This window comes from Burkholderia sp. Ac-20365, from assembly GCF_017104715.1.
GTDB lineage: Bacteria > Pseudomonadota > Gammaproteobacteria > Burkholderiales > Burkholderiaceae > Paraburkholderia.
In genome coordinates this window covers 230,687-346,029 of record NZ_JAAGPI010000001.1, presented here as the reverse complement: position 1 = coordinate 346,029, position 115,343 = coordinate 230,687, and the positions used below count along the sequence as shown (strand labels likewise).

The window sequence follows — 115,343 nt, the reverse complement described above, 5'->3', positions numbered from 1 at the left end:
CGGCCGAGAATGTGTTTTCGCAGAATCAAGTGTGAATTTCCTCAAACAGCGGGCGAGGCTTTGCTGGGCGCGATCATGCACAGGTTCAATCGATCGTCGCCCGACTCGCGCCAGGCGACCAGATGTACGCCGGTACCCTGTGCCGCTTCGAGTGCCGTGGCGAGCGCAACCCAGCTGGTCGCCGGTCCTGGTATACCCACGATGTTGTCGATCTGTCGTTCTATTACGTTCGAACCGGATGCCAGCGATGCGGTCATCGCCGCGGATTCGTCGTCGCATCTGCTGAACCATACGTGCGTCAGTTCAGCGGGCGCGATCTGCATCTCTTGTAGCTGGGACAGGTCCGCTTCAAGCGTGTCATTTCCGACGATGATCGGGCGGAAGATCCCACTCGCCGGTGTCGCAGCGGGATCAATCAGCAAGGCGGCAGCGCTCTCGCTGAAGTTGTGCTGCGGTTCGCCATCCGTCCAGATCTGTGCGGCGATGACGAGTTGTGGCGCTGCATCGGCGATATCAACCTGCTCCGTAAGCCACTGCGCGCATCCTGTCGCCTGCTCGACTTCGATGTTCAGATTGCAGCCGGGCATGATCGCGCTGAAAGTGCTTCTCGCTGCGTCCTTCCACGCGTCTGCGAATGCGAGCGAAGCGTCGTCGAGCATCAGTCTGATCGACATCGCTTGCCTGTTGGCGAGCGATGTCCGCAAATCGGCAGCGATACGGCTTAGCAATGCCATACGTCGCGATGCATCGGTTTTGTCGCTCGTCCATGGGAATGATTTCGCGCGGCCAGTGTTCACCGGCAAACTGGTGTTGGCGTCGTTCAGGGTTGCCGTGCGAGCCGGAATCGGCAGTATCGCCAGCGCGGATACAACTCGAATGTGTCGGGCGCACCAGTCCCGCCAAAGCGCCCTGATGCGGGCTTGCTCACGCTCGGCCTCATCAGCAATGGTCTGCTCGCGCTCCCAGCGATCGAGTCGGATACCGAACGCAAGCGCGCAGGTCACGAGCGGGAGGCCGATGAGCAGTGCCCAGAACTGAATGCCTTGTGTTGGTTTGCCGTGCGGCCATAGCAGCAGGATGGAGCTCGCGAGTCCGAGCGCGATCGCTGTCAGCGCAGGTAGCCACGTGCGTGCGGAGATCGGTTTGGGGCGCTGGATTTGTTTGTATGTTGGGATTGGCCAGGGCATGAAGGTCGTCGTTCGACAAGCTATTGCTAACACTATCCGGCCGCTGTTTCTGGTCGGTCATCTCCGGGTCCACGAAGATTTGGTCGTGGTTAAAACGAAATCTTTGGCGTACCACGACACCGGTTCGCGGCGAGCCTAGTGACGATCCAAAATCGCATCTATAGGCGCAAAAAATTCGCCATTTTCGGGATTTTTTGTAACGTGCCAGATCAGCTTGTCATTTTGGATTCTAATTTTCGCTTTCCCGCCTTCTCCTCCAAAAAACGAAGAAAAGTTGATTTCCGCCGATTTCCCTGCGCGATCAACAACTCCGTCTATATTTGGCATTCTTTCATTATCACAATCCACTCTGTTGCCATTCCTTGCTATTGCACAATATTGACCTTGAAGCACATTACCGCGCTGAGTTAATTCAATTGAAAACGCTTTTGTACTTGGAGCACCGTTCCAGTCCCAGGCACCTTCAAATGAATGGGCATACGCAACAGTGCTAGCTGAAATTGATGCAAGTACACCACAAGAAATATTTACCATCGCGATTGCAAGAAATCGGAGAAGAATGCACTCATGTTCAATTTTCATGCGTAATTTCATCAATCCTTGGCTCGAAAAAAATTCAATTTTCTTTCGAATTGAATTCTTCACCACGCTGCCATGTTTAAATAAATTGACTCAATTCATGTATTCCGTGCGATAACCGACAAATTTATCTCCAACGAAACGGAAGCAAAACAATCCGCTTGAAGTTGCGCGGTAAACAAGAATGGACCCGTCGATACAGACCTGATCACTTTCTTTGGAAAATATCAATTGAGGCTTATTTTTCAGAGGTAGTTTTCTCGCATTAGTCTTGCTCGAAAAATAGTCAAATGGCATAGGATATGCCATCCCAGAACGCAGATCGATCGCGACCACACTATTTCCATATATATTGGAAAGATTCCATTCATTAATTGTTAATAACATATAGTGATTATTAAAATTGACCGTACCATTACGAATGGCGCTTTTAATTTCTCGAATATGTCTCTCATCACAAAAATCTACTGGCGAAAATAAAAATGAACAGCCTTCATGAGCGTACGCGATTTTAACTTGATCAAACGAGTGATTAGATGGCGCCATCAAGGATGATACTTGAAGATTCTTTGAGCAAATAATGAATGCAACTGCCAACGCAAGCGTGCGAGCCAGGTACAAAAAACCCGTCCTTCCCATAACAGAAAAATGCAGAGATTCACGATGATTAGATCGTCGACGCAGTTTGTGATTGTCAAGATTCACGTCTTTTCACTACCCTCAGAATATCGCATGCTGTTCAACTTGGTATGCATAACTAATGTTTATATAGACAATCATTCTCGATCCGAAAAACTTGACTTGCTGGAAAAATGATATCATTTAACGTGAGATAGGTTAGCCCCTGCTTCGTCCAAAATCATTTCGATCTCATTTGCCCTATCGAAGATTGATTTCAGCAAGAACTGGAGACTGGTCGTTCTTGTCGTGGAAAACTCTCCCGCGACGTGCTCCGCGAGAAAACTATAATTGGCATCTCTCCAGGAAATCCATGCGCGCTGGACCCTGTCGAAATATATCTTGTCTGCCGGACCAAGTCTTTCCATCAATCTTGCATAAGCAAAATTTAATCTTTTCTTCTGAAAAGAAATCTCGGAGTTAACGCACTCGTCACTTACCTCCTGACTGAGATAAATTTTACTGCATTTGTTAAACTGTTTTAAATAAACCTCCTCTTGCGCACCGACTGAAAATGAGACGAAGCAAACCATAACAGCGATACATCGAGAAACATCAATTGCATCCGAGCGCACTATTTTCATCGCATCTCAAAATATTGATAGCTTTTGACATATTATCAATCACATGAGATTGACATGCTACTTTTGCCTTCTCATCTCCATTTTCAGAAACGATTAAGCCGTAATCTGGATTAGGTTTTTGATCAGCATCATAGCGTCTATAGACCGAATATTCATACCCTCCCATTACGAAATATATTCTCTTATAGTCAAACCTATATCGAAAATATTGATTAAACAAAAATCCGCTTTTGCTATCCGGCCTTCTTGAATACGAGAACTCAACACGCCCAAGCTTTCCATATCGATAGAAAAGCAGCGGATTAGTCTCATTCAGACATAACGCGATGACTTTCAGTTTATCGGTCGTACATGAGAAAACCACTGATTCTTGCGCTGTACAAAGGGGAGCGGAGACTTCAGTCGCGACGCAAATCGAGCCAACAAACGAGACAAATAAAATTGCCACACTTTTCACACCCAATGAAGTCACTTCGTCGACGCGTAACGGTGCGAATTTTTGCGAGAATATTCCTGTTGCATTGGCACCGAACCTCCTCATTCTGCTTACATACAGGCTTGACATTCGATGAATTGATCTTTGTTAAATCCAATAGAGCAGCCACACATTAACTACTCAATCTTAATGAAAAATTTCACAATGATTGATCGTTTCCGTAATTGCCTTAAGCTTTTTTTCGCGCTCTTTCCATGAGAAGAGCCTCTCGCGGCATTCCCTGTCATGTGCTGTCGTCGCTTCGATATGATATTGTGCAATTAGAATCTTGCTGTCGTTGCGGCTGATGAGATCAGTTATATATGCGCGGCCGTCCAATGTTCTTTTTGGATGGTCTGAGTCGGCCGAAAACATATCAAGTTCATTCGATTCAAAGCCGGTTGCCAAATCCGAAAGAGTGAAGTAGCGACAATCGGCTCCGCAGCTGTGAAGTCCAATATGATACTTACCTGCAAAATTTATCACCGGCGCCGACACCAATTTTCCCATATCATCAATCCAATGATCATTAACTTTCGCGTAGTAAGCTGGCACCTTTAATTTTCCGCGATAAATCTCCACTGGAAGGTCTGAAAATCGCGGCAACAAAGAATCATCACCCGCATAGACACCAGCACTCCAAATCACAACGAGAGTTAGCAAAAAAATAAATAACTTTTTCATAACAATTTTACTTAATCAAATCATCAAGCCCACCAATCGGCACTGCTAAATCGGTCTTCCCGTTTAATTCATCATTCAAATATTCTCGAAATTTGTCGTTGACTGTACTCATATCGACACCGCCTTGACCATAACTATTACCAGGCAGACTTGCCCATTCAAGATTGCAGCCATCTGTGCTGACAGCTCTTTGTATCTCTCCCTTTTTCACATCTTCCAACGCATGCCGTTTATATTTCAGCAAAATAACGCAATATCTATCCTGCGAGATCGGAGTGAAATCTGAAATTCTGTGCTGCGCACGATAGGCCACGTAGGCAGAATCGTCCCAGGTATATCCCATTACCTGATATGCACCGGCAGCAGTCGATCGCAAAGTCTTACCTTTACTATTTGTGCGAGTTACAAGGATTCGAGGGTGATCACTGAAATCACGACTAAAATCTTTAATAAACGATTGCCCGCCAAATAGACGCTCGTAACCTATCGGTCTTTCCGTTCCCTCGCCAACTCTGATCATTCGCAAAAAGGCGCGGACTCTGGCTTCCTCAATTGTTAGCGTAGAGCTGTTAGCCCCGGCAAAATTCCCCACGAGCCCAATCGGATGTATATGCCAAACAGAGGCATCAACAGGAAACCCCTTCACCACCTTCACCCCTTCCCACCACCGCAACCTTCCGATCCGCTCCAACTCCGCCTGCCAGATGTATTTGCCCTTGCCCATCAACCTCGACAGTCCGTCCCACTTGCTCATCTCACCGCCCCATTCACTCTCATAGCGGACGATCAAATGTGAGATAGCTTGAGCAAGCCAAGGAACGGTCAGCGCATTTTTCAAGTCAGCAGGCGTCACGGTGTCTTTGTTATCGCGCTGACGCTTGGCCGCCTTTTCCAACTTCCCAATCAACGCCCCGGCATTCACCGTCGCGGCAACAACGCTAAACTCCTCGTCCTCGCCATCAAGCAACTGTCTTGCCTCGAAAAGATTGCGCCGGTACATGTCGAGCAATGGAACACTGGTCGTGTCGACCGTATCGAATCCCGGCCATGCCCACGGGCTCTGCCACTGCGTATCGGGATGATCCTTCTCGCACAACCAGCCGACGATCGTCGTACCGTCAGCGTTACCCGCCGCGACCGACCACCATTGCGTGCCGCCGCTGCCCTGATCATCGGTCGCCTTGCCACTCTCCGGCGACTGGTCGAGTTGCGCGCGCGAAAGTACCTGCTGATATCCGACTGCCGGTCCCTGCGCATTGGCAATCCTCAGCGGGAAATCCGACCAGCTGTTGACCACGGCGCCGGCCACCTTGCCTGCGTACTGCCGCTCGACCCAAAGTGGATCACCCACAGGCGTCTTGCTAACGTGCGATGAACGACCCTGTCCGCGCGAAGCGGACTTCGACGTAACCCGGGTCGGCTGCACCTTGGCCCAACAGCCTTTGCCCGGATCGCCCTTCGCGAGCACAAGCGTGAGACCTGCCAACTGCGTATTGCTCTGTGGATCGGGACATTTGACGAGCTTCGTCCCCGTCTGGATCACCAGCAACGTTTTCCCGCTATCCGGAAGCTTCTTCGCCCGGTCTCGACTCTTGACGATGAAACTTTCGATGGCGGTTCCGGTAAACACCTCGACATGCAGCAGCGCGCGCGTCGGTTTCGGTGGCATCACTTGCGATTGCGTGGAGCTTTGATATTCACCCAGATACCCCACCACGTCGCCGGCCTTGACCGGATACGGTTTATCAAGCACGACCACCGCATCAGGCGGCTTCGGGTCGATGACAACATCCAGGAGATCCAGATTCACCCAGCCAGTGGATGCATGAGGGTCGGGCGTCCCGCCAACCATGCCGGCAACGGGCGCGCCTTTGATCACCCGTGCGATCTGCGCCCATCCTTTCGCACCATCGCCCACGACACCAAGTTCGCAGCCTCGTGGCAACAGACCGATGACCTTGCCATTAGCACGATCGAAGATGCGGATGCCCTGGGCACTTTGTGCGGAGTCCTTGTCGTCAGTCGCAGAGCTTTGCGGCGGGGTATATCGCACCTTGCTGTCGGCATAGGGCGCCAGGGCGTATAGGCCATCGAAAGAAGGAACTGCCGCCGCACTTGCTGGCCACGTTTCATCGTTGAGTTCGGCAGCGTCTGTATCAGCCGTAGACAGATCGAAGCGAAACGGAGTATTGCGTTGAGGAGCTTGTGCCTGACGATCAGCAGCCTTACCACCGACACGAAAATGCCGGTCGCCTTTCCAGAACGGAAGCGGATGGACTGACGACACGGACTGACTGCCGCCATCGCGCTGCGCTGCCTGATAACCCGCCCAATCGAGCTGGTGCATATAGAGACTGTAGAACTCCAGCACCTCATCGGCCGGCAGCTGATATTCCTGCGGGCCGCTGGTGGCCGTTGCGGATGCGCTCGATGCAGATGAGCCCGCAGCCAATGATGTGCCCGGCGCATCCGGCGCCGGCGGCAGCACGAGCCGATGACGTATCAGCACGAATCCCGTCGAATACAGTGCGTAGCGCGGCGGCGTGGTCGGGTAGGTCAGTTCGGGATACACAGCATCCAGCCGATAAGCCACAACTTCGCCATCGGCAATGGCCTGAACACCGTTGCCCTGGGTAAGCGCACTCCCTGTCCCCGCGTCGAAGTGAATTCCGCCATGAAACATGCCGTTCGCCCCGAGCGGATAGAACCCGCCGTCGCCGCTCGCCAGCGCCCTGAGCCATGTATGCGGATCGGCCGGATTGCCATGTGCGGGGGCGAACGGAAAGCTCCAGTTCAGCGGTTGCCACTGCGGCGGTGCCGCCGGCGCAGCAGGCGGGGCTGGACGAGCGGGATGATTGCTATGCCTGACCATTGATTGTGTCCGTCGATGTCAGTTGGAGTAATGGTCCGCGCGGCTTTGAGGAATCGAGCCGTCGCCCTGAGGCAGCGTCGGATTGTTATTCATCGACTGCGCACCCTGTTTCTGCACCGTGACGACCTTCAGAAGCAGGTCCAAAGGGCCGCCTAGCGTGATATTGCCGTCCTTCAACTGGATGAAGGCGCCGCCACATTCGACAATCAGTTCCTTGGCGGCGGCGATCCTCAACGTTCCGTTGACGCTTGTCATCGTCACGTCCTTGTCGGCCAGCAACGACATTGCATCGCTCTGCGCCTGCACGTCGATCGGACCTTTCGACGCAATCAGTTTCATCCCAAGCTTCTGCGCGAACATCGATACGAGTTCACCCGCGGCCACGGTAAAACGCCTCGCGACGCTAATGTCGGTGTTCTGGCCCGCCACCGCGCTCACACTTCCCTTTGCTGCCATCTGAATGCCGCTGCCCGACACGATACCCACCGATGCCGGCGCGCTCGCGAGCAAGCCCGGCTTGTTCAGGCCGTCGAGTTCCTCATTGCTCTGCCGCTGCGCATCAGTGTCGGCGGGAATGGCTTTCGCACTACGAGCGGAGTCTGCGAGCGCTTTGGCCAGTTCCAGCGCATTTTCAAGTTGCGCGATGGTCTCCTGCATATCCCGTTGCTGACCATTTGCACCGGGTCGGTCATACGCCGTGATGTACTGCCCTTTCCCCGCGCGAATCGCGCCATAGCCGGATGTGCGCAGTTCGAAGCCTTCGCCTCGTGGTTCGAGCTTCTGGTTGACGAGATAGCCGAGATTCAACTGCGACTTGCCCGAATGTTCGGTCGACAGCTTGATACCTTCCTGCCCTTCCCAATCTTCCATTCGCAACTTGTTGTTGCTCTGCGTGCGAATCACGTTGCGCGAAAGCCAGCGCCGATCGCTCGTAACGTGATCCACAGCCTGACTGTGGTGATGAAATGCCGCGATATATGGCTTGTCAGGATCTCCGTCCCTGAACTCGACCACCGCCTCTGTGCCGTCCAATGCCGGAAAGTGGAAGCCCGTCTGTAGCGCGCCCGCGAACGGCTTCGCGAGACGCAGCGGCACGCTCTCGCCGCCAGCAGGCCAAGGTGCAAAATCCAGGTCGAACCGCACGGTGTAGTAACCGGCGGAAGTCAGGTACGCATATTTGTATTGATCGGGTGAAGTCACTCGTGCCGACAGCGACCCGGGAATTCTTGCCCATGTCGATTCCTCGAGCCTCAACCGGAAGCGCCGGTCGGACGGAATAGCCTGGTAGATATTGGCGTACGCCGTATCGCGCGCGCCGCGATGCGTCACCGCGATTACGACCTGACCGTCAGGTGCATCGGGCAGAGGCTGGTCGATATGGAGAATCCGCGCCGGCTGTAGTGCGAGTACATTGCTTTCGCCTTCATAGACGACCTGCCATGCAATCGCCGCTTCATGACGAAGCTGTGCTTCCCATTTCGCGCTCGCCTGATCGAGGTGATGCGTACCGTAGATATAGGGCTGCCCGTAGGTGGTTGGATCCTGAGGCGCGACGTTCGCGTCGCCCCTGAGGCGTTCCCAGGCCTGCTCGGGGTTATAGTCGGCTACCGTGAACGACTGCGGTACAGTCCATGCGTGGCTCCGCAACGCAAACACCGACTCGATCGCTGCTTCGAGACCCGCGTTCTCGCGATGTAACACCTCGATCAGCGGCTCATAGATGTAGTGGTCAATGTCATCTCCGAACACAATCTGATCGCCGTGCTCGGTATCGAGCGTATAGCAGTAAATACCCGCCTTTTGCATCATCATCTGGACAAAGTCGAGATCGCTCATCCGATACTGGAAGCGGAACAGATGCTGCGGATAGGTCCGACGTAAGCGGAAGACGAACTGATGGCCTTTCAGCCCATGACGTCGCAACACAGCCTCGACGATTTCAGGCGTTGTCTGATGCTGATAGATCTGACTTGTGACGACAGCACCCAGGCGGGCAAAGTGGGATTTCACAACGACTTCATAGGCGGTGAAGTCTTTTGTGGTCTTGAGCGTCGAGAACGACGCTATGAACCCGGAGAAGCGGCGCGTTACACCAGCGGTTGGCTCGATCAGAAATGTCGCGTCCCGGTTCAGATAATCCTGACGTCGGATCGTGCCCGGGTGAGTGAGCTGGATGCGAACCTCCGTAGGCGCACCCATGCGTTCGCTGGCTTCGAACGATACAACTGAAAGTTCCGCTGCGCTGATGGCCCCCGGCACGTCGAGAAAATATGCCTGGCGTCCTGTCACGGCCATCAAATCCTGCATGCGTGCGCTGCTTTCCTCCAACAGACTTACCATTCGTACTCCCTCGCCTTAACCTGTGTCACGAATGGATCAGGAGTGCAGTGACAGTACAGTCGATGCGCGCACGTCGAAATCCTTTCGAGCCAACAGATTACGGTTAGTAAATCTTTTTGAAAAGCATAGTTATCCTACAGTTTTAATTTAAATTGACACCCCTCACGTTTTGCAAACCTTTACAACATCAGTTCGCACTGCGTGATATGGACGTTAAATAAAATAATTAATCTGCATCAAATAGGGAGAAAGCATATGACGAAATTAATTGCGCTCAAAGGAAATATGACCACGACGCGTGGTCGAGTGCTGGAAGGTGATGCGACGATGCTGGACAACGGGCAACCGCTCGCCCAGCACATGGGGCTTGCATCTTGCCCGCGCTGCGGACAAAACGGCCCGATCTATGGCACTGCGCAGAACTGGGGAATGGGAGGCACGCGTGGCGTGCGCGACGGCGATATCGTTATGTGCCGCTGTCAGCGCGGCACGAATCGCGTCATTGCACGTTCATCAATTTACGACGTTGGATAACATCGCGTACGTCATATCTGTTCAGCGACGCTGCCAGAGGAATGGCACCCGGCATGACTTTCACTTGCCTGGTTCCCGCTCAATTCCCCAAACACCCGCCCCATCGGCCGCACACGCATATGCCCGGCTAGCCGCTTCCAACGCAAATCTGCCGGATCCGCCGCCATCGGCCCTGGCGCTTTCGCCACCAGAACCGCATGCGCAGCCGCCTGAAAATCCGCGCGGAAATGCACCGAGCTTTTCACCACGAGGACCTTCATCCGCTCAGGCTCCACACCCGCCACACGAAAGAAGTTGCGCTCGAAAATCTGCATCTTGATCGTGCTGACCACGATCCGCACGCCATCGATGCGCAGGCACGCCACCGGTCCGAGATCGCCCTGCATGCCGTTCATCATCGGACCGTCGAAGCGAAAGCGCCCAGCCGACAGATGCTCCACTTCGAACACGCCATGTAGCGGTTCATCGCCCGGCACGCCCGAGCGTCCGGCCAGCGCAAGTTCGATACGCGCGCCCACGCCTGCACGATGCGCCGCTGCCGCCGCCTCCGCGTCCCAAATCACGCCGACGGCCGCATCCTGCACCCGATGGCGCAACAGCGCGCGCACCATCCCCATCGTGTTCGAATCGCCACCCACGCCGGGGTTGTCCTGCGTATCGGCGATGATTACGGGCTTATCCGCATGCTGCGCGAGGCGCGATGCTTCAACGACGGCTTCGTCGGGCGACAGAAACTGCACGTCCCATTTCGATTCGTCGGCGAGCATGCGCGAGTAGAGAGAATCGATCGTCTTCGTGAGCGCGGCTTCGTCGTAGCCATAGCCCCATATCACCGGCCCGCATTCCGGAAAATCCGCGGCCGGGAAACCCGGCGCAAAAGACAGCGACGCAATCGAATCCGCTTCGAGCGTACCCAGCACGTCGTATATACCGAGCGCGGGTTCGACGAGCGTGCACATCGAATTCACCGGAATCAGAAACGGAATGCGCCGCGACACGCATTTCAACACTCGCGTATCGTCGATCAACCTGAACAGCAGCGCGGCCGCACGCTCGCCCGTCTCCGCCATATCGACATGCGGATAGGTTCGGTACGCAACGATCGCATCCGCGAGCCGCAGCATCCTGTCGGTCACATTCGCGTGAAGATCGAGCGACACGACGAGCGGCATCGCATCGCCCACGACGCCGCGCACACGCGCAAGCAACTCGCCTTCGCCATCGTCGATATGCTCGGCGACCATCGCGCCATGCAGATCCAGATAGATCGCATCGAACCCGCCCGCTCGCGCGGCATCGACGGTCTCGCCTGCGATGCGTTCATAGGCATCTTCAGTCACATGCGCCGACGCGCTCGCGCCCGCCCAGATCACGGGAATCAATTCATGGCCCGCCGCCTCCGCCGCCTTGATAAAACCGCCAATCGGCACATTCACGTCGCGCAGCGTCATCACGTCGGCACCGCGCGTCAAAGGCGGAAACCCTTCGCCCTGAACAAAGCTCTGATACGACGCCTTTGTCGGCGCAAACGTGTTGGTCTCGTGCTGAAAACCGGCGATCAGGATCTTCATGATGCGTTTCGTCCTCGTGCTGTCAGTGCTTAAGCGGGATGAACTCAGTTCGATTCAGGGCTGAACGTCAGTTCCGCCGCTTCATGTGCAGGCTTGCGAGCCCGGCTGCTGGCGAGAATCAGCACGCCTGCAATCACGGGCATGCAGGCCATCACGAGCAGCGCGAGACTCGAATTGCCCGTCGCCGTGCGCGCCCAGCCGATGGCAGCCGGTCCCCAGAAGCCACCCGACAGCCCAATCGTGTTGATCAGCGCAATGCCGCCCGCAGCTGCCGGTCCCTTGATGTACTCGGCGGGCATTGCCCAGAACACGGTGTAGGCCATCCACATCATGGCGGTCGCGGCGGTCAGCAAAGCAAGCGTCGCGAACAGATGCCCTTGCGTGAAAATCGACGCGACCAGCAACAGCGCGCCCGTCAGCGCGGGAATCGCGCAGTGAAGACGCCGCTCGCCCGTGCGGTCCGACCTTCGCCCCGCGACATACATGCCGATGCCCGCCGCGACGTACGGAATCGCCGCATACCAGCCCAGACGCAGCGTGTCGGTGACGCCCTGCTCCTTGATGAATGTCGGCAGCCAGAAGCTGATCGCGTAGATCGGGAAGATGATCGAGAAGTACGCGAGCGCCAGCACGTAGACACGCGGGTCGCGTGCAACCGCCTTGAACGAATGGTTGTGCGCCTGCGCCGCGCCCGTTTCGCTTTCGAGCAGCTGCTTTTCGTCGGCATTCAGCCAGCGGGCGTCGGCGGGACGGTTCGACAGCACGAACAGCGTGAGCACGCCGAGCGCAATGCACGGCAGGCCTTCGACGAGAAACATCCATTGCCAGCCGGCCAGTCCATGCACACCCGAGAGCGCCGAAATCAGCCACGCCGACAACGGCCCGCCAACGATCCCGCCCAGCGGTCCTGCAAGAAACACGATCGCAATCGCCCGCGCCATGCGCGTCGGTCCGTACCAGCACGACAGGTAATAGATCATGCCCGGTGCGAAGCCCGCTTCGAAAATACCGAGCAGGAAACGCATGCCGTAGAACATCGGCACGTTGTGCACGAACAGCATGCTCGCCGACGTCAGGCCCCACAGTACGAGGATGCGGCTGAAGGTCTTGCGCGCGCCGATTTTCGGCAGCAGCAGATTGCTCGGCAATTCGAACAGCACATAGCCAAGAAAGAAGATCCCCGCGCCCACGCCATATGCGGCATCCGAGAAACCGAGATCGCTCTGCATCTGCAGCTTCGCAAAGCCGACATTCACGCGATCCAGATACGCAAACATGTAACAGGCGAGCAGAAACGGCAGCAACCGCCAGTTGAGCCGGTTGTAGAGGGCTCGAACCGCGTCGCTCTCCCTCAGGGTCTGTATCGCTGTCATGTTCGTCTCCGGTGTGTCGGGTTTGTGTCCCGTGCTTGCGTTCCGCCATGTTGTCGGGGTAAAAATACGCGAGCAAGAGCAACTAAGTTCACACTTCGTTGCCCACAAGGCAACGCACGCACCCGGAGAAGCCCGACATGCGCGAAATCAACCAGCAGCGGCTGCGCTACTTTCATGAAGTGCTGTCGCACGGGACCATCCGCGGCGCGGCGGACAGCCTCAACACATCGCCTTCCGTCATCACGCGCCAGATCAGGCTGCTCGAAGAGGAACTCGATGCGACGCTGTTCGAGCGTGAAGCGCGCGGCGTCAAGCCGACCGAAGCGGCCGCGCATCTGCTGGAGTTCTGGCGCGGCTATCGCTCGCAGCAGGAAAAGCTCGAAGATCAACTGCATCTGCTCAAAGGGCTTCAGCAAGGCGAAGTGCAACTGGCCGTCAGCGAGGGTTATGTCGATCCGCTGATCGAAGAGGTGATCGCGCCGTTCTGCGCGAAGTATCCGAAGCTGGACGTCGTGATCGAAAGCCTCGCCGTCGACGATCTGCTCAATCAGGTCGCCGAAAGCCGCGCGCATATCGGGCTTGCGTACAATCCGCCGCCGCATCCGCGCGTCGAATATCGCGCGAGTTCCGCGCAGCCCGTCGTCCTGCTGGTGCGGCGCGATCATCCGCTGTCGCTGCGCGGCACGCCCGCTGGCGTGAAGGATCTGCTCGAATGGCCGCTCGCGCTGATGCCGGCCACGTTCGGCATCGGCCACGCGGCGAAGATGCTGGAATTCGCCGAGAACATCAAAATCCGCGCCACATTGACCAGCAATTCTCTGACGGCCCTCAAGCGCTTCGTCGCGCATGGCGACGGCGTCACACTGATCGGCGAGTTCGCGGCCTATCGCGAACTGGAGTCGCAGGAACTCGCCATCGTGCCGATCGATCACCCGCTGTTTCAGGGCGCAAAGGCGCGTTTGCTCGTGAAGTCGGGACGGCCGCTCGCCGCTGCGGCGAATGAACTGCTCGAATGGATCTTGCGCAGCATGTCGATGTTCGCGAATGGCGCAGAAGCCATCGACGCCTGAAGTCATTCGGCTTCGACCTCAACACCGCAAGCTTTCGCGCGACGCCGCGCCGTAATGCCCTAGTAGCATCGCTGTTGGCTCTTCGTCATATTTGAAACTTAATTGCAGAAGCGATATCCGTCGGTCGATAAGACAGGCGTATTTCGTTCAACCTGCAAAAACGACGGTCAATGGCTTTTCTCAACACTCTCAAGATCGGTCCGCGTCTCGGCGCGGGCTTTGCAATCGTTCTGGTGCTGCTTTGTGCGGTCAGCGGCATCTCCCTGCTGGAGTCGTCACACATCTATGACGGCACTTACCGGATCGGCAATGACTGGCTGCCCAGCGTCGAGACGCTCGGCAAGATGCGCAGCGATGCGGATGATGTACGCCGCTTTTCGCTGCGCGAACTGCTGAGCGCGGACCCGAATCAGTTGCGTGCCGTGCGCAGTCAGCACGCGGACGCGATGAATGCATTCGCGGCATCGATGAACGCCTATACGAAGCTGGTTTCGTCGCCGGAAGAACAGCAGATTTTCGACAACATCAAATCGTCGTGGGCCAGTTATCTCGACGTCGACGCGAAGATCGAAAAGCTGATCGACGCGGGCGAATCCAGCGCAGCGGAAGCGCGCCAGCTTGCAGCAGGCGAAGCGTCGACGCGCTTCACCGCGACACTCGATCTGATCGACAGCGACATCAAGCTGAATCATCAGGGTTCCGTCGATGAAGTGGCGAGAGCCGCCGCCGCGTTTCAGAGCGCGCGCATCTGGACCATCGTGCTGTCGGCGCTCGCGTTGGTCGCGGGCGCGTTCATCGCCGTCGTCATTACGCGCTCGATCGTCGCGCCGCTGCGTCGTTGCGTCGACGTGGCCGAAACGGTCGCGCGCGGCGATCTGACCGCTGCGATTCGTGTGGACGGCAAGGACGAACTGAGCCAGTTGCTCGGCGCGTTGCGCCACATGAACGAAGGTCTGCTCGATGCCGTGAGCCGCGTGCGTTCGAGCAGCGAAAGCATCGCGACAGGTTCGTCGCAGATCGCGGCCGGCAACACCGATCTGAGCCAGCGCACGGAAGAACAGGCCGCGTCGCTCGAAGAAACGGCAGCGAGCATGGAAGAGCTGACCTCCACCGTCAGGCAGAACGCGGAGAACGCAAGCCAGGGCAATGCGCTCGCCACGCGTGCGTCGGAAACGGCGGCGCGCGGCGGCGAAGTCGTGAATCGCGTAGTCGATACGATGCGCGGGATCTCGAACAGTTCGCAACAGGTTGCGCAGATCATCTCCGTGATCGAAGGGATCGCGTTCCAGACCAACATTCTCGCGTTGAACGCGGCCGTCGAAGCAGCGCGCGCAGGCGAACAGGGACGCGGCTTCGCGGTCGTCGCGGGCGAAGTGCGCACGCTCGCGCAGCGCAGCGCGTCGGCGGCAAAGGAGATCAAGGATCTGATCGACGAATCGGTGACCCGCGTGAATAGCGGCACTGCGCTCGTCGACGAAGCGGGCCGCACGATGAGCGAGATCGTGCAGTCGGTGCGTCAGGTGTCGGATCTGATGGGCGAGATCAGCGCCGCGTCCGGCGAACAGTCGCGCGGCATCGAGCAGGTCAATGTCGCGATCTCGCAGATGGATGAGGTGACGCAGCAGAACGCGGCGCTCGTCGAGGAGGCTTCGGCTGCGGCGCAGTCGATGGCGTCGCAGGCTACGACGTTGCGTGAAGTGGTATCGACGTTCAGGCTGCCGGGCGGGCAACAGGCAGGCGCGATGACGGCCATGGGTGCCGCTGTGCCGAAGCCCGTTATGCGAGCCGCTGCCGTTGCGCCGGCTAAAGCTGCACGCGCGGTGGCTGCAAGGCCGGGCGTCGCTCAGTCATCGAAGGTCGAAGCGACCGCAAGCCGCGCCGCCGAAGCCGATTGGGAGACGTTCTGAACTACGGCGCGTCGCTCGCATGGGATGCGATGCGCCGTTCAGTCTTCACTTGTGTGTGACGGGCAGAAGCTTGATCGCAGCGGGACGTTCTTGCGCTGCATTGACCGTGACGGCTGCCGGTCCATTCGCCGCCCCATGAGCCGCAGCGCGGCTTGCCAGCATCGCGCACACACGGCTCGCTCCGACTGAGCCGGCAACAGCGAACACCACCGGGAACAGCATGTCGTGCCCGAGGTGCGTGAACTCGGCGACCAGCACAATTGCCGTGATCGGCATGTTCATCGACGAAGCGAGAAATGCCGTGGCGCCGACGAGCGCAAACGCGCCTGTCGGCACGCTCGCGCCGACCAGATTCCACGCGCCACCGAGCACGACAGCGAGCAACGCGCCCACCGTCAGCCCCGGAGTCAGCAGACCGCCATGCGCGCCGACGCGCAGACTGCTCGCGCTGATGACCACCTTCAACACCAGCAACGCAGCCGCGAGTCCGATGCTCAACTGACCATCGAAGCCCAGTTGCGCGGTGCCCTTGCCGTTGCCGAGCAGTTGCGGAAAATGCACGGCGAGCACGCCGATCGCCGCGAAGTTGAGCACATTGAGCACGATCATCAGCCAGCCTGCGACCGGCGCCGCATTGCGCGCGCGGTCCGTGAAGCGCGAGAACGCGTAGGCCGCGATGCCGAACACAGGGCCAGCCGCCGCCGACCACGCGACGAGACTGCCGCTCAGTGCAAACGCCGGAATCGCGTATTGCGACTCGTCGCCGAGTCCGATCCACGCGACCACAGCGGCAATCACCGACGTGACGAGCGCGATCGCGACGGTGGTTGCATCGAATGTGACGAGCAGCACTTCGAGCACGAACACCGCGCCGCCGAGCGGCACGTTGTACACGGCGGCGAGGCCCGCACCCGCGCCGCAGGCAATCATCACGCGCGTTTCGTTCGCCGACAGACCCGCGACACGCGCAAGCCATCCCGCCACCAGCGAGCCGACTTCGCGCGGCGCGACCTCACGGCCCAACGGCGAGCCGAGCGCGACTGTGACGATCTGCAGCAGCGCATGGGCGAGCGTGCTCAGCATCGGCATTGGCGTGTCAGGGGATTTCACCGCCTGCTTGATGCTGACGAGCGGTCGGCCGAAACGGCGCACGGCCCACCAGCCGAACCCTGCGACCAGCCCGCAGACTGTCATCACTAGCACGCGCCGTTCGGGCGACGCGCCGTCGACGCCTTGCAAAAAGCTTTGTCCGCCGACGATCGCATCGAGGCTGTAGCCGTACGCGATGTGCTGGACGGCATGCAGCAGCAACGCGAGGAGCATGCCGCCGAGCCCCGCGCCGACGCCCGTCAGCACGGTGACGACGGCAAGGCGGATCAGCGATTTGCGCTCGAATGTGATGGGGGACGGCATGACGGCGTAGCTCGATGGGACGGGGGAGCACCTAATATAGGGTTTTCCCGCAAATTCATCCAACGAATTTATCTACTTAATTGATGATTTGCACGACTGGGTTTGAAATTCGCCGGTCGAATGCGCCGCTCGACGATGGTCGTGATGGAATAAGTCGGAAGAGCCAGATGTTCTGGTAAGGCGACCGAGAAGACGTCGCCGACAAATCTGAACTGGATCCAATATGCTCCCCCGCGCCTATCACGCTTTCAACGCCGTTCGCCGGTTCTGCGCCGGGTTGCAACGGCAGAGTGTCGTCCGAGCCGTGGCCGGCTGCGTCGCTTTGACGTCACCATTCGCAGCAAACGCGGCCGATGCAACTCCACCCTCGCTGGTGCCTCCTGGTACTGAGCCATTCGTAGTCACAACCGCAACAGGCGTGCAGGTCTACGCGTGCGAATTCGATAGTGCACATCGTCTCGGCTGGGTCTTCCAAAGGCCGAAAGCAACGCTCTACGATAGCGCCGGTCAAGCGATCATCCAGCACGATGCGGGACCGTCCTGGCAGGCTACCGATGGCAGCAGGATTGTCGGCCGCATGATTGCTCAAGCACCCGCCAGGAGTCCGAACAGCATCCCACAACTGCTGCTCGAGACCCATAGCACGGCCGAAGGCAGTTTGTCGGTCGTGAGATTTGTCCAGCGACTCGATACAGTGGGCGGCACGCCACCGTCCGACACCTGTTCGCAAGAACATCAGGTTGGCAGTTCACCGTACTTCGCACGGTACCTATTCCTGAAATAGCGGCTGCTTGAATCGCGTAATCGACGCTCCATGCGCATCCGTTGAATGCGTTCGAATCCGCTCGCCTATTCGCCGCTCAGCCGGCTCGGGCGTCGCGTTCGCGACGAACCGGTTCTGCACGCAATCCCGTACCAAACGGATCAATTCCGTGCAATCTTCCAGCGATGCCCCTCCGTATGCTGTTCATGCAGCGACACGTCATCACTTGCCGGTCGAATGGGGCTGGCCGCGACCCGTGTCCAGATCGCACGCAACGGCATCCAGTGGCTCGCGATGTTTGTGATCGCTGCTCCCTCTTAATGCTGGAGAAACCGTATGAGCGATTACAAAACCACTACTCTTATCGTCGGTGCATTTGCCACCGCCCTCGCCACGCTGACGGCCGCCTCCGCGAGCGCAGAAGAATTCACGGCCGCCCAGAAGAAGATTCAGGCAGAGCACACGACGCTCGTTAAGTCGGGCAAGGTCGAACCCTGTTTCGGCACGGCGCTCAAGGGGCAAAACGATTGCTATGCGGGCGCGGGCACGACTTGCGCCGGAACCAGCACGACCGACTATCAGGGCAACGCATTCAAGCTGGTGCCCAAGGGAACCTGCACGACCATGTCTACGCCGAACGGACCGGGGAGCCTGTCTCCCAAGGCCTGATATCGACATGCGCCGGGCGACGCCAGCCCGGCTACACCGTTTTATCCGAAACAACGCCAGGCTATGTCAGAGTCGCTCTCGCCCGATGCCCAACACCAACTACCGTCGCGCGCCGGAGTTGGGCTCAAGGCCGAACATTACCGGACGGTCCTTGAATCACGGCCCGATATCGGCTTTTTCGAGGTGCACGCGGAAAACTACATGGGTGCAGGCGGCCCGCCGCATCGATTCCTCTCGGCGATACGCGAGTCGTACCCGTTATCCATTCATGGCGTCGGTTTGTCGATTGGCGCGGACCGTCCTCTCGATTGCGATCACCTGCAACGGCTGAAAGCACTCGTTGCCCGCTATCAGCCCGCACAGTTTTCCGAGCACCTTGCGTGGTCCAGTCACGACTGCGGTTTTCTCAACGATCTGCTCCCCGTTCCCTACACAGCGCGAAGCCTCGCTTGCGTAGCCGATCACATCGACGAACTACAGGACGTGCTCGGACGACAGATCCTGCTCGAGAATCCGTCGACCTACCTGGCATTCGAGGAAAGCACATATCGGGAGACGGACTTCATTGCCGAGGTCGCGCGACGAACGGGATGCGGACTGCTGCTCGACGTCAACAACGTATATGTTGCGTCGATCAATCAGCGGTGGGATCCGCTCGCGTATATCGATGCCTATCCGCTCGCAGCCGTGCAGGAGATTCATCTCGCCGGCCACGCGCACGAGGAGGACGAAACGCGCCGCCCGCTGCTCATCGATACGCACGACCGTCACGTCGCTCGCGCCGTATGGGATCTCTTCGAATACGCGTTGAGCAGAACCGGTCCAATACCGACGCTGATCGAATGGGACGCGAACGTGCCGGACTGGTCTACCCTCGAAGCGCAGGCAGAGCAGGCCGACAGGCTCCTCAAAGCTGCCACACGCCCAGCAACGGTCACTGCGCGGCAGCACAATTTAGCGGAGGTAACGACGTCATGATCGAACGTCACATCCTGGTCTATTACGCCTGGAGCCGCCCCGGCGAAACGGGTGCACCGCTTCATGTGATCGAGGATCGATTCCCGACGCTTTTCGAAAGCCGCAGAATGGTCTTCCCGAGATTTCATGAACTCGCGGACACGCATCAGTTCGACCAGAGCATCGCGGGCTTTCTCGATCACATCATGAAGCGCAACTTCACCGCGTTCACCGATCTGACGGCGGCGCTGACCGGCAAGCGTGCAGTGGAAATCGAGCGTGTTGCGAACGATGGAGCCATCACGCCACTCGACACGCGTCTCCTGGATGGAATCGACACGCTGATCGTCATCAGTTTCGATTCGCAGCGGACAGCCCAAGCTGCGCACAGCGACGAGATCGAAGCGGTCCGCGCTTTCCTGGCTCATCCCGATCATCTCGCCTTTGTTTGCCCGCATCACGACATTGGCGACGTCGCGAATCTTCCCGCAGGCGAGCAGTTGCCACGTCAGATCGCGGAGTTCGAGCATCACGGCGACAGGACAATCCCACCACGGCAACGATTCGGCGGCTTCGCGCGCTCGCTTCTCGCAGGACTTGGCGTACCCGTGGAAAACCGCTTCGGTCTACGGCCTGCGGCAGAAGCGGACGGCACGCCCGCGCCCGTCGAAGCCGATGCAAAACTTGACCGTCTCGGCCTGCTTCTCGGAGTCACCACGTTCAATCTGCATGCACATCTGCCGCACCTCGAGCGCGTTGGCGAAGCGTTCGACAAACTCGATGTCCTCGCCCGTCAGCGTATCGACACGAACGCGCCGCCGCACCCTTTTGCACGTGATCGCGCGACTTTCGACGCGCTCCTGCAATCGCGGCCAGACGCGTTTGCCGGCACCCTTCTGGTCAGCGACACGACGCTCTGGAGTTCGACGGCGGGTGGTGTCGACAGTCTGCGCAACTTGTGGACGAACGTGGTTCAACGATCGACCCGGAGTTGAGCGCGCAATGGCCATCGTTTCCCTGTTTGAGCGGCAAAAGCACTTCGCGTCGGCATTGCTGGATCCCGGTATGCGCGTTCCTGCTGGCCTCGTCGGCCCCGATCTGCAACCTGGCGAAAAGCGCTTCAATGTGTACCGCAACAATGTTGTCACCGGACTCGTCGACGCATTGAAGGCTGCGTTTCCCGCTGTGCGTCGCATTGTCGGCGACGAGTTCTTTGCGGCGATGGCTCGCATTTACGCCGCGCACGAACCGCCGGAATCCCCAGTGATGCTCGACTATGGCGAGACGTTTTCGGATTTCATCGCGGCGTTCGGACCGGCGAGCAGCGTGCCATATCTGAGTGACGTCGCACGACTCGAGCGCGCGTGGACGCAGGCCTACCACGCCGCCGAGGCGTCTGCGGTGGATCATGCTCTTCTTGCCAGGATCGAGCCCGATGATCTTCCGCATCTGCGCCTCACGCTGCATCCGTCGGCACGCGTCATTCGATCCCGCTTCCCCGTCGTACAGATATGGTCGATGAACATAGACGGCGGCGACACGAGCGCGGTTGACTTCACGATCGGTGGCGAAGATGCGCTCGTCCTGCGTCCGCACGCAGAGGTCGAGATTCGCACGCTGCCGGTTGGCGCAGCCGCGTTTATCAACGCGATTGCGGCCAATCAAACGATGACTGAAGCGACAACCCGCGCGCTCGACGAGAATGCCGGTTTCGATCTGACAGGTACGCTGCGAGACTTGTTCGCAATCGATGCGATTACCGGATTGAATCCGCGGGCCTCGGGTTCCGACCAACCGGGAGGCATCGATGAATCAGCTTAGCGCGTCAACAAAGGGGCGTCTCGAACCAACGGTGCGCCGGGCAGCCGGCTTGATCCAGAAGTTCGGCTGGCTCGTTGCACCGCCCATGCTGCGGATTGCTTTATCGCTCCCTTTCTTTCGCTCAGGTTTGACCCGGTGGGATGGCGTGCTGTCCATTTCGCCCGTCACGCTGTATCTGTTCGAAAATCAGTTCAGGTTGCATATTCTGGGTGGCGCGTACCCGTTTCCCGCCCCTGACACGGTTGCTCTTCTCGTTGCGATAGCAGAAGTCACGCTCCCCGTTTTGCTCGTGTTGGGATTTGCAACGCGCTTCGTCGGCCTTGCGCTATTCGTGATGACAGGCGTCATCCAGCTTGTGTTCCCGGACGGCTGGGCAAATTTCCATCTCTATTGGGCGTCGCTCGCCGTGGGCATCATGGCCTTGGGTCCTGGCCCACTGTCGCTGGATCATCTGTTAGTACGCAGCATGCAGACACGAAACCACGCGTCAGACCGGTAGTCATTCCGCTTTCGGCACGCGTCGTCGTCGCCCGTGCTCCCGTGCGAACGCAGCCGGCGTACAGCCAACGTGACGATGAAAGCGACGGGTGAAATGACTCTGGTCTGAAAAGCCCGTCATGAGCGCAATTTCCGACAGCGCAATGTTCGTTTCAAGCAGCAACGTCTGCGCTCGACGAATCCGGCATTGCTCGACAAAACCGATCGCCGTCATACCCGTGCTGCGTTTGAACAGACGCGTGAAGTGGAAACGGCCCACATTCACGATGCCGGCCAGTTCCGCGAGTCCGATCGACCTGTCGAGATTGTCTTCGATGTACTCGGTAATCCGCGCAATTTCCACTTTGCTCAACGCGGGATGTTCCCGTGGAATGACCGGGTCATACGCGTTGTAGCTTCGCAGCAGATGCGCCGCCAGCGCGATTGACACATGATCGACGATCAGCGTTTGCGCGGGATGAGCCGTGCGGTCGAGTTCTGCGATAAGCACTTGCGCGAAGTGCTCGATCACGGGATCTCGCGTCGCGAACACATTCCTGATTTCTATCTGCGTCGTGCCTTGGCGCCCAATCTGCTCGCCTGCGGACACAACAAGCGCGGTGGGAATACGCAATCGCGCCGTCGCGGAAGCACTTCCCTCCCAAAGCGAATCGTACCCGGCCGGCATGAGCATCGAGACGCCGGGGGAAATAAGACTTTCGTGAACGCTCCCATCTCGCCCCTGAACGAGGCGGGCACTGCCCGACGGGCAGTAACAGATCAGATGATGATCGAGAGCGGGATATCTTTCGGAGATATCGTGGAGCGGGGCATACATGTCCACCGTCACCCCCGACCACTCGCGCTCGCGAGTCGTCGCGGTAGGCCGATGCGAGAGCACGTGAACGATCTCATCGATCGTTACGGGGTTATCGGCGGTTTGATGAATCGTTGACATGTCACAGTGCCCGATGTGCCTGCTATTACCTGTGATCTGACCTGTGATCTGGCGCGCGCCAAAATGCTATCACGCCAATATTCCCTCACGGTGGAACCGGTGCACCCCTGGCAGGCGGCAGAACGGTGGTTCGTTTATGATTTGCCCGGCCACATCGCCAACATCGGAATCATCAAAGCCGCTTTCTGTACTTACGGAGACCTTTAATGGGCAAACGAACCTTTCGCATGACAGCCGCTGTACTGCAGTGTTTCGCCGTGATGACCGCGCTGTATGCGACCAGTGCACACGCCGGCTCGGCACCAGTGAAATGCCATCTGACATATAGCCTCGCAGGATGGTCTGCAATCTATCAGCACGCCTCAGGTCATGGCCGCGTGACGTGCGACAACGGCCAGCACGCGAACGTCACCATCCAGATGCACGGCGGCGGCCTGACAGCCGGCAAGTTCCGCGTCACCGGCAAGGGCGATATCAGCAACGTCTATAGCATCAAGGAAGTCTACGGCAGCTACGCGCAAGCGGGTGCATCGGCGGGTGTGGTCGAGAGCGGCACGGCGCAGGTGGTCACCAAAGGGACCGTGTCGATGGCACTGTCGGGTTCGGGCGAAGGTATCAACCTCGGCGTTGCAGTCGACAAGTTCGACATCAAGCCGTCCGCTCACTGATTCACTGGGCAATTCGTAATCAGTTCAGGGCCGTGCATGTGTGACATGTGTATGCGTGCACGCTCATCCTTCTCGCGGCAACACGAGTTCAGCCTCGAGCCCTCCACCCGAACGATTTCGCAACGTCAACGCACCGCCATGCGTGGCGGCAATGCTTTGCGCAATCGTCAAACCAAGGCCCGTGCCCGTTGATTCATCCTTGCCCGCGGAATTCCCGCGAAAATAAGGCTCGAATACACGTGCCAGTGTCGTTTGATCCGGGATACCCGGCCCGTTGTCACGAATGGCCACGCGCACCGCGCGGCCATCGTCGGCAATATGAATGGACGCGTCGCCACCATACCGGATCGCGTTATCAAGCAGATTCTGCAGGCAGCGCTTGAGATTGCGCGGATAACCGGCAACCGGCCGCACCGCTCGTCCATCGACGGAAACGGCATGCCCCGCTTCGCGCGCGTCCTCCGCCAGACCTTCCAGCATCGAATCGAGATCGATCTCGCGACGCTCTTCCGTCACTTCGATGCCCTGCACGGCATCGAGCGTCGCGCGCACCATCGCTTCCATTTCGTCGAGATCGCCGCGCAGGCGTTCGCGCCATTGCGGATCGGGCAGCATCTCCGTGCGCAGACGCAGCCTCGTCAACGGCGAGCGCAGATCGTGCGAGACAGCCGTTAGAAAGCGCGTGCGCTCCGACATGCTTTCCGTTAGCTGACGTTGCATCGAGTTGAACGACATCGCCGCGCTGCGCACTTCAAGCGGACCGCTCACAGGCAGCGGCGGCCGATAGATATTGCGTCCCAGCGCCTCGGCCGCGCGCGCGAGATCGCGCAACGGCTGCACGGCAAAACGCACGGCGACGAACGCGAGCACGCAGATCGCGACGAAGCGGATCAGATAGATCCGCACCAGATAGTCGAACACGAGCGAGCCCGGCTCGCTTTGCATGCCCGCCTGGCCTTCATTGGCCTGCACGTCGAGCCACGGCCCACCTGGACCGCTCGGCACTTTCATCTGCACGTGAAAATCGCCGGTCGGCATGCGCGAGTTGAAGAGGCTCAGGATGCCCTTGTGCTTGCGTTCTTCGTCGCGCAGTTCGGCGTCGATCAGACGCACATCGACAGGCTCGCCAAGCCGCCTGCCAATCACACCCGTAATCAGATCGCTGACCGAGCGCTTCGCTAGCGACGTCTCGTGCGCAGGCTGCGGCGTGTCGACCCATTGCATCCGGTAACGCGCGTCCGCCAGTTGCCTGACGATCGCATCGCGCGCCGCAGCATCGGGCGCATGCTGCAACAGCCGCACTGTGTCCGCGAGACGGCTCGCGAACAGGCGCGCGGGTATTTCAAGCGTGCGGTTGTCGTGCGTTTCGAACCAGATCGTGCTCGTGAGCAATTGCCCGGCAAACATGCCGACAGCAAGAATCATCACGAGCCGTCCGAACAGCGAATCGGGCCACGCACGCAGTTTCATCGCGCGCCACCTCATGCTTCGAACGCGACGTCGGCGACCAGCATGTAGCCCTCGTTGCGCACGGTGCGGATCAGCGCGGCACTGCGCGCGGCGTCTTTCAGATGATGCCGCAGGCGGCTGATGCAGACGTCGATCGAACGGTCGAGTGGCGTGTGCTCCTTGCCGAACACATGATCGAGCAGAAATTCGCGCGACAGCGGCCGGTTCGGATGATCGAGCAGCGTACGCAGCGCCCGGTAATCGGAGCCGCCAAGCGACACGACCACGCCTTCGGGCGACAGCATCTGCTTCATCCGCGTATCGAGCTTCCAGCCGGCGAAAGTCACGAACGCGGCGGCATCGGCGGGGCGCGAGCCCGGCATGCTGCGCGCACGGCGCAGCACCGATTTGATCTTCGCGACCAGTTCGCGCGGATCGAACGGTTTCGGCAGATAGTCGTCGGCGCCCATTTCGAGGCCGAGTATGCGGTCGAGCAAACCGCCGCGCGCGCTCAGAATCACGATCGGCATGCCGCGCTCGCGGCGCAGTTCGCGCGTGAGGTCGAGTCCGTCCTCGCCGTCGAGCATCAGGTCCAGCACGACGAGATCGATCTGCGAGCTCGCGATGGCCTGCTTCATCTGCGCGCCGTTCGTGGCCGTCGTCGCCTGATAGCCCATGCTGCGCAGATAGTCGCCGAGCAGCTGGCGGATGTTCGGGTCGTCGTCGACGACAAGTATGTGGTCCATCAAAACTCTTCTTTTCTTCGTGGCGCCGATAACTGGCGCGCGGCGCAGCCCGCATTGTCGGCGCTGTGGCGGACGAAAAGCCGCTCAACACATTCCATTACAAAACTGCGCCGTTTCAACACATCGCCATTACATCGCGCCGCTAAAGTTGCGCCCGTAAATGCAAATAATTCTCATCCAGCAACTATATCATGTCGATTTCCGTGCTTTCCTCGGCCTGCCGGCGGGCCGTTTCGACAGCGGCGCATGCCGCTGCTTCTTCGGCGCTCGTTCTCGCAGCGGGCTGCGCGCTGGTTGCCAGCACGCCCGTGTTCGCAGCACAGACGGCGAACGCCGCAGCGCCAGCGCCCGCCACGTTCACCGATCTCGCCGGCCGTACGGTCCGCGTGCCCGCCGCCGAACCGCAGCGCATTCTGCTCGGTGAAAGCCGCCTGCTGTCGGCTGTCGCACTGCTCGAAGGCCAGAAGCCGCTCTCGCGCATCGTCGGCTGGCAGGGCGATCTGCCGATGATGGATCCGCAGACCTACAACGCGTACGCGCAGAAATTCCCCGACATCAAGACCATTCCGCTGATCGGCAAGGCAACGGAAGACAGCATCAGCGACGAGAAGGCGTTGAGCCTCAAGCCCGATCTTGCGATCTTCAGCATCGCCGGCCACGGGCCAAGCCGCTATAACGCGCTGGTGAAGCAACTGGAAGCAACGGGAACGACGGTGGTATTCGTCGACTTCCGCCTGCATCCGATGCAGAACACGCTGCCGAGTATCAAACTGCTCGGCGCCGTGCTGCATCGCGACCAGCAGGCGAATGCGTACATCCAGTTCTATCAGCAGCATCTCGCGCGCGTCGAGAACGTCGTCAACCGTGTACCCGAAGCGCAGCGCCCGAAGGTGTTCGTCGATCTGCTCGCGGGTGTCTGGGACGCCGGTTGCTGCCACACAGCGGGCAACGGCAACTTCGGCGAGTTCGTGCAGGCCGCGGGCGGGCGCAATATCGCGCAAGGTCTCGTGCCGGGCGTGCTCGGCGACATCAGCATGGAACAGGTGATCGCCGCGCAACCCGACGTCTACATCGCGACGGGCAGCCGCACGAAACCGGGCCTCGCATCGCTGCGCGTTGGCGCATTGACGAGCGAACACGATGCCCGCGCGAGCCTCGCGCAACTGGTCGCGCGCCCCGGCTTCGATACGATCAAGGCGATCCACGACGGCAACGCGCACGGCATCTCGCACAACTATTACGACTCGCCGTACAACATTCTCGCGATCGAAGCCTTTGCGAAGTGGTTCTATCCGGCGCAATTCAAGGATCTCGACGTGCATGCGACGCAGGCTGAGTTGTACCGGCGCTTCCTCGCCGTGCCGCCGCAGGGTGCCGAATGGGTCGATGCGCCGCTCGCGCAATCGACGGCTGACGCTTCGCATTGAACGGGCGCAGCAATGTCCGACTCCGTTTCGCTGAACCGTTCCGTGCGCGCGCAGCACGACGACGTCGATACAGGCGTTCAAACGTATCGGCGTATGACACGCCTGCGCGTGCTGTGCCTGTTCGCAGTGGCGCTGCTGATCGTCGGCTCGCTGCTGCTCGATCTGCGCTCGGGTCCATCCGGCCTGCCCGTTGCGACGCTGCTGCGCGCCGTGTTTCATCCTGCATCCGCCGATGCCGCGACCAATGTGATCGTGTGGCAGATCCGCATGCCGTACGCGGTGATGGCGCTGCTGGTCGGCGCGTCGCTGGGTCTGTCGGGCGCGGAAATGCAGACTATCCTCAATAATCCGCTCGCTAGCCCATATACGCTCGGTGTGTCGGCGGCTGCCGCGTTCGGCGCATCGCTTGCGATCGTGCTCGATATCACGCTGCCCGGCATCGCACAGAGCTGGCTCGTATCGGCGAACGCATTTCTGTTTGCGTTCATGTCGGCGCTGATGCTCGACGGCATCGCGCGCTGGCGTGGCATGAATACGTCCGGCGTCGTGCTGCTTGGCATCGCGCTGGTGTTCGCGTTTCATGCGCTCGTGTCGCTGATGCAATTCATCGCTTCCGCCGACGCGCTGCAAGGCCTCGTGTTCTGGACGCTCGGCTCGCTCGCGCGCGCGGACTGGCCGAAGATCGGCGTGCTGGCTGTCGCGCTCCTGATTGCATTGCCGCTGTCGATGCGCAACGCCTGGACGCTCACCGCCTTGCGACTCGGCGAAGACCGCGCGGCAAGCTTCGGCATCGATGTGCGGCGCCTGCGTCTCGGCACACTGTTACGCGTGTCGGTGCTGTCGGCGCTCGCGGTGTCCTTCGTCGGCACCATCGGCTTTGTCGGACTGATCGCGCCGCATATCGCGCGCACGCTGTTCGGCGAAGATCACCGCTTCTATCTGCCCGGCAGCACGCTGATCGGCGCGCTGATGCTGTCGCTCGCATCGATTGCATCGAAGACCATCGTGCCGGGCGTGCTGATTCCTGTGGGCATCGTGACGGCGCTGGTTGGCATTCCCCTTTTCCTCGGGATCGTCGTGCGCTCGCAAGGAGCCGCGCAATGAACGGCCTGTCGATTCACGGTCTCAGCGTGCAATACGGCAAGCGCGCGGTGCTCAGATCGCTCGATGCCGGCCCGCTGCCGCGCGGCCAGATCACCGCGCTGCTCGGTCCGAACGGCAGCGGCAAGTCGACGCTGTTGCGCGCATTGGCGGGGCTCACGCGTGCGCACGCAGGGCAACTGACGCTGGATGGCGCACCGCTCGAACTGTCGGCGGCGAGTGCGCGTTCGCATAGCGTCGTGTATCTGCCGCAATCGCTGCCGGCGGGCGTCAAGCTGCAGGTGCTCGAGTCCATTCTGGTCGCGAGTTGCGCGACGCGTGGCGCGTTTCGCGCGCATTCGGCACGCACCGACGATCTCGCGAATGCGCGCAATGTGCTCGAACGTCTGGGCATCGAAGCGCTTGCGTCGCGATCGCTCGATGAACTGTCGGGCGGCCAGCGGCAACTCGTTGGCATCGCCCAGGCGCTGGTGCGCAATCCGCAAGTGTTGCTGCTCGACGAACCGTTGTCCGCGCTCGACCTCAATTACCAGTTCCATGTGATGCGCGTGCTGCGCGACATCACGCGCGAACGCGGCATCGTCAGTGTGGTCGTGCTGCACGACATCAACGCAGCCATGCGCGCCTGCCATCAGGCGATGCTGCTGCACGCAGGCCGCATTGCAGGCTTTGGCCCCAGCGCCGAAGTCGTCACGCAGGCAAGCCTCGCCGAAGTATTCGGAGTCACCGCGCGCATCGAGCCCTGCTCGCGCGGCCAGCATCAAGTTCTGATCGACGGTCTGTCGGTTCAGGACGGCATCGCCAGTCGCTAGACGTTCCAGACGTTCGTCTAGCGGCCCAGCCAGCCACCTCACCACGCTGCATCCGTTTTAACGCACGACGCCTGCCACCCGGCAGGCGCCGCGCTGCTGCGTGCGTCATCACGTCGTTCAAATCAACAAACAGGGGAAAAAATGAAAAAGACACTCATCATGGCTGCCATCGTGGCGAGCTATGCGTGCCACGCGCAGGCGCAGAACTCGGTGACGCTGTATGGCGTGATCGACGCGGGCCTGTCGTACACCAATAACCAGAAGGGCAGCAGCGCGTGGCAAGCGGGCAGCGGCAACGTAACGGGCAGTCACTGGGGCATGCTCGGCCGCGAAGATCTCGGCGGCGGCACGAAGGCGATCTTCCAGCTGGAAAACGGCTTCAGCGTAATGAACGGCACGCTGCGCCAGGGCGGCCGCCTGTTCGGGTATCAGGCATACGCAGGGCTGTCGAACGACAGGTTCGGCACGTTCACGCTCGGACGTCAGTACGATTCCGTCGTCGACTATCTCGCGTCGCTCAGCTTCACGGGCCATCATCCCGGCGGCAACAACCTGTCCGCGCACCCGTACGATAACGACAATCTGAACAACTCCTTCCGCGTGAACAACTCGGTGAAGTTCGCGAGCAACAGCTATGCAGGCGTGAAATTCGGCGCGCTGTATGGTTTCTCGAACGAAGCAGGCGGATTCGACGATAACCGTCTGTACAGCTTCGGCACATCCTATGACGCTGGCCCGCTGCGTATCGGCGCAGGCTACTTCCAGGCGAACAACGGCGGCAGCAGCAATACGAACGGCGCGTTGACGCTGACCGATCGCACCTTCATCGCTGCACGTCAGCGCACGTATGGCGCGGGCGCCAACTACTCGATCGGCGCAGCAACGTTCGGCGCAGTCTGGACGCGCACGCAACTCGGCGGCCTCGCAACGATCAACGGTGCGAACAGCCTCGGTCTCGTTGCGAATGGCGAAGGCATGAGCTTCAGCAACTACGAGCTCAACGCAAGCTACCAGTTCACACCGGCGCTCGCGCTGAACGGCGAATACACGTACACGTCGGGCTCGATGTCCAATGCCACGGGCCAGCATCATCCGAAGTGGCATGAAGTATCGGTGCAGACCGATTACTTCCTGTCAAAGCGTACCGACCTTTACGTACAGGCGAGCTATCAGCATATCGCCAGCGACGGTTCAGGTTTGACCGCCGATATCAGCGGACAAAGCCCTTCGTCGAATGATCAGCAGGTCGTGGTTGCCGTTGGCATGCGGCACCGCTTCTAAACGACAAAGCCGCCGCTTCACACGAACGCGGCGGCAATGAACGATGCGATCAGAACTTGTGCCGGATACCGACGCGCACAGTACTTTGCCGGTCGCTGGTAGAAGGCGTGAGATTGTTGATCGCCGCGACGGCTGCCGTGCCCGTCGAATCCGTACCCGACGCCTTCTGATAAACGCCAATCAGATAAACGTCCGTGCGTTTCGACAGAAAATAATCCGCGCCAATTGCGCCTTGATAATAGCGTGCTCCGGGATTCTCACCCGTAGCCGAATCGACACTGCCACCGCGCGTATAGTCGAATGCCGCGCCGAGCAGGAAAGCAGGCGTTACCTGATACTTGAAGTTCACTTCCGCGTTGTTGAACGTCGCATTGCCGCGATAGCCGCGCGGATTCGGACCAGACTCCGCCGTGTCGCCGAGATTCCTGAACTGCGTATTCGAATACGTTGCGCCGAGCGTCGCCGCGCCGAACGTGTAGGCCGCACCCGCCGCGATGACCTGATACGTGCGCGCCGACGCATAACCGCTATAAACAGGCGACGAAATGAAGTTGCTGCCGGCCGTCGCCGCGGTACTCGCGCCGTTATCGCCGAAGAAACCGACATTCGGATTGCGCGCATTCAGATAACCGACGCCAAGCGACAGCGGACCATTCGCATAGCCTGCGCCGAGCGACCACACCTGATTGCGCGTTGCCTCACCCGCCACACCGCCGAGGCTATAGACGCCACCGAACGTGAGGCCCGCGTAATTGGCGCTGGTGTACTTCAGCGCATTGTTCACGCGATACGCGTTGTTGATATTGTCGAGATCGCCGGGATGCGCGGCGATATAACCGCCCCACTGATCGCCTGCTTCGAACGGGCCGACATAATCGACGACCGAATCGTATTGGCGCCCAACGAGCATCGAGCCATACGCGCTCGATAGCCCCACATACGCCTGACGCCCGAACATCAGCCCTTGTGTGCTGCCGCGATTCTTCTGGCCGAGCGAGCCGCTATTCAGATCGAAGCCGTTCTCCAGCACGAAGAGCGCAGCGAGCCCGCCGCCCAGATCTTCCTTGCCGCGCAGACCCCAGCGGCTCGCCTGCATCACGCCGCTCGACACGTTGTACTGATTGTGGCCTCCCGCATTCGAGGTCCAGTTGAAACCGTCGTCGACGATGCCGTACATCGTCACCGAACTCTGCGCGTGTGCAGCACCAGCGAAAGCACACCCGACCGACGTCAATGCGGCCAGTGCGGCCGCGGATCTGATTCTCATTGATTCATCATCCCATTCATATCGCTGCTTCGATTGGATGACGCAGCGAACGAAGGCTGCGCCGCGGCTCTTACGAGGATCGCAATCTAAGTTCGCCGTTATGCACGGTCAAATCAGTCAAATAGAACCCTGGCAATAAGCGTGTTTTATTTGCGCATTCACACACGCGAGCGAGTTGGAAACCGACATGAATGCCATTTATGTCGCGCATTTTTGGCCTGAATTTGACGGTCTTTTCTCGCGCTCCTATCGTTCGCTCATGGTTCACCCATGTCTGTCCGGTTTGCCAGGTCGCCCTGCCCGTCACGACGATCGGGAAGCGGAAACTTAAACGTCTTGCTCAGCCAATGCCATGAATCCTCACGCGACAGCCACGCTTTCCCCTTCTCCCTCGATACGCAGCACAGGCACCGTCCGCCGCGCAGTGACGACGGCCGTGCTCGGCCAGATACTCGAGTGGTACGACTTCTTTCTTTATGGCACCGCAGCCGCGCTCGTATTCGGCAAGCTGTTCTTTCCCGTCGGCAGCGATCCGTTGACGGGCACCATCGCCGCGTTCGGCGGCTTCACGGTGGGTTTCATTGCGCGTCCTGTCGGCGGCGTGCTGTGCGGCCATATCGGTGACCGCTATGGGCGCAAGACGGTGATGATGCTCACGCTGCTGACAATGGGCACGGCAACCGTCTGCATGGGTTTATTGCCCACGTATCAGCAGATCGGCATTGCCGCGCCCATCGGCCTCGTGCTGCTGCGCATTCTTCAGGGGCTGGCGGCAGGCGGCGAATGGAGCGGCAGCATCCTGCTGATTCACGAGAGCGCACCCGCATCGAAACGCGGCGCGCTCGCTGCATGGAGTCCGTGCGGCGCGGCGTTCGGCTTCGTTTTGTCGACGGCCGCGTTCCTGCTTGCGCAAACGCTGACACCCTCCGACTTCCTGAGCTGGGGCTGGCGCGTGCCGTTTCTGTGCAGCGTCGTGCTCGTCGTGCTCGGACTGTGGATGCGCCGCTCGGTTGAAGAAAGCGCGGACTTCGCGCAAGTGAAAACGACGCACCGCGAAAGCCGCATGCCGGTTGTCGAAGTGCTGCGCCGTTGCCCGCGCCAGGTGCTGACCGTGTTCGGCCTGCGCTTTGGCGAAGGCGGTGCGTCGTACATCTTCTTCGCGTTCTCGATTGCGTATGGGCAGTTTCTCGGCCTGAAGTCGACGTGGATTCTCAGCGGGCTCACCGTGTCGATGCTGTTGATGATTCCCGTCTCGCTCCTGATGGGACACCTCACCGACAAGATCGGCCGCAAGCCCGTCTATCTTGCGGGCGCAATTGCGATGGTGCTGGTCGCGTATCCGTATTTCACGCTGCTCGGTTCCGGCGTGCTGTGGAAAGTGATCGCCGCGCTGATTCTCGCCAACAGCATCACGCTCGGCATTCTGGAAGGCGCACAGCCCGCCTTCATCAGCGAACTGCTGCCCGTGCATCTGCGTTTCTCCGGACTCGGCATCGGACGCGAACTGTCTTCCGTACTTGGCGGCGGCCTCTCACCGATGATCGCCACCGCGTTGCTCGCCCACTATCGCAGCCCCACGCCCGTCGCGATCTATCTCGTCGCGCTTGCGATGGTCACGGTCGTCGCGACCTGCATCGCGCCCGAAACCTTTCCGCGCGCGGCACGACAGCAGGCAAAACTGGATGCCGAACCCGTCGTGGCCTGAGCGGCTGATTCAATCAACCTGACACGTATTCATCATGCAAAGCCTTCATAGCATTTCGACCTACGCCCGCGAACCGCACCTCGTCGGCGCCAGCGACCCGTATCCCGAGTATGCCGGTCCCATTTCGCTCGATGTTCTGATCGAAGAGATCGAACGACGCCGCGACGACTTCGATCAGCTCTCTCATGTGCCGCGCGACATGATCGCGAAGATGAAACGCGCGGGCATCTATCGCGCGAGCACGCCGCGACGCTTTGGCGGCGACGCGCTGCCACCGCCGCAGTTTCTCGCGATACTTGAACGCATCGCGATCGCCGATGGCTCGACAGCGTGGGTTGCCGCATTCGGATCTGCGAACACCTACCTCGCGGCGCTGCCCATCGAAACGCAGCAGCACATCTACGCGAAAGGTCCGGATCAGGTTTTCGCGGGCGGCCTCTATCCTCTGCAACCGGCGATCAAGGTACCCGGCGGCTATCAGGTCAGCGGCCAGTGGCGTTTTGCGAGCGGCTGCAAGGGCGCGGACTGGATCGGAGTGGGCATCGGCGGCACGCCCGCGAGTTCCGGCGACACCGGCGCCGGCAAGCCCTTCACAGCCGTGTTTCCCGCCAGCGATGTCGAGATCGTCGACAACTGGAACGTAGTCGGCATGCAAGGCACGGGCAGTCACGACCTGCGCCTGCGCGACAAATTCGTCGATGCGCAATGGACCTTCGTGCGCGGCGGCCACGCGCTGATCGACGAACCGCTGTACCGCTACCCCGCCGTCGCGTACCAGGCGCAGGTGCATGCCGCCGTCAACGTCGGCCTCGCACGCGCCGCGCTCGATCTCGTGACGGACATGTCGGGCGCAACGAAGACCACCACGGGCGCGCCTCGCCTCGCGGATCGCGGCTACTACCGCTCGGGTCTCGCGAAAGCCGAGGCACAGTGGCGCAGCGCGCGTGCGTTCTTCTATGAGTCCGCGCAAGCCGCGTGGGACACGATTGTCGCCGGCGACCCCGTCACGCAGGATCAGGCGAACCTGATGCGCCTGAGCGCCACGCATGCGGCGCACGTCTGCGCGGAAGTCGTGATGCAGGCGTATCAGATGGCAGGCATCGCGGCGATCTATCGCGAGAGCCGCCTGCAACGTCTGGTGCGCGATTCGATCGTCGTGACCCAGCACGCGTTTCTCGGCGAAGGCACGTATGACGCATCGGGCGCGCTGTTCGCGGGCATTCCGCCCGTCACGCCGTATCCGTGATGCAACGCGCAATCGAACACGAGGAGCAAGCGATGACGAACGAAGACATGAAGCGCCGCTTTCGCGACGCGATGGCCTGCCTGCCCGCAGCCGTCAACGTGATCACTACCGATGGCCCAAGCGGACGCTGCGGGCTCACGGCGAGCGCTGTCTGCTCGGTAACGGACTCGCCGCCGACGATGCTCGTCTGTATCAACCAGACCAGCTACGTGCATGACGTGCTGCGCGAAAACCGCAGTGTGTGCATCAACGTGCTTGCCGGCGAGTATCAGGATCTTGCGCGCGACTTCGCGGGCATGACAGCGTGCCCGATGGACGAACGCTTCGCGCGGCATCCGTGGAAGCCGGGACGTTCCGCGGCGCCCGTGCTTTCACATGCGATTGCGAACCTGGAAGGCACGATCGTCGAATTCAAGACTGTCGGGTCGCACTCCGTGATGTTCGTGCAGATCGACGATATTTCCGTGCGCGACGATGGCGATGGACTGATCTATTTCGCGCGGCAGTTTCATCGGCTGGCGAGGCCGGTGTCTTCTGTTGCGCAACGCGCGGGGTGAACGTGGAACTCTGCTTCTTCCTGATTGGCGAAAGCGCTCGTGCGTGTAGCGGGCTCGATCGATCGGACATGGCGCATTTGCGATCCATTGCCGATGACGTGGCTGGATTGCGGCGCTTCGTGTTCCATGTTCCCGCCGTGCACAACGGGCACACACCGCCCGGTCCTTGCTGCGTCACCCAATGGTATTTCGACGATCTCGAGCTGCTCGAGGCCGCGTTGCAACCGGGCGGCGCGATGCAGACCGCGGTTGATTTCATCTCGGCGCGCATCGACCAATGCACGCTGCTTCAACAGGCGATGGCCGTACGAAAATTCCGCACGCCGCATCAGCATGCATTCGATACACGCGAAGAACGTTGCACTTATCTCGTCAGCTATGAAGGCGAAGCCGATGATTTCAATGCGTGGCTCACGCACTATCTGACGCATCATCCGCCACTGATGAGGCAGCTTCCCGGCATTCGCGAACTGGAAATCTATACGCGTATCGATTACCGTTCGGGCCTGAAGCACGCACGCTCAACGGCCATGCAACGTAACAAGGTCGTATTCGACGATGCCGAGTCACTTGGTGCCGCACTCGCGTCGGCCGTGCGTGCGCGCATGAAAGAAGATTTCGACGCATTTCCACCGTACACGGGAGCCACGCCGCATTACCCGATGCACAGCATTTACGGTAATCTGACGCGCGAGCATTAACGGCGGGCGCGAGCATGTGCGCCCGGTCCAACAGCGAGCGGTGTCCGGCAGCACATCGGCCGGACACCAATACGGCCAGGTTCCGAACGACATGACAAAGACGCCTCCCGGCATCACGGACTTGAATCTCCTGCGTGTGTTTCTGGCCATCTCCGACCTGCGCAGCCTGACGGCAGCGGGCGAGCGGCTCGGGCTCACGCAACCTGCCGTCAGTCATGCGTTGCGACGTCTGCGCACCCTCTTCGACGATCCGCTGTTCGTCCGTACGCCGACGGGCATGGTCCCCACCGACGCCGCACTCCGCTTGCAGGCACCGCTCACGCAGGCGTTCAGCATCATCAATCTCGCGGTTCAACAGCTCGCCAAGTTCGATCCCGCGACGGCGCAGCGCGTGTTTCGCGTGTCGATGTCGGACATGTCAGAGTTCTTTTTTCTGCCACCGCTGCTCGCGATGATCGACAGCACTGCGCCCGGCATACGGATCGAAGCCGTCAATATTTCGGTGGACTCCGTGAGCGCCGCGATGCGAAGCGGCGAGATCGATCTCGCGCTTGGCTATGTGCCGGGACTGGATCCCGGCTGTATCAGCACGACGCTGTTCGTCGACGAACATGTGTGCGTGGTGCGTGCGGGGCATCCGCTGCGCAAGCGCAATCCGACCAGAGAGGATCTCGCCGCGCTGCGCTACGTATATGCGAGCACGAATGCGACGGGACACCGGATGGTCGAGCAATGGCTGGAGGAATTAAATCTGCGTCGCGATATCGTGCTGCGCCTGCCGCATTTCGTGGTGGCGCCGGAGATCGTTCAGAACACCAATCTCGCCGTAATCTTTCCGAAAAGCATTGCGCAGCGGTTCAACCGCAACAAGGCGTTTCGAATTTTGCCATTGCCGTTCTCACTACCGCCGATTGAAATCCAGGTGCACACGCACATGCAGTTTTCCGCCGACCCCGGCGTTGCGTGGCTACGCGAAGCGATCTGCCGGATGTTCTCGACTCAGTCATCAACTTAGTTCTCAACTCAGTTCTCAACTGAGGCGTCGAGATAACTTCGTACCAGTTCGTGGATGTCAGCGAGCGCACCGACGGCCGCATTCAGTTCCAACCCGCTATTTTCATTTGCTAGCTCGATGACATCCGCGAGCGCTTCGTCCTGCTCTTCGGCCATCATGCACATGGCAAACGGCGTCTTCCCCGAGATGCTGCCCGGCTCGTTCATGATCCTCTCCCCGCACTCATGGCACGTCGATGTGCGTTACTCATGTTCGGCTCTCGAAATAACGGGATCGCCATCCAGCACGCAGTCGGCAAGCTCCATCAGATTGCTCGCGAACACGGAAGGCTTCCATTGCTCGACAGCGAGACGCGCGCGTGCCGACAGCCGGTCGCGCAGCGCGTCGTCCAGCGCCAGCGTTCGCATGCGCGCCGCCAGCATTTCCGCATTACCCGGCTCGATTACATAGCCGTTCACGCCATTCGCGACCAGCTCGCGCGCAACGCCGCACGTGTGCGTGACGATCGCCGTACGCGACGCCGCAAAGGCCTCGTTGATGCACAAGCCCCACTGATCGAATTCGCTGGCAAGCACCACGAAATCGGCAAGACCGTAGATCGCGGGCATTTCTGCATTGGGCAACGCATCGAGAAAACGCACGCTGTTCCCCAGATCGAGCTGCGACACCAGTGTTCTCAGCATTGGCTCGTCGCTCCCCTGCCCGACGAGAACCAGTTCGATAGCATGATTCGCGAGCCCGGAACGCTCGAATGCGTGGATAACGACGTCGACGTTCTTGCGTGCGACGAACCGGCTGACGCAAAGCACATAGCGCTCCGGCAAGCCGCGCTGACGGCGAACGTCGCCGGCATTGGCATGTGCGACCGCCGCGCGGCGCGAAAACTGATCGACATCGATCACGTCGAAACCCACGCGCGAACGCCAGCGCGGAATGCCGAGAAACTCCGCATAGTCGCGGTGCCGCTCTCCTGCCACCAGCGCGGCGTCGAAACGCCTCACCAGCCGCCGCTTGAACCATTCCTTGATACTGCTGCGCGCGCCGTCATCGGCTTTGGAGTCCGACATGTAGATCAGCGCGAACGGCCGCGTGAACCTTCTGACGAAACACAGCCATAACGAGTACGGTGTGTCGTAACCCAACGTGACGACGACATCCGGCTGGATACGGCGGACGATCGAAGTCAGACGCGTGAATACGCTCAGCCAGCGCCCACCCGCATCGCTGACATCTTTCTCGAGCGTGGTGACGCGCTCATGACGTTGCTCGAAAAACGATGCGCGCCGCGTTTGCGGAAATGAATAGAACCCCGAACGCCCGAATACCTCGACGAGGCACACTTCGTCGTTGCGCCTCGTCGCAAGCCGCATCAGCGCTTCATAGCGCGGCACATGATAGTCACCCAGGTGACCGATTACGAACAGCATCCGCATGACGTCCTCAATACACTGCTATTGGCAGAAACGCACGACGCGCTAACCCGTCGGGATGCCACTTATAAGTTGCTCTCATTGTTCAGACCACTGGCGAACGTTGCACCAGCCGCCACTTACTTTATTACGCTCGCCCGGTGACATTTGTATGCGTTGCCACTGATGACTGCACTCTGTCTATTAAAGGCTGATCTCCTCGACACAATCCAGGCTTTAAACCGGGAGAACTCCGCTCTATTAAAAGACGGCTCACAAATATAGACTCGTCTCTACGCCTGATTAGTCGCAGCCTCTTCAATCGTGATCTGACTACGGCAATAGCCTTTCATATCGTAAGCAAACAGAACCAGCAATAACACGCGCAATCAACAGGTCGAGGCTACTTGATTCGACCGATAACGACTCTCGGGAACTACACCAAGAAGAAAAGGGACGGCCGCCATCCTATGAACACGCCGCGAATCGCGTTTTTATGGTTTCCATTGCGTATCCTTTATGTTCTTTGCCTCTGCTTCATGTTCACTGGCTCTGCCCGCGCAGCGACTGTCGATTGCAGCGCGGGCACGCTCGTAACGGTAGTAGCCCATCTTGACGATGATCTGCTGTTCGTTGAACCCGCGATAAGCGACCAGTTGCGCGCGGGTTGGTGCGTGACGGTAGTACATCTGATCGGCGGCGCCAACGGCACGAACTTCGCCTACGTGCAAAAGCGCGAGGAAGCGTCACGGCTCGCGTATGCGCGTCTCGCCGGAGTCGCTAATACATGGGATGAAACGACACTGCGAATCGAGGGCAAACCCGTCTACCAGCTCACCTTAAAAGCACAGCCACGCGTGCGGCTTCTGGAATTGCGGCTTCCCGGCGGCGCGGTCCGCGGTGGACGCGTGCCGCTTGCCCTGCTCTGGGACCAGGGCGCGACGCTCACAACGTATCCGATGGGACATGGCGAACTTGCCGCAGCGCGGTACACACGTGCGTCGTTGTCCGCTGTCCTTCAGACGATATTGAAGGACGCTACGCGTATCGCCACGCTCAACCCGGATACTGTGCCGTTCATCGAGCATCCCGATCATATCTACGCTGCCCGTATAACACGACATGTCGCGCAGAATATCGCTCGCCCGATTCCCATTGTGTTCTACACCACCTATCCAACCGGAAACTGGCCGGCAACGCTTTTCGGAGAACCTGCTCAACGCAAGCGGGACGCAGCGGCGAGTTACTTCTCTATTGACGGCGGCGACTTCGCACATGTATTCGGCGAGTATCAGTGGGACGGCAATTGGGTTTTACGCAACTATTCCCGCAGCGACACGACGCTACATAAGAAGCCCGACTTCGTGGCCATTCCGTCCGTACTGTTCAATACGGGGTCCAGTCAATGCCTGACTTCGCAAGGCAACTCGCGCGGCCCGCAACTCGCTCCCTGTGACGATTCAATGAACCAGCAATGGCGATGGGAACCGCGCACTACCTATGCAGGTAACCAGCACAATGCCGCGCTTGTCTCGGCCTCGACAGGACAATGTGTTGCCGAGCACGATGGGGCACTTACTGAAGAACCTTGCGAAGAATGGAATGCTTCACAGCGTTGGACCCCGTGGGACTTTGGTCTGATATTTACGCCCTCACGGCGGTGCCTCGGAGAAGAGAACAATCGCCTGAATATCAGAGGGTGTACTTCGTTGACGACGCGCTACAGATGGTCGACCGCACGTCCAACGTGGTCAACCGATCTGCGACTTTCGGGTGTGATGTACGGCGACGTTACCGGGCACGGCACACCGTCGGCGATCTATGTGCAAAGACGTCCCGACGGCCCAGGCTTCGACATTTATGTTCAGACCAACGTCTTAGGAAAACCTGAAGCGCCTGAGGTCTGGTACTCGGATGCCGTTCGCTTCGACAGTCGTGCAACGAAGCCGACATGCGGAGGCGAGCGCTTGTGTTTCGACAGCGCCCGCTTTGTTGCCGGCGACTTCGATGGCGACGGCCGCACGGACCTGATGATCGTCACGCCAGGAAACGGCGGCTCTGCTTTCTGGATGTTGCACAGCAGCGGCAATCATTTTTCCGCCCCTGTCTTATGGTTTCAAAGCGACGGAGCCCTACCCGCTGAGCTCGCGCAGCAGTACCTACCCTATTCCACGGGAGATACATCGGATGACAAACTTCTTGTTTCCGCTAAAAAACCAGACAATGAACTGGAGCTCTGGACGATAGGTTCGGATCGATCAGGAAAGATCCAGCAGTCGAAAGCCGGCATCACGCATCGGTTCAAATCCAATGCTCATCTGCTTGCCTTGAGAAGCATTCGCAAGGACATGGCTTCGTTCGTCGCAATTCAGTCAACCGACGATAACCGTCACCTCTCCGTCACGCCGCTGAGTGTCGAAAGAGGACGCTGGAGCGTCGGCGTGCCCTATCTGCTGCCTGAACAATTCAAAACGGACACGACACGTGTAACGGGCGACCCGCGCGATGAAGCATCGATCGTCATGACGGTGCCGCATTACGCTGAACCCGGTGGCGTGGACATCTGGAAACTGAACACCGCGCGACAGGAGATGGCGCCCGTTCTAATCGGGTATCGACGCGATATACAGTGGCAAGACGCGATGCCGTCCATGCTCAGCGATGGAACCGGAACCGCGCTGCTCTTCTATGAACGTGCCGACGCGATACTGAACAACACGCAGTTTTCGTCAGGCAATTCAGTACTTTCCCGATACTCACTGCACACGGACGGCCTGCTGGGCACATCGATGGAAGCTTTTCCGCTGCCATTCGTTTACTCGGAAACGCTCTGGCCCGATCGCCTGTTTCAGTAGAGACAGTGCGATCTCATTCAGATGATGATTGAGGTGAGGCTCAATCGCCGAAGCAATCGAAGAAGTGCTTTGACGCGTACGAGTGTCGAGTAAAAACTAGTGCTTGACCGAAAGTCGATGTGTCGATTGTCTATCGTATAGCCACAACACATATCGATCGCCACAATTGACGGTTGAAGCACGCAACCGTACGCTTGAACAAACAAGAGCTACATGCTTTAGCGAGCCGCCTCTCTAATATCACGCCAATTCAAAACGGTGACACGTGCGGATACTACAGGTTGTACATGCGCCACGTTTGTCTGGTGCCGAGATTCTGGCCAAGGGTCTCGCGATCCAGCACAGGGAGAGTGGCCACGAAGTCTGCATCACGTCGATGCTCCCCCAACTCGCCGACTTCGACCATAGCCGCAGCGAACTTGCGGCGGCTGGCGTACTGTGCGATTTCCCACAATCCCCACAGGGCCGTATCGGACGTCTCACACATCTATGGCGCAGCATCCGGGAATTTCGCCCGGATGTGATCATCGCGCACGCGACGCTCGCCGCGCTCTACGTGCGGCTTCTTCCCGTTGGCGCGCCCGTCGTCTACGTGATGCATTCAGGCTCGAATGACTTCGCCAATCCGAAGCTCAAGTGGGCGGAGCGCATGTTGTCGCACCGCGCAAAAGCTGTTGTCGGTGTCTCGGCACAAAACACGCGCGACTATCTGCGCGAAGTCGGACCGCATCCGCTCGTCACCGTGATACCCAACGGTGTCGATCTGCCGCGCTTCCAGCGAGAAGCATCTGAATCGACGCCAGTCTATCGCACTGCATCGCAACAGATCGTGCAACTGGGTCGCTATGTCGTGGATAAAGGGCAACTCGACACGATTCACGCGTTCGACATCGTGCTGCAACAGGAACCTGATGCGCGTCTCGTGTTGTACGGCGTCATCGAAGATCGCGCCTATCACGAGATGGCCATGAATCTCGTGCAACGTCTGAATCTGAACGAGCGAGTCACGCTCTGCGGTCCGGCGTCGAATGTCCCTGCAATTCTGCAGGCCTCGCAGGTCTTTGCCATGCCGTCGCTCAGAGAGGCGCATAGCATCGGTTTTCTGGAGGCATTGGCATCGGGTATTCCGGTTGTCGCAAGCCGCATTGCAGCATTCGAGTTTGCGGGTGATTTTCCGGGCGTATCACTGGTCGACACGCAAGACGCTTCCACGTATGCGCGTGCCTTGCTGCATGCTCTGCGCGCACCTCGCGCGCAACGCGCGCTTGACGGCTATACCTTGCGCGACACGGCGGAGAGCTATCTGAAGATCGCGCAGGCCGTTTCCGACGTACGGGGCATCGCCACGGGTTCGTCGATATCCGGATTGAAGAGTAACGAATCATCGATGTAACAAGTGGAAGAACATCCGTACTTCATTCGTTTTGCCATTACGCACACGCCAGACGGGATCGACATGAGCACCACGAGCCACGATCAGAACAGCTTCGGCAGCGCGCTGCAATTGCTGCTGAGCCAGCAGCGCGATGCACTGCAAACGATACTCGCGTTATCGGATACGTCGCACCGCCACGACGCCGCATCCGCGCGCGCCGCGTTGGCCGAGATCTCTCGCACCGCAGAACGATGTCATTCGACCTATCGCGCAGTGCTCACCGAGATCATGGCGACGCAACGTGAAGGATGATTCCGCGTGAAGGCTGAAGAACCGTCAGCCATCTGTCAGTGGGTGATCTGCACATAGTTCGCCTAAGCGGATACACGCCGGACTGTCAATGACGAAGTACTACACTTCATCGAAAACACACTGCGTTGCGTGCGCTCGCCCACATTCGTTGTGCGATTCATAGAGGCAGCATGAGTAGCTACGGGATATCCGCGGAGTTTCGCGCGGTCATGTTGCGCGGCACGCTTCCCGCATCGGACCCGGTCTTCGAGCTTCTGGTCTGGTTCATTCAGGTTGGGGAAGAACATGATTTCCACACATGCGCCTCAAAGATTCGAGATCAAGGATTCCGAGGGCACGGACGTCATTCCCGGGCGATTAAGACATGTTGCCGTCGTGCTGTTCGACGGCTTCGATCTGCTGAGCGCGAGCGTCATCGCCAATGTGCTCGAAATCGCCACCGAGTTGTCTGCCTGCGGACCGATTCAATGGACGTACAGGATCACCACGCTTTCCGATCACGACGGCTACGTCGCCAGTTCTGCTGCGCTGCTGGTCAGCGCGGAGACATTCGATGCACACGCCGGACATGAATTCGATGCGATCTTCGCGATTGTCGGCGCCGATGCGTGTATCGACTCGCGTGCCGTGCCGCTGATCGCATGGATCAACCGCGCACGCTCGAAGGCGGCTGACGTGCGGCTAGTCGGTGCGCCGCTGCCGGGACTGGATGGTCACGCTTGCGACGAGTTGCATGACGATGAGCACGATTCGCAACTGAACACGTCGCATCGGTCTGGCGACTGCAGAACGAAATCACAGAGCCTCAATGATGCGCTCACGGGAGCGCTGAAGCTCATTCGCCGCGACATGGGCGACAACATGGCGCGGCGCGTCGCCGAGCGCCTGTCGATCTGCTCGCGCGATATGCTCAACGCGATTTTCGAGGATGTGGTTGGCAATACGCCCGCCGAAAAGGTGCGTGCCGCCGCGCACTGGTTGCAGGATAACTGCCGGCGGCAGGTCACTATTGAAGATGCTGCTCAGGTTGCTGCGATGAGTGAACGTAGTCTCTTGCGGCACTTTAGAAGTGAGCTTGGGATGACGCCGTCTGACTATCTGATGCATGCGCGGCTTCAGGTCGTGTGTAGTCTGCTTGTTGAGACTGACCTTCCTGTTGACAAGGTGGCCAAGCGGGCCGGCCTGACCAGTGGTGATCATCTTGCGAGGAGTTTTCGGCGGCATATGAAAACTTCTCCTACGGAGTATCGGGCGCAGCGGAGAATGCAGTGAGCTGGGGTTTTTGGTTGTCTTGCGACGCTGATGTGGTTTGCTAGTGGTTTTTCTGGCATCCGCGATATGTATCTGGTTTGCTGGCGTTGCCCCTGTGCGGGGCGGCACCTACTTTTCTTTGCCGCGGCAAAGAAAAGTAGGCAAAAGAAAGCCGCTGAACACCGCCAGTTCTTGTTTCTGCCTGAGGGCCCCCAACGGGTCCTCCGCTTCACACGGCAACCTGCTATTCGATGCCCGTTGCGAACGCGCTTATTGAGCGCCTCACCCACTTCACACTCCCGCGTCACCACATGCGCGATCAATTTGCCCACGTTCTATGGCGGCAAACTGTGTGTCGGCTTTCGCGCCGCATGCGCTTCACTCCGGACTGAAAAGCACGATCGGTGTCGTAGGATCGCTGAGGTGTGGAGCACTACGACCTACACACAGTTTTCCACCTGGGCGGCGCAAACCGTTCGCTGCCGCTGGCTGCGCAACGGGTACTTGAAGTGGGTGAGACGCCGATTCGAAGCGTTGGCAACGGGCGGTGACTGAGAGATTGCCGTGCGAAGTGGAGGACCCGTTGGGGGCCCTCAGGCGGTGGTCAAAAACGGGCGGTGTTAGCCCGCTTTCTTTGCTTACTTTCTTTGCGGCGGCAAAGAAAGTAAGTGCCGCCCCGCACAGGGGCAACGCTTGAAGCACCAGTAACAAAACGCGGATGCCAGCCCAGAAGAAAAAATCAACAGCAACAACAAAACCAAAAACCAAAAAACAAACCCCACTACGGTATGCTGGCGACTTTCGCCCACCCCAAAAACCAATGTCAGACGACTACGAAGTCCACGGCCCCCACGATCACGCAATCGAACACGCAGGCAGCCACGGCGGCGACACGAACGCTTCGCGCCTCGCCGTGATGACGGCTATCCTGGCAAGCGTCGGCGCAATCGCCGCCTACCAGAGCGGTGCGAACGAAAATCAGGCGCTTTTCTTCAAGAACGAAGCCGCGATCCTCAAAACAGAAGCCGCCAACCAGTGGGCCTACTACCAGGCTAAAGGCGAAAAGCAGAACCTCGCCGAACTGGGCGCGGCGCTCAGCGATCCGGCATCTTCCGCACACGCGAAATTCATCGCCGATACGCAGCGCTACAAGACCGAGAAAGAGCCCATTCGACAGAAGGCGGAGGCGCTCGAAGAGCAGGTGAAGAAGGACAATGAAGTCAGCGAATCGCTACAACATCAACATCACCGCTGGGCACAGGCAACAACACTCGTGCAGATATCCATTGCACTCGCCGCAATTACGCTGCTCACGAAGAAGCGCTGGCTGCAAAAGCTGACTATCGGCATGGCCGTCGTATCAGTCGGCCTGTTCGTTACTGCATTAATAGGCGTGTAATCGCGAAGCCCATGCGTCGCTCACTGCGCCGCACTCAACTTGCGCCAAAGCGTGGTCTTGCTGATGCCGAGTGCCTTGCTCGCGGCATCGCGATCGCCGCCACACGCGGCAAGCATCGCGCGTATTTCGTCCGCTTCGATATGACGGCTGCGCTCGCGCAACGTCAACGCGCCCTTCTGCTGCGACGCGGCTGACGCAAACAGTTCGGGCGCGACGACGTCGAGCATCTTGCGCGTGAACACGTTGCCCACGCCGCCCTCCGTGTCGGCAAGCTCGACGGCAATCCGCTCGATCACATTCTGCAATTCGCGTACGTTGCCGGGCCATACGTACCCGCGCAGCGGCTCGCCAATCTCCGCGAGCGCACGCGTCGCGGCCTGCAGATCAGGGACGCGCAGCGCAAGCCTCGGCTCGCGTGCCGCGGCCTGAAGCAGCAGTTCCGCTGCGAGCGGCAGCACGTCTGTCGTGCGTTCGCGCAATGGCGGCAGCGCGATGCTGAGGATGTTCAGGCGGTAATAAAGGTCCGCCCGGAACGTCTCGGCCTCGATACCTTCCGTCAGCGCACGATGCGTTGCAGCCACCACGCGGATGTCCACGCGCGTCGGCTCCGTCGAACCGAGCCGCACCACTTCCCGCTCCTGCAGCACGCGCAGCAGCCGGCTTTGCAGCGGCAGCGGCATCTCGGCGATTTCATCGAGAAACAGCGTGCCGCGATGTGCGGCCTCGATCAGACCCGCCTTGCCGCCTCTGCGCGCACCCGTGAACGCACCCTCCTCGTAGCCGAACAGTTCGCTCTCAAGCAGGGCTTCTGGAAACGCGCCGCAGTTGATCGCCACGAACGCAAAGTCGCGCCGCGCGCTCAACTGATGCATGCTCTGCGCGACCATTTCCTTGCCAGTGCCGCTCTCGCCGAGTATCAGCACGGTCGCGTCGGACTTCGCGTAGCGCCGCACCAGCGTGCGCACGCGTTCGATCGATGGACATTCGCCCACCAGATCGTCGAGCCGGTAGCGAGCGGTGAATTGCTGCCCGCGTTGTCGCGAGCGCAACGTGCGGTCCAGGCGCTCGACGGCGCGCGATTCCTGGAACGTCAACACCGTGCCCGCCGCGTGGCCCGCGCCCGCCAGCGGCCCGCGGTGCACGAGATAGCTCGTGCCGCGCACGGAGACGAGCGTATCGCCGTCGGCGTCGGGCAGCGCGCCTGCGATGTCCGGTGCGAGCTGTTGCAGCGGCATGCCGGCCGCGCTTGCTGCATCGATGCCGAGCACGCCCGCAAGGCGCTGGTTAATCGCTTCGACGCGTCCTTGCGCATCGAGCGCAACAACGCCGTCGCGCAAGTGCTGCAGCAGGTTATCGAGCCGTTGACGGCGCACGCCTTCGGCGCGCGTCGCCTGCGCGACGTCGAGCGCGGTATCGAATGCACTGCGCACCGACGTGCGCGAGTACAGAAACACGGCGCCCATGCCCGCGCGCTCCGCGAGATCGGTCACATGGCCGGGCCCAACCACGGCTTCCACGCCGCGTTCCTGCAGATCACGCACGCACTGCTCGGCATCTTCCGTTGAGCGATACGACGCGAAAATCACGTCGATGCCGTAAGCGGCCGTGAAACGCTTCACTTCATCGGGCGTCTCGCCGTGCGTGACGAGCGCCACCGATGCGCCATCACGCCGCGCGCGCGCCAGCGCCTGCATCACGTCGAAGCCCGTCGGCGTAATGGCCACCACGGGCACGCTGACGCGCGCCTTCAGATAAGCCGCGTTCGAGCCGCCCGCGACGATCACGTCGGGACGCTCCACGCCCGCAGCGTCGATCTCCTGCGCGGCATCGTCGAAGCCGCGCGCCACCACGCGCAGTTCGGCACGGCCCGCGTATTCGCTGGCGATATCGACGAACAGGTCGCGCAGACGGCTGATACCCATCGCCCAGATGCGCGGGCGGATGGTCGAAACGGCGGAGGGCGTGCTCATCGAAGCGATTCCGTGTGATGCGGGGCAGCCTCCATTATGCACCTCGAATTTCACAATAGAAACCGACGATTTCACTTTTGAAATCCACGCGACCAATCGCATGAACACACCACTCGTAAAATCAGAGACTTAGCGGCATGCGCGTACATGGCACGCCACTTGCAGATAAGACCGCGCAAATCAACGGAGCCTCACAGTGAATTCAGCCAAACAACCCACCAGCGCCGGCGCAGCATTCCGCCAGGCCGTCGCAGAAGGACAACCGCTGCAGGTCGTCGGCGCGATCAACGCGTACGTCGCGAAGATGGCCGAAGCCGTCGGCTTCAAGGCGCTGTATCTGTCGGGCGGTGGCGTCGCTGCCAACTCGCTCGGCATGCCCGACCTCGGCATCAGCACGATGGACGACGTGCTGACCGACGCGCGCCGCATCACCGACGCGACCAACCTGCCGCTGCTCGTCGATATCGACACAGGCTGGGGCGGCGCCTTCAACATCGCGCGCACGGTCCGCTCGTTCATCAAGGCGGGCGTCGCGGCCGTTCACCTCGAAGATCAGGTCGGGCAGAAACGCTGCGGGCATCGTCCGAACAAGGAAGTCGTCGCGACGGAAGAGATGGTGGACCGCGTAAAGGCCGCCGTCGACGCACGCACCGACGACCAGTTCGTCATCATGGCCCGCACCGATGCAGCCGGCGCCGAAGGCATCGATTCCGCGATCGAGCGCGCCGTCGCGTACGTGGAAGCGGGCGCGGACATGATCTTCCCGGAAGCGATGAAAACGCTCGACGACTATCGCCGCTTCAAGGCCGCCGTGAAGGTGCCGATTCTCGCGAACCTGACCGAGTTCGGCGCGACACCGTTTTTCACGACGACGGAACTGCGCGAAGCCAACGTCGATATCGCGCTGTACTGCTGCGGCGCCTATCGCGCGATGAACGCGGCGGCGCTGAATTTCTACGAGACGGTGCTGCGCGACGGCACGCAAAAGGCGGCTGTGCCGACCATGCAGACACGCAACGATCTCTACCAATACCTGGGCTATCACGCGTACGAGGACAAACTCGACGCGCTGTTTGCCTCACACAAGTAATCGCATTCCTGGAGGAAGACACATGAGCGAAGCAGACAACGGCACGCCGAACGCTGGCGCATTCAAGCCGAAGAAATCCGTGGCGCTGTCGGGCGTGACGGCGGGCAACACGGCCCTGTGCACGGTCGGCAAGACGGGCAACGACCTGCACTACCGCGGCTACGACATTCTCGATATCGCCAGCGCCTGTGAATTCGAGGAAATCGCCTATCTGCTGGTGCACGGCAAGCTGCCCAACGTCGCCGAACTCGCCGCTTACAAGACCAAGCTCAAAGCCATGCGCGGCCTGCCCGCGAACGTGAAGGCCGCGCTCGAATGGATTCCCGCCGCCGCGCATCCGATGGACGTGATGCGCACGGGTGTATCGGTGCTGGGCACCGTTCTGCCGGAAAAAGACGATCACAACCTGCCGGGCGCGCGCGATATCGCCGACAAGCTGATGGCCTCGCTCGGTTCGATGCTGCTCTACTGGTACCACTACTCGCACAACGGCAAGCGGATCGAAGTCGAAACCGACGACGATTCGATCGGCGGCCATTTCCTGCATCTGCTGCATGGCGTGGAGCCGTCGAAGGCGTGGGTCGACGCGATGCATGTGTCGCTGAACCTGTATGCCGAACATGAATTCAATGCATCGACGTTCACGGGCCGCGTGATCGCGGGCACGGGCTCGGACATCTATTCGGCCATTACCGGCGCCATCGGCGCGCTGCGCGGCCCGAAACACGGCGGCGCCAACGAAGTCGCGTTCGAAATCCAGTCGCGCTACCAGACGCCCGATGAAGCGGAAGCCGACATCCGCCGCCGCGTGGAAAACAAGGAAGTCGTGATCGGCTTCGGCCACCCGGTGTACACGATTTCCGATCCGCGCAACAAGGTCATCAAGGACGTGGCGAAGAAGCTGTCGAAAGAAGCGTCGAACACGAAGATGTTCGACATCGCCGAGCGGCTCGAAAGCGTGATGTGGGACGCGAAGAAGATGTTCCCGAATCTGGACTGGTTCAGCGCCGTGTCGTACCACATGATGGGCGTGCCGACGGCCATGTTCACGCCGCTGTTCGTGATTTCGCGCACCGCCGGCTGGGCCGCGCACATCATCGAGCAACGCGTCGACAACAAGATCATTCGGCCCAGCGCGAATTACACCGGACCGGACGATCTCGCGTTCGTGCCGCTCGCGAAGCGCGTCTGACGGCAAGCAGGCTTTCTGTTTATCCTGGTTCGGCCTTGGCTCGTCGATACCCGCGAGCCAAGGCTGCTTTTTATCGAAGCCTCATTGCTGCACCGCGCGAGCGTCGACGCGCTAAACTTCGCGATAACAGTGTGGATGCGAGCCGGCGCCTTTCGCGCAAGACCGCTCCCGATTATGACCGCCTGTGTCCCTACGCCATGAATACTGCTTACCGCAAACCGCTGCCCGGCACCTCGCTGGATTACTTCGACACGCGCGCCGCCATCGACGCGATCCAGCCCGGCGCTTACGACAAACTGCCGTACACGTCGCGCGTGCACGCCGAAAACCTGGTGCGCCGTTGCGATCCCGCGACGCTGACCGATTCGCTGCGACAGATCATCGAACGCAAACGCGAGCTGGATTTTCCGTGGTTTCCGGCGCGCGTCGTATGCCATGACATTCTCGGGCAGACCGCGCTCGTCGATCTCGCCGGCCTGCGCGATGCGATCGCCGATCAGGGCGGCGACCCGGCCAAGGTCAACCCCGTCGTGCCGGTGCAGCTGATCGTCGATCACTCACTGGCGGTGGAATGCGGCGGCTTCGATCCCGATGCGTTCACGAAGAACCGCGCAATCGAAGACCGGCGCAACGAAGACCGCTTCGACTTCATCAACTGGACCAAGAAGGCGTTCAAGAATGTCGACGTGATTCCGCCGGGCAACGGCATCATGCACCAGATCAATCTGGAGCGGATGTCGCCGGTGATTCATGCGGCGGATGGCATTGCGTATCCCGACACGCTGGTCGGCACGGACAGCCATACGCCGCATGTGGATGCACTCGGCGTGATCGCTGTCGGCGTGGGTGGCCTCGAAGCAGAAAACGTGATGCTGGGGCGCGCATCGTGGATGCGTCTGCCCGATATCGTCGGCGTCGAGCTGTCGGGCAAGCGCCAGCCGGGCATCACCGCAACGGATATCGTGCTCGCGCTGACCGAATTCCTGCGCAAGGAAAAAGTGGTCGGCGCCTATCTGGAGTTTCGCGGCGTAGGCGCGTCGAGCCTCACGCTCGGCGATCGCGCAACGATTTCGAACATGGCGCCGGAGTACGGCGCAACCGCCGCGATGTTCTTCATCGACGAGCAGACCATCGACTATCTGCGCCTCACGGGTCGCGACGACGCGCAGGTGAAGCTGGTCGAAACGTATGCGAAAACAGCGGGCCTGTGGGCCGATACGCTGGCCAACGCCGAATATGAGCGCGTGCTCAGATTCGATCTGTCGACGGTCGTGCGCAATATGGCCGGTCCATCGAATCCGCACAAGCGTCTGCCGACGTCGGATCTCGCCGAGCGCGGCATCGCGGGCAAGTGGGAAGAAGTGCCCGGCCAGATGCCCGATGGTGCCGTCATCATCGCGGCAATCACGAGCTGCACGAACACGAGCAATCCGCGCAACGTCATTGCAGCGGCTTTGCTCGCGCGCAACGCGAATGTACGCGGCTTGACGCGCAAGCCGTGGGTGAAGTCGTCGCTGGCGCCGGGATCGAAGGCTGTCGAACTGTATTTGCAGGAAGCGAACCTGCTGCCCGATCTGGAGAAGCTCGGCTTTGGCATCGTCGCGTTTGCGTGCACGACGTGCAACGGCATGTCGGGTGCGCTCGATCCGAAGATCCAGCAGGAGATCATCGACCGCGATCTGTACGCGACGGCTGTGCTGTCGGGCAATCGCAACTTCGATGGCCGCATTCATCCGTATGCGAAGCAGGCGTTTCTTGCATCGCCGCCGCTCGTCGTCGCGTATGCGATTGCGGGGACGATCCGCTTCGATATCGAACGCGATGTGCTCGGCACCGATCAGAACGGCGCGCCCGTGTATCTGAAGGACATCTGGCCGAGCGATGAAGAGATCGACGCGATCGTCGCGCAGAGCGTGAAGCCCGAGCAGTTCCGCAAGGTCTACGAGCCGATGTTCGCCGTCACGGCGACGAGCGGCGAGCCGATCAGCCCGCTTTACGACTGGCGCGGACAGAGCACGTACATTCGCCGTCCGCCGTATTGGGAAGGCGCGCTGGCTGGCGCGCGCACGTTGCAAGGTATGCGCCCGCTCGCCGTGCTCGGCGACAACATCACGACCGATCACCTGTCGCCGTCGAATGCGATTCTGGCGAACAGCGCTGCGGGCGAATACCTCACGAAAATGGGCTTGCCCGAAGAGGACTTCAATTCGTATGCAACCCATCGCGGCGATCACCTCACGGCCCAGCGCGCAACCTTCGCGAATCCGACGTTGATCAACGAGATGGCTGTCGTCGATGGCCAGCAGAAGAAGGGATCGCTCGCGCGTATCGAGCCGGAGGGCAAGGTCACGCGCATGTGGGAAGCCATCGAAACCTACATGGAGCGCAAGCAGCCGCTCATCATCATTGCGGGCGCGGACTATGGACAAGGTTCGTCGCGTGACTGGGCCGCGAAAGGCGTACGGCTCGCTGGTGTCGAGGCGATCGCGGCGGAAGGCTTCGAGCGCATTCACCGCACGAACCTGATCGGCATGGGTGTGTTGCCGCTCGAGTTCAAGCCGGGCGTGAACCGGTTGACGCTGGGCATCGACGGCACCGAGACGTATGACGTGATCGGCGAGCGCAGGCCGCGCGCGGATCTGACGCTGGTGATTCACCGCCAGAACGGCGAGCGCATCGAAGCGACGGTCACGTGCCGGCTCGACACGGCGGAAGAGGTCTCGATCTACGAAGCGGGCGGCGTGCTGCAGCGCTTTGCGCAGGATTTCCTGGAGTCGTCGAAGGCAGCGGCCTGAGACGGACCGATCGTTCAAATCAGGATCAACACATATGGCACACGCACCTCAGATCAAGATTCCCGCCACGTATATGCGCGGCGGCACCAGCAAAGGCGTGTTCTTTCGCCTGAAGGACTTGCCCGAAGCGGCGCAGGTGCCGGGCGCGGCGCGCGATGCGTTGCTGCTGCGCGTGATCGGCAGCCCCGATCCGTATGGCAAGCAGATCGACGGCATGGGCGGCGCGACGTCGAGCACGAGCAAGACGGTGATCGTCGCGAAGAGCAGCCGGCCGGATCACGATGTCGATTATCTGTTCGGTCAGGTATCGATCGACAAGCCGTTCGTCGACTGGAGCGGCAATTGCGGCAACCTGTCGGCGGCCGTTGGACCGTTCGCGATCAGCGGCGGGCTGATCGATCCCGAGCGCGTGCCGGATAACGGCGTGGCTGTCGTGCGGATCTGGCAGGCGAACATCGGCAAGACGATCATTGCGCACGTGCCGATGAGCGCGGGTTCCGTTCAGGAAACGGGCGATTTCGAACTCGACGGCGTGACTTTTCCGGCTGCTGAAGTGCAGCTCGAGTTTATGGATCCGGCTGCCGAGGAAGAAGGTGCTGGGGGGGCGATGTTCCCGACGGGCAATCTCGTCGACGATCTCGAAGTACCTGGTGTCGGCACGCTAAAGGCGACGATGATCAACGCGGGGATTCCGACGATCTTCGTCAATGCCGAGGCGATTGGTTATACGGGGACCGAGTTGCAGGACGCGATCAATAGCGACGATGCTGCCTTGAAGAAGTTCGAGACGATTCGTGCGCATGGCGCGCTGCGGATGGGGTTGATCAAGAGTCTCGATGAGATTGCGACGCGGCAGCACACGCCTAAGATTGCTTTTGTTGCACGGCCTTCCGGGTATACCGCTTCCAGCGGCAAGGCTGTTGGTGCTGAAGATGTTGATCTGCTCGTTCGGGCTATGTCGATGGGGAAGCTCCATCACGCGATGATGGGGACCGCAGCTGTAGCTATTGGGACTGCTGCTGCTATTCCTGGTACGCTGGTTAATCTTGCCGCTGGCGGTGGGGAGCGCGAAGCCGTGCGGTTTGGGCATCCCTCGGGGACTTTGCGGGTCGGGGCTTTGGCTTCTTTTGAAAACGGTGAATGGGCTGTTAAAAAGGCTGCGATGAGTCGCAGTGCTCGGGTTTTGATGGAGGGATGGGTTAGAGTGCCAGGGTGAGGTTTGTTGTCTTGCGACGGCTTGAGTGGGTTGCTCGTGGTTTCGCTGGCATCCGCGATATGACTTATCACTTCAAGCGTCGCCGACGCTCGTGCGGACCGCCTTGCGTACGCTCCTCACGCTGTCGTCCGCGTTGTACACCGTGTTTGCTACGCGGTTGCCGCCATCAGATGCTGCGAGGTAACGGGTGACGCGTGACGCACGATCGATTCATCATTACCGAAGCTGAAACAAAGAAGGGCCGCGCAAGCGGCCCTTCTTTGCTTTCCATCACCTACGGGACCCTATAGCTGGATCACCATGCAACGCGCTATCCCCGAGGTGTTGCGGCAACATCTAATCACGGTTATTACGAATGATCTCGTCCAATAGGTCGAAGCCAACTGCCTCACCCTCTGAACCGGAGAATGTACAAACCTCTGTGTGTCCATCGCGGAACACGTCGATCTCAATACGCATCCCCACCACGGTCACCGAGACGAGCACCGTATCGGGTCGATTACGGCTCAACGTATAGTAAATCTTTGCATCATCGATGCTTTCCAAGCAGATCAAATAGCGAATCCATAGTCCAAATTTCTATCTCTTGAAACGATTACCATTGAGAATCTTTAGCGCTTTTCGAGCCCGCGTACGCATTGCCATCGAGCACCAACGGTTTATCATTACCTCAACTCAAACAACGATGGACCGCATCACCGGCCCTTCGTCTTCATCACCACCAAGATCTAATTTGCGCAAGCGCTTTCGTCAATCGCGCTTCGTGTATACGGTTAAAGGATTCTAGATGTCGGCATCGTTTAGCTCGGAACGACGAGCGCGTCCCGATCATAAGGCCGAATCGACTCAACGGTGACTTCGTGACATGCCACGACGATATCTAGTCCAATGTTGGGGTTGAGATCAAACCTAATCAGGCCATTATCCATCTTCGTGAGGTTGACATCCCTGATCCAGGCTTCCTCGATCATTGCGTTAATGTCGATATCTGTTTTCGTAATATTCAGTAGATCCACGGTTACGATGTAATCCGAACCGCCTTCAGGCGGGCGTGGCCCAAAGCAATTGTGGGCGATCTCCAGCGTCAAATCGACAAGATCTCGATCACAACCCGGTGGCAGCGGCTTGCCTTCGTCATCAAAAAAAGGAACGTCTCGCTCGTCGCATACAAAAGCTTCGAACTGACGAGTCGTGGAATGAGGGATATTCACCGAGCACGTTCTGGAGCAGTTTCCCATTCCGTGCAAACTCCCAGCCAAATGTGTTCTTTGATGGGTTTATCGCTACTCTCTAGATCCGTTCATCGATTGGGTATGGGCGACATCGGTAGGTGATTCGGGTCACGTTTACCGTCCAAAAAAAATTGTGCCCGTGGGATTCACCGTGACTTTCATGATATTGAGCAGTCAGATTGCCGGTGCCGTCGCAGTAATCTGTATTAAGGCCGTTCGGATTCAACCGGAAGCCACCAGGCGGATTGCCCGTCATCGGGACACTGCCAGCCGCAACCTGAACCGCCGCCTGATTTACCGTCGCTGTCGCTGGCATCATGAACGTCGGCACCACTAGCTTCGGCGCACTGATGCACGCCTGAGCCGAAACGTTTGCGGCGCTACTTGATGGATAGTTTGTCGTCGACGCAAACCCGAATGCCGCAATCATCCCACTCGGATCCGTCAGATTAACCGGATTATTCCCCACATACGCATACCAGTTCAGATCATCCCTGTACCCCACCGGATCCGTCTGCAGGAATCGCCCGAGCGCCGGTCCCGGCGAATACATCCGCGCCTTGTAATAGTACAGCCCCAGCGACGCCAGATACTGCTGCCCCGTATACCCGAAGCGCGAATCCAGCGCCCCCGACGTCTCACCGAACGGTCCATACGCGCGGCTGCCCGTCGTCGCGCCCGCCGCATTGGCCTGCACCACCACGCTGCCTTGCTGGTTCGCATACAGCCAGCTCTTCGTACCCGTGCCTGATCCCTCGTACTGCACCAGCGGCGCATCCACACCCGGACCAAACACGTACCGACGCGTCATCGTCCCCGCTGCGTCATATTCGGCCGCCACTTTCTGTCCGTCATACAGCAGCGTCGTGTCCGTTCCGTTCACCGTCGTCTTCAGCAGCCGCCCTTCCGGGTCATACGCCAGCGTCGCATTCGTCGTGCCGAAGCGGTCTGCCGCAGTCCGCAGATGGTTCTCCCGATCGTAACTGTACGTCCACGTCCCGTCGTTGGTCAGGTTGCCGTTCAGGTCCGACTTCGGCACCTTTCCCACCATCGTCGTGTACTGGTTCAATGCATTGGTCGAGTAGCCGCCGACCCACACCGGTGACGTCCACACATACCGGCTGTTGGTCACATTCGCCTGTCTGATATCTCCAAGCTGGTTGCGCGTGAACGTCGCCAGCCAGTCTTCCGTGCTGCTCGTGAAGCGATGATTCAGCGTCGACAGGCCGCCCTGGTCGTCATACGCAAGTTCCGTACGCGTGCCGTTGCCCAGATCCACCTGCGTGCGGCGGTTCAGCGCGTCATACGTGTACTTCGCCCAAAAGGGCCGCGTGCGCGGCCCTTTGTCTTTTCATCACCTATTCCTGACCGTTGCAAGGTCGTACCGTATCAAGCCGATTTGATCCTCAAAGAATCAAACTCGATCGCGAGTTCGGCACCAAGGCTGGAGAACATAAAAGCGACCTTCGTGCCTTTCCTTGTGGAAAGCCGTTCACCTTTTTTTAAAGCGTCAATCACGGTCCCGTAGTTTTTGTCACTTTCCTCCATTATTTTTATGCAGTACACAATGTTCAACAGACCAAGGCATTCAAGGTTAAAACAAGTGACGCCTTCGAAGGTCACCTCCGCGCGCTCATCTCCAAAATATAAACCAAGGATCAGTTCACGAGGTTCTTCATTCGGTCCGATCGTTACACGATCAAGATACCAGTCGTGGAAATTATTCCATCCGATCAGCATTGAATTTTCCATTCGCATTACCAAGGTAGTATCGAAACGGGCCACCCGTTGTCACGGTTGGTACCTTCCCAATTGTGCGCATGTGGGTTAGCGTTTCCGTGATGGGCTTCCATATCGATGTCAACTAAAGCACTTCCGTTCGGTCCATACATACGAAGTTGCGGCATTTTGCCCGGCATTGATGAAACCCACGATCCCGCGGCACCTTGAAATGGCATGCCCGCAACCTGAACAGCGGCCTGATTGCCCACAGATGTCGGGGGCATGCTGATGGTCGGCGCGTCAAGCTTTAACCCACTCGCGGACGACTGAGCCACAACATTTGCCGCAGCCGGCGACAAGGTACTCGCGAAGTTCCCCGACGCCGACGCAATCATCCCACTCGGGTCCGTCAGATTAACCGGATTATTCCCCACATACGCATACCAGTTCAGGTCATCCTTGTACCCCACCGGATCCGTCTGCAGGAATCGCCCGAGCGCCGGTCCCGGCGAATACATCCGCGCCTTGTAATAGTACAGCCCCAGCGACGCCAGATACTGCTGCCCCGTGTACCCGAAGCGCGAATCCAGCGTCCCCGACGTCTCACCGAACGGTCCATACGCGCGGCTGCCCGTCGTCGCGCCCGCCGCATTGGCCTGCACCACCACGCTGCCTTGCTGGTTCGCATACAGCCAGCTCCTGAAGCCTGTACCTGAACCCTCGTACTGCACCAGCGGCGCATCCACACCCGGACCAAACACGTACCGACGCGTCATCGTCCCCGCTGCGTCATATTCGGCCGCCACTTTCTGTCCGTCATACAGCAGCGTCGTGTCCGTTCCGTTCACCGTCGTCTTCAGCAGCCGCCCTTCCGGGTCATACGCCAGCGTCGCATTCGTCGTGCCGAAGCGGTCTGCCGCAGTCCGCAGATGGTTCTCCCGATCGTAACTGTACGTCCACGTCCCGTCGTTGGTCAGGTTGCCGTTCAGGTCCGACTTCGGCACCTTTCCCACCATCGTCGTGTACTGGTTCAATGCATTGGTCGAGTAGCCGCCGACCCACACCGGTGACGTCCACACATACCGGCTGTTGGTCACATTCGCCTGTCTGATATCTCCAAGCTGGTTGCGCGTGAACGTCGCCAGCCAGTCTTCCGTGCTGCTCGTGAAGCGATGATTCAGCGTCGACAGGCCGCCCTGGTCGTCATACGCAAGTTCCGTACGCGTGCCGTTGCCCAGATCCACCTGCGTGCGGCGGTTCAGCGCGTCATACGTGTACTTCGCCAGATTCGTCGTGCCGTTCTCGAGGAGTTGCAACGGACGACGGTAGCTGTCGAAGGTCGTCCCCACATGGAAACCGTCCGGCCACGCGATGTCCGTCACGTTACCCGCCGCGTCGCGCGTGTAGCGCATCGTGCGGCCTGCCGCGCTTGTCTGCGTGAGCTGTCCGAGTCCGTCGTAGCTGTTCGTGATCGTGTGGCTGCCGTCGCTGTACTGCGACGCTGTCTTCAGGCCACGCAGGTCATAGCTGTACTGCACGTCGCCCACGCTGCCCGGGAACGTGCGGGTCGACAGCCGGTCCAGCGCGTCAAAGCCCTGCGTGATGGTCTGCCCGTCGCGCTTTCTGAGCGCCGTCAGGTTCCCGTTCGCGTCCCACGTGTACTGCTCGTAGTTGTTCGAGTCACCCATGCCCGGCTGGCCGTCCAGCGGATAGTGCGTACGGTACAGTCGGTCGTGCCCGTCGTACAGGTTGACCGTCGTGTTGCCTTTCGCATCGCTGATCAGCGCAACCGTGCCGTTCGGGTTGTACGTGTAGGTCACGTAGCTCTGCTCGACGCTCGTGCCGACCGCCTTGCGTACGCTCTTCACGCTGTCGTCCGCGTTGTACACGGTGTCTGTTACGCGGTTGCCGCCATCGGATGCCGCAAGATAACGGGTGACCCGCGACGGACGATGGTGATCGTCGTACGCGGTATCCGTGATCGGCGTCGGTGCAGTCTCAGCAGGACATGTGCTCACGCCCGACGTCTTCGCCGGTCCCCACACGCGCACCACATCGCCCATCGCGTTGTAGCGCTTGCAGGTCACCATTGCTCCACCCGCGACGGCCACGCCGCGGCTCGTCTCGCGGCTATCCGCGTCATAGCCGATCACCTCGTCGCTCGCCAACAGGTTCGCGTTCGTACGGGTCACGTTGCCACGCATGTCATACGCGTTCGTAACCAGAGCGACGCCATCACGCTTACTCGTGTAAAGACGCCCCTCGGTATTGAAGGTCGTAATCGTTTTCACCGCCAGGCCATCCACATCCTGAATCGTCGTCGACGGCGTGAAGTCGGCGGCATAGCTAATCGTCGTCGCAGTACTGCGCGTCGCATCGATCTTCTCCGTGACGCGCACCGGGCGAATCACATTGAGACTGCTAGTGCCCGCCGGTTTGACCGATTCGTACGTGTAAGTCGTCATCGGAGATGTGCCGTTCACCGCTGGCCGCGTGATCGAACTGACGAGACCCTCGTTCGTATACGTCGTCGTGGTGATCTGCCCTTTGGCGTCCGTCGCCGTCGCAACCTTGCCATTGGACGGGTTATAGGTGAAACGCTGCGTCAACACGGGGTCGCTCGTGCCCGAGCGGGGATAGCGCGTGACCGTCAAGACATTGTGCGTGCAGCCCTTCAGATAACCCGCGGTAGCCGTACAGCTCGCGTCATCATAGGCATACTCGATGCGATTTCCCTCAGGACGGGTTTCACGCACGAGCCGGTTCTGTCCGTCGTAGTCTTTCAGCGTCCAGTTGCCAACGGGGTCACCCACTTGCAGCAGATTGGCCTCGCCGTCGTTGTAATTCGTGCGACTCGAGCCGCCCGGCCCCACCTCTTCGCTGCGATAGCCTGCAAAGTAGTAGTTGTAGAGATTGCCCGCCGCACTGGTCTGAGTCTGCACACGACCCAGCGTGTCATAGGCGTTAGTAACCACAGGCGTGCTCGGAAAGCCCGGCTGATAGAACTTCGTCATCCGACCCGGCTGGTCGTACTCGAAGCGTGTCGTGTAGCTATCCGCGTCCGTCGTAGTGACCAGATTGTCGTTGCCGTCATACGTATAGCGCACGGTCTGCTGCGGACTGCTGACGCTTTGCAGACGATTGTTGGTATAGCTCAGCGTCAGGCTGCGGCCTACGCTGTTGTCCACCTTGGTGACGAAATCACCAGACCACGTGAAGGTGAGCGCTTTACCGTCCGGCTGAGTGAACCGATTTGCCTTACCTGTGCCGAGATCAAATACGTACGTGGCACCCGTTAAGGTCGTGTACGACGCAGCGCTACCATTAACGTCTAGCCGCACGGCTTTGCCCGGCGGCGCATTGTAGCTACCATCCGGCAAGCGCACGAAGACATCGCTGTTCATGCCGAAGGTTGCAATCTGAGTGTTGTCAACGATCTGATCGCCAAACCAGCGTTGCGCTATGACCGCGCCCAGATACTTTTCGGTCGGCGCGGCAGGATCGCTCAACAGATCGAGCGAAGCTTTGTGCTCGATGATCGTCCCCACTGCATCAAGCGCGAGGCGGTCTCCCATTCCCAAAAAACCGTCAGAAGCCGCTCGAATGCGATTGTCGTAATTGTGCGTCCATCCCTTACCGAGTGCGCCGCTCTGATTTTTCATCCCGCTGCTGTAGAGACGCTGGAACTCCAGACTGTCAGGCGCATCACCATGGCCCGTTTTGATATCGCGATGTTCGTACAGGAAATTTCCGTGCACCATATCAATAGGATCGCCCGCTATGTTCTGCGATCCGAAGACATTGTTGAGCGTCACCGCCGATTTCGAATTATTTATTGTCGACACGTTGTACGTAGCCGCGGCCACAGCCGAGGAGCTATACCCGCCCGACAGCCCGCCGCTGATTGTCGATCCAAGCAGACGCGTGCTTCCCGTGCCAAGCACGAAGTACCCGACTCCCTTCCAGCTATCTTCAGTCAACTGACAATTACCGGGTATCAGCAACCGGTAACCCTGGTTAACATAGTTCTGGAAGTTGGTGAGATGAGCCTGACAGTTCACCAATGCGGGCTGAATAACGCTCGTATAGCGGCCACCACCGCTGTTGTAGATGGGCAGACCTTGACTCATCGCGAGGTCGAGCAGCTTCACCGTCGACACAGCCGACACACTCGACGTCTGCTTCACAGCAGTCGATTCTAGGATAGACAAATGCATCGCGTTGCTGTCGAACACGGCCTTTTCCAGCGCTGCGTTACCTGCCATGTGAACCGTGGAGCTCACATTGCTCGGAAGATCCACATACGGCGAACTTTGATAACCAGCGATACCGACCTGATGTTGCTGAACACTATATGTATTGGCGAGGTGATCCGTAATGGATGCGCTCCGCGTCGTCTGTGAGATCCACTGTGCACCCATTACGCCGAGGCTCGCACCAAGCACGGGCTCGCTGGTGTCGGCATTTCCCGACGCTCGAACGTTTTCCAGGTACTTCAGATAGCTTTGCGACAGCCCACGCCCAGTTGGTCCCCAGCCGTTTACGACTAAATAGGTACCACCTCCGCTGATGTGCTGATCAAATGCATGGTCGGAGCCGGTGGTGGCGTACGCGTTGTGCCATACAACGAAACTGATGACGCTATCTGCGCCCGGCGTAACCGCGCTGCCCGCCGCTCCTATCTGCACACCATCCAGTTTCAGCAATGGCTGATTTGACGAGTTGAAAGTGATGGTGAGACGTTTTCCGTAGATTGCGTCAGAAGTAAACGTCTGGTCAATGCCGCGATACATCACGCGCACGGTCGGCTTGAACCCGACCGCAATGTCAGTCCATTCCTCCGTGGCCCACCCTGTGTCGAGCAATGGGTTCTGGGTCTGACGGACAGTACCGCCGAAGAATGGAATGATCGCCTTCCCCCCAACTATGTCGCTAAGGGTAGCAGTCGGCCTGTTCTTGCGGATCCAGTTCGCGAGATTAGTTGCAGCCGTCTGCAGATTTGAGCGTATGCCATTTCGGTTCAATCCGCGAACGGAATCGGCCGTAACGGTCGCACCCGTCACCGCAGTGGACTGAAACGAGGCCGCGTTATAGCCTGCAGCTGCGCTCAAGTCCACACCTGAACTGAGCGTGTGTGGTTTATAGCTCGGGTCGAAGGTATACCAGGTTCCACCGATATTCGCCTTGACCCACAGATGCTCGATCGAGATATCCGTCATCGCCGCATTCACACCAGGACAATTACCCGCCTGCGTTGCGTTGATGCTGTAGACCGGAATCTGCGTCTGCCCCATCAGATTCAAGACCGCGCATGCATTACTGGTTGGAACCCCATACCAGTCGGTAAATTGTTGCGCCGTAAGCTTGATCACACCGCGCACAAAACGTGCGTCATAACCAGACGTACGAAGCAAAGACACCATCAGTTGCGCCTGGTCGAACGCACTGCCCTGGTTGTCAAGCACAGCACCGAGCGCACCTTTGTGAATACCGCGTACGGGATCGATCTCGATATTGTTGCGTACGTACTGGTAAATCAGGTCCGGGTGATAGCGCAATGCACGGGCCAGTTCCTCGATGGAAGCAGGCCCCGGCGGCGCCTCGTTCGTGACGATGTTGTTCGCGCCCGAGACGCCCGCGCCACGCAGCAGCCCCTGCTTCGGTTGAGCAAGGTTCTGAATATGAACGCTATCAAGGGCTTCACCGGAACGCTTCGGTCCAAGCTTGGGTAGCGTCGCGATCGTGCCATTCAGGTTGATGTCAGCAGGCATCTCGCGCATGACCTGTTCGTCATGTGCAGCTGCCAGCTCGCCCGATACCGGCGCCATGAGTGCACGAATGCTGTTGGGCTGCGGTGCGAACTCTCCCGGGGTCTCAGACGTTACAGCTCGTAGCAACCGCTTTTCGTGACCACGGCGTATTGCTGGCTGCGTCTGCTGGTTTGCTGTTGCATTGACGGCCGCGTCGCTTGCGACAACAGCCGGCGTAGTCGTAGAGAATTGCACATTGCCAGCCTCCGCTGGACTTATAAGCGTCGCAAGTACTCCAATCAGTGCCGAAAGCACAACCGGTCGGCGCAAAGCGCCCTTGTGACCAATTCGACTACGGATCAGTTCAATATATTGCGGTGTTACCTCAGGCATGAAATATCCTCAGGAAGTTTGATTTTTTAATCCTGAATTCCATTTGTCATGCGCGTGAATCCCCCTCCGTATTCGACGGATCATTAAGACACAGGAGAATCTCGATGCGCAGTGAAACCACTATTCAGCGTTCATCACACGCCGGACAGCGTGTGATGCGTGCGAGACTAGCATGGATACTCGGAATTCAGATACGCGTCTGGCGCAGACGTCGAGTTTCGCCGCTCAGGACGGGGAAGTGCTGGTAACGCTTGTGCGGTTTCCCGCCGCGTCATAGTTGTACGTGACGGTGGACGTTTTGGCTCCGTCGCTATAGACCACTTTGGTCAGTCGCCCCAGCGCGTCGTATGTATAAGACGCACTGGCGGCAACCGCCGGCGCAGAGGCCACTACTATGATGACGGAAGCTGCAATCGTGATCGACGATTTCCATCTTGCCCATCGCCTCCCACATTTACGGCCCACCTCTTCAAACGAAAAAATCTCCCTACTATCTAACATAGCAATCCTGTTTATGGCTTTAGTTATTTAGGCCCTGCTCTTTACATCCATTACGCCCATATTACAAACAGCCTTTCGATCGATCAATGGGTTAATCGATATCCCAAAAAGAAAACCGAAGAATGCAATCCAATTTATTAATTTCAATAAATTTCCTACAGAATATCGCACGAATAATGTAGGATTTTTCCCTCTCATCTTAAAATATATGTTTGATACACTAACCTTCAATTCGAAAGACTTATTCGAGCCAAAGAATTCGACTGGATGACATGAGCATCCAATACTAAAAACTGTAGAAAATTAATGAAAAACAATGAGAACTACCAGAGCGGGGATTGAACGCGGCTTCACACTGCTCGAATTGCTGGTTGTTCTGGTCATCATTGGCTTGCTGGCGGGCATCGTCGGCCCACGGTTGTTCGCGAACGTCGACAAGTCAAAGGTCACAACCGCAAAAGCACAGATCAATGTATTGGGCAAAGCGGTCGATCAACTTCGACTCGACATTGGTCGCTATCCATCCGCACAGGAAGGGTTGACGTTGCTTATGTCACCGCCGTCGGACGGAACCACTGGATGGAACGGTCCTTATCTCAGCAAGCCGGTTCCTGTGGATCCGTGGGGCAAGCCATATCGATACGTTTTCCCTGGGACACACAACAGCGATTTCGACATTGTTTCCGACGGCATTGATCAAACTTCGGCGAACGATAAGCAAAGTACTCAGACTCACTACTGATGCCCAGAAACGATGTATCTGGCAAAGCGAAGCGTGTGAACAGGGCTATGGCGAAATTCATGTGGTTGGGGTTAAACGCCCGAGGCGAACTACGGCAGTACGATCTGATTGCCACGCAGCGCACAGACGCAACGCAGGAGGCGAGGCAACAGGCTGCCACCATGGGCGTTCAACTGGTGGAAATTCGCAAGACTGGCCGTGCTGCCACACAAACTCTCCGGCAGCGCATGTCGTTTACGGGTCTTTTTCGCAAAACCAGCTTCAACCTGTCGCTGTTTGCGGCCGAACTTCTGGCGCTGTTGCGTGCCGGACTGGCGCTCACGGAAGTACTCGACACGCTTGTGGAACGACAACGGGAGGCAACGTCGGTGACTATTTCCGACGGCAGTCGACACGTCCTCTCCGGACTGTTGCGCTTCATGCAGCAAGGAAAATCATTCTCGTCCGCCCTGGCTGCCTACCCGGAGCAGTTCCCCACACTTTTCGTCGCAATGATGGCGGCCAGCGAACAGACTGGCGAAATGTCAGAAGCTCTTGCGCGCTATCTGCACTACCACGAGCAGATAAGCCTCGTGCGTCAGAAACTGATATCCGCTTCACTCTACCCAGGAATGCTTCTGCTCACCGGTGGGACTGTCGCGCTCTTTCTGATCTGTTTTCTTGCGCCGCGCTTTGGGCATGTCTATGAGGGAATGACGAATGCGGAACTGCCGACGATGTCGCGCGGGCTGATCGCCCTAGGTCTTTTCGTCAGCGATCACATCATTGCGTCGACAGTTTTCCTGACTGCGTGCATAGCCGGAAGCTTTGCGGTAGCAGTGCGTCCTGCCACCCGGCAACAATGCCTTGGATGGATTGCAAGTGTCGCGTGGATAGGTGATGTGATGAAGCTGATGCAGATGGGACGCTTTTATCGTTCGACGGCCATGCTTCTTCAGGGCGGAGTCCCCGTTTTGACATCTCTGGAGATGACACGAGATCTTTTGCCTGCGGAGCGCCAGACGGCACTCGCACGCTCAATGCTAAGAATTTCAGAGGGAAAAGCGCTGAGCGAAAGTCTTCATCGGGAAGCGCTGCTAACGCCCATTGCGTTGCGGCTCCTCAAGGCGGGTGAACGTAACGGTCAGATTGCCGGCATGCTCGAACAGGCCGCGCTCTTTCACGAGCGCGAGATCGCGCAGTGGGTCGAGCGCTTTGTCCGGCTGGTCGAACCGACGCTGATGCTCGTGATGGGTATCGGGATCGGCCTGATTGTCGTCCTCTTGTATCTCCCCATTTTTGACCTTGCGGGGAGCCTGCAATGAGTGAGCGTAACCCTCAGCCGGATGCAGACCGTCAGCAAGAATTCGTGGCGCGTGCGCGGACGCTGGCCGGTCGTGAAGGCTCGCCGGTCCTGACGGCACTCGAGAATCTGGGTGACCTGACGCCCGATGAGGCACTCCGGCTTGCATCGGATAGAAGTGGCATGCGGGCGCTCAGGCTGCCCGAGATGGAAGCCATGAGGCCGACGTTTTCGGTTTTTGCGTACGCGGAGTGCATCAGCAGAAACTGCGTTGTCCTGCAGCGGATTGTCGATTCACAAGCGCCCGGCGACGACGTTCATGCTGCGCCCGTGGTTTTCGTTTGCGATGACCCGTGGAATGACGCATTGATCTCGGTGGCGAGCTATCGCATCAGCGGCTACTTCGATCTGGCCTTTGCCCATCCCGTCGAACTGAAAGCGCTCCTCGCGCGCTTCGAGGGCCAGCAAGAAGCGCTGGCGCAACTGATCCGGCTCGATACAACCGATGCCGCTGCACAGGACGTCGAAGAAATCTCCCTGACGTCGATTGCCAGCAGCGAAAGTCAGGTCGTACGCCTCGTCAATTCCACACTTTACGATGCGCGCCGTAACCGTGTTTCCGATATCCATTTCGAAAATTCACCGCACGGGCTGACCATCAAGTATCGGATCGACGGTGTGATATCCACTGCGCGTACCTTGCCCGACCCGGGCCTTGCGGAGCAGGTTGTCTCTCGCCTGAAAGTCATGGCTGAACTGGATATTGGCGAAAAGCGCATCCCGCAGGACGGGCGCTTCTCGGTGTCGATCCAGGGCCGCGAAGTCGACTTCCGTGTATCGATCATGCCCGGCCTGTTCGGTGAGGATGCCGTGCTCCGTATTCTCGATCGACAGTCGCTGACGATCGATATGGCCCAGCTCAACCTCGACGTGCTCGGTATCGACGCAGGCACGCGGCAGACGATACGCAGACTTGCTAACCAGCCGTACGGCATGCTGCTCGTGACGGGCCCAACCGGGTCCGGCAAGACGACGACGCTCTATGCGACGCTCTCGGAGATCAAACGGGGCGACGACAAGATCATCACCATCGAAGATCCGGTCGAATACCAGCTCGAAGACATCCTGCAGATTCCTGTCAACGAGAAGAAAGGTCTCACGTTCGCACGCGGTCTGCGCTCGATTCTGCGGCACGATCCTGATCGTATCCTCGTGGGGGAAATCCGTGACCGGGAGACGGCGGAGATCGCCATTCAGGCGGCCCTGACGGGCCACCTTGTCTACACCTCCGTACATGCGAACAATGTATTCGATGTGCTCAGTCGCTTCCGGCATATGCAAGTTGACGGATACAGCTTCGTGACCGCACTCAACGGCGTCGTTGCGCAGCGCCTCGTGCGACTCGTCTGCACTCAGTGCGCGGTGTCATTCATGCCGGACGACGAACTGCTACGGGAGTCGCATGTAGCGCGCGACACCCTGGCCGACGGCACGCCAATGAAGGGAACGGGCTGCGCAAACTGCCGTGGTAGTGGTTTTCGCGGGCGCCGGGCGCTGACGGAGGTGCTAGTCCTCGATGACGTACTGCGCGAGGCGATCTTGCAGATAACGCCGGCCACGCAGCTCAAGGAGATGGCGCGCCAGCGCGGCATGCGTTCCATGCGCGAACAGGCCGTCGATGCCGTGCGGCTGGGTCACACAACGCTGGAGGAGATTAATCGTGTCACATTCACCGGCTAGGTGGCTGGCGACGCTTGCCGGTCGCATACGCGCCCTGTGCGCCCGTATCGGCCGCCGCGAGCGGCTGCGCGTCTATCTCGGCCAGGGTTGGCTCGCTGTCTGCGTCATCGAGGGACGCTTGCGGACCCGCATGCACATGCGCGCGACGGCGGTTCTGTCGTGCTCCTTGCCGGATACCGGCGCGAATCAGCACCTTGATGCACAGCTAGCGACGCTGCATGCCTGGCTGCGCACCCATCCCGTACGCGGCAAGATGGAATGGATAACCGGTCTGCAGCACGTCCGCTATCTGGTACTGCCATGGGACGAACGTCTTTCCGACAGCGCGTTTTGCCGCAGCCTGGCGTCGGCACTTTTTGCACAACAGTTTGCTGACGCAGCAGGCGAGCGCGATTTCGCCGCATACGACATGCGCCTCGGTCCGCTCTCCTACGGGCGATCACGTGTCGCAGCGCTAATCGCTCGCGATGTGCTCACCCAGCTCACGGCATTTGCACCCGCGCACGGTTGCCGCACGGGATTCATCGCACCCATGCTCACGGTCGTGTGGAACCATCTTGGCGCCAGCGCCAGAGCAGGTCGCGGCCTGCTCGCACTCGTCGAAGGGCAAAGAGTGCTGCTCGCGGGCCATGAGCGCGGACACATCACGTCAATACAGCTGCGTCCGTACTCGGGCAATCCGGATGAGATCGCCGCGACAGGCGCAACGCATCAGTTCCCGACGCCCGGCATGACGTCGTCAGTCACGGACATGCCGACACCAGCCGGACTCGCACCGTGCGTTGACGCGCGGCTTGCGTATGCGTCTTGCGGGGTGGTCTGAATGACGCGTCTGCGCTGGAATTTTGCTGTTGCCCGCTTCCGTCTGGATGCGTGGACGTTCGCATGCATTGTCGCACTGGCAGGGAGCGCACACGCCGTCTACTGGCGTGAAGAATTGCTGCAACAACGTGAGCGGCTGGTCGGGCAAGTACAGGACATCCATCGCCCGATGGCGCGTGGCCATCAGGCACCTGCGAAGCCTTCTCCGGTGCTGGCACACGTGTTCGAAGAGTTACGCTATCCGTGGACCGAAGTGCTGGACAGTCTGCAACGGGCTTCCAATCCAGGACTGGACCTGGTCGAACTCGCGCCGGACGCCGCAGACGTGCGGCGCGTGCGTGTCCAGGGGCTCGCCGATCATGCGCAGAACGTTTTCGACCTGATCACGAAGCTGCAGGCCGACCCTTCGTGGACGTCCGTCCAACTGATCAGCCAGATAAGGTCGGACGCGGACGGGACGTCTCAACCGGGAGGCTCCGTCACTCCGCAACTCCCGTCCATCAGCGCACGCACTGTCGCGTTTGTACTGGTAGCCGAATGGAAGCAACCGTGAACCTCGGTAAAATACTGAAGGTCGCCAGCTGGTATCTCACCTGCGTCGACGACCGTACGACGTGGCGACACACAACGGCGGCGGGGCTGGCAGCCACCTGGATCGCGTTGATGCTCACCATCGACCTGCCTCTGCGAAATGAAACCCGGCAACTGGCGGCCCAGCTGGCTCATGAAGGCAAGCGGCACCCGGACAGGCTGCGCGCAGCCTCGCCCCCGCCTGCAAGTAGCGATCCGCGGCTGGCGTTCGTCGAATCGCTGCCGCCATTCGACAAATGCACGGAACAGCTCCGCGAGCTTGGCGTGCTGGCTGAGCAAAGTGGCGTTGTTTTGGCGAGCATTAATTATCGCTATGAACCCGTGCCGGGCTTGCCCGTCACGAAAGTCAGGCTGGGCGTGGTCGCACGCGGCGGCGCCGCGAACCAGCGCAGGCTCCTGCAAACGACGCTCAACGCGATGCCGAACCTTGCCGTCGCCCGTCTCGTGTATACGAAGGTGGCTGACGGAACGAAGCTCGTGAAGCTCAAGCTTGATCTGGACATGTACTTGCAGTCGCGCGCCGGGACCACGGCATGAGATCGACTCTCTCTGCGCCTGTGCAGCTCGTACTGGCGGTCACCATAGCGATCACTATCGTCTCGATGCTGATTCCCGAGCCCGTCGAGCATCCCATGTCGTCCGGTGTGGCGACGGGTGAAGCGACGCCCGACAGGCGTCCGCAGGACATTGCCGGGCAGCCGGATCGCCCATGGAGCCGGCCTGTGCTGCCCGAAGTCGAGCTTCCGAAGCAGGCTGATGTGCTGCTGGCCGGAACGCCCCCTTTGCCGCCTCCGGGTGCAGGTCCGGCGCTGGATTCGACACCACCATTGCCGCCGTTACCGGCAGCCCAGGCGGAATCCGGTGTGACGTATCTCGGCCGCATGGTCCAGGACGGGAAAGTGCAAGTGTTTCTTGCATCGGGAAGCGGCAATCCCGTAGTTCTGCATGAAGGGGATCTTTTCGACAGTACCTGGCGGGTTGAATCGATTTCGCCGACCGACGTCGCTCTGCAGAACCCGCAGACAGGTGAAAGCCGTATCGTCGCAATGGGCGGGAATCTGGCGGCAGGTTCTGGCGGCGTTGCATCGGTGCAGGTGGGGCAGCGCTTCCTCGCCAGCCACCCGCTCAGCGAAAACAAAGAACGACAACAAGACGAATAACGGGCATTTGCATGAAAGAGCAGTATTCGCAGCAGGACGTATTTACCAGAGGGGCGAGGCGCGGTCAGCGGCTCGTGCGAGCACTCGGCATTTGCATCATCACAGTCTGTGTGGCGGGATGCTCGGGATACATGCAGTGGCGAAAAGGAACGGATCTGGTCAGCAACGGCAAGATTAGGGAAGGCCTCGACCAGATGCAGCAGGCGTCGCAGGAAAATCCCGAGCAGTACCGCATGAAGTACATCGATCAGCGCGAGCGCCAGGCGCGAACGTTGATGCAGAAAGCGGCTGTTGCACGCAGAGAAGGTCACCCGGACGAAGCGCTCACCACCTATCGGGAAATCCTGCAGTTCGATGCACAGAACGTGGAAGCATTGCGTGGAATCGACCTGATCGGCCGCGAGCGGCGTGAAACGGCGGAACTCGACGAAGCGAAAACTGCAGCCGGCAAGGGCGATATCGCAACCGCACGGCAATTGCTGAACACCATCCTCTCCGAAAACCCCGGCAATCCGGACGGGCGGAACATGCTGGCCCAACTCGACGCCCAGTACCATCGCAATACCATGCTGCTACCTGCGCTGAACGCAGCGCTGCAAAAGCCGGTCACGCTTGAATTCAAGGATGTCGATATCCGGTCGGTTCTGTCGATACTCACCCAGACGTCAGGTATCAGCTTTGTACTCGACAAGGATGTCGGTGCCGATCTACGCACCACCATCTATGCGCGCAATACCACTGTCACCGACGCCCTGAACCTCATTCTGCAGACGTCGCAGCTAGACAGAAAGATACTCAACAACACGACCATCCTCATCTATCCGGGAACCGAGGAAAAGAGAAAGCGTTACGACGATCTCGTCTTGCGTTCGTACTACCTGAACAGCGCGGATCCGAAGAAGCTGCAGGAGATGCTGCGCACCCTGGTGGTGCCGAAGTCGATGTACGTCGACGAGCGCCTGAAGATGCTCGTGGTACGCGATACGGAGCAGGTACAGGACGCCATCGTCCGGCTGCTCGATCTTTACGACATCGCCAGCCCCGAGGTCATCCTTGATGTTGAAGTGCTCGAAGTCAACTCGAACGACCTTCTGAATGTCGGCATCCAGTATCCGACCAGTGTCAGCGCGAGCCTGCTCGGACCTGCCGGTGTGCCATCGGCCATGACCATTGATCAGCTGAGAGGCGTGAATCGCAACAACTTCTCGTTGTCCTTTCCCGACCCCATCGCCGTCCTGAACCTGCGGCAAACGAGCGGGAGCACGCGCACGCTGGCGAACCCGCGCATTCGCGTCATCAATCGCGAAAAGGCGAGCGTGCTTATTGGCGACAAAGTGCCTGTTATCACCTCGACGGTGAACCAGACCTCCAGCGCCATCACGGAATCCGTGAACTACCTCGACGTGGGTCTGAAGCTCGAAGTCGAACCCGAGATTCACGTCGACAATGATGTGACCATGCGCGTCGCACTCGAAGTCAGCAACATCGTCAAGGAGGTTCGGTCATCGACGACCGGTCTGCTGGCCTACCAGATCGGCACGCGCAACGCGAGTACGCTGCTGCGCCTTCATGAAGGCGAAACACAGGCCCTGGCGGGTCTGATCAAGAGTGACAGTCAGTTCTCGGGAAGCCATATTCCGGGTCTCGGAAAAATTCCCCTGCTTGGTCGGCTCTTCTCGAACGATAGCGACAGCAACACCCGCTCCGAAATCGTGTTGCTAATCACACCGCACATCACGCGTTCCCTGGCCATGCCCAGTGCTTATGCACAGGTCTTTCCGAGCGGAACTGCTGAACAGGTGTCGACCCGACCGCTGCGCCTTACGTCAGCGGCACAGTACAGCGATAACGACGCGACGCTGGCCAGCGCGCCTGTCACGACTGATGCGGCTCGCACTGTTTCGTCCGCCGTGCAACGGGCGCTGGGCTCGCCAGAGGGGAATCTGCCACGCAAGGACGTGGTCCTGTTTGATGTGAGCGCGCCCACGCAAGCGCTGGCTAAAACAGGTTTCGGCGTCAATCTGCTGGCGAACGGGCCCGGTTTCGAAACGGCCGAATTTGATCTCATCGTGGATCAACCGGATGTGAAACTGGTTAGGACCGAGCCGCGCGCGGGTGTCGCGTTCGATGCAAAACAGTCGGGCGGCACATTCCATATCTCGGTCGGCAAGGTAGCAATCGCTGACGGCCCGCTCGCAACCCTGACTCTGGAGGCGGCTCGTCAGTCGAATGGTCCACTCAACCTTTCCCTGCAGAACGTGAAAGTCGAAAGAAATGACCATGTACCCATGGCTGCCGCCGTTGCTCTGCCTAAACAGATCACGGTCGCGCAGTGAGATGAAGCCAGCGCGCCGCGATTCCGGCTTTACCCTGATCGAGATGATCGTCACGGTTGCACTCGTAGCGATCGTCGCCTCGGTCGCGACGCCGCTCGCCCAGATTCAGGTACAGCGGCAGAAGGAGCATGAACTGAAGCAGGCGTTACGTGAGATCCGCGCAGCAATCGACGCCTATAAACAGGCTGGCGATGAAGGCCGGATCGACCGGACGGCTGACTCGACGGGATACCCGCCGACGCTGGAAATACTGGTGAACGGCGTGATCGACAGGCGGTTGCCAAAAGGCAAGAAGATCTTCTTTCTGCGTCAGATACCGCGCGATCCGATGAACCCCGTGTCGTCCGGCCCGGCGCAGGACACATGGGGCAAACGCAACTACGCGAGCGAACCCTCCGACCCGCAGGAAGGCGCCGATATCTATGACGTCTATTCGCAGAGCAACCGGAAAGGGCTCAATGGCATCCCCTATCGAGACTGGTAAGCGGACGATGGTAATGCGTTCGCGGACAGATGGTTTTACCCTGATCGAGCTTCTGGTGGTGCTGGCCATCGTTGCAACGCTCCTGTCCATCGTCGCCCCACGCTATGTTCATCAGACAGACCGTGCGAAAGAAGCCGTGCTGAGGGAGAACCTGTCCGTGCTGCGCAGGGCGCTGGACGAGTACTACAGCGACACAGGCGCATATCCGGACAAGCTCACCCAGCTCACCGAACGTCACTATCTGCGTGCGATGCCACTCGACCCGGTGACGAACACCACTGGGAGCTGGGTTCCGGTACCGGGTACCGACGAAAACGAAAAATCGGTTGTCGATGTGAAGAGCGGCGCGCAAGGCAAAGCGTCCGACGGCACCGAGTACAGATCGTGGTAAGCAGACCCGCATTCGCCCCGCGCCAGAAAGGCGTCACGTACTTCTGGGTGCTGCTGCTTCTGGCGCTCATCTCGCTCGGACTCGGCAAACTGCTGGAGGACGTGCGTATGTCCACCCAGCGCGAGAGGGAGCATGAGTTACTATATGTCGGTGGCCTCTACCGGCGCGCAATCCAGCAATATTGGCAAAGCACCCCCCTCGATGGCAGGCGCTATCCCGAGAGGCTGAACGACCTGCTGCGGGATCCGCGCTATCCCGTCACACGTCGTTATCTGCGCCAGCTGTATCCTGATCCTGTCACAGGAAAACCTTTAGTTCCTATACTGTCCGCCGAAGGCGGAATCATGGGCGTGCGCAGTGCGTCGTCGAATACGCCGGTGAAGGTCTCAGGGTTCGGTGAGGAGTCGGCAGCGTTCGCGAAGTCAAGAAGCTATGACCAGTGGGAGTTCGTCTATGCCCCGTGAGATGGCATCGAAAGTGGCCGCATACGGCTGAAGTGTGGAGTCGAGGTGGATCACTCGAGCGTACATCGCTGGGTCATTAAGCTGAAGCCAGTATTTGAAAAGGCATTTCGCCGCTGCAGGCGCCCGGCGGGCAGGAGCTGGTGCGTCGATGAAATCCACGTCAAGGTCGGAAGTCCATGGAAGTCCTTGTACCGCGCATTCAGGAATGCATATGATCTCAGGGCGCATCATGCAATTTTTAAAAAGTAGGCAAAAGAAAGCCGCTGAACACCACCGGCACTTGTTCATGTCTGAGCGCGCCCAACGAGTCCTCTCCTGCACGCGGCAATTTCTCAGTCACCGCTCGCTGCTAACGCTTCGAATATTCGCCTCACCCGCTTCATGCTCCCGTGTCGCCACACGCGCGATCAATTAGCCCGCGTTCTATAGCAGCAAACTGTGTGTCGGCTTTCGCGGCGTATGCGCTTCACCCTGGACTGAAAAGCACGATCGGTGTCGTAGGAACGCTGACGTGTGAAGTACTGCGACCGACACACAGTTTGCCACCTGGGCGGCCGTAACCATTCGCTGACGCTGGCAGCGCTACGGGTGCTTGAAGTGGGTGAGGCGCCAATTCGAAGCGTTGGCAACGGCGCGGTGACTGAGAGATTGCCGTGCGAAGTGGAGGACCCGTTGGGGGCCCTCAGGCAGCGGTCAAGAACGGGCGGTGTTAGCCCGCTTTCTTTGCTTACTTTCTTTGCGGCGGCAAAGAAAGTAAGTGCCGCCCCGCACAGGGGCAACGCGTGGACCAGGCAAAACATCACGCGGATGCCACCGACACCACCAGCAAACCAAAACCAAAGCGTCGCAGGACAAAAAAACCCTTTTAAAAACTCCCAAAAACTGATCCAAGCAAAACCACAACAGCCAGCGCTGCAAGCGCCCCCACAACCCCGACGACGACCATATCCCGATAGCTCTGCTTATGCGAAGTCCCGCACACGGACAACAGAGTCACAACCGCCCCGTTATGGGGCAAACTATCCAGCGTCCCGGAGGACATCACAGCCACCCGATGCAACAACGAAGGATCGATATGATGCTGCGCAGCCAGTTGAAGATAAGTCCCACCGAGCGCATCGAGTGCAATAGTCAACCCGCCGGAGGCAGATCCGGTCAGCGCAGCAAGCAGATTGGTAGCAACAGCAAGCGACACCAACGGCCCGCCACCAATCCCCAACACCCACGCCCGCACCACTTCAAAAGCAGGCAGCGCCGCAATCACCGCACCATACCCAACCAGACTACCCACACTCAACACAGGCAACACAGAAGCATTCGCGCCGGCATCGACGCTCTCACGCAGCGTCCCGAGCCGTGACCGGTTCATCACAACAAGCAGCACCACGGCAAGCGCCAGCGCCACCGATACACCCCACACCCCACTCACCGCCGACAACGTCGTGCCACCCCATCGCGCTTCAGCAAGATACGAAGCATCGATACGCGGCAGCACCAGCATATTCATCGCAAAGTTCGCGCACACCACGACCACGAGCGGCGCAATCGCAATGCCAAACGGCGGCAGCCGCTCGCTGATCGCACCACGTTCGATCTCAGCAGGATCGAAAGACTGCGACACCGTCGCGCGCTCCCGCACCAGCGTCGAATCGGTAGCGCCAGCGGCAGGCAGATCATCGCCAAACCCCTCGCCCGCGCGCCGCGCCGTCACCTCCTGACGCGTGAGCCACCACAAGCCAAACACGATCATCACGACGCTCGCGATAATCCCAAGACCCGGCGCGGCAAATGGCGTCGTGCCGAAGAAGGGCATCGGTATCGCATTCTGGATGGCAGGTGTGCCGGGCAACGCGGACATCGTGAACGTGGACGTGCCGAGCGTAATCGCGGCCGGCATCAACCGGCGCGGAATGTTCGCGGCTCGGAACAGCGCCTGCGCCATCGGCGCGAGCACGAAGAACGCCACGAAGAGACTCACGCCGCCATACGTGACCACCGCGCCGCCGATCACCACGGCGAGTATCGCGCGCCTCGGCCCAAGTTTGTCGGTCATGAACTGTGCGATTGCATCGACAGAACCGCTGTCCTCCATCAGCTTGCCGAACAACGCGCCAAGCAGAAACAGCGGAAAGAACTGCGCGAGAAAGCGCGCGGTGCTCGACATGAACGTCTGCGTCCAGTGCGCAAGCACTGGCTCGCCCGACACGAGCGCGGCCAGCATCGCTGCGATCGGCGCGAGCAGCAGCACGCTCCAGCCGCGATACGCGAACCAGATCAGCAGACCGAGACTCGCGAGCATCCCGAAGAGGCCCACGCCAAGTGCCGTCGATGACAACGCCACGCCGCTCATCGCAGGATTCCGTCGAGCAGTGCGTCGAGATCCAGCGACGAACGCTCGCCGAGCGCACTGCCGTGTTCGTCGAGAAACGCCTGCGCGGTGCGGCGTCCTTCGTCGCGCAGCATCGTCAGAAAGCGCCATTCGGCGTTGAGCTTCGACGAATAACCCAGCGTGGTCATCATCGGACTCGCTATCCGGTGCATGCGCATCGTCGCCCACCGACGCCCTTCGTCGTGACCCGGATCGGCAACCTTGTGCAGCAGCGCGATCATGCGCATCTCCTTGAGCAAGGGCGCGTTGAATGCGACTTCGTTGAGCCGGCTGATGATGTCACGCGCCGAACGCGGCGCCTCGGCGCGCTCGACAGGATTGACCTGCACGAGGAGGGTATCCGACGACCGCGTCTCGCGGATCAGCGGCGTGATGGTCGGATTGCCCGCGTAGCCGCCATCCCAGTACGCTTCGCCGTCGATCTCGACCGCCTTGAACAAGGTCGGCAAACATGCCGACGCAAGCAGTACCTCCGGCCTCAGATCGGCGTTGCGGAACACGCGGCCCTGCCCCGTGCGCACGTGTGTCGCGGTGATAAACAGCTTGATGCGCGAAGCACGCACCGCATCGAAGTCGATGCTTTCAGCCAGTATGCCGCGCAGCGGATTGAACGAAGTCGGATTGAGATCGTAGGGCGAAACAAGACGCGCGATCATGTCCATCGCGAGAAACAGCGGCGAGTGATCGAGTGTCCATCGGCCGGAAAGCATGTCGAGCGGACTGCGCCGGAACGGACTGAAGACGGCGGCATCGGATACGCGCCGCCAGAAATGCTCGAGTGCCTTGCGCGCGCCCGCGCGGCCGTCGTGCTCGAAGCCGCTCGCCAGCACGGCCGCATTCATCGCGCCCGCCGACGTGCCCGACACGCCTTCGATCTGCAAGCCCGATTCTTCCAGCAGCCTGTCGAGCACACCCCACGTGAACGCGCCATGCGAGCCGCCACCCTGCAATGCAAGATCGACGGGCAAGGCGCTGTCGTGACCTGATGCGTGACGGGCAACGGACGGATCGTTCATCGCGTCTCCGGATCAACGGGGCACGAGCAAGGTTATACGGCGGACCGTCCGTTTGCAAAGTGCTCAATATTCCGGCGTTTCAATTGCACCAAAACGCAATGCGCAGTCGATGATGACAGGGTGTTGTCATCTTCCACGCGTATGGGTTCACCGCTGCGTCGTCGGCTATATCAGACGGCGCGCTGTTCGAGCGGCGCTTCGACGATACGCTGCCGCGCCATGAACCAGTAAAACAGCGCCGCGCACCCCGCAATTGCGCCACCAATCACGAACGCCAGCGAATACGACCCCGTTCGATCGACGATAAAGCCCGCCGCCACCGGCGAAAACGCGCCGCCAAAATAACCGCCGAAGTTCTGGATCGAACTCACCGACGCCACCAGCGAAGGCGGTGCGATATCCGCTGCGAGCGCCCATGCATTGCCGATCGTCGCTGCAATGAACGCCAGGCCAATCGTCATCAACACGATCGTCATCGTGATCGATTGCGTGAACGGCAACGCAATTGCGCAGACGGCGGCGCCCACCGAGCAGCATGCAATGATGATCCGCTTCGCGCCCAACGACGACGCGACGCCACGATCGACCAGCTTCGTCGCGAACCAGCCCGCAACGATTTCGCCCAACGCGCCGCCGAACCACGGAATGCTCGCATACACGCCAAGCTGCGCAAGCGAAATGTGAAAGCGGTCGAGCAGATAGAGCGGCAGGAACACGAGGAACAGATTCCACAGCCAGATCGCGCAGAAGTAGCCGAGAATCATGCCCCACACGCTGCGATGGCCGAACAGCGAGCGCCATTTGATCGACGACGTTGCGAGCGAATGCTCATGTCCGCCGCCGCCCGCTTCGATATACGCGAACTCTTCGCGCGACAACCGCTTGCTTTGCGCAGGGTTGCGATAGAGGAACAGAAACAGGATCGCGAACGCGATGCCCACCGCGCCCGTCACATGGAACAGCGAGCGCCAGCCGAACGCGATCATCAGCGCGACCAGCAACGCGGGCGCGAGCGCCGGTCCCCATTTCGACGACGAGTCCCAGATGCCCGTCGCAAAGCCGCGCTCCTTGCCCGGAAACCACGCCGCTGTAATCTTTGCCGAGGTCGGCCAGCACGGCGCTTCGCCGACAGCAAGCAACGCGCGCATCACGATCAGGCCCGAGATCGAGCCGACCACGCCCGTCAGCCACGTCGCGACACTCCACCAGATCATCCCGATCGCATACGCTTTCTTCGCGCCGAAACGGTCGATGATCCAGCCTGCGGGCAATTGCATCACCGCATACGTCCACGCGAACACAGTGCCGAGCAGGCCGATCTGCGTGCGCGTGAGCCCGAGATCCTGAATCATGCCGGGCGCGGCAATCGACAGGCTTGCGCGGTCCATATAGTTGATGATCCCGCCAAGCAGCAGCCAGATCAGCACATGCCAGCGAAAATTCATGCGCGTCGCGCCTGCGGCGGACGCATGGGTTGTCGCGAGCTTCTCATCCATCGTGTCTCCTCCTTTCGTTGCCTGCTGTGAACTCTGTGTGGTCCTGTTTGATGCTGGCTGGAGTGTTCAGCGCTTCGGTGCCTTCTGTTTTTTCTGCGCCGAAGCGCTTCACGCTATGCGATTACTTCCCCCAGCGCAGCACCAGCGGATCGAGCCTGCGCGCGATGTCGATCAGTTCGGCACGCGTATCGGGATGCATCGGCGGCAGCGGATGGCGCGGCGCTTCGCACGCGATCACGCCGCCTTCTTTCATCAGCGCCTTCGCAGCGAGCAAGCCCGTCTGACGGTTCTCGTGATTGATCAGGGGCAGCCAGCGTTGATAGTGCGCAAACGCGTCGTCGCGCTTGCCTTCGCGGAACGCTTCGAGAATCGGCCGGATACCGTCGGGATAGCCGCCGCCTGTCATCGAGCCCGTTGCGCCCGCATTCAGATCCGCGAACAGGGTGATCGCTTCTTCGCCGTCCCATGGGCCTTCCACTGCGTCGCCGCCCAGACGGATCAGCTCGCGCAGCTTCGCGGCCGCACCCGGCGTTTCGATCTTGAAGTACGACACCTGTTCGATCTCACGCGCCATGCGTGCAAGAAACGGAGCCGACAACACCGTGCCGCTCGCAGGTGCATCCTGAATCATGATGGGAATGTCGATGCCATCCGACAGCCGCGCGTAGAACTCGTAGATCTGCGTCTCCGGCACGCGGAACGTCGCGCCGTGATATGGCGGCATCACCATCACCATCGATGCGCCCTGCTCCTGCGCGCGGCGGCTACGCTCGGTGCACACGGCGCTGCTGTAGTGGCTCGTCGTCACGATCACGGGCACACGGCCCGCGACGTGCTCGAGCATCACGCGCGTCAGCGTTTCGCGTTCGTCGTCGGAAAGCGCGAACTGCTCGGAGAAGTTCGCCAGAATGCACAGGCCGTCCGAGCCCGCGTCGATCATGAAATCGACGACGCGCTTCTGGCTGTCCAGATCGAGCGCGCCTGTTTCGGTGAACGTGGTCGGCACCACCGGGAAGATGCCGCGATAACGTGGAGTGCGTGGTGAGTTCATGACTTGGGTTCCGCTAGAAATGTGTTGAACGCGTCACGCGCGCATCAACGCGCATGCGCCTTCGGTTCGGGCAACGATGCCCGCACGACGAACGTAATCACGACGGCGAACAGCAGCGTCGCCGACAGGAAATAGAGGCCGGACGCGAGGCTGCCCGTCGCATCCTTGATGAGACCGATACCGTACGGCCCGACGTAGCCGCCCAGATTCGCGAGCGAGTTAATCGTCGCGATGCCGACCGCGGCACGCGCGCCCGACAGGAACTGGCCCGGCAGCGCCCACACCACTGCCTGGATCGAGTACAGCGAAAACGCCGTCAGGCAGATGAACAGGAATTGCAGCGCGGGCGTGTGCGTCCATGCGCTGAGCGCCATCGTCAGCGCCGCGAAGGCGGACACGACCGCGATATGCCAGTACCGTTCGCGCTTGCGATCCGAATGACGCGGCACGACGCACAGACCCACTACGGCGAACAGATACGGCACGGCCGACAGCAAACCCGTCACGGCATCGCTGACGCCGAACGCCTTGATGATGGTCGGCAGCCAGAGCGACAAACCGTAGATGCTCAACGGAAACGGCAGGAACAGCAATGCGAGCAACAGCACGCGCTTGTCCTTCAGCGCAGCGAGCGGATTGCCGTGCGATTTCAGGCCGTACGACGCGCTATCGGCGGCAAGCTCGCGTTCGATCCACGCACGGTCCGCCGATGCGAGCCACTTTGCATTTGCGGGCGACTCGGGTAACACGCGCAACGTCGGCACGCACAACAGCACGGCAGGCAGACCGCTCAGCACGAACAGCGTCTGCCAGTTCGACAGGCCGAACACGCCGTGCGTCGACAGCACCAGGCCCGCAATCGGCCCCGTCAGAATCCCCGCGAGCGGTTGCGCGAGCACCAGCAAGCCGATGATGCGCGCGCGATGCCGCATCGGAAACCACTTCGTGAGGAAGTACAGAATGCCCGGATACAGACCCGCTTCCGCTGCACCGAGCAGAAAGCGCAGAACATAGAAGCTCGTCGGGCCGCTCACGAGCGACATCAGCATCGTGATGACGCCCCACGTGAACAGAATCCGCGCGAACCACACGCGTGCGCCGAAGCGTTCGAGCGCGAGGTTGCTCGGCACTTCGCACAGAAAATAGCCGATGAAGAAGAGGCCCGCACCGAGGCCATACGCGGCATCGCTGATACCGACGGCCGCGTTCATGTGCAGCTTCGCGAAGCCGACCACCGAGCGGTCGATATACGCAACGACGTAGATCAGCGCGAGAAACGGAATCAGCTTGCGAACCAGCAGGCTCATGATCCGCTGTTCGTCGGCGAGCGCCGCGCCTGTGCCCGCATCGGCTGCGGGCACAGCCTGCTGCGCGCTGGCGTAAGGTGTGGTCATTGCAATGTCTCCATTGATATCGTTATGTGCCGGCTATGACCACTCGTTTCGATAGCCGGCGTACTGCATGTCAGACGGTTGTCCGCTCGTGCCGCCCTGCTACCCGACGATGCACGCCGAGCGGGTTCATATCGCGCAATGCTTCAGGCAACAGCGCGGAAGGCAGGTTCTGGTAGCACACGGGCCGCATATAACGTTCGATCGCCGCCGTACCGACGGACGTGCTGCGTCCATCGGAAGTCGCGGGGAACGGGCCGCCGTGAACCATCGCGTCGCACACTTCGACGCCCGTCGGAAAACCGTTCGCCAGAATGCGGCCTGCCTTGCGTTCCAGAATGGGCAGCAGCGCTTGCGCAGCGGCTTGATCGGCGGCATCGAGATGCAGCGTGATCGTCAGTTGCCCTTCGATACGGTTCAACACCGTGCGCAGTTCGTCGGCGTCCGCGCATTCGACCAGCACGCTGCAAGGGCCGAACACTTCGTCGGCGAGCGTGTGATCGGCGAGCAGGCTCTTTGCACTCACGCGGAACAGCGCAGCTTGCGCGCGACGGCTGCCCGCTTCTGGCGCCTTGCCGCGCGCGAGCGTCGTCACAGCGGGATTCGTTGCGAACCGTTCGATGCCTGCTTCGTACGCGCGCAGAATGCCGCTTGTGAGCATCACGCCTGCTTGCGCGTCGCTGAGGGTTTGCGCCGCCGTTGTCGCGAAGCGCTCGAAGCCTTCGCCGGTAATGCCGAGCATCAAGCCCGGATTCGTGCAGAACTGGCCGCAGCCCAGCGTCACCGACGCAACGAAATCGCGTGCGAGCGTTTCGGCGCGAGCAGCAAGCGCTGCGGGCATCAACAGGTTCGGATTCACGCTGCTCATTTCCGCGTACACGGGAATCGGCTCGGCGCGCGCGTTGCCAATCGCCATCAGCGCGCGGCCGCCTGCACGCGAACCGGTGAATCCAACAGCCCTGATCGCCGGATGCGCGACGAGCGCCGCGCCCACTTCATAACCCGAGTCGAACAACATCGAGAACACGCCTTCGGGCAATTCCGCGTGTCGCACGGCTTCCTGAATCGCACGACCAACGAGTTCCGACGTGCCCGGATGCGCCGGATGCGCCTTCACGACGACAGGGCAACCGGCTGCGAGCGCCGCTGCCGTATCGCCGCCCGCGACAGAAAACGCGAGCGGAAAGTTACTCGCACCGAACACGGCCACAGGACCAATACCGATGCGCTGAAAACGCAGATCGGTGCGCGGCGGTTGCCGTTCGGGCAACGCGGGTTCGATGCGCGCGTCGAGTGCATCGCCGCTGCGCACGAGCGCGGCGAACATGCGCAACTGGTTCGCCGTGCGCGCACGTTCGCCTTCCAGACGCGGCCGCGGCAAGCCGGATTCCTGCATCGCGCGTTCAATCAATGCATCGCCGAGTGCTTCGATGCGCGCGGCGATATCGTCGAGAAAGCGCGCCCGTTGTTCGGCGGGCAGCGTGCGGTATGTGTCGAATGCGTTTTCTGCCAGCGTGCAGGCTTCGTCGACATCGTCTGCATTTGCGCTGTGATAAACCGGTGCTTGCAACGGTTGCTCCGTTGCGGCATCGACCGCATAAAATTTAGCACCTTGTCCGCGCCGTGCTTTCGCGCCAATCAGCAGTTCACCCGTCAGGTTCATTCGTAGTCTCCTCAATGCGAATGGCGCGGCACGCCGGCGCCGCGGCAACCAACCAGAAAGTCGAAATCGCAGCCTTCGTCGGCCTGCAACACGTGATCGACATACAAGCGCTGATAACCGCCGCCAGCGGGCCGCTCGGGCGGCGTATGGCCTTCGAGACGGCGCGCCAGTTCTTCGTCGCTGATATCGACGCGCAACGTGCCTGCATCGCAATCCAGCTCGATCCAGTCGCCGTCCTGCACGGCGGCGAGCGGACCGCCGTCGGCCGCTTCCGGCGTCACGTGCAGCACAACCGTGCCGTAAGCGGTGCCGCTCATGCGTGCATCGGAGATCCGCACCATGTCTTTCACGCCCTGACGCAGCAGCTTCGGCGGCAAGCCCATGTTGCCGACTTCGGCCATGCCCGGATAACCCTTCGGTCCGCAGTTCTTCATCACGAGCACCGAGTTCGCGTCGACGTCGAGCGATTCATCGACGATGCGCGCCTTGTAGTGCTCGAAGTTCTCGAACACGACGGCGCGGCCACGATGTTTCAGCAATTCAGGCGTCGCCGCCGACGGCTTCAGCACCGCGCCGCGCGGCGCGAGATTGCCGCGCAGCACGCGGATGCCGCCGTCCTTCACAAGCGGCTTATCGAGCGTGCGGATCACTTCGTCGTTGTAGATGGGCGCATCCATCACGTTGTGCCAGAGCGCCTTGCCGTTCGCCGTCAGCGCGCCCGGATGCGGCAGCAGATCCGCTTCGCCAAGACGCCGCAGCACGGCAGGCAGACCGCCCGCGTAATAGAACTCTTCCATCAGGAAGCGGCCCGACGGCATCAGATCGACGATAGTCGGCGTGTTGCGGCCGATGCGCACCCAGTCGTCCAGATCGAGCTTCACGCCGATGCGGCCCGCAATCGCCTTCAGGTGAATCACCGCATTGGTCGAGCCGCCAATCGCCGCATTCACGCGGATCGCGTTCAGGAACGCTTCGCGCGTGAGGATCTTCGACAGCGTGAGTCCTTCGTGCGCCATCTCGACGATGCGCATGCCCGACATGTGCGCGAGCACGTAGCGGCGCGCGTCGACGGCGGGAATCGCCGCGTTGTGCGGCAGCGACGTGCCGAGCGCTTCGGCCATGCACGCCATCGTCGAGGCCGTGCCCATCGTGTTGCAGGTGCCCGCCGAGCGCGACATGCCCGCTTCCGCCGACAGGAACTTGTGCAGATCGATTTCGCCGGCCTTCAGCGATTCGTGCAGTTGCCACACGGCCGTGCCCGAGCCGATGTCCTTGCCGTCGAGCTTGCCGTTCAGCATCGGGCCGCCTGTCACGACGATAGCGGGCACATCGCAGCTTGCCGCGCCCATCAGCAGCGCGGGCGTGGTCTTGTCGCAACCGGTGAGCAACACGACGGCATCGATCGGATTGCCGCGAATCGCTTCTTCGACATCCATCGCCGCGAGATTGCGCGTCAGCATCGCGGTGGGACGCAGATTCGATTCGCCATTGGAAAACACGGGGAATTCGACCGGAAAGCCGCCCGCTTCGTAGATGCCCCGCTTCACGTGCTCGGCGATCTTGCGAAAGTGCGCGTTGCAAGGCGTGAGTTCCGACCACGTATTGCAGATGCCGATCACGGGGCGGCCATCGAACTCGTGATCAGGAATGCCCTGATTCTTCATCCAGCTTCGATACATGAAGCCGTTCTTGTCGGCGGTGCCGAACCATTGGGCGGAGCGCAGCTTCGTTTTCTTATCCGACATGCTTACTTCCTGAGGGCAAGTGCTGGTGTGCAGAGCCGCCGACGCACAGGCCCGAACAACGATGCATGCGCAACGGTCTGGGCAAGGAGGAAATGTGGTCGCGGATCATCGAAAAAAGAAAAGTGTACGAAGCGCTCTGATATCTTTCTAATGAAAATTGGCGTCGAACTGATATCGCTTTAATTATTGGTATTAACCCTTATGCTCGATTCGAATCCTTGGTACGTCCGCACGCGGCTGAAGACGCGCCAACTGCTGCTGCTCGTCGCGCTCGACGAAGAAGGCAACATCCACCGCGCCGCCGACGCGCTCAGCATGTCGCAACCCGCCGCATCGAAACTGCTGCGCGAACTCGAAGAAATGCTGGATGCGCCGCTGTTCGAACGGATGCCGCGCGGCATGCGGCCCACGCTCTACGGCGAAGTGATGATTCGCCACGCGCGCGCCGTGGTCGGCAGTCTCGATCAGGCGCGTGAGGAAGTGCTCGCGCTGAAGTCGGGGCAACTCGGGCGTGTGGCGGTAGGCACGATCACGTCGCCCGCAGTCAGTTTGCTGCCCGCTGCGATCGCGCAGGTCAAGCAGCATCATCCCGGCCTGAGCGTGAGCGTCGAGATCGACAGCAGCAACGTGCTGCTCGAAAGCCTCGCGCAGGACAAGCTCGATCTCGTGATCGGCCGGTTGTCCGCGGAACATGACAAGCTCCATCTGCGCTACGAGCCTCTCGCTGAGGAACAGGCGCTCGCCGTCGCCCGTCCGGGTCATCCGTTGCTGGCGGAACAATCGCTGACGCTCACCGATGTCGTCGACGCGTCATGGGTCGTGCCGCCCGCGCAAAGCGTGCTGCGCCATCGCTTCGAGCTGATGTTCCAGCGTCAAAGCCTCGCGCCGCCGTCCAACGTGGTCGAAAGCGCGGAACTGCTGTTCGTCACGAGCCTGCTGTCGCAGAGCGACATGCTCGCCGTGCTCGCCGCCGAGGTCGCGCATTACTACGCAGCACACGGCCTGCTGTCGATCCTGCCGCTCGATATGCCGCTGCACATGGACGATTTCGGCATCATCACGCGCACGGGGCAATTGCTGTCGCCGGCTTCCACACAAGTGGTGCGCGCGTTGAAGCAGGTCGCGGGCGAGCTTTACGGCTCGGTGACGTAAGCCGATAAACGCGCGCTCAATACGTCGCGCGGCCGCCCGACAGATCGAACACCGCGCCCGTCGTGAACGAATTTTCCGCCGATACGAGCCACGCGACCATCGCGGCGATTTCCTTCACTTCGACAAAGCGCCCGCGCGGAATCTTAGACAGCATGTAGTCGATATGCTGCTGCGACATCTGCTCGAAGATGCGCGTGCGCGCCGCAGCGGGCGTGATCGCGTTGACGGCGATGTCGTGCTGCGCGGTTTCCTTGCCGAGACTCTTCGTCAGCGCGATCACACCGGCTTTTGCCGCGCTATACGCGCTCGCGTTCGGATTGCCTTCCTTGCCCGCAATCGACGCGATATTGACGATGCGCCCGTAACCGCGCTCGATCATCGTCTTCACGACCGCCTGATTCACATGAAAGGCCGCGTTCAGGTCGACGTCGATCACGCGTGTCCATTCTTCGGGTGCGTAGTCGGCGACGGGCGCATTGGCACCTGCGATACCCGCGCTGTGCACGAGAATATCGATCGCGCCGAGTTGCGCGATGCTGGTCTGCGTGGCCGCCTGCACGTCGTCGCGCTGCGTGAGGTCGACCAGCACAGTGTGCACGTCGCCATAGCGCGCGAGGCTTGCCTTTGCAACAGCCAACGCCGCTTCGTCGCGATCCCATAGCGCAACGCGCGCCTTGCCCTGCAACAACCGCTCCGCAACCGCGTAGCCGATGCCTTGCGCGCCGCCCGTGACGACGGCGGCGCGCTGCGTGAAGTCGTACTGGTTCATGCGCGCGCTCCTGTTATGCAGCGACGGTGCGTTGCTGCTGCTCGCCAAGACCTTCGATGCCAAGGCGCATCACCTGTCCCGCGCGCAGATACACGGGCTCCGGCTTATGCCCCATGCCGACGCCAGGCGGCGTGCCCGTCGAGATCACGTCACCGGGTTGCAGGCTCATGAAGCGGCTCAGATACGACACGATCTGCGCGACGTTGAAGATCATCGTGCTCGTATTGCCGTTCTGATAACGCTTGCCGTCCACGTCGAGCCAGAGGGAAAGGCGCTGCGGGTCGGGCACTTCGTCGGCGGTGACGAGCCACGGGCCGATCGGGCCGAACGTGTCGCAACCCTTGCCTTTGTCCCACGTGCCGCCGCGTTCGATCTGATATTCGCGCTCGGAGACATCGTTGACAACGCAATAACCCGCGACGTGGCTCAATGCGTCGGCTTCTTCGATATACGTGCCGCCCTTGCCGATCACCACGCCGAGTTCGACTTCCCAATCGGTCTTTTGCGAGCCGCGCGGAATGCGCACGTCGTCATTCGGGCCGACGACGGCCGACGTCCATTTGCCGAACACGACGGGCTCGCTGGGCACGGCCAGATTCGATTCGGCCGCGTGGTCCGCGTAGTTCAGGCCAATGCAAATGAACTTGCCGATACGGCCCACGCACGCGCCGATGCGCTCTTCTGACGAGACGATGGGCAGCGACTCGATATCGATCTGGCGCAGCCGCTCCAGCGACTCGGGCAACAGCACCGCGCCCGCGACGTCGTCGATGACGCCCGACAGATCGCGGATCAAACGGTTACGGTCCAGAATGCCGGGCTTTTCGTGACCTGGCGCGCCATATCGCAGCAATTTCATCGTGATTCCTCGTTTCCAGTTGACTGAGCTACATTGCGTCTGCCGCACAATGTAGGGAAACGGGGCGCGCTTGAATAATGAAAGCTGCTTTAAGGGCGATAACTTCCGGTTATCTCGGGAATCGGAGCATGTCTTCGCGTGAGTGACGCTAGACAGGTGGATGAAACTCGCGCACCTCGACGGGCGCCCGGCACGCGATGGCGGCCTTGCGGCCCCACGCCAGCGCCTCGTCCAGATCAGCGGCTTCCAGCACCCAGAAACCGCCTACATGCTCTTTGGTCTTCAGGTACGGCCCGTCGGTGACGCTTACGCCGCCATCCGGTTGTGCTCGCAGCGACTTCGCGCTGCTCGCCGGGTGCAGGCCGCCGACGAAAACCCTGATACCAGCGGCCACCATTTCATCGTTGAGCACGTCGATATCGCGGTGCATCGCTTCGTCTTCTGCAATGGACGGGTCGTAGTCGTCGGGGTGGTGAATCGCAACCAGATACTGAGTCATGGTGTCTCCTTGCTCGCGTGACGGAGTATGAACAGGCCTGTTGCCTGGCTTCACTGAAACGACGGTCGGCCTGACCGGAAATCGACAGATCGCGCGAAACTTTATTCCGAATGCCGATTTAGACGTAACTTGCGCGGGATTACCCCAATTCAAACGTTTGCGCGTTTTCGTGAGCAGAGTTTTAAAACTCGCGTGACGGTTTTGTTCCAGTCCGATCCCGCTTCATCCGGTAACCGATCACCGCATTAAATGTGGCTTCAATACTACCTATTTAAAAATAAGTGATTCATTTACAAGACAAAACAACATCCCTGAACCCCACGCCAGCATTAACCATGTCCGGTAGACGCCGTTAATCCTTCCGATTATTCATTACGAAACCTTACTTCAATTCGTCCCTTAAGAAACAACTTAAATCTGCCGATAAAACATTTACGGCGTCAGTATGCTGGGGAACCGTATACACATACGCTGCAATAGCCCTCAGACCTGCCCGTATTTCCGGCAATTTCTACGTGAGTTAAAGATGGTTGCTTCTCCCGATCATCGCCAGAATGATCCTGTCCTTCTGGGCATTTCCAGAACCGGCGATGTCGTGATGTACGCGACCACCTTCGCCTCCTGTATCGCGGCGCTCGTGATCGGCGAATACTACGGGTCGCTCGATCTCGCGCTGCCCGTCGCTGCCATCGCACTCGTCGTCGCGTCGATCGCCTTTTTCGCGGCGCGGGCCACGCTTGCTTCGCGCGTGACGCTGACGGTCGTCAATGTGTGCCTCGTCGCCCTGCATATCCAGCTCGGACGCGGGACCGTCGAGTATCACTTCGGCGTGTTCGTACTGCTCGGTCTGCTGCTGGTCTATCGCGACTACACCGTGCTGATACTGTGCGCGGCGTTGTTCGTCGTGCATCACTTCGTATTCGACCGGCTGCAGGCGCTCAGCTACAACGTCTATTGCACGACCAGGCCCAGCCTCTGGATGATGGTCGTGCATGCCGGCTACGTCGCTGCGCAGACCGGGACGGAAATCTATATGGCGTTGCGGCTCAGGCAGGCTGCTATCGAAGCATCGGACCTGCTGTCGATCGTCAGAAACATGGACCGCAATGGCGTGATCTGCCTAGACGTCCGGCATCTTCCCGTGAGCGCGCCGACCGCTCGTGCACTCCAGCAGGCCGTGCTGAAGACGGCGTCGGCGATGGAAGAGGTCCGCGCAGTCGCCACGTCGATCGCGAGTGCGTCGGCGGAAATCGCGTTGGGCAACGGTTACCTCAGCCAGCGCACCGAACAGCAGGCGACGAGTCTGCAACAGACGGCATCGTCGATTGCGCAGATCACGGATTCCGTCCGGGACACCTCGCACACCGCCGAGCAGGCGACGCATCTGGCTCACACGGCTTCATCGGTTGCTGCCGCAAGCGGTAATGCGGTGGGACGCGTGGTCGAAACCATCAAGGACATCTCTCAGGCTTCGGAGCGGATCGCCATCATCAGTTCCGTGGTCGACAACATTGCCTTCCAGACCAACCTGCTCGCCCTGAATGCAGCCGTCGAAGCGGCACGCGCGGGCGAACAGGGCCGTGGCTTCGCGGTGGTCGCGACGGAAGTTCGTCTGCTCGCACAGCGCTCGGCGAACGCAGCCAAGGAAATCGAAAAGCTCATTCAGGACAGCGCGGGGCGGGTCGATGCGGGTGTGAATCTCGTAGCGGACACGAAGAGCAGCATCGAAGAAGTCGTCACGCGTGCACAACAGGTCAGCGATCTGATTGCGACGATTTCGCTCGCCAGTGGGCAGCAGACGGGTGGCATTTCGCAGGTCTGTGCTGCTGTCCAGCAACTCGATGAAGTCACCCAGCAAAACGCCGCGCTCGTCGAACAGAGCGCCGCCGCGACGGATAGCCTGAAGGATCAGACGGCGCGCCTGAAGCGTGTCGTCGATCGATTCATTCTGGCGTCGCCGGCAGAGACCCTGATCTGACTCAAGAATCCGCTATGACGGCAACGGCACAAGCACACACGCCCGAACCTGACACCCTTCTCGCCCGGCAACCGATCATGAATCGGAACGGCGAGCGGGTAGGTCATGAACTCCTGTTCCGCCCCGCTCCGATTGCCAGCAATGTGGCTACGGATCGGGGTTTCTTCTGGACCGTATCCGTCGTTCAGCGCGCGCTCGGAGCGATCGGCCTGGACAATGTGCTGGAAGGCATGGATGGCTATCTGAACTGCACGGACTCGTTCCTGGATAGCGACCTCCTCGATATCTTGCCGGCGCAACAGACCGTACTCGAACTGTCCGCCTGCACGCAGCACTCCGATGCGCTCGGCCACCGATGCGACGTCTTGCGCAAGCAGGGCTTTCGGGTCGCACTCACCGATGTTCACATGCAGTCGCAGTCCGTCGCCGGCTTTCTGCCGCACATCGATATCGTCAAACTCGACTGGCGTGCGTTGACGGCGGGCGAGCGGCGCGAGCTTGTGGCGGGTTTCAGGCGGGCTGGAAAGATCGTGGTCGCGGAGAAAATCGAAACACGCGATAGTTTCGATGACGCGCAGACAGCCGGCTGCGATCTGTTCCAGGGGTTCTACTTTCTTCATCCCGAACCGCTCGCGGGACGGCAACTCTGCGCGCCGACAGCCGTCATCATCAGGCTCCTGGACCTCGCAATGCGGGATAGCCGGATCGAGGAGATCGAAAGAGAATTGCGCGCGTCACCTGCGTTGACCGTGCAGATCCTGCGACTCGCGAATGCGGCGCATCAGCCTCGCGCACAGCGCCAGGGCATTTCTTCGATCAGACACGCGCTCTCTCTGGTCGGTCTCAGGCAATTGACGCGCTGGTGCTGTGTGCTGTTGTATGGCGGCACCACGCTGGCCAGCTTCGAGAGCGATCCGCTCATCCAGATGGTATTGACGCGTGCCCGTTTTGCCGAGCGCCTGGCGCGAGACGTCGACCCTGGCGATCGTGAATTCCAGCAGCATGCGTATCTCACGGCTTTGCTGTCGCTCGTACATGTACCCCATGGCGTCGAAGCCCGCGACTTTATTGAGCGACTGCCGCTGAGTACAACCCTGCGCACTGCGATCCTGCATTGTGGAGGACGCCTCGGCGCGTTGCTGTCTATCGCACAGAATCTCGAATCGGCGCAAACGGGGCCGGCTGAATGGCTTGCCGAACTTGGCGACCGGTTGGGCTGCACCCTGGACTGGCAGCACCTGCAGTCCATGTTCTATCGCGCCGAAGCATGATCGGAAATCAATTCAGAAAGTACTTCGCGCAAGCGGGAAGAATGAAAGGCTAACAACATGATCTCCCTCCTTGGATGCATCGCGTTCGAACACAACCCCTGGTTCGTGCTGCTGGCAGTACTTATTTGCGTTGTCGGATCGTGGATCACGATCCGGTTGTATCTCCGCGCGTCAAGCGAAGCGCTATTGCCTCAACGTCTGGGCTGGCAATTCCTGACGGCTGTGTGCGCGAGCGCGGCTATATGGTGTACCCATTTCGTCGCCATGCTCGGGTTTCGGCCGAGGGTTCCCGTCGACTTCGACCCCGTGATGACGATCGCCTCACTACTGATCGCGTTGATCGGCAGCCTCGCCGCTTTCAATCTTGCCGGATACAGACGGCTCTGCAAGGCGCCGCTATTCGCCGGGATGGTACTCGGCCTGACGATTACGGCGATGCACTACACCGGAATGGCCGCGTATGAAGTACGTGGCATTGCTTTCTGGAATGCAACCTATGTAGTGGTGTCCGGTATTTGCGCAGTTGTCTTTTCAGCCGCCGCGCTTCACGTGTCAGGCCTCGATGGAACGCGCGCAAAAACAGGCAGTACAGCGCTGCTGGTTCTCGCTATCGCGTCGCTTCATTTCATCGGCATGACTGCGTTCAAGGTCGAGCCGCTTCAGAACGCGGTGACCGCTGGCGATTTTGCTCACTTCAGTGCGCTGGCGCTTGCCGTGAGCTGCATGGCCTTCGTGATCGTCGGAACGGGCGTCGTCAGCTATATGATCGAAGACCGCACGCGCAATGATTCAGTCGAACGCCTTCGGCAGATGGCCTTGAGCGATGTTCTGACGGGATTGCCGAATCGCGCGAGGCTTATCGACTTTCTCCATGTCGAAGTCGCGCAACTCAAACAGGGCAGGGACCGGCTTGCGCTCGTCGCGATCGACCTTAACCGCTTCAAGGAAATCAACGATTCGAAAGGGCATCAGGCCGGCGACGAAGTACTCCGGATCATTGCGTCGCGAATAACCAAAGTACTGCGCCCCGGCGAATTCGTGGCACGTGTGGGTGGCGACGAGTTCGTCGGGGTTCGTCGCTACACTGACCCGGATCAGCTGACTGATTTCCTTGCACGAATAGAAAGCGCAACGAGCCGGCCGGTTCAGTACGATGACTGGGAAGTGACACCCGGTGCAAGCATCGGTGTGGCCATGTACCCGGACAATGCGCAGAACCTCGATGCGCTTCAGAACAATGCCGATCTCGCGATGTATCGCTCGAAAGCCGACCCGCACCACGCGATCTGCTTTTATGAACCCGTCATGGACGAACTGGTCCGCGCGCGTCGTGCTCTGGTCGCCGCGTTGCGCGACGCTGTGACGAACAGGCAACTGCAAATTTACTATCAGGTACAGACCTCCCTGTTGACGGGTGAGATCGTCGGGTATGAGGCGTTGTTGCGATGGCAGCATCCTGAGCGGGGCTTCATCCCGCCTTCCGAGTTCATTCCGCTGGCGGAAGAAAATGGTCTCATCAACACGATTGGCGAGTGGGTTCTGTTTGAAGCATGCAAACATGCTGCGACGTGGGATCCGCCGTACCGGGTCGCGGTCAATCTTTCTGCCGCGCAATTATCGAGTGGTGATCTGCCAAGGATCGTCGTCGATGCATTGCGGGAGTCCGGGCTGAGTCCCGATCGGCTCGAACTCGAATTGACAGAATCGATCATATTCGCGGACCGTGAGCGGGCGCTGCAGACGCTTGGGGAAATCAAGGCGCTGGGAGTCAGCATTGCGCTGGACGATTTCGGCACTGGTTATTCGTCTCTGGGCACCTTGCAGTCTTTTTCCTTTGACCGTATCAAGCTGGACCGGAGCTTCGTGTGTGAATTGGCCAGAAGCGATCAGGCAAAGGCAATTATTCGCGCGGTGCTTGCACTAGGAAAAAGTCTTAGTGTTCCCGTTCTGGCAGAAGGGATCGAGACGCATGATCAGTTGCTCCCGCTGATCGAAGAGCGTTGCGATGAGGTGCAGGGGTTTCTGTTTGGGAAACCGGTTCCGCTTGCCCAGATCGTCGCGAGTGGGCAGATCCGGATGCGAGAGCCGTTCAGTAGCACCGTGGACTGAGCGCAATGCGCAGGTTCTCCGGCACCATTGAAAATGCAAAGACTTCATTCACCTCGGATGCACCTTCGACGGGCAACACGTTGAAGTTTCGGCACAGCATTGCGACTGCCGACCTCACTTCCATCACGGCGAGCCGGCGTCCCGGGCACAAGCGTGGTCCCGAGCCAAACGGAGTGAACCCCGCCTGATGGTGACTGGCGGCACTGGCACCTGTGAGCCAACGGTCCGGATCGAATTTCTGGGCATCCGGTTCGCCACCCTGCTGCAGTCCGGCCTGGCGCATCAATAGCGACAAGACCGTCCCTTTCGGGATCTCCATATCACCTACCTGGACGTCGTGGTTCGGCTGAACCGCCTGGACGGGAGCCACAGATTTGAGCCGCATGGTCTCGTTCATCACCGCGTCCAGATAGGTGAGTGCATCAGCCTTGTCGTAATCTTCGAGTACTGTCTCCCCACCGAGCACGGAATCGACTTCCTCCTGCATTCTTCGCTGCACGTCCGGATGACGGCACATGAAATATACGATCCACGCAATTGTGTTCGCGGTGGTGTCTTCCCCGGCCAACAGTATCGTGAATACGTTCGCAAGCACTTCGTCATCGGTTAGTGGTGCCTCTCCTTCGTGCTGCGCCATGAGCAGCGCCTCGAGCAGATTGGTGGGAATAAGGTCGCCGTCTGACCGCTTCGCGAGGCGTGCGCGAGTGACGGCAATGATTTCCTTCGTTAGCCGGTGGACGACCTTTACCGCACGATCCAGTTCTCTATCCGCCGGAAGTCTGAAATAGTGCCAATAGGGAAAAGGCGTGTTGACTCGACGGTTGACCATCGGGAAAACCACTTCAAGGTGCCGCTGGATCACCTCTCCCTCGCTCTCGAGCGTGTCCATGTCATATCCAAACGCAAGGTTTGTCGTCACGTCCACTGTGTAGCGCATCAGATCATGACGGATATCAAAGGGCTGCTGATCGCGAGCGGCGATCACCCAGCGCTTCAGCAAACGCCGCGTCATTTCGCACATCGATGAAGAGAACGCGCGCAGATGGACAGGATCAAGCGCCTTCGCGACGAATTGCCGTTGGCGCCGCCAGCTATCGCCCTCGGTCGAAAATACGCCATTGATGCCCAGTTCATCGAAGACGGTCTCGATCACGTCCCAGCGGCGGTAGGTGCCTGGCCGGTCACGCAGAACCTGATTGATCAGAACGGGATCAGCAATCGCGACGAACGTGCGGCCCACCACCCTGAACGTGTATATGGGCCCATATTCGCGGCACCACTGTTCCAATATGAGGTGGAGTCTCGCAGGCTTGACCTGAAAGGTATTGCCCAGGAAAGCAATCCCTCTGGGGCCCGGAAGCTGCGCGACAGTTCGCGCGGAGGATACGCAGGTTGGCGGCATACTGTTGCCCCGAAAAATCATACCGGTAAGCATTCCGGTCCGCGGGCGCTCCTCCTTCCCGCGTCACAGGCACATGCCTGTCACTATAGGACGCGCCTGAATTCACTTTTTAAACGAAACTCGAAGGTACGGATAAAAACTACCAGGCGCTGCCCGATATCTTTCACTTGTTCTCTTCCGCATTCCATGTGTGCGCAGTCGTTCGCCACTTTCCGTCCGTGCCCTTCATCATTACTTTTAGCAGTACGCCCTTGAATTGCGTCTTCTTGCCGTCCTTTTCCAGAACAGCACTCCAGTTGGCCGTCTCGTACATCACATTGCCGATGCGGTTCGCGCGTACAACATCAGTCGTGTGGTCGTGAACACCCGCATCGAAGTAGCCCTTGAAAAGCATTTCTATGTCCTCGCGCCCTTGCACCGTCTTGCCGTTACCCGGCGAAACGATGGCTTTCTCGTCGTATAGCGCTGCGAGCCCGTGAGCATCGCCTTTGTTGAAGTACGAATTCCAGACTGTATTCGCATCTTCGACGAGTTTGTCCTGAGCGAGTGCGGGATCTAGAGCGACAAGCGAAAACAGCGCGAAGAAGCTGCATTTGCCGAAGTACAACAAGGTTCTATTCATCGCTTATCTCCTGTGATGGAAGTGAGCGAGCAGCGCGAACGCTTGTTGTGAGGCCAGATTCCCATTCGCGCTGCCTCACTTTACTCACTCGCAGTGCGTGGAGTATATGAATGGGTATCGCCGTAATCAATTAATGGAGATTAAGGCTATTCGTCAAATCAGATGTCACGCCGGCTAATGAATAGAATCTATATTCGCAACAGCGAAGATGCGAATCTCCAAAAATGAAACACAAGTGGTTTGAAGAGAGCCACTCGTATTCGCCCTACGGGGCCGTTCAATAAACCCGCGACAGAAACCCCTGAATCTGCGCGACAACTCCCGCGCCTTCGCCGACTGCCGAAGCCACACGTTTGGTCGACCCCGAGCGGACATCGCCGATTGCGAACACACCTTCCACACTCGTCTGCAACGATATCGACAGCATGTTCGCATCGGGAAGATCGATGTCTGTCCGCACGAAACCTTTGCTATCGAGCGCGATACCGCAGGTGTCGAGCCAGCGCGTGTTGGGATCCGCGCCGATGAACACGAACAGGTGATGCATGGTCATGTTCCCTTCTATCCCGCCGGCGCCACGGTAACGCACCCGCTCGAGCCGCGCCGCGCCTTCAAGCGCAGTCAACTCGACCCGCGTATGAACCGTCACGTTCGGCAACGACGTGACGCGCTCGATCAGATAGTGCGACATGCTGTCCTCGAGCCTCGCGCCGCGAATGAACATGTGCACATGCTCGGCGTGCGATGCGAGAAACACGATGGCCTGTCCCGCCGAATTACCGCCGCCAATCAGCAACACGGGTTCCTTGCGACATAGCTTCGCTTCGATCGGCGTCGCCCAGTAGTACACACCACGGCCCTCGAAACGCTCGAGATTCTCGACGACGGGCCGCCGGTACTCCGCGCCCGTCGCGATGACGACGGTACGCGCGGTAATCCGGCGGCCGTTGGTCAACGCGACAACGGGTGGCTGCCTGTCGCAATACAACGCCTCGACCTCGCACGGGATGCCGATATGCGCACCGAACTTCTGCGCCTGCACGAACGCGCGATCCGCGAGAGCGTGACCCGTGATACCCGTGGGAAATCCAAAAAAGTTCTCGATGCGCGCGCTTGCACCGGCCTGCCCACCGGGTGCACGGCAGTCGAGCACCGCGACCGATAGCCCCTCGGACGCTGCATAAACGGCTGCTGCCAGTCCCGCCGGGCCCGCGCCGACGATCGCCACATCGTAGGTATGGGTCGGGTCGAAGTCGGGAATGATTCCGAGGCATGACGCAAGTTGCCCTTCATCGGGGTTGCGCAACACCGTCCCGTTTGGACAGATGGCAAGCGGAAAATCATCCTGCCGCGGTGTGAGTCTTTCGAGCAGCGCGATGGCCTCGGCATCCTGCTCCGTATCGAGTGTGACGTTGGGATACGTGTTCCGGCGCAGGAAGTTCTGCAACGCGAGCAGCCGGGCATTACCGGCCGCGCCGACCAGCACGGCGCCGTTCACGCGTTCCATCGCGACGAAGCGCCTGAGAATCAGCGCGCGCATGATCTTCTCGCCAAGCTCGGCTTCGCTGATCAGCAACGGACTGAGATCATCGGGCCGAACCAGCACAGCTTCGACGTCTTCGATCACGCACGAATCCACGAACGAGGGCTTGTTCGAAAACTGGTTCACATCAGACGTGAATTCGCCGCGCCGCGTGAAAGTGTGGATGATCTGCTCGCGGCCGAGACCATCGCGGGCAACCGCGCGAATCTTGCCCGACAGCAGCACGAACATGCCGGGCGTGCGCTCGCCAACACGATAAAGCATGGTGCCTGCCGGATAGCGCGACACTCTGCCAAAGCGCCGCACTCTGCTGATTTCAGCTTCGTCGAGGATGGGAAACAGCTGCTGAAGGCGTGGATGACTGCGCACGAACGGTGCATCGAGCTCCGCGTCATCGTCGGCACGGTGGCCGGCATCGACAGATTGATCAGGCGGGATATCGTCGTCTGGTTTCGACTCTTTGCTCATCACGCGTTCTCCTACAAGGCCTGACTCCTCGGGTGTTAGCGTCAAACGCTGCCAGGTGCCGCAAAGAGCGCGGGCTATCAGATGGAAGCAGCCTGTCATCTTATCGATCTGGTGGTTGCTGCGCATGCGAGGCGGCGCTCGCTGGTCTGCTTTCCGTTGAGCGCTTAAGAAATACGCTGGCGTACCTCGATAGATGAATGCGGCGGCCGCCGCCCCGGCTGTTTGACAGGCGTGAGAACGGCGGCGGATACTGGGGCGCGGTTGCTGGCCTATGCCAGGCGCCGCGTTCCGGGAGAGCGCCGTGAAGCCAGGTGCTACAGGCTCTGTGTCCGAATCTACCCCTGCGCTGCGCGTTCATGGACTGCTCGGCGACCTGACGGCGGGCGCCGTCTCGACGCTGGTGATGCTCTGCTACGCGATGAGTCTGGGCACGCTGATCTTCAGCGCAGACCTCGCGCGCTACGCAGAGCTTGGCGTACCGACTGCGCTGATCAGTTGCATCGTCACTGCACTGGTTATCGCGCTGACCAGTTCGATGCGCCTGAACATCGCCGGACCGGACAGCAATGCGACAGCGTTTCTCGCGGGCGTCGCGGCAGGGGTCGCGAGTAGCGTGCGCGCCGACGGCGGTTCCCCCCAAACCATTCTCCTGACAGTACTGATTTCGATCGCGCTGTGTTCGGTGTTGACGGGCATCGTGCTGTTCGCAATCGGTTCGTCGAAGCGCAGCCGCTCGCTGCAATTTCTGCCGTATCCCGTTGTCGGCGGATTTCTGGCGGGCACCGGTTATCTGTTGCTGGCAGGCGCATTTCGCGTGCTGACGGGCGCGTCGCCACAGTGGCACACGCTCGGCCTGCTCACGCATCTGCACTGGCTCGCGTGGATGCCTGCGCTGTTTATCGGCGTGTTGACGACGGTTCTCACGCGTAGATCGCAACACATCGCCGCGTTGCCGCTCGTGCTCGTCTGCGGCGTCGCGCTGTTCTATCTGATGCTGCGTGTCGCGGGACTGTCCGTCGACGATGCGCGCAACATGGGCCTGCTGCTGCCGCACGTGAAGCTTCACCTTTTCCCGGATCTACGCGTGCCCGCACCGCTTGCACACGGCGCAATCGACTGGGCCGCGATTGGCGCGCATCTGCCGGAGACACTCGTCGTGACGTCCGCGTCGGCAATCACGATTCTGATGAACTCGACGGCCATCGGCGCAGCGACCGGAGAAGACATCGACCTGAACCGCGAGATGCGCGCCGCCGGTCTCGCGAACATTGCAAGCGGTTTGCTGGGCGGCATGGTCGGCTATCAGTCGTACAACCGTTCGATGCTCAATGCACGCGCCGGCGCGACGAGCCGCATGGCCGGCCTGTTCGCGGCCATTGCATGTCTTGTCGTGCTCTCGGCATCGCCCGATCTGGTCGCGCTCTTTCCGGTGCCGGTGCTGGTCGGGCTGCAGCTCTTCATGGGACTGCGCTTGATGATGCAATGGCTGGTCGGCGCGTATGCACGGCTCAACTGGTACGAGTACGCGCTCGTGCCCGGCATGCTCGCTGTGGTCGCGTTTTATGGCGTGGTCGCGGGTGTGATTGCGGGCGTGATCGCCGCGTGCGTGATGTTCGCGCTGCTATACGGACGCGTCAGTTGCGTGCGCATGGAATTCGATGCGACCACGCGTACGTCGACGGTCGAGCGAAGTATCGAAGATTCGACGCGTCTGCGCGAAGCCGGCGCGCGGCTCTTCGGCATCAGCCTGCAAGGCTTTCTGTTTTTCGGCACCGCCAATTCGATTCTGCAGCGGGTGCGCCAGCGGCTGGATGCAAACGACCGTTTGCCCGTGCGCTACGTCGTGCTCGATTTTGCGGCGACGAACGGAATGGACGCATCGGTATCGATTGCGTTCGTCAAGTTGCGGCAACTCTGCGCGACGGCGGGCGCGGACCTCGTGCTCACCGCGTTGCCCGCACGTTCGCGCAGTCTGCTCGTGAAGACAGGCACGCTGAATTTGCGCATCCACGAATTCGCAACGCTCGATGCCGGACTCGAATGGATCGAGGAGCGCTTGCTCGAAACGGATGCCGGCATGCATCTGCCGGGAGAACAGGACTTTCGTGCGACGCTCGCGCCGCATTTCACACCGGCCGCGCTGGAGAAGTTGTGTGCGTGTCTCGAAGTACGCGATGTCGACGCCGGTCAACCGCTTTTTTTGCGCGGCGAGCCGGGCGATGCACTCTATATCGTCGAACGTGGACGCGTTGCGGTGTCGCTGCCGCTGGCCGACGGTCGGTTAGTCAGGCTGCGCTCGTTCGGGCCCGGCACCGTCGTCGGTGAAATGGCGGTGTACACGCAGACTGTGCGCAGCGCTGATGTGATCGCTGAAACCGCGACGCGAGTGCATCGTCTGTCCTTGTCCACGCTGCTTGCGCTCGAACTGGAAGATCCACTTACGGCGCAGCAGTTTCACCGCTTTCTGATCAAGACGATTGCGTCACGCCTTGCCGTTGCCAACGAAGCCTTGCGGGCCGCGTATTGAGCGCTCCCTGCGATCTGTCAATGCGCGTCCCATTCCTGTTCCATTTCTGCCCCTCATATCCGGCTATATTTTTCACAGGCTGGAAAATCCGGACGTTAGTGCACAGCATTGCTTTCGATGCCGCCTGCATCGATGCAACCGCGCGCGTGCATGCGTTCGCGGGAATCAGGGAGGCCTTTGCCGCATGACTGCATCCGTCTGCTGTCGTCGTGCGTAGAAGGGACTGACGCGCCGCTGTTTCCGGCATCCGCTATCGGCCCGTCGCTGACGGAGAACACCCAATGGATGTGCAGACGGCAAGCTGTCCCGTTTCGGCTGGCAGCCGCATCGCGGTGGTCGGCGCCGGCATCGCCGGGCTGGCGAGTGCCTATCTGCTCGCTCGACGCCATCGCGTGACCCTTTTCGAGGCTTCGGACTACGCCGGCGGTCACACGAATACGGTCGATGTCGAACTGGATGGCCTCACCCATCCTGTCGATACCGGCTTTATCGTTTTCAACGACCGCACCTATCCGAACCTGATCGCACTCTTCGGCGAGCTTGGCGTGGCATCGCACGAAAGCGACATGACGTTTTCGGTTTCGCTCGATCACGGCCGCCTCGAATGGGCGGGCACCAATCTGAACACCGTGTTCGCCCAGCGGCGCAACATGATCTCGCCCAGCTTTCTCGGCATGTTGCGCGACATCCTGCGTTTCAATTCGGCGGCTGAAACGCATCTCGCGGCGGCATCCGCCAGCGGTTGCTCGGTTGGCGACCTGTTGACGGCGGGCCGATACGGCACGCCCTTTCGACAACATTACCTGCTGCCGATGGCAGCCGCGATCTGGTCGTGCGCAACGTCCGACGTGCTGCGCTTTCCTGCCGCGACCTTTCTGCGCTTCTGTCTGAACCACGCGCTGTTGCAGGTGAATCGCCGGCCGCGCTGGCGAACCGTCGCGGGCGGCGCGCGCGAGTACGTGCGCCGGATCGTCGCCACGCTCGACGACGTGCGAACGAACGCGCCCGTGTTTGCGGTTCGGCGCGAGCGCGATGGCATTTTTATCGCAAGTGGATCGGGGTGGGAACGCTTCGACGCAGTGATCTTCGCGACCCACGCACCCGACACGCTGCGCCTGCTGGAAGACCCCGATCAGAATGAACGCGATGTACTCGGCGCGATCCGCTATCAGCCGAATGTCGCATGGCTGCACACTGATGCGGCATTGCTTCCGCGCCGCGAGCGGGTGTGGTCCGCGTGGAATTACGTGTCGCCCCACGGCGTGGGCGGTGTACGCCCGGTGTGCGTGAGCTATCTGATCAACCGGCTTCAGCCGCTGCCGTTCAAAAGGCCCGTGATCGTGACGCTCAACCCTTCGCGGCCACCTTTACGCGAAGCGGTGCTGAAGCGGTTTGACTACGATCATCCATTGCTCGACAGCGCGGCCGTTGCCGCCCAAACCCATATTCCTTCGATACAGGGCACACGGCGCACCTGGTTTGCGGGCGCATGGACCGGTTATGGCTTTCACGAAGACGGCCTGAAGTCGGCGCTGCGCGTCGCCCGCGACTTCGGTGTCGAACCCGCGTGGTCCGTGCGATGAACGGGACATCGTCCGAACGCGCCGCATGGTTGATGCGCGGGCATGTGATGCACGAGCGGCTGCGCCCCGTGCGTCACCGCTTTGTGTACCCCGTGTTCTGCATTCGCTGTGATCTCGCAAGGCTTCCGGAATTGCAACGCTGGTGGCTGGGCATCGATCGTCCAGGGCCTTTGAGCCTGATGATGCACGACTACGGCGCGTGCGACGGCACCGATCCGCTCGCGTGGATACGCAGCAAGCTCGCAGACACGGGCCTGAACCTCGATGGCGGCTCGATCTGGTTGCAGACGTTTCCCCGCGTATTCGGCTACGCGTTCAATCCGGTCAGTTTCTGGTTCTGTCATGACCGCGATGGCGCTCTGCGTGCATTGCTCGCCGAAGTGCGCAACACATTCGGAGAGCGCCATTCGTATCTGCTCAAGGCAGCCGACAACGGACCTATCGACACAACGACTAATCTCTTCTGCGCGAAGAAGCTTCACGTGTCGCCGTTTTGCAGCGTCGAAGGGCAATACACATTCCGTATCCGCGAGAGCGAGCGTGGCGCTTCGGTTCTTATCGACTATCACGATGCGCAAGGGCTGCTGATCCGCACGGCCATTTCGCTCGACAAGCGCCCTCTCACACGCGCGCTCGCATTGCGCGCACTGCTGCGCCAGCCGCTGCTCACGGTCGGCGTCATCGTGCGCATTTACTGGCAGGCATTGCGCCTGTGGCTCAGAAAAGTACCTTTCTACGGCAAACAGCCACCTCCGCCTCACTCGCGTCCAACAACAATCAACGAGGAATCGTGACCATGACGTTTCTGCGCGCCTTCTATGCCGCGGGCGAACCGCCCGCTTTCGCCCGTCTTTTTCTCGCGCTGCTTGGCCGCGTGCGCGTCGGCCATCTTATTCTGACCACGCCCGGCGGCCAGCAACGCGTGTTCGGCGACCCGCACGCGCAACCGGGCGCTCAACTCGTCCTGCACGACTGGCGCGCGTGCCGCGCGATCCTTCAGGCGGGCGACATCGGTTTTGCGGAAGCATATCGCGCGCAATGGCTCGATACGCCCGACATCGTGGCGCTGCTACGGCTCGCGATCCGCAACGAAGCTGCGGTGGCGCGCACGGTATCCGGCAGCGCCCCGGCACGGTGGTTCTATGGATTGCGGCACTGGCTGCGTCCGAACACGAGGCGCGGCAGCCAGCGCAACGTGCACGCGCACTACGATCTCGGCAATCCGTTCTACGCGCTCTGGCTCGATCCATCCATGACCTACTCGAGTGCGCTGTTCGAGGACGACGACAACCGCAGCCTGGAAGAGGCGCAGACAGCCAAGTATCAACGCATCGTCGATGTACTCCAGTTGCGCGCCGGCATGCGCGTGCTGGAGATCGGTTGCGGTTGGGGCGGCTTTGCGCTGCACGCGGGCCGTCTCGGCATCCGCGTGCACGGCGTGACGATTTCTCCGGCGCAATTCGAATGGGCAAGCGAGCGGGTGGCACAAGAACGACTCGGCGATCTCGTCACCATCGAGTTGCGTGACTATCGTGATCTGCGCGGCAACTATGACGCGGTTGTTTCCGTCGAGATGTTCGAAGCCGTGGGAGAGCGCTACTGGCACACGTTCTTCACGGTAGTGAAACGCATGCTGGCGCCGGGCGCACGCGCACTCGTCCAGTCGATCACGATCGACGACTCGCGCTTTGCCGCGTATCGCGCTTCGAGTGACTTCATCCGCGAGTACATTTTTCCTGGCGGCATGCTGCCGGGCGTCGAACGCTTTCGAGCGGCGGCGCGACATGCAGGCATGGAGTCCGTCGAGTCGCTATCGTTCGGGCTCGACTATGCCCGGACGATACGGTGCTGGCACGAGCGCTTCGAGGCAAACATCGACGCCGTACGGGCACTTGGCTTCGATGATCTGTTTATCCGCACGTGGCGGCTGTATTTCGCGTTTTGCGAGGCGGGTTTTGTAGAACGGCGCACGGACGTCAGGCAATTCGTCCTTACCGCCGGCGCGTGAGATGTTCTGGATTTGCCAAGCGATGCACGCGTCATTCGTCTTGCGACAGAAAGCCAGGCTTGCCGATCTGCTCAGGATGCTGCGGTACACGGCGAAAGCGCGATGCGTCGAATCCCATCGCATCGAAGCGCGCGAGCAGTGATCGATAAACGTCGTCGCTGATATCGGGCTCGCGCGCGAAGATCCAGCCGAGGCTCTTGTCTGTGAGACTGAGCAGTGTGTAGCGGTATTCGTCGTCGACATATAGCGTCAGTTGCGTGACGTGAACTGGCCAGAAGATGCGCACTTTCCACTTGCCATTGCCGCTACCCGGCACGACGCTGTCGACGAAATGGAACTGCGACGGCGGAGCGTCGAAGGTTTTCGGGTGCGCGGTGTAACGGTCGTCGATCTTGCCGTCTTCGCGCAACGACCAATCCGTATAACTGCCTACGTATTTGTTTTCGAGGAAATACGGAATGATCGCGATCACGTACCAGCGGCCCATATAGCGCGAAAGATCGACGCTTGCGGGCGTAAGCGGCAGATCCGCACGCGGATTGGAATTGGCAGGCGCCTGCGAACATGCCGATATCATGAACGCCGCCGCAACGAGCGTGATCAGCGTCAACGCAATATGCGTACGCAATGTCGGCATTTTCATCACATCACCGCTTGTCGAACAGATAGTGCGCAATGCCCCATTCGTTGCCCCGCGCGTAGCCGAAGAGTTCAGCCACGGCCATGTAGAACATTCGCCAGCGCTGAAACCAGATCGCCGCATTCTCCACGCCGTACACAAGTGCAAGTTCGGGCATGACGCGCCCACGCGCCCGGTCGAGATTCATCAGCCAGTGCTCTGCCGTACGTGCGTAATGCGTGCCGTCTATCCACCATTGCCTGTCGATGCGCAGATTGCGCTGAAAATGCCGCAGCAACGCTTCTGACGGCATCGTGCCGCCGGTGAAAAAGTACTTCGACATCCAGTCCGACGTGTCGTGTGTCTGAAAGTGATACGCCAGCGTACGATGCGCAAAGATATGGACAAAGAGCTTTCCGTCGGGCCGCATCCAGCGCGCAATACGTTCGAGCAATGCGTCATAGTTCTTCATGTGCTCGAACATCTCAATGGACAGCACACGGTCGAAGTCACCTGCGCCAAATGGCGCTCGCGCCTTGAAGGGATCGGAGAATTCGAACTGCACGACGTTACCCGTCACGACTCGCAGATTCGTGATGCCCGCCGACGCCGCCCGCGCCTCGATAAATTCGCGCTGGCTGCGTGAGTTCGATAGCGCCACGATCTGTGCTCGCGGGTAACGCGCGGCCAACCACACCGCGAGTGCTCCCCAGCCGCAACCGAGGTCGAGGATGGTCTGACCATCTTCGATCTGTGCGCGCTCCGCGTAAAGTTCGAGCATCGACTGCTCTGCCCGTTCGAGCGTCTCGTCGCCACGTGGATAAAAACAGCACGAATACTTCAGATGCGGCCCAAGATGTTCCTTGAAGAACGACGGTGGTAACTCGTAGTGTTGTGCATTCGCGGCGTCGGTTTCAATCGCAATGGGACTCGCGCGCAACTCGTCGATCAGTGCGTTGAAGCGCTGCGAATGCAGTTCATGATCCAGTGCCCCTTCTTCTATCAGCCGCTGCCGCATCACTCGGCGCATGCCGAACCGGATCAGACGATCCGGCAACCAGCCGTGTTCGCATGCATGGATCAGCCAGTCTTCGCCAGCGTGCTTCGCGTGATCGATGGAAGATTGGGTTGCCGTGAAAGTCATTGCATGCACCGTTCGAATGGATTCAAAGCGTATCGGGTTCAGCCACGGCGCGGTGGCCACGGTATCAATGCACTGGTCTCGCGCATGTACTCGGCGTAGCCGGGACGGGAATGCACCAGGTGTGCTTCCAGCATCGGCACGCCGGACAACTTCATCAACAGCCATCCCATCAGCACGGGAGGAATCAGCGTCAGCCACGCCCAGGCTGTACCGATTGACAGCGCGATATACGCGACCCAATGCAGGCACTCGAAGAAATAGTTCGGATGCCGCGAGTAGCGCCACAACCCAACGCGACACACCTTGCCCTTGTTCGCAGGATCGGCGACGAAGCGCGCGAGTTGCCCGTCCGCAATCGTTTCGCCGCTTACCGACGCGAACCAGATCACGATTGCAATTGCGACGCACACGGACGAAGGTGTGCCGGTATGCCACGCAGGCACGGCGAAAGCAATCGACAGCACCATCGAAATCACCGTTTGCAGTTCGAGGAACCAGAACATCTTGCGCCCTGCATCCGCGCCCCATTGCTCACGAAAACGGTGATAGCGCGGATCTTCCCGTTTGCCCGCGTTGCGACGCCACAAATGCCAGCCGAGGCGCACGCCCCATAGACCGCCTCCGGCCGCGACGAGCGCACGCGCAAGCGGATCGCCGTCGCTCGCCATGCCATAGAACACCGCGATCGCGCCCAGCGAGAACGCCCAGATCGGATCGATCATGCCGGCGTTCTCGCTTCTCAATTGCCACACCCAGAAGGCCGCGAACAGTACGACGAGCACCACGAACGCAATCGGCACGGCAACGGCTGGCGACATCGACGTTTCCTTCTGGCGTGATTCAACGAATGCACTGTCTGCAGGATATACGCGCAACACCATCGCACGGATGCATCGCGACCGGAGAGCGTGCAAACGACGTACCTTTGAAGGGGACATGTCGCGAATTTGAATCAGTTCGCGAGAGCGTGTTGCGCCGAACAATCCGGTGATGAAGCGAAAACCGGTAATGCTTGCTTCATGCATCCGCAACGCGTCCATCCACGTAAAAAGGAAAGAAGGAAAGCGTTTCGCCATTCGCCGCGATCCGGGAGATGCTGATGTCCTCGCAACCATTCGCTGGTAACAGGCCACTGGAAACGCTTCGCGCTGATACACTACTCGCACGAAGGCGCACCTCGAATAGCCAGCCCGGGTGTCATATGTCCTCACGGCCGCAAAAGGGTTCAAGCGAAACAGTGGGTACGTCCATCTCATCGGATTCTTCCGCACACGACGATCTGAACGCCATGCTGTCAGCCGTCGCCTTGCGCGACCGCGCTGCGTTTGAAACGCTGTATCGCCGGACCTCTCCAAAGCTATTCGCCATTTGCCTCAAAGTACTGCGCGACCGGTCCGAAGCCGAGGACACGCTTCAGGACGTGTACGTCACGGCATGGAATCAGGCGGCCACGTTCAATCCGCAACTCTCCAGCGCAATGACATGGCTCGGCACCATCGCGCGCAACCGGGCGATCGATCGCATCAGGCGCCGTCGCACGCAGCCGCTCGATGAAGCCGCCACTGAAGAGATCGTCGACGAAGCACCGACACCCGCTGCCCTCGCGCAACTCAGCGAGGAAAGACAACGGCTTGAACACTGCCTGCAAGCGCTGCCGGACACACAGAGACACGCTGTCCGCGAAGCGTTCTTCACGGGTTCTTCCTACGCCGAACTCGCGGCACGCATGAGCGTTCCTTTAGGGACGATGAAAAGCTGGATCCGGCGCAGTCTGATGCAACTGAAAAGCTGTCTGGAAAGATGAATACGCCCGCCTCTTCCGACGAAAACGATCTGCGCTGCGCGGAGTACGTACTAGGCGTGCTCGGCGACGACGAGCGCCGGGAAATCGAACGCGCAATGCAGCACGATGCGGGCACAGCGGAATCGCTCGCACGCTGGCAAACGCGTCTGATGCCGTTGATCGACGATCTTGCTGACGTGATGCCGCCGTCCCACGTCTGGAACCGGGTGCAAGTCCAACTCGGCTGGACACAGGCTGCGCGTCCGCCGGGCTTATGGAACAGTCTGTCGTTCTGGCGCTGGATGGGATTGATGTCGGTGGTCGCGGCATGCGCGCTCGCCATCGTGCTGACGCGCACCGTGTCATTGGAAAACGCCGCCGTACCGACAGCGGGTACGCAATATCTCGTCGCGACGCTTCAACGTCAGGGCGCGGGCGCAGGCTGGACGGCGACCGTCGATGCGCAACATGCGCAGATTGTCGTCGTGCCGCCGCGCGACATCGCAATTGCGGCGAACCAGTCGACCGAGATGTGGATGATTCCGCCAGGCGCGAAACCGATCTCGCTTGGCGTGATCGACACGCAGCGCCCGACCATCCTGCACGTGGCAGAGGCACAGCTCCAGATACTCGGGCCGCAGACGACGCTGGCGGTGTCCCTCGAGCCGCACGGCGGATCGCCAACCGGGCAACCCACTGGACCGGTGCTCGCCGCCGGCCACGCAGAGAAGATCTGAACCGTCCGTCCATCAGGCCCGCGGCCACGCCTCGAAATGTTATTTTTCTGGACATAATTCCACTATACTGGAAATCATGAACAGCGAAACGACAGGAAACACCTGATGAGCGACTACACCATCGTCCATTGCACGTTCGAACGCCACGCCGACGCGATACTGGAAATTTTCAACGAAGCGATCGTCAATTCAACGGCGCTCTACGACTACAAGCCGCGAACATCGCAAAACATGGTTGGCTGGTTCGAGGCTAAACATGCGGGCGGCTTCCCGGTAATCGGGATTGAAGATCCTGATGGCGTGCTCCTCGGCTTCGGCAGCTACGGCTCGTTCCGGGCGTGGCCGGCATACAAGTACACGGTGGAGCACTCCGTGTACATCCACGAGGATCATCGCGGGAAAGGGCTGGGCCGTGTCGTGATGCAGGAACTCATCGCTGCTGCGAGGCAGAACGACATGCACGCGATGATGGGCGGAATCGACGCGACGAATAGCGGAAGCATTGCGCTGCACGAGCGGCTCGGCTTCCGGCACGTCGGCACATTGCCGCAAGTCGGTTTCAAGTTCGGCCGCTGGCTGGATCTGGCCTTTTATCAATTGCTGCTCGACACGCCCGCGCAACCGGTAGACGGCTGATGCCGTTCGCGATCCGACGCGCCGTCATGCCGCCCGCCGAACCGCCTGGCCATGGCGAGCGGCAACGATTCGATCAGGCGCTACGCCTGCACGTCGATCAACACGCCGAGCGGCCTCCACTGAACGCCCTTCGTCTCGCCTGATATTCCGTCGAGCACGGCAGCCAGCGACACTTTCTTGTCGACGCCCTGCACGAGGTTCGCGACGTGATCCTGTAACGCCTGATTCAATTGTCCGATCGCGGCGGTCATCGGATCGTCGGACCCCGTGTCGGCGCTCGACGCACTGCTGGTATCGTCGAGACCGAAATCCCATTCGTCGGTATCGGTATCGTCGGTGCTTGCGAGCGTGCCGGACATCTTCGCCAGATCGGCAATCTGGCCGCCGAGATCGCGGTAGCCATGCACGGCAGGATGCGTATCTGTCACCGCCGACAGTGCGTCGCTCGGGCCATTGCCCGATGTGTTCAGACCATTGGCCAACGCGATCGACTGCTGCAGTTCGAGTGCCTGGTAGAGCGCCGCGATCAGCGATGCACTCGACGCACTCACGCGCCTGGGCAACGACAACTCGTCGGCGTTCTCACCGCCGATGCCGTCGCTGATGGTCAGGCCCGTCGATGCATCGATGCCGAGGCGCGTCAGCGTGAGCTTGAGTGCAGCCATCAATGCATCGTTACTGCGGTCGGGCGTGCTTGCCACCGACGATGCATCCTTCGATGCGGGCGGCTCGGGCGGCGGCGGTGTGGTGACCGACGTATTCGTGTTGATTGGATCTGGCGACATGGGGCCGACGCTTCCTTTGTTCAGCGCTTCAGTGGACGGTCGAAAATCGGTTGCACGGTTACGACGTGCAAGCGGGTTATCGGGACCGTCGCACGAGACTTGATGTTTTGTAATTGCGCGGAAGGGAGATCGACCTGTTGGTAATCAATTCCGGATAATTATTGACAATGCCTTTCGTCTGATTACGACGACATGCACATCCATCTGAAACGTTTTCATCCGCCTGTGTGAAAAGCGTCCAGTTAAATTGCCTACCGTATTCGCAGCGATTATGCTGGTTGGTGCGTTCTGCATCGTGAAGGGCGATCCTTCACCTCTGGTCCGATCATTGGGCACGCAATGTTCAAGTGACAGGAGAAGTCCATGCGCATGCCTCTACAGACGGGCGCCATGCTAGTGGCACTTGCGCTGGGCGGAAACGCACTCGCTCATCCGAACATCGAGAACGCTCCCTTTGGTGAGAACTACGACAACTACGCGGCGAGTTCATATGCGGCGATTGCGACTGTCGATGACAGGAAGGAAGCGGGCGTCGACACCGCTCTTTCACAGGATTCGTTCCGTCCCACCGAACAGGTTGCTCCGGCCAGACTGGAAAGATCGGTAAGTTATGTGAGCGCCACTGGCGATATGCGCGCGACAAGCAAAGCCGATGAAACGGGAAATCTCGAAGATGGCAGACGAGCCCTTCATCCGTCGACGCCCGATACGGCCGCTCAATTAACGAACGGGGCGGCAGCGCTACATGTTGTATTCGATGGCACAGCGATACTCACTGGCGGCTGGCTAAGCAGCGGCCAGTATGTGCTTACGTTTAATCTGAACGCACGGAATTGACACTGAGCAGCTGACGCCGCCGTCTTCGCCCGCAAGAACACCTTGCAGCATTTGCCTGGTTCCGCGGGAAGCCGCCAGGTTTCCCGAACGTGGCCGTAACACGGCTGCCGACGTTACGTAGCAACGTCCTCCCGTTCCCCGCCACATCCCCCCGTAGGCCTTCGAGGCAAACCCTCGCCGCCTTGCTGCACGAGGCTCCCAGCCTGCCACGCCGCATCCCGGCCACGCTGTCCCCGCCTGGCACAGTCCCTGCAATTCAACACGCAACGGGGCACATCCGCCCAGCGCGCCACGAATCAGCACACAAACGACAACCCACGCCCGGACAAAACAATGATCGCCGACCTCCCGCTGACCGCAGTCGCCGCCACCGGCGCCCCGCCCCTGACCACCACGCTCGACGACTACGCGCAACGTCATCCATTGCAGATAGCCGTGTGCCTGCGCGGCCTCGCGACGCGTCAGGATTTCATCGCCGTCGAGTTCGATGGCCGTCAGCTGGTGACGCAGATTATCGAAGTCGATTCGCGTAATGCACGGTTCGTATTCGACCTCGGCAGCGTCGACACCGATAATCGCGCGCTGCCCCGCGCAAGAGAACTGAAATTCCACGGCACGCCTTCAGGCATCCGCACCGAATTCACGACGAGCGCCGCTACGCCGATCATTTTCGATGGCCGCCCCGCGTTCGAAGCAACCTTCCCTGCCGTGCTTTACTACGTGCAGCGCCGCGAGTACTTCCGTGTCGAGACGCCTTTGCTCGATCCATTCACGGCGACAGGCACGCGGCCGGGTGACGCTCCGTTCAAACTGGTGGTAAAGGATCTCTCATTGGGTGGCGTAGCATTGCGGGCCACCGATTCCCGCTTCGACGACGTCGCAACCGGTCATATCCTCCACGACGTCATATTGAAGCTCGGCAGTTTCGGCACGCTGCAACTCGATCTGGAAATCGTCGCGCCGCGCAGATCGATGACGCCAGGCGGCGAACTGCATACTGTTCTCGGCTGCCGGTTTCTCGGCTTGCCGGGTGCTGCGGAACGCACGCTGCAACGTGTCATCACGCAACTTGAAACAAAGCGGCTCGCGCTATCGCCACGAAGCTGATCGATCTCTGTCAGCCGTCCCGCTTCACGGCCACGCACTTGATCTCCACGAGCAAGCCGGGATGCGCGAGCTCGGACACGCCGATCGCGGTCCACGCACACGTTGCGCGCGGGAACACCCGGTTCTTTACTTCGCGAAAGACGGCCATGTGCTGACTCATCTGAACGTGATAGGTCGTCATATCGACGATATCCTCGAACGTGCAGTCCGCTTCCTCGAGGACTACGCGCAGGTTCTCCCAACAGGCGAGAAACTGCGATTGCGGGTCGATGATGACTTCAAGGTCCGCCGTGCGCCCGACCTGTCCGGCGCAAAAAACGGTCGCGCCGACTTTGACCGCAGGGACATAGCCAGCGCGCTCAACGATGCGCTGCATCGATGATGGAACGATAACTTCACGATCTGTCATTTGACATTTTCCGTCGATGAATTGGAGGACGTTTGCTGCTCCTTGAAATTATCGCCGGTTCTGCCGGTCAATGAATTCTCACTGATACATCCCGTTTGGCAACCGGCCATGATAGGGCGTATCCCGGCAGTGTCCCCACGGTCCGAGCCAGTATCCCGGCGGGCACGCATAAGTGGAAACAGGCGCCGGCGGCGGCGTATAGATAACGGGTGCCGCATACCGGCATTGTCCCCATGCGTTGCGCCAGCCTCCCGGTCCGCAGCCTTGCGCGGCTTCTGCCGTACCGATTGAAAGTGCCAGTGCTGTTGCTGCTATGGCAAATGATGCAATGTGTTTGCGGTTCATGAGTTGCTCCTGTCGTGGGGTTGTGACGGTTTTTTTCCTGGCAGGAGTTAGTTTGTGGGGAGAGTGTTAGTGGAGAATGAGGGTGGCTGTGTGCGGTTGGGGGTTTGGCTGGGTTTGTGCTGGCATCCGCGTGATGTTATTGGTTTATTAGTGTTGCCCCTGTGCGGGGCGGCACTTACTTTCTTTGCCGCCGCAAAGAAAGTAAGCAAAGAAAGCGGGCTAACACCGCCCGTTCTTGACCTCCGCCTGAGGGCCCCCAACAGTTCCTCCACTTCACACGGCAACCTGCCATTCACTGCCCGTTGCCAGCGCTCCGAACCTGCGCCTCACCCACTTCAAGTACCCGTTGCGCAGCCAGCGGCAGCGAATGGTTTGGGCCGCCCAGGTGGCAAACTGTGTGTAGGTCGTAGTGCTTCACAAGTCAGCGCTCTTACGACACCGATCGCGCTTTTCAGTCTGGAGTGGAGCGCATACGTCGCGAAAGCCGACACACAGTTTGCCGCCATAGAACGTGGGAGATTTGATCGCGCGTGTGGTGATGCGGGAGCACGAAGCGGGTGAGGCGCTCAATAAGAGCGTTGGCAGCGGGCATCAAGAAGGGAGATGCCGCGGGCAGGACGGGGCTGTTGGGGGCCCGTGGGCAATTACAGGAACTGGCGGTGTTCAGCAGCTTTCTTTTGCCTACTTTTCTTTGCCGCGGCAAAGAAAAGTAGGTGCCGCCCCGCACAGGGGCAACCCAGGCAAACCAATAACAAATCGCGGATGCCAGCAAAATCAAAAACATACGCGCAAGCATATACCCCGACGTCAAACCACTCACAGTTCGAACCGGTCCCGCGTCGTCACATAATCACTCGCACCGAAACGCCCGACGGGAAAGTAATGTTGCAACCTCACGCGCCATGCATCGCGGTCGATCAGTTCGTCCCGCGCATGCAACACCAGCACCTTGCCGATGAAGATATGACGGCTCGCCGTTTCGAGCGTTTCCCAAAGCTCGCATTCAAACGCAACCGGTGCCTGTGCAATACGCGGCGGCTTGACGCGCGTCGAAGGCAGCGCGGTAAAACCCACTTCGTCGAGTTCGCTGACATCCGGCGCAAAGCGCTCGCCACAACGATGCATCTGCTGCGCAATCGCCTCGTCGGCGAGATGCACAACAAACTCTCTCTCACGCGGAATGTTCACGGCCGTGTCTTTCAGTGTGCCGTCCGCGAGACGATTGATGCTGATCATCACGATAGGCGGTTCCTCGCCCAGCATGTTGAACATCGAGAACGGTGCGGCATTCACTGTGCCGTCCGCGCCGAGCGTCGTCACGAGCGCAATGGGCCGCGGCACGATCAGACTCGCCATCAGCTTGTAACGCTGGTATTCGGTGATCGCTTCGAAGTCGATTTCCATGTCACTCCATCGCGGTTTGTCGATCGGGTTCGATGCCGAGCAGTTGCGCAAGCCGCTTCTTGCCCGGCATGCGCGATGTTTCGATGCGTGCTTCCAGACTTTGAAGATGCGCCATCATATGACCGATCGCGCCTTGTGCATCGCGTGCTTCGAGACAATCGAGAATTGCCGTGTGCTCGTCGTGTTCGCACGGCGCATTGCCCACGGGTTCGTATGCACCGACGATCAGCGAACAACGCGAGATCAGTTCGACCAGATAGCGTTCGAGAATCGAGTTGCCCGCAAGCGCGGCGATGCGCAGATGGAACTCGCTTGCAAGCCGCGCCCACGAAGGCTGATCGAAGCGATGCATGGCCTCGTGCTCATCGGCGAGCTGTTTGCGAAGCGCGGCAATATCGTCGACACTCGCACGCTGCGCGGCAAGCTCGACCAGCGCGCGTTCGACTGCCCGCCGGGTTTCGAAGATCTCGCGTGTTTCTTCGCGCGTCGGCTGCGCAATCACCGCGCCCTTGTTCGGCCGCAATACAACGATGCCGTCATGCGCGAGCTTCTCCAGCGCGCGCCGCACCACCGCGCGCCCGACGCCGAACAGCGAACATAGCTCCGGTTCCGGCAGCTTCATGCCCGGCGTGAGCCTGCGATTCAGCACGCCCTCGAAGATCGACTGATAGATGCGTTCGTCCGTGCTCACCTTGGCGATCTTCTCCTGCTTGGCACCTGCTCGCACGGTACTCATGCCGCTTGCACCGCAGTGGGCACGGTCTCTTCCACATGGCGCGCAATCTCGCCAGGCGTCGTGAGCCAGATGTCGTCGCGCATTCTGGCGATATGCGCGAGCGCTCGGCGCAGATGCCGCAACCGGTACGGCTGCCCGACGATATACGGATGCAGCGCAATGCCCATCACGAGCGCCTGCGACCCGCGTTGGGTCTGCTCGAGCATCTCTTCGAACTGGTCGATGATCATGTCGGTGAAGTCGCGCATGTCCATCTGCCGCGCCATGATCATCGGCAGATCGTTCAGTTCTTGCGGGTAGGGAATCGACCAGAGCGGGCCGTGCTTCGTCGTCATCCGCACGGGACGATCGTCGTGACACCAGTTCAGCGTATAGCGATAACCCGTCTCGGCGAGCAGGTCCGGCGTGCGGTGCGACTCCGATATCCACGGCGACAGCCATCCGGCCGGCTCCGCGCCCGACTGCCCGAGCATGCGTTCGCGGCAATGGGCCAGCAAGGCACGCTCGCCGTCTTCATCCAGATCGCTCTGGCGCTGCGCGTTGGTGTAACCGTGAGCGATCAGCTCGTCGCCGCGCGCGACGCAGGCTTCGATCAGCGCCGGGCAGTGGTCGTATAGCGACGTATTGATGAGCGTGCCCGCGGGCATATCGAGCGAGTCGAACAATTCGATGCAACGCCACGCGCCGACGCGATTGCCGTACTCGCGCCAGCTGTAGTTCAGCACGTCCGGTTGCGGCGACAACGGGCCCAGTGCGGCACCCAGTCCCTCGCCGAAGGCGAAGTGCTCGAGGTTGAAACCAAGGTAGACGGCGAGCCGCGTGTCGTTTGGCCAGCAGTACGCGTCGCCCTCGTGGACCGGCTGATAGTCGAAGCGGCCGTGCGTCGTCAGTGGACCGAATGCGCCGCCCGGCTCGCGCTTGAAGTCGTTCATTGTCAAAGGTCAATGACCCGGTTTGGTTAGTTTGTGCCCCATTCCGAACGAAACCTGCACTGCGATTGCACACGTAATGCGCCTGCAAGTGCTGACGATCGGCGTTACGGATCGTGTGCAATATGCGCGCCAACCTGTCGACACGCGCCGCTGGCACGCGTCGCGGCAGACATGCCGTCGCCCTCGAAGGCCCTCGAAGCCACGAATGGCATATGAATTGCAAACGCTCCCGGCCGCGTGCCTCGCACATTGCGCATTTGCCGTCATCCGATCGTGTCTTCTTACAGGACAACCTTCATGGTTCAGCAGGCATCAACCGTGGTTCATGCAAGCCCCGCCGACATCGAGCTTGTGCACGTCTCGAAGCGCTACGCCGATTCGCTCGCCGTCGACGCGATCGACCTGCGCATTCCCGGCGGCGCATACTGCTGCCTGCTGGGCCCTTCGGGCTGCGGCAAGACCTCGACGTTGCGGATGATCGCGGGGCACGAATGGGTCTCCGAAGGCGACGTGCTGATCGGCGGACGCAACGTCACGCATGAGCAGCCCGCCGCGCGCGGCACCGCGATGGTGTTTCAGAGCTACGCGCTGTTCCCGCATCTTTCCGCACTCGACAACGTCGCGTTCAGCCTGAAGATGCGCGGCGTCGCCAGGGAGACGCGCAGAAAGCGCGCGGGCGAACTGCTCGAACTCGTCGCGATGTCGGCGTATGCGAACCGCCGGCCCGCGCAGCTTTCGGGCGGCCAGCAGCAGCGCGTCGCGCTTGCGCGTGCGTTGCTCAACGAACCGCGCTGCCTGTTGCTCGACGAGCCGCTCTCCGCGCTCGACCCGTTCCTGCGCGTGCAGATGCGTGCCGAACTCAAGCGCTGGCAGAAGGAACTCGGCATCACGTTCGTGCACGTCACCCACTCGCAGGAAGAAGCGATGGCGCTCGCCGATCTCGTCGTGGTGATGAGTCACGGTCATA

The 115,343-nt window shown here is 60.0% G+C and carries 99 protein-coding genes and 1 pseudogene (2 of these 100 running past the window's edge); 54 read left to right on the top strand and 46 right to left on the bottom strand.

Going from position 1 to position 115,343, the window contains the following annotated elements; all coding sequences use genetic code 11:
• The 9 genes from G3O01_RS01405 to vgrG form a co-directional block, all read right to left on the bottom strand.
• Positions 1–29, bottom strand: partial view of an ImcF-related family protein gene (locus G3O01_RS01405; RefSeq protein WP_205802647.1) — the beginning only. Its footprint begins 3,535 nt before the window's first position; the window shows 29 of its 3,564 coding nt (coding positions 1–29); the start codon lies at positions 27–29; the stop codon falls past the left edge of the window.
• A 12-nt stretch (positions 30–41) separates the two neighbouring features.
• Complete coding sequence (locus G3O01_RS01400) at positions 42–1,187, bottom strand: hypothetical protein (protein ID WP_241023552.1); 1,146 nt, start codon at positions 1,185–1,187, stop codon at positions 42–44.
• A gap of 135 nt (positions 1,188–1,322) precedes the next feature.
• Positions 1,323–1,769, bottom strand: a complete 447-nt coding sequence (locus G3O01_RS01395) for a hypothetical protein (RefSeq protein WP_205802646.1) — start codon at positions 1,767–1,769, stop codon at positions 1,323–1,325.
• Between the two features lie 90 nt (positions 1,770–1,859).
• Positions 1,860–2,471 (bottom strand): hypothetical protein, encoded by a 612-nt coding sequence (locus G3O01_RS45095; protein WP_346779137.1) that lies wholly within the window; start codon positions 2,469–2,471, stop codon positions 1,860–1,862.
• Between the two features lie 113 nt (positions 2,472–2,584).
• The gene (locus G3O01_RS01385) at positions 2,585–3,028 is read right to left on the bottom strand and encodes a lysozyme inhibitor LprI family protein (RefSeq protein ID WP_205802645.1); all 444 of its coding nucleotides are present in this window, start codon (positions 3,026–3,028) and stop codon (positions 2,585–2,587) included.
• The gene (locus G3O01_RS01380) at positions 3,000–3,593 is read right to left on the bottom strand and encodes a hypothetical protein (RefSeq protein ID WP_205802644.1); all 594 of its coding nucleotides are present in this window, start codon (positions 3,591–3,593) and stop codon (positions 3,000–3,002) included. Before G3O01_RS01380 ends, G3O01_RS01385 begins: the two co-directional genes overlap by 29 nt.
• Positions 3,594–3,650: 57 nt before the next feature.
• Positions 3,651–4,187, bottom strand: coding sequence for a hypothetical protein (locus tag G3O01_RS01375; protein WP_205802643.1), 537 nt, complete (start codon positions 4,185–4,187; stop codon positions 3,651–3,653).
• Between the two features lie 7 nt (positions 4,188–4,194).
• On the bottom strand, positions 4,195–7,059 hold the full coding sequence (locus G3O01_RS01370) for a glycoside hydrolase family 104 protein (protein ID WP_205802642.1): 2,865 nt from the start codon (positions 7,057–7,059) through the stop codon (positions 4,195–4,197).
• A gap of 18 nt (positions 7,060–7,077) precedes the next feature.
• On the bottom strand, positions 7,078–9,399 hold the full coding sequence (gene vgrG / locus G3O01_RS01365; protein ID WP_205802641.1) for a type VI secretion system Vgr family protein: 2,322 nt from the start codon (positions 9,397–9,399) through the stop codon (positions 7,078–7,080).
• A gap of 255 nt (positions 9,400–9,654) precedes the next feature.
• Here vgrG and G3O01_RS01360 point away from each other — a divergent pair, with 255 nt between their 5' ends.
• Positions 9,655–9,933 (top strand): PAAR domain-containing protein, encoded by a 279-nt coding sequence (locus G3O01_RS01360; RefSeq protein WP_205802640.1) that lies wholly within the window; start codon positions 9,655–9,657, stop codon positions 9,931–9,933.
• Between the two features lie 11 nt (positions 9,934–9,944).
• On the opposite strand, the gene G3O01_RS01355 is transcribed toward G3O01_RS01360, so the two are convergent.
• Positions 9,945–11,504, bottom strand: a complete 1,560-nt coding sequence (locus G3O01_RS01355; protein WP_205802639.1) for a M81 family metallopeptidase — start codon at positions 11,502–11,504, stop codon at positions 9,945–9,947.
• A gap of 44 nt (positions 11,505–11,548) precedes the next feature.
• Positions 11,549–12,877: an MFS transporter gene (locus G3O01_RS01350; protein WP_205802638.1), complete on the bottom strand. Its 1,329-nt coding sequence runs from the start codon at positions 12,875–12,877 to the stop codon at positions 11,549–11,551.
• Between the two features lie 137 nt (positions 12,878–13,014).
• On the opposite strand from G3O01_RS01350, the gene G3O01_RS01345 reads away from it, so the two are divergent.
• Complete coding sequence (locus G3O01_RS01345; RefSeq protein ID WP_205802637.1) at positions 13,015–13,947, top strand: LysR family transcriptional regulator; 933 nt, start codon at positions 13,015–13,017, stop codon at positions 13,945–13,947.
• Between the two features lie 170 nt (positions 13,948–14,117).
• Entirely contained in the window at positions 14,118–15,854 is a 1,737-nt protein-coding gene (locus G3O01_RS01340; protein WP_205802636.1) for a methyl-accepting chemotaxis protein, read from the top strand.
• Positions 15,855–15,899: 45 nt separating this feature from the next.
• Here G3O01_RS01340 and G3O01_RS01335 read toward each other — a convergent pair whose 3' ends face one another.
• Positions 15,900–17,267, bottom strand: a complete 1,368-nt coding sequence (locus G3O01_RS01335) for a chloride channel protein (protein ID WP_205802635.1) — start codon at positions 17,265–17,267, stop codon at positions 15,900–15,902.
• 223 nt (positions 17,268–17,490) lie between these two features.
• On the opposite strand from G3O01_RS01335, the gene G3O01_RS01330 reads away from it, so the two are divergent.
• The 6 genes from G3O01_RS01330 (at position 17,491) to G3O01_RS01305 (ending at position 21,976) form a co-directional block, all read left to right on the top strand.
• Positions 17,491–18,051 carry a DUF3455 domain-containing protein gene (locus tag G3O01_RS01330; RefSeq protein ID WP_205802634.1) on the top strand — a complete coding sequence of 187 codons (561 nt, stop codon included), beginning with the start codon at positions 17,491–17,493 and terminating at the stop codon, positions 18,049–18,051.
• A gap of 315 nt (positions 18,052–18,366) precedes the next feature.
• Positions 18,367–18,699: a DUF2282 domain-containing protein gene (locus tag G3O01_RS01325; RefSeq protein ID WP_205802633.1), complete on the top strand. Its 333-nt coding sequence runs from the start codon at positions 18,367–18,369 to the stop codon at positions 18,697–18,699.
• 63 nt (positions 18,700–18,762) lie between these two features.
• Positions 18,763–19,677 (top strand): DUF692 domain-containing protein, encoded by a 915-nt coding sequence (locus G3O01_RS01320; protein ID WP_205802632.1) that lies wholly within the window; start codon positions 18,763–18,765, stop codon positions 19,675–19,677.
• The gene (locus tag G3O01_RS01315; RefSeq protein ID WP_205802631.1) at positions 19,674–20,651 is read left to right on the top strand and encodes a hypothetical protein; all 978 of its coding nucleotides are present in this window, start codon (positions 19,674–19,676) and stop codon (positions 20,649–20,651) included. The genes G3O01_RS01320 and G3O01_RS01315 overlap by 4 nt, the downstream gene beginning before the upstream one ends.
• Positions 20,652–20,658: 7 nt before the next feature.
• The gene (locus G3O01_RS01310; RefSeq protein WP_205802630.1) at positions 20,659–21,477 is read left to right on the top strand and encodes a DNA-binding domain-containing protein; all 819 of its coding nucleotides are present in this window, start codon (positions 20,659–20,661) and stop codon (positions 21,475–21,477) included.
• The gene (locus G3O01_RS01305) at positions 21,464–21,976 is read left to right on the top strand and encodes a DoxX family protein (RefSeq protein WP_205802629.1); all 513 of its coding nucleotides are present in this window, start codon (positions 21,464–21,466) and stop codon (positions 21,974–21,976) included. Before G3O01_RS01310 ends, G3O01_RS01305 begins: the two co-directional genes overlap by 14 nt.
• Here G3O01_RS01305 and G3O01_RS01300 read toward each other — a convergent pair whose 3' ends face one another.
• Entirely contained in the window at positions 21,977–22,912 is a 936-nt protein-coding gene (locus G3O01_RS01300; RefSeq protein WP_205802628.1) for an AraC family transcriptional regulator, read from the bottom strand. It abuts the gene before it with no gap.
• Between the two features lie 227 nt (positions 22,913–23,139).
• On the opposite strand from G3O01_RS01300, the gene G3O01_RS01295 reads away from it, so the two are divergent.
• A complete protein-coding gene (locus G3O01_RS01295; RefSeq protein ID WP_205802627.1) occupies positions 23,140–23,580 on the top strand; it encodes a hypothetical protein in 441 nt (146 codons plus the stop codon).
• A 63-nt stretch (positions 23,581–23,643) separates the two neighbouring features.
• Here the strand turns inward: G3O01_RS01295 and G3O01_RS01290 are convergent, their stop codons facing one another.
• Both G3O01_RS01290 and G3O01_RS01285 read right to left on the bottom strand, forming a co-directional pair.
• The gene (locus G3O01_RS01290; RefSeq protein ID WP_205802626.1) at positions 23,644–25,050 is read right to left on the bottom strand and encodes an ATP-binding protein; all 1,407 of its coding nucleotides are present in this window, start codon (positions 25,048–25,050) and stop codon (positions 23,644–23,646) included.
• Between the two features lie 11 nt (positions 25,051–25,061).
• Entirely contained in the window at positions 25,062–25,775 is a 714-nt protein-coding gene (locus tag G3O01_RS01285; RefSeq protein WP_205802625.1) for a response regulator transcription factor, read from the bottom strand.
• A gap of 191 nt (positions 25,776–25,966) precedes the next feature.
• Here G3O01_RS01285 and G3O01_RS01280 point away from each other — a divergent pair, with 191 nt between their 5' ends.
• The 4 genes from G3O01_RS01280 (at position 25,967) to G3O01_RS01265 (ending at position 30,396) form a co-directional block, all read left to right on the top strand.
• A complete protein-coding gene (locus G3O01_RS01280) occupies positions 25,967–27,202 on the top strand; it encodes an ABC transporter substrate-binding protein (RefSeq protein ID WP_205802624.1) in 1,236 nt (411 codons plus the stop codon).
• A 12-nt stretch (positions 27,203–27,214) separates the two neighbouring features.
• Positions 27,215–28,306 carry an iron ABC transporter permease gene (locus tag G3O01_RS01275; RefSeq protein WP_205802623.1) on the top strand — a complete coding sequence of 364 codons (1,092 nt, stop codon included), beginning with the start codon at positions 27,215–27,217 and terminating at the stop codon, positions 28,304–28,306.
• Entirely contained in the window at positions 28,303–29,115 is an 813-nt protein-coding gene (locus G3O01_RS01270; protein WP_205802622.1) for an ABC transporter ATP-binding protein, read from the top strand. The genes G3O01_RS01275 and G3O01_RS01270 overlap by 4 nt, the downstream gene beginning before the upstream one ends.
• A gap of 141 nt (positions 29,116–29,256) precedes the next feature.
• The gene (locus G3O01_RS01265; RefSeq protein ID WP_205802621.1) at positions 29,257–30,396 is read left to right on the top strand and encodes a porin; all 1,140 of its coding nucleotides are present in this window, start codon (positions 29,257–29,259) and stop codon (positions 30,394–30,396) included.
• A gap of 49 nt (positions 30,397–30,445) precedes the next feature.
• Here the strand turns inward: G3O01_RS01265 and G3O01_RS01260 are convergent, their stop codons facing one another.
• Positions 30,446–31,663, bottom strand: coding sequence for a porin (locus tag G3O01_RS01260; protein ID WP_205802620.1), 1,218 nt, complete (start codon positions 31,661–31,663; stop codon positions 30,446–30,448).
• Positions 31,664–32,015: 352 nt separating this feature from the next.
• Here G3O01_RS01260 and G3O01_RS01255 point away from each other — a divergent pair, with 352 nt between their 5' ends.
• The 5 genes from G3O01_RS01255 (at position 32,016) to G3O01_RS01235 (ending at position 36,887) form a co-directional block, all read left to right on the top strand.
• On the top strand, positions 32,016–33,368 hold the full coding sequence (locus tag G3O01_RS01255; RefSeq protein ID WP_205802619.1) for an MFS transporter: 1,353 nt from the start codon (positions 32,016–32,018) through the stop codon (positions 33,366–33,368).
• A 34-nt stretch (positions 33,369–33,402) separates the two neighbouring features.
• Positions 33,403–34,614, top strand: a complete 1,212-nt coding sequence (locus G3O01_RS01250) for an acyl-CoA dehydrogenase family protein (RefSeq protein ID WP_205802618.1) — start codon at positions 33,403–33,405, stop codon at positions 34,612–34,614.
• A gap of 32 nt (positions 34,615–34,646) precedes the next feature.
• Positions 34,647–35,171, top strand: coding sequence for a 4-hydroxyphenylacetate 3-monooxygenase, reductase component (gene hpaC / locus G3O01_RS01245; protein WP_205802617.1), 525 nt, complete (start codon positions 34,647–34,649; stop codon positions 35,169–35,171).
• Between the two features lie 68 nt (positions 35,172–35,239).
• Positions 35,240–35,872, top strand: coding sequence for an EthD family reductase (locus tag G3O01_RS01240; protein ID WP_205802616.1), 633 nt, complete (start codon positions 35,240–35,242; stop codon positions 35,870–35,872).
• Positions 35,873–35,963: 91 nt separating this feature from the next.
• A complete protein-coding gene (locus G3O01_RS01235; RefSeq protein WP_205802615.1) occupies positions 35,964–36,887 on the top strand; it encodes a LysR family transcriptional regulator in 924 nt (307 codons plus the stop codon).
• 8 nt (positions 36,888–36,895) lie between these two features.
• Here the strand turns inward: G3O01_RS01235 and G3O01_RS01230 are convergent, their stop codons facing one another.
• Together G3O01_RS01230 and G3O01_RS01225 are read right to left on the bottom strand one after the other, a co-directional pair.
• On the bottom strand, positions 36,896–37,093 hold the full coding sequence (locus tag G3O01_RS01230) for a hypothetical protein (protein ID WP_205802614.1): 198 nt from the start codon (positions 37,091–37,093) through the stop codon (positions 36,896–36,898).
• A gap of 36 nt (positions 37,094–37,129) precedes the next feature.
• Complete coding sequence (locus G3O01_RS01225; RefSeq protein ID WP_241023551.1) at positions 37,130–38,314, bottom strand: glycosyltransferase family 4 protein; 1,185 nt, start codon at positions 38,312–38,314, stop codon at positions 37,130–37,132.
• Positions 38,315–38,766: 452 nt separating this feature from the next.
• Here G3O01_RS01225 and G3O01_RS01220 point away from each other — a divergent pair, with 452 nt between their 5' ends.
• From G3O01_RS01220 to G3O01_RS01200, 5 genes are all read left to right on the top strand, one after another.
• A complete protein-coding gene (locus G3O01_RS01220) occupies positions 38,767–41,151 on the top strand; it encodes a PIG-L family deacetylase (RefSeq protein ID WP_205802612.1) in 2,385 nt (794 codons plus the stop codon).
• A gap of 265 nt (positions 41,152–41,416) precedes the next feature.
• A complete protein-coding gene (locus tag G3O01_RS01215; protein ID WP_205802611.1) occupies positions 41,417–42,544 on the top strand; it encodes a glycosyltransferase in 1,128 nt (375 codons plus the stop codon).
• 63 nt (positions 42,545–42,607) lie between these two features.
• Entirely contained in the window at positions 42,608–42,838 is a 231-nt protein-coding gene (locus tag G3O01_RS01210) for a hypothetical protein (protein ID WP_205802610.1), read from the top strand.
• Between the two features lie 285 nt (positions 42,839–43,123).
• A complete protein-coding gene (locus G3O01_RS01205; protein WP_241023549.1) occupies positions 43,124–44,110 on the top strand; it encodes a helix-turn-helix domain-containing protein in 987 nt (328 codons plus the stop codon).
• Between the two features lie 799 nt (positions 44,111–44,909).
• Positions 44,910–45,488, top strand: a complete 579-nt coding sequence (locus G3O01_RS01200; RefSeq protein WP_205803052.1) for a DUF4337 domain-containing protein — start codon at positions 44,910–44,912, stop codon at positions 45,486–45,488.
• A 20-nt stretch (positions 45,489–45,508) separates the two neighbouring features.
• Here the strand turns inward: G3O01_RS01200 and prpR are convergent, their stop codons facing one another.
• The gene (prpR, locus tag G3O01_RS01195; protein ID WP_205802609.1) at positions 45,509–47,458 is read right to left on the bottom strand and encodes a propionate catabolism operon regulatory protein PrpR; all 1,950 of its coding nucleotides are present in this window, start codon (positions 47,456–47,458) and stop codon (positions 45,509–45,511) included.
• A gap of 196 nt (positions 47,459–47,654) precedes the next feature.
• Here prpR and prpB point away from each other — a divergent pair, with 196 nt between their 5' ends.
• From prpB to prpF, 4 genes are all read left to right on the top strand, one after another.
• Positions 47,655–48,548, top strand: a complete 894-nt coding sequence (prpB, locus tag G3O01_RS01190) for a methylisocitrate lyase (RefSeq protein WP_205802608.1) — start codon at positions 47,655–47,657, stop codon at positions 48,546–48,548.
• A gap of 22 nt (positions 48,549–48,570) precedes the next feature.
• Positions 48,571–49,740 (top strand): 2-methylcitrate synthase, encoded by a 1,170-nt coding sequence (gene prpC, locus G3O01_RS01185; RefSeq protein WP_205802607.1) that lies wholly within the window; start codon positions 48,571–48,573, stop codon positions 49,738–49,740.
• A 197-nt stretch (positions 49,741–49,937) separates the two neighbouring features.
• Positions 49,938–52,535, top strand: coding sequence for a Fe/S-dependent 2-methylisocitrate dehydratase AcnD (gene acnD / locus G3O01_RS01180; RefSeq protein WP_205802606.1), 2,598 nt, complete (start codon positions 49,938–49,940; stop codon positions 52,533–52,535).
• Positions 52,536–52,569: 34 nt separating this feature from the next.
• On the top strand, positions 52,570–53,751 hold the full coding sequence (prpF, locus tag G3O01_RS01175; protein WP_205802605.1) for a 2-methylaconitate cis-trans isomerase PrpF: 1,182 nt from the start codon (positions 52,570–52,572) through the stop codon (positions 53,749–53,751).
• Positions 53,752–54,087: 336 nt separating this feature from the next.
• Here the strand turns inward: prpF and G3O01_RS01170 are convergent, their stop codons facing one another.
• The 5 genes from G3O01_RS01170 to G3O01_RS01150 all read right to left on the bottom strand — a co-directional run bounded on the left by G3O01_RS01170 (position 54,088) and on the right by G3O01_RS01150 (position 62,533).
• Complete coding sequence (locus G3O01_RS01170; RefSeq protein WP_205803122.1) at positions 54,088–54,297, bottom strand: hypothetical protein; 210 nt, start codon at positions 54,295–54,297, stop codon at positions 54,088–54,090.
• Positions 54,298–54,551: 254 nt separating this feature from the next.
• On the bottom strand, positions 54,552–54,962 hold the full coding sequence (locus G3O01_RS01165; RefSeq protein WP_205802604.1) for a hypothetical protein: 411 nt from the start codon (positions 54,960–54,962) through the stop codon (positions 54,552–54,554).
• A 79-nt stretch (positions 54,963–55,041) separates the two neighbouring features.
• Positions 55,042–56,262, bottom strand: a complete 1,221-nt coding sequence (locus G3O01_RS01160) for an RHS repeat-associated core domain-containing protein (RefSeq protein ID WP_205802603.1) — start codon at positions 56,260–56,262, stop codon at positions 55,042–55,044.
• Positions 56,263–56,372: 110 nt separating this feature from the next.
• A complete protein-coding gene (locus tag G3O01_RS45090) occupies positions 56,373–56,735 on the bottom strand; it encodes a hypothetical protein (protein WP_241023548.1) in 363 nt (120 codons plus the stop codon).
• A 5-nt stretch (positions 56,736–56,740) separates the two neighbouring features.
• Positions 56,741–62,533, bottom strand: coding sequence for an RHS repeat-associated core domain-containing protein (locus G3O01_RS01150; RefSeq protein ID WP_205802602.1), 5,793 nt, complete (start codon positions 62,531–62,533; stop codon positions 56,741–56,743).
• Between the two features lie 1,132 nt (positions 62,534–63,665).
• Between G3O01_RS01150 and gspG the strand changes: the two genes are divergently transcribed.
• The 12 genes and pseudogenes from gspG to G3O01_RS45085 all read left to right on the top strand — a co-directional run.
• Positions 63,666–64,091, top strand: coding sequence for a type II secretion system major pseudopilin GspG (gene gspG / locus G3O01_RS01140; RefSeq protein ID WP_205802601.1), 426 nt, complete (start codon positions 63,666–63,668; stop codon positions 64,089–64,091).
• Between the two features lie 47 nt (positions 64,092–64,138).
• The gene (locus G3O01_RS01135) at positions 64,139–65,395 is read left to right on the top strand and encodes a type II secretion system F family protein (protein WP_205802600.1); all 1,257 of its coding nucleotides are present in this window, start codon (positions 64,139–64,141) and stop codon (positions 65,393–65,395) included.
• A 353-nt stretch (positions 65,396–65,748) separates the two neighbouring features.
• Positions 65,749–67,113, top strand: coding sequence for a GspE/PulE family protein (locus G3O01_RS01130; protein WP_346779145.1), 1,365 nt, complete (start codon positions 65,749–65,751; stop codon positions 67,111–67,113).
• A complete protein-coding gene (locus G3O01_RS01125) occupies positions 67,094–67,936 on the top strand; it encodes a hypothetical protein (protein WP_205802598.1) in 843 nt (280 codons plus the stop codon). The genes G3O01_RS01130 and G3O01_RS01125 overlap by 20 nt, the downstream gene beginning before the upstream one ends.
• Positions 67,937–68,488 (top strand): PilN domain-containing protein, encoded by a 552-nt coding sequence (locus G3O01_RS01120; protein ID WP_205802597.1) that lies wholly within the window; start codon positions 67,937–67,939, stop codon positions 68,486–68,488. It begins immediately after the preceding gene.
• Positions 68,473–69,063, top strand: a complete 591-nt coding sequence (locus G3O01_RS01115; RefSeq protein WP_205802596.1) for a hypothetical protein — start codon at positions 68,473–68,475, stop codon at positions 69,061–69,063. Before G3O01_RS01120 ends, G3O01_RS01115 begins: the two co-directional genes overlap by 16 nt.
• A complete protein-coding gene (locus G3O01_RS01110; protein ID WP_205802595.1) occupies positions 69,060–69,686 on the top strand; it encodes a hypothetical protein in 627 nt (208 codons plus the stop codon). The genes G3O01_RS01115 and G3O01_RS01110 overlap by 4 nt, the downstream gene beginning before the upstream one ends.
• Before the next feature lie 11 nt (positions 69,687–69,697).
• Positions 69,698–72,022 carry a general secretion pathway protein GspD gene (locus G3O01_RS01105; protein WP_205802594.1) on the top strand — a complete coding sequence of 775 codons (2,325 nt, stop codon included), beginning with the start codon at positions 69,698–69,700 and terminating at the stop codon, positions 72,020–72,022.
• A 1-nt stretch (position 72,023) separates the two neighbouring features.
• On the top strand, positions 72,024–72,506 hold the full coding sequence (locus G3O01_RS01100; protein WP_205802593.1) for a type II secretion system protein: 483 nt from the start codon (positions 72,024–72,026) through the stop codon (positions 72,504–72,506).
• Positions 72,481–72,897, top strand: a complete 417-nt coding sequence (locus tag G3O01_RS01095) for a prepilin-type N-terminal cleavage/methylation domain-containing protein (RefSeq protein WP_241023545.1) — start codon at positions 72,481–72,483, stop codon at positions 72,895–72,897. Before G3O01_RS01100 ends, G3O01_RS01095 begins: the two co-directional genes overlap by 26 nt.
• The gene (locus tag G3O01_RS01090; protein WP_205802592.1) at positions 72,891–73,361 is read left to right on the top strand and encodes a type II secretion system GspH family protein; all 471 of its coding nucleotides are present in this window, start codon (positions 72,891–72,893) and stop codon (positions 73,359–73,361) included. The genes G3O01_RS01095 and G3O01_RS01090 overlap by 7 nt, the downstream gene beginning before the upstream one ends.
• A pseudogene (locus tag G3O01_RS45085) lies at positions 73,298–73,559 on the top strand (IS6 family transposase); the annotation flags it as partial. The gene G3O01_RS01090 and the pseudogene G3O01_RS45085, both read left to right, overlap by 64 nt.
• A gap of 667 nt (positions 73,560–74,226) precedes the next feature.
• Here the strand turns inward: G3O01_RS45085 and G3O01_RS01085 are convergent.
• The 7 genes from G3O01_RS01085 to G3O01_RS01055 all read right to left on the bottom strand — a co-directional run bounded on the left by G3O01_RS01085 (position 74,227) and on the right by G3O01_RS01055 (position 84,112).
• The gene (locus tag G3O01_RS01085; RefSeq protein WP_205802591.1) at positions 74,227–75,711 is read right to left on the bottom strand and encodes a GntP family permease; all 1,485 of its coding nucleotides are present in this window, start codon (positions 75,709–75,711) and stop codon (positions 74,227–74,229) included.
• Positions 75,708–76,766 carry a patatin-like phospholipase family protein gene (locus G3O01_RS01080; RefSeq protein WP_205802590.1) on the bottom strand — a complete coding sequence of 353 codons (1,059 nt, stop codon included), beginning with the start codon at positions 76,764–76,766 and terminating at the stop codon, positions 75,708–75,710. The genes G3O01_RS01085 and G3O01_RS01080 overlap by 4 nt, the downstream gene beginning before the upstream one ends.
• Before the next feature lie 170 nt (positions 76,767–76,936).
• On the bottom strand, positions 76,937–78,262 hold the full coding sequence (locus G3O01_RS01075) for an MFS transporter (RefSeq protein ID WP_205802589.1): 1,326 nt from the start codon (positions 78,260–78,262) through the stop codon (positions 76,937–76,939).
• Between the two features lie 121 nt (positions 78,263–78,383).
• Complete coding sequence (locus G3O01_RS01070; protein ID WP_205802588.1) at positions 78,384–79,313, bottom strand: dihydrodipicolinate synthase family protein; 930 nt, start codon at positions 79,311–79,313, stop codon at positions 78,384–78,386.
• 44 nt (positions 79,314–79,357) lie between these two features.
• Entirely contained in the window at positions 79,358–80,707 is a 1,350-nt protein-coding gene (locus G3O01_RS01065; RefSeq protein ID WP_205802587.1) for an MFS transporter, read from the bottom strand.
• A gap of 70 nt (positions 80,708–80,777) precedes the next feature.
• Entirely contained in the window at positions 80,778–82,367 is a 1,590-nt protein-coding gene (locus G3O01_RS01060) for an aldehyde dehydrogenase (NADP(+)) (protein WP_205802586.1), read from the bottom strand.
• A gap of 11 nt (positions 82,368–82,378) precedes the next feature.
• Positions 82,379–84,112, bottom strand: a complete 1,734-nt coding sequence (locus G3O01_RS01055) for an IlvD/Edd family dehydratase (protein ID WP_205802585.1) — start codon at positions 84,110–84,112, stop codon at positions 82,379–82,381.
• A gap of 201 nt (positions 84,113–84,313) precedes the next feature.
• Between G3O01_RS01055 and G3O01_RS01050 the strand changes: the two genes are divergently transcribed.
• Positions 84,314–85,264 carry a LysR family transcriptional regulator gene (locus G3O01_RS01050; protein WP_205802584.1) on the top strand — a complete coding sequence of 317 codons (951 nt, stop codon included), beginning with the start codon at positions 84,314–84,316 and terminating at the stop codon, positions 85,262–85,264.
• Positions 85,265–85,280: 16 nt separating this feature from the next.
• On the opposite strand, the gene G3O01_RS01045 is transcribed toward G3O01_RS01050, so the two are convergent.
• From G3O01_RS01045 to G3O01_RS01035, 3 genes are all read right to left on the bottom strand, one after another.
• Positions 85,281–86,033, bottom strand: coding sequence for an SDR family NAD(P)-dependent oxidoreductase (locus G3O01_RS01045; protein ID WP_205802583.1), 753 nt, complete (start codon positions 86,031–86,033; stop codon positions 85,281–85,283).
• Between the two features lie 13 nt (positions 86,034–86,046).
• Positions 86,047–86,892 (bottom strand): ureidoglycolate lyase, encoded by an 846-nt coding sequence (locus G3O01_RS01040; protein WP_205802582.1) that lies wholly within the window; start codon positions 86,890–86,892, stop codon positions 86,047–86,049.
• Between the two features lie 148 nt (positions 86,893–87,040).
• The gene (locus G3O01_RS01035) at positions 87,041–87,391 is read right to left on the bottom strand and encodes a YciI family protein (RefSeq protein WP_205802581.1); all 351 of its coding nucleotides are present in this window, start codon (positions 87,389–87,391) and stop codon (positions 87,041–87,043) included.
• Positions 87,392–87,917: 526 nt separating this feature from the next.
• Between G3O01_RS01035 and G3O01_RS01030 the strand changes: the two genes are divergently transcribed.
• The 3 genes from G3O01_RS01030 (at position 87,918) to G3O01_RS01020 (ending at position 92,749) form a co-directional block, all read left to right on the top strand.
• Positions 87,918–89,369: a methyl-accepting chemotaxis protein gene (locus tag G3O01_RS01030; RefSeq protein WP_205802580.1), complete on the top strand. Its 1,452-nt coding sequence runs from the start codon at positions 87,918–87,920 to the stop codon at positions 89,367–89,369.
• Between the two features lie 77 nt (positions 89,370–89,446).
• The gene (locus G3O01_RS01025; RefSeq protein ID WP_205802579.1) at positions 89,447–90,640 is read left to right on the top strand and encodes an EAL domain-containing protein; all 1,194 of its coding nucleotides are present in this window, start codon (positions 89,447–89,449) and stop codon (positions 90,638–90,640) included.
• A gap of 57 nt (positions 90,641–90,697) precedes the next feature.
• Positions 90,698–92,749, top strand: coding sequence for a bifunctional diguanylate cyclase/phosphodiesterase (locus G3O01_RS01020; RefSeq protein ID WP_205802578.1), 2,052 nt, complete (start codon positions 90,698–90,700; stop codon positions 92,747–92,749).
• On the opposite strand, the gene G3O01_RS01015 is transcribed toward G3O01_RS01020, so the two are convergent.
• The 3 genes from G3O01_RS01015 to G3O01_RS01005 all read right to left on the bottom strand — a co-directional run bounded on the left by G3O01_RS01015 (position 92,730) and on the right by G3O01_RS01005 (position 96,784).
• A complete protein-coding gene (locus G3O01_RS01015; protein WP_241023601.1) occupies positions 92,730–94,151 on the bottom strand; it encodes a cytochrome P450 in 1,422 nt (473 codons plus the stop codon). The two genes, G3O01_RS01020 and G3O01_RS01015, sit on opposite strands and share 20 nt — an antisense overlap.
• 163 nt (positions 94,152–94,314) lie before the next feature.
• Positions 94,315–94,773: an SgcJ/EcaC family oxidoreductase gene (locus G3O01_RS01010; RefSeq protein WP_205802576.1), complete on the bottom strand. Its 459-nt coding sequence runs from the start codon at positions 94,771–94,773 to the stop codon at positions 94,315–94,317.
• Positions 94,774–95,050: 277 nt separating this feature from the next.
• Positions 95,051–96,784, bottom strand: coding sequence for an FAD-dependent oxidoreductase (locus G3O01_RS01005; protein WP_205802575.1), 1,734 nt, complete (start codon positions 96,782–96,784; stop codon positions 95,051–95,053).
• Positions 96,785–97,085: 301 nt separating this feature from the next.
• On the opposite strand from G3O01_RS01005, the gene G3O01_RS01000 reads away from it, so the two are divergent.
• The 4 genes from G3O01_RS01000 to G3O01_RS00985 all read left to right on the top strand — a co-directional run bounded on the left by G3O01_RS01000 (position 97,086) and on the right by G3O01_RS00985 (position 102,902).
• Positions 97,086–99,311: a SulP family inorganic anion transporter gene (locus G3O01_RS01000; protein WP_346779136.1), complete on the top strand. Its 2,226-nt coding sequence runs from the start codon at positions 97,086–97,088 to the stop codon at positions 99,309–99,311.
• A gap of 281 nt (positions 99,312–99,592) precedes the next feature.
• A complete protein-coding gene (locus G3O01_RS00995; protein WP_205802573.1) occupies positions 99,593–100,894 on the top strand; it encodes an FAD-dependent oxidoreductase in 1,302 nt (433 codons plus the stop codon).
• Positions 100,891–101,688 carry a DUF1365 domain-containing protein gene (locus G3O01_RS00990; RefSeq protein ID WP_205802572.1) on the top strand — a complete coding sequence of 266 codons (798 nt, stop codon included), beginning with the start codon at positions 100,891–100,893 and terminating at the stop codon, positions 101,686–101,688. Before G3O01_RS00995 ends, G3O01_RS00990 begins: the two co-directional genes overlap by 4 nt.
• A gap of 2 nt (positions 101,689–101,690) precedes the next feature.
• Positions 101,691–102,902 carry a cyclopropane-fatty-acyl-phospholipid synthase family protein gene (locus tag G3O01_RS00985; protein ID WP_205802571.1) on the top strand — a complete coding sequence of 404 codons (1,212 nt, stop codon included), beginning with the start codon at positions 101,691–101,693 and terminating at the stop codon, positions 102,900–102,902.
• A 31-nt stretch (positions 102,903–102,933) separates the two neighbouring features.
• On the opposite strand, the gene G3O01_RS00980 is transcribed toward G3O01_RS00985, so the two are convergent.
• The 3 genes from G3O01_RS00980 to G3O01_RS00970 are packed head-to-tail and all read right to left on the bottom strand — an operon-like array spanning position 102,934 to position 105,483.
• Entirely contained in the window at positions 102,934–103,539 is a 606-nt protein-coding gene (locus G3O01_RS00980) for a lipocalin family protein (protein WP_205803045.1), read from the bottom strand.
• A gap of 10 nt (positions 103,540–103,549) precedes the next feature.
• On the bottom strand, positions 103,550–104,665 hold the full coding sequence (locus G3O01_RS00975; RefSeq protein ID WP_205802570.1) for a cyclopropane-fatty-acyl-phospholipid synthase family protein: 1,116 nt from the start codon (positions 104,663–104,665) through the stop codon (positions 103,550–103,552).
• A gap of 38 nt (positions 104,666–104,703) precedes the next feature.
• On the bottom strand, positions 104,704–105,483 hold the full coding sequence (locus G3O01_RS00970; protein WP_205802569.1) for a DUF1295 domain-containing protein: 780 nt from the start codon (positions 105,481–105,483) through the stop codon (positions 104,704–104,706).
• Positions 105,484–105,953: 470 nt separating this feature from the next.
• Between G3O01_RS00970 and G3O01_RS00965 the strand changes: the two genes are divergently transcribed.
• From G3O01_RS00965 to G3O01_RS00955, 3 genes are all read left to right on the top strand, one after another.
• Positions 105,954–106,469 carry a sigma-70 family RNA polymerase sigma factor gene (locus G3O01_RS00965; RefSeq protein ID WP_241023543.1) on the top strand — a complete coding sequence of 172 codons (516 nt, stop codon included), beginning with the start codon at positions 105,954–105,956 and terminating at the stop codon, positions 106,467–106,469.
• Positions 106,466–107,185: an anti-sigma factor gene (locus tag G3O01_RS00960; RefSeq protein ID WP_205802567.1), complete on the top strand. Its 720-nt coding sequence runs from the start codon at positions 106,466–106,468 to the stop codon at positions 107,183–107,185. The genes G3O01_RS00965 and G3O01_RS00960 overlap by 4 nt, the downstream gene beginning before the upstream one ends.
• Before the next feature lie 105 nt (positions 107,186–107,290).
• Positions 107,291–107,821, top strand: a complete 531-nt coding sequence (locus G3O01_RS00955; protein WP_205802566.1) for a GNAT family N-acetyltransferase — start codon at positions 107,291–107,293, stop codon at positions 107,819–107,821.
• A gap of 80 nt (positions 107,822–107,901) precedes the next feature.
• Here G3O01_RS00955 and G3O01_RS00950 read toward each other — a convergent pair whose 3' ends face one another.
• Positions 107,902–108,606, bottom strand: coding sequence for a hypothetical protein (locus tag G3O01_RS00950; protein WP_205802565.1), 705 nt, complete (start codon positions 108,604–108,606; stop codon positions 107,902–107,904).
• 369 nt (positions 108,607–108,975) lie between these two features.
• Between G3O01_RS00950 and G3O01_RS00945 the strand changes: the two genes are divergently transcribed.
• A complete protein-coding gene (locus tag G3O01_RS00945; RefSeq protein ID WP_205802564.1) occupies positions 108,976–109,443 on the top strand; it encodes a hypothetical protein in 468 nt (155 codons plus the stop codon).
• 333 nt (positions 109,444–109,776) lie between these two features.
• Entirely contained in the window at positions 109,777–110,550 is a 774-nt protein-coding gene (locus G3O01_RS00940) for a flagellar brake protein (protein ID WP_205802563.1), read from the top strand.
• A gap of 10 nt (positions 110,551–110,560) precedes the next feature.
• Here G3O01_RS00940 and G3O01_RS00935 read toward each other — a convergent pair whose 3' ends face one another.
• From G3O01_RS00935 to G3O01_RS00915, 5 genes are all read right to left on the bottom strand, one after another.
• Positions 110,561–110,959 (bottom strand): RidA family protein, encoded by a 399-nt coding sequence (locus G3O01_RS00935; RefSeq protein WP_205802562.1) that lies wholly within the window; start codon positions 110,957–110,959, stop codon positions 110,561–110,563.
• A gap of 78 nt (positions 110,960–111,037) precedes the next feature.
• Entirely contained in the window at positions 111,038–111,304 is a 267-nt protein-coding gene (locus tag G3O01_RS00930) for a hypothetical protein (protein WP_205802561.1), read from the bottom strand.
• Positions 111,305–112,120: 816 nt separating this feature from the next.
• Entirely contained in the window at positions 112,121–112,708 is a 588-nt protein-coding gene (locus G3O01_RS00925) for a flavin reductase family protein (protein WP_205802560.1), read from the bottom strand.
• A gap of 1 nt (position 112,709) precedes the next feature.
• Positions 112,710–113,444, bottom strand: coding sequence for a GntR family transcriptional regulator (locus G3O01_RS00920; RefSeq protein ID WP_205802559.1), 735 nt, complete (start codon positions 113,442–113,444; stop codon positions 112,710–112,712).
• Positions 113,441–114,376, bottom strand: a complete 936-nt coding sequence (locus G3O01_RS00915) for a polysaccharide deacetylase family protein (protein ID WP_205802558.1) — start codon at positions 114,374–114,376, stop codon at positions 113,441–113,443. Before G3O01_RS00915 ends, G3O01_RS00920 begins: the two co-directional genes overlap by 4 nt.
• 297 nt (positions 114,377–114,673) lie before the next feature.
• Between G3O01_RS00915 and G3O01_RS00910 the strand changes: the two genes are divergently transcribed.
• Positions 114,674–115,343: the 5' portion of an ABC transporter ATP-binding protein gene (locus G3O01_RS00910; protein ID WP_205802557.1), read on the top strand. Its footprint extends 386 nt past the window's final position; the window shows 670 of its 1,056 coding nt (coding positions 1–670); it begins with the start codon at positions 114,674–114,676; its stop codon lies off the right edge, out of view.

Excerpts from the sequence above, each read along its gene's own strand:
- G3O01_RS01400 (WP_241023552.1), bottom strand. The coding sequence starts at position 1,187 with ATGCCCTGGCCAATCCCAACATACAAACAAATCCAGCGCCCCAAACCG.
- G3O01_RS01395 (WP_205802646.1), bottom strand. The coding sequence starts at position 1,769 with ATGAAAATTGAACATGAGTGCATTCTTCTCCGATTTCTTGCAATCGCG.
- G3O01_RS01385 (WP_205802645.1), bottom strand. The coding sequence starts at position 3,028 with ATGAAAATAGTGCGCTCGGATGCAATTGATGTTTCTCGATGTATCGCT.
- G3O01_RS01380 (WP_205802644.1), bottom strand. The coding sequence starts at position 3,593 with ATGTCAAGCCTGTATGTAAGCAGAATGAGGAGGTTCGGTGCCAATGCA.
- G3O01_RS01375 (WP_205802643.1), bottom strand. The coding sequence starts at position 4,187 with ATGAAAAAGTTATTTATTTTTTTGCTAACTCTCGTTGTGATTTGGAGT.
- G3O01_RS01370 (WP_205802642.1), bottom strand. The coding sequence starts at position 7,059 with ATGGTCAGGCATAGCAATCATCCCGCTCGTCCAGCCCCGCCTGCTGCG.
- vgrG (WP_205802641.1), bottom strand. The coding sequence starts at position 9,399 with ATGGTAAGTCTGTTGGAGGAAAGCAGCGCACGCATGCAGGATTTGATG.
- G3O01_RS01360 (WP_205802640.1), top strand. The coding sequence starts at position 9,655 with ATGACGAAATTAATTGCGCTCAAAGGAAATATGACCACGACGCGTGGT.
- G3O01_RS01355 (WP_205802639.1), bottom strand. The coding sequence starts at position 11,504 with ATGAAGATCCTGATCGCCGGTTTTCAGCACGAGACCAACACGTTTGCG.
- G3O01_RS01350 (WP_205802638.1), bottom strand. The coding sequence starts at position 12,877 with ATGACAGCGATACAGACCCTGAGGGAGAGCGACGCGGTTCGAGCCCTC.
- G3O01_RS01345 (WP_205802637.1), top strand. The coding sequence starts at position 13,015 with ATGCGCGAAATCAACCAGCAGCGGCTGCGCTACTTTCATGAAGTGCTG.
- G3O01_RS01340 (WP_205802636.1), top strand. The coding sequence starts at position 14,118 with ATGGCTTTTCTCAACACTCTCAAGATCGGTCCGCGTCTCGGCGCGGGC.
- G3O01_RS01335 (WP_205802635.1), bottom strand. The coding sequence starts at position 17,267 with ATGCCGTCCCCCATCACATTCGAGCGCAAATCGCTGATCCGCCTTGCC.
- G3O01_RS01330 (WP_205802634.1), top strand. The coding sequence starts at position 17,491 with ATGCTCCCCCGCGCCTATCACGCTTTCAACGCCGTTCGCCGGTTCTGC.
- G3O01_RS01325 (WP_205802633.1), top strand. The coding sequence starts at position 18,367 with ATGAGCGATTACAAAACCACTACTCTTATCGTCGGTGCATTTGCCACC.
- G3O01_RS01320 (WP_205802632.1), top strand. The coding sequence starts at position 18,763 with ATGTCAGAGTCGCTCTCGCCCGATGCCCAACACCAACTACCGTCGCGC.
- G3O01_RS01315 (WP_205802631.1), top strand. The coding sequence starts at position 19,674 with ATGATCGAACGTCACATCCTGGTCTATTACGCCTGGAGCCGCCCCGGC.
- G3O01_RS01310 (WP_205802630.1), top strand. The coding sequence starts at position 20,659 with ATGGCCATCGTTTCCCTGTTTGAGCGGCAAAAGCACTTCGCGTCGGCA.
- G3O01_RS01305 (WP_205802629.1), top strand. The coding sequence starts at position 21,464 with ATGAATCAGCTTAGCGCGTCAACAAAGGGGCGTCTCGAACCAACGGTG.
- G3O01_RS01300 (WP_205802628.1), bottom strand. The coding sequence starts at position 22,912 with ATGTCAACGATTCATCAAACCGCCGATAACCCCGTAACGATCGATGAG.
- G3O01_RS01295 (WP_205802627.1), top strand. The coding sequence starts at position 23,140 with ATGACAGCCGCTGTACTGCAGTGTTTCGCCGTGATGACCGCGCTGTAT.
- G3O01_RS01290 (WP_205802626.1), bottom strand. The coding sequence starts at position 25,050 with ATGAAACTGCGTGCGTGGCCCGATTCGCTGTTCGGACGGCTCGTGATG.
- G3O01_RS01285 (WP_205802625.1), bottom strand. The coding sequence starts at position 25,775 with ATGGACCACATACTTGTCGTCGACGACGACCCGAACATCCGCCAGCTG.
- G3O01_RS01280 (WP_205802624.1), top strand. The coding sequence starts at position 25,967 with ATGTCGATTTCCGTGCTTTCCTCGGCCTGCCGGCGGGCCGTTTCGACA.
- G3O01_RS01275 (WP_205802623.1), top strand. The coding sequence starts at position 27,215 with ATGTCCGACTCCGTTTCGCTGAACCGTTCCGTGCGCGCGCAGCACGAC.
- G3O01_RS01270 (WP_205802622.1), top strand. The coding sequence starts at position 28,303 with ATGAACGGCCTGTCGATTCACGGTCTCAGCGTGCAATACGGCAAGCGC.
- G3O01_RS01265 (WP_205802621.1), top strand. The coding sequence starts at position 29,257 with ATGAAAAAGACACTCATCATGGCTGCCATCGTGGCGAGCTATGCGTGC.
- G3O01_RS01260 (WP_205802620.1), bottom strand. The coding sequence starts at position 31,663 with ATGAGAATCAGATCCGCGGCCGCACTGGCCGCATTGACGTCGGTCGGG.
- G3O01_RS01255 (WP_205802619.1), top strand. The coding sequence starts at position 32,016 with ATGAATCCTCACGCGACAGCCACGCTTTCCCCTTCTCCCTCGATACGC.
- G3O01_RS01250 (WP_205802618.1), top strand. The coding sequence starts at position 33,403 with ATGCAAAGCCTTCATAGCATTTCGACCTACGCCCGCGAACCGCACCTC.
- hpaC (WP_205802617.1), top strand. The coding sequence starts at position 34,647 with ATGACGAACGAAGACATGAAGCGCCGCTTTCGCGACGCGATGGCCTGC.
- G3O01_RS01240 (WP_205802616.1), top strand. The coding sequence starts at position 35,240 with ATGGCGCATTTGCGATCCATTGCCGATGACGTGGCTGGATTGCGGCGC.
- G3O01_RS01235 (WP_205802615.1), top strand. The coding sequence starts at position 35,964 with ATGACAAAGACGCCTCCCGGCATCACGGACTTGAATCTCCTGCGTGTG.
- G3O01_RS01230 (WP_205802614.1), bottom strand. The coding sequence starts at position 37,093 with ATGAACGAGCCGGGCAGCATCTCGGGGAAGACGCCGTTTGCCATGTGC.
- G3O01_RS01225 (WP_241023551.1), bottom strand. The coding sequence starts at position 38,314 with ATGCTGTTCGTAATCGGTCACCTGGGTGACTATCATGTGCCGCGCTAT.
- G3O01_RS01220 (WP_205802612.1), top strand. The coding sequence starts at position 38,767 with ATGAACACGCCGCGAATCGCGTTTTTATGGTTTCCATTGCGTATCCTT.
- G3O01_RS01210 (WP_205802610.1), top strand. The coding sequence starts at position 42,608 with ATGAGCACCACGAGCCACGATCAGAACAGCTTCGGCAGCGCGCTGCAA.
- G3O01_RS01205 (WP_241023549.1), top strand. The coding sequence starts at position 43,124 with ATGATTTCCACACATGCGCCTCAAAGATTCGAGATCAAGGATTCCGAG.
- G3O01_RS01200 (WP_205803052.1), top strand. The coding sequence starts at position 44,910 with ATGTCAGACGACTACGAAGTCCACGGCCCCCACGATCACGCAATCGAA.
- prpR (WP_205802609.1), bottom strand. The coding sequence starts at position 47,458 with ATGAGCACGCCCTCCGCCGTTTCGACCATCCGCCCGCGCATCTGGGCG.
- prpC (WP_205802607.1), top strand. The coding sequence starts at position 48,571 with ATGAGCGAAGCAGACAACGGCACGCCGAACGCTGGCGCATTCAAGCCG.
- acnD (WP_205802606.1), top strand. The coding sequence starts at position 49,938 with ATGAATACTGCTTACCGCAAACCGCTGCCCGGCACCTCGCTGGATTAC.
- prpF (WP_205802605.1), top strand. The coding sequence starts at position 52,570 with ATGGCACACGCACCTCAGATCAAGATTCCCGCCACGTATATGCGCGGC.
- G3O01_RS45090 (WP_241023548.1), bottom strand. The coding sequence starts at position 56,735 with ATGGAAAATTCAATGCTGATCGGATGGAATAATTTCCACGACTGGTAT.
- G3O01_RS01150 (WP_205802602.1), bottom strand. The coding sequence starts at position 62,533 with ATGGCGCCGGTATCGGGCGAGCTGGCAGCTGCACATGACGAACAGGTC.
- gspG (WP_205802601.1), top strand. The coding sequence starts at position 63,666 with ATGAGAACTACCAGAGCGGGGATTGAACGCGGCTTCACACTGCTCGAA.
- G3O01_RS01135 (WP_205802600.1), top strand. The coding sequence starts at position 64,139 with ATGGCGAAATTCATGTGGTTGGGGTTAAACGCCCGAGGCGAACTACGG.
- G3O01_RS01120 (WP_205802597.1), top strand. The coding sequence starts at position 67,937 with ATGACGCGTCTGCGCTGGAATTTTGCTGTTGCCCGCTTCCGTCTGGAT.
- G3O01_RS01115 (WP_205802596.1), top strand. The coding sequence starts at position 68,473 with ATGGAAGCAACCGTGAACCTCGGTAAAATACTGAAGGTCGCCAGCTGG.
- G3O01_RS01110 (WP_205802595.1), top strand. The coding sequence starts at position 69,060 with ATGAGATCGACTCTCTCTGCGCCTGTGCAGCTCGTACTGGCGGTCACC.
- G3O01_RS01105 (WP_205802594.1), top strand. The coding sequence starts at position 69,698 with ATGAAAGAGCAGTATTCGCAGCAGGACGTATTTACCAGAGGGGCGAGG.
- G3O01_RS01100 (WP_205802593.1), top strand. The coding sequence starts at position 72,024 with ATGAAGCCAGCGCGCCGCGATTCCGGCTTTACCCTGATCGAGATGATC.
- G3O01_RS01095 (WP_241023545.1), top strand. The coding sequence starts at position 72,481 with ATGGCATCCCCTATCGAGACTGGTAAGCGGACGATGGTAATGCGTTCG.
- G3O01_RS01085 (WP_205802591.1), bottom strand. The coding sequence starts at position 75,711 with ATGAGCGGCGTGGCGTTGTCATCGACGGCACTTGGCGTGGGCCTCTTC.
- G3O01_RS01080 (WP_205802590.1), bottom strand. The coding sequence starts at position 76,766 with ATGAACGATCCGTCCGTTGCCCGTCACGCATCAGGTCACGACAGCGCC.
- G3O01_RS01075 (WP_205802589.1), bottom strand. The coding sequence starts at position 78,262 with ATGGATGAGAAGCTCGCGACAACCCATGCGTCCGCCGCAGGCGCGACG.
- G3O01_RS01070 (WP_205802588.1), bottom strand. The coding sequence starts at position 79,313 with ATGAACTCACCACGCACTCCACGTTATCGCGGCATCTTCCCGGTGGTG.
- G3O01_RS01065 (WP_205802587.1), bottom strand. The coding sequence starts at position 80,707 with ATGACCACACCTTACGCCAGCGCGCAGCAGGCTGTGCCCGCAGCCGAT.
- G3O01_RS01060 (WP_205802586.1), bottom strand. The coding sequence starts at position 82,367 with ATGAACCTGACGGGTGAACTGCTGATTGGCGCGAAAGCACGGCGCGGA.
- G3O01_RS01055 (WP_205802585.1), bottom strand. The coding sequence starts at position 84,112 with ATGTCGGATAAGAAAACGAAGCTGCGCTCCGCCCAATGGTTCGGCACC.
- G3O01_RS01050 (WP_205802584.1), top strand. The coding sequence starts at position 84,314 with ATGCTCGATTCGAATCCTTGGTACGTCCGCACGCGGCTGAAGACGCGC.
- G3O01_RS01045 (WP_205802583.1), bottom strand. The coding sequence starts at position 86,033 with ATGAACCAGTACGACTTCACGCAGCGCGCCGCCGTCGTCACGGGCGGC.
- G3O01_RS01040 (WP_205802582.1), bottom strand. The coding sequence starts at position 86,892 with ATGAAATTGCTGCGATATGGCGCGCCAGGTCACGAAAAGCCCGGCATT.
- G3O01_RS01035 (WP_205802581.1), bottom strand. The coding sequence starts at position 87,391 with ATGACTCAGTATCTGGTTGCGATTCACCACCCCGACGACTACGACCCG.
- G3O01_RS01030 (WP_205802580.1), top strand. The coding sequence starts at position 87,918 with ATGGTTGCTTCTCCCGATCATCGCCAGAATGATCCTGTCCTTCTGGGC.
- G3O01_RS01025 (WP_205802579.1), top strand. The coding sequence starts at position 89,447 with ATGAATCGGAACGGCGAGCGGGTAGGTCATGAACTCCTGTTCCGCCCC.
- G3O01_RS01020 (WP_205802578.1), top strand. The coding sequence starts at position 90,698 with ATGATCTCCCTCCTTGGATGCATCGCGTTCGAACACAACCCCTGGTTC.
- G3O01_RS01015 (WP_241023601.1), bottom strand. The coding sequence starts at position 94,151 with ATGCCGCCAACCTGCGTATCCTCCGCGCGAACTGTCGCGCAGCTTCCG.
- G3O01_RS01010 (WP_205802576.1), bottom strand. The coding sequence starts at position 94,773 with ATGAATAGAACCTTGTTGTACTTCGGCAAATGCAGCTTCTTCGCGCTG.
- G3O01_RS01005 (WP_205802575.1), bottom strand. The coding sequence starts at position 96,784 with ATGAGCAAAGAGTCGAAACCAGACGACGATATCCCGCCTGATCAATCT.
- G3O01_RS00995 (WP_205802573.1), top strand. The coding sequence starts at position 99,593 with ATGGATGTGCAGACGGCAAGCTGTCCCGTTTCGGCTGGCAGCCGCATC.
- G3O01_RS00990 (WP_205802572.1), top strand. The coding sequence starts at position 100,891 with ATGAACGGGACATCGTCCGAACGCGCCGCATGGTTGATGCGCGGGCAT.
- G3O01_RS00985 (WP_205802571.1), top strand. The coding sequence starts at position 101,691 with ATGACGTTTCTGCGCGCCTTCTATGCCGCGGGCGAACCGCCCGCTTTC.
- G3O01_RS00980 (WP_205803045.1), bottom strand. The coding sequence starts at position 103,539 with ATGCCGACATTGCGTACGCATATTGCGTTGACGCTGATCACGCTCGTT.
- G3O01_RS00975 (WP_205802570.1), bottom strand. The coding sequence starts at position 104,665 with ATGACTTTCACGGCAACCCAATCTTCCATCGATCACGCGAAGCACGCT.
- G3O01_RS00970 (WP_205802569.1), bottom strand. The coding sequence starts at position 105,483 with ATGTCGCCAGCCGTTGCCGTGCCGATTGCGTTCGTGGTGCTCGTCGTA.
- G3O01_RS00965 (WP_241023543.1), top strand. The coding sequence starts at position 105,954 with ATGCTGTCAGCCGTCGCCTTGCGCGACCGCGCTGCGTTTGAAACGCTG.
- G3O01_RS00960 (WP_205802567.1), top strand. The coding sequence starts at position 106,466 with ATGAATACGCCCGCCTCTTCCGACGAAAACGATCTGCGCTGCGCGGAG.
- G3O01_RS00955 (WP_205802566.1), top strand. The coding sequence starts at position 107,291 with ATGAGCGACTACACCATCGTCCATTGCACGTTCGAACGCCACGCCGAC.
- G3O01_RS00950 (WP_205802565.1), bottom strand. The coding sequence starts at position 108,606 with ATGTCGCCAGATCCAATCAACACGAATACGTCGGTCACCACACCGCCG.
- G3O01_RS00945 (WP_205802564.1), top strand. The coding sequence starts at position 108,976 with ATGCCTCTACAGACGGGCGCCATGCTAGTGGCACTTGCGCTGGGCGGA.
- G3O01_RS00940 (WP_205802563.1), top strand. The coding sequence starts at position 109,777 with ATGATCGCCGACCTCCCGCTGACCGCAGTCGCCGCCACCGGCGCCCCG.
- G3O01_RS00935 (WP_205802562.1), bottom strand. The coding sequence starts at position 110,959 with ATGACAGATCGTGAAGTTATCGTTCCATCATCGATGCAGCGCATCGTT.
- G3O01_RS00930 (WP_205802561.1), bottom strand. The coding sequence starts at position 111,304 with ATGAACCGCAAACACATTGCATCATTTGCCATAGCAGCAACAGCACTG.
- G3O01_RS00925 (WP_205802560.1), bottom strand. The coding sequence starts at position 112,708 with ATGGAAATCGACTTCGAAGCGATCACCGAATACCAGCGTTACAAGCTG.
- G3O01_RS00920 (WP_205802559.1), bottom strand. The coding sequence starts at position 113,444 with ATGAGTACCGTGCGAGCAGGTGCCAAGCAGGAGAAGATCGCCAAGGTG.
- G3O01_RS00915 (WP_205802558.1), bottom strand. The coding sequence starts at position 114,376 with ATGAACGACTTCAAGCGCGAGCCGGGCGGCGCATTCGGTCCACTGACG.